Here is a 112354-nt window from a genome sequence, read left to right on the forward strand (position 1 = left end):
TCTGGTGCCTCCGACTGCGGCGGTTCAGGCCTATCTCCTGTTCGGCGAGACGCTCTCCCCGCTGCAGCTTGCGGGCATGGCGCTCGCCGCCGTCGGGGTCGGACTCGCGGCGGGCGGGGCCTCCGGCGCGCCTGCGTCCGCCGAAGGGTGCATTGCGGCGAACGTCCCCGCCGAGGAGGATGCGGCGAAGAGATCGCGACCGCCGGCCTGATCGGCTGAGACGTCGTGCGCGCCATCGGAGCCTCCTGCATGACCGCCGTAGCCAAGCCCCTCGCCGCCGAGGCCGAAAGCCCCGCGGCCCGACTCGCATCCGTCCTGCCGGCGCTCGACACGCTGCTGTCGGAGGCGACTCAGGCTGTCCGGGCGAAGGTTCTGAAGGGCGAGCGGCTCGACACGGCCCTGCTCGAGCGCGAGCAGCGCGCGACCCACGGCCTCGCCTGGCTCGCCACCTACCGCATGGCGCTGCGCGAGCTGCACCACTGGAGCGAGCGTCTCGCCCAGGAGGGCCGCTACGGCGCGATCGAGGAGGCGATCCTGCGGATCGGCGCGGCGGAGTACGTCGCGCAGCTCATCGGCGGCATCCCGATGAATCAGGGCGAGATCCTGCGCGCGACCGACCTCGGCCTCGACGCCGGCCGCCCGGCCGAGCTGCTGGGCGACGCCGGCCGCGAGCTGATCGCCGACGGCGGCACCGCGGAGGCGCGCGCCGCGCTGGTCGACCTGATGCGGGAGGCCGACGGCCGCGCCGGCTTCGGCGACTCCGGGCTCGACGAAACCCACGGCCAGTTCCGCGACGAGATGCGCCGCTTCGCCGACGCCGAGGTCGCGCCTTACGCCCACGCCTGGCATCTCGCAAACGCCTACATCCCGCTCGAAACCATCTCCAAGATGTCCGAGCTCGGGGTGTTCGGCCTGACCATCCCGGAGGAGTACGGCGGGCTCGGCCTCGGCAAGGAGGCCATGTGCGTGGTCTCCGAGGAGCTCAGCCGCGCCTACATCGGCGTCGGCTCGCTCGGCACCCGCTCCGAGATCGCCGCCGAGCTGATCATGGGCGGCGGCACCGAGGAGCAGAAGGCGCACTTCCTGCCGAAGCTCGCCGACGGCTCGATCCTGCCGACCGCGGTGTTCACCGAGCCCAACACCGGCTCGGACCTCGCGAGCCTCAAGACCCGCGCCACCCGCGACGGCGAGGTCTATAAGGTCAACGGCGCCAAGACCTGGATCACGCATCCCGTCCGCGCCGACCTGATGACGCTGCTGGTGCGCACCGACCCCAACGAGCGCGGCCACCGCGGCCTCTCCATGCTGCTGGCCGAAAAGCCGCGCGGCACCGACGGCGACCCGTTCCCCGCGCCCGGCATGTCCGGCGGCGAGATCGAGGTGCTGGGCTATCGCGGCATGAAGGAGTTCGAGATCGGCTTCGACGGGTTCGAGGTTCCGGTCGCGAACCTGCTCGGCGGCGTCGAGGGCGAGGGCTTCAAGCAGCTCATGAAGACCTTCGAGAGCGCCCGCATCCAGACCGCGGCCCGCGCCGTGGGCGTGGCGCAGTCGGCGCTCGACATCGGCCTGCGCTACGCCGAGGAGCGCGCGCAGTTCGGCAAGGCGATCGTCGCCTTCCCCCGCGTCGCCGACAAGCTCGCGATGATGGCGGTCGAGGTCCAGATCGCGCGCCAGATCACCTATTTCGCCGCGCGCGAGAAGGACAAGGACCACCGCTGCGACCTCGAGGCCGGCATGGCGAAGCTGCTCGCCGCCCGCGTCGCCTGGGCCGCGGCCGACAACGCGCTGCAGATCCACGGCGGCAACGGCTTCGCGCTCGAGTACCAGATCTCCCGCGTGCTCTGCGACGCCCGCATCCTCAACATCTTTGAGGGCGCGGCCGAGATCCAGGCCCAGGTCATCGCCCGCCGCCTGCTGGAGCAGGGGGCCTGAGGGCTTCGGGAGCTTAACGCCGCTCGACCGGACCACGCAAAATCCCTCACGGACGATCGCGCTTCGGATGGAGCGCGGGGATCCCTCCTCGTGCCGGAGGCGTGGGGAGGGATCCCCGCCGGCAGGCCGGGGTCGGGTGGGGGCCTTGGGCGTCGAGGGCGTCGGAACGAAGCGGATTCTGCGGACGCCCACCCCACCCGGCCAGGCTTCGCCCGTCCACCCTCCCTGTCCCAGGGGAGGGATCGCCCGCGTTTCAGTTCCAACGGTGAGGAGCGCGGCGCGGGTTTCCCTCCTCGCGCCGAAGGCGTGGGGAGGGTGGCCCTTCGCGCCAGCAAAGGGTCGGGTGGGGCCTTGTGCGTAGGACGCGCCCGCATCGACGCCCCGCCCGCGCAAGCGCAGGAGACGCCGGAGCGCCCTGCCTTCAGCGGGCGTTCAGAGCGCCGCGCCATACCCCGTGAGCGCCACCACCACGCCGCGCCGGTTGACCTGCTGCACCGTCGAGGCTCCGCGGACCGCATGCGCGGCGCAGACGCCGGCGGCTTCGCCCGCCATCATGTAGGCGGGCTCCATCCGGTAGCTGCAGTTCACCACGCGCGTCACCGAGGCGCAGACCGGCACGATCAGGTTGCTGCACTCGTGCTCCTGCGGCAGCAGGGCGCGCAGCGGCACGCTGTAGCGTTGCGCGCCCATCCCCGGCGTGCCCTTGGCGTTGCTGCCCTCGATCACCAGCTTGCCGTTGGCGTCCGCGAGATACTGCGTCGGGTGGCTGTCGTAGTCGTAGCCCCACAGCAGCACGCCGTCGGCGAACCGCGCGCCGCGGCTGGTGTAGCGCTGGTGGAGCTTGAACTGCCCGTTCATCCGTCGGGCCTCGCGCACGTAGAGCTGGCGCGGCCAGTTGTCGTTGTCGACGAACTCGCTGCGGGCGAGCCCCCACGCGTTGACGCTGTCGCGGAAGCTCTGCGACAGCCGCGGGTCGGTGGCGAAGAAATACAGCCGGCCGGCCTGGTACGAGGCGTGGAAGTCGTTGATCCGCCGCCGCACGGCCCGGGTGGCGGCGGGATAGGCCCAGTTGGCGCCGACCGGCTCGTCGTTGTTGCGATCGACCTTCGCGATGCCCGGCAGTTCGCCGCCGGCATGGAACACGTCGCCGGAATAGCCGCGCTGCAGGTCGATCAGGTAGAGGTCGGGATCGTAGGTCCGCGGCCGCTCGAACGGCCGGCGGTCGCTCGGGACGTTGGTCAGGCTCAGCCGGTAGTTGAAGCCCATGACGCCGGCGTCGGCCGCGCCGACCGCGAGGCTGGGGAACGGCCGGACCAGCGGCAGCAGGCGCCCGGCGCTGTCCCGCACGGTGATCTTGGTCTTCGAGAGCTGCGCCACGCCGAAGCCCGCCGTCGACTCGGAATAGGCGCGCTTGGCGTCGCGTCCCACGTCGTAGGACACGCCGGCGGCGGCCATAACGTCGCCCTCGTAGCTCGCGTCGATGAAGACCTTTCCCGCGACGTGGGTGTCGTCCTCCAGCAGCAGGTACTTGATGCGAGCGCCGTCGCGCGCGAGCGGACGCCGCTCGTTGACGTCGCCGGGGAAGACCGTGACCCCCGCTTCGTCGAGCAGGCCGCGGAAGAAGGCCTCGGCCACGTGCGGCTCGAACCGGAAGGCCTTCGGCAGCCCATAATGCGCGCCCATCGCCGCGAAAAAGCGGCCGGCGAGGCCGCCGATCGGCTGCTTCGCGTTGGCGTCGGAGCGGCTGAGGCCGTTCGCGGTCATGCCGCCGATCGGGTTCGGCCCGACGATCAGCGCGACCCGGAGGTTCTCGCGCGCCGCGGCGTAGGCGGCGATGACGCCCGCGGAGGTCGCGCCATAGACCACGACGTCGAAGTGAACCGCGGACAGCGCGGGCCCGCCCGAGAGAACGGCGACGCTCGCTGTGGCGCCGGCGACGAAGGTGCGACGGGTCAGGATCAGCGTCACGGCCATCCCCCAGCATCAGCGAAGACGGTGCGGCTTTTCACGCTTCGCGACGCCCAGTGCGGCTCGCAAATCTCGGGCGTCTCTTTGCGACGGCGCCCCTCGAAAACCAGGCGCGGCGCTTCGTCGGCGGCCCGTCAGCTCCGATCCAGGCGGCCAAGCGACCGCGCCGGGAGAGCGTAGGCGCCAGAGACATGGCCTACAAGATAAATCTGTGAATTAGGTCAGGACAACATCCCTGACCGGCGGAGGGCGCGTCGAACACGCACGACCCGGCGCGGACGATCGCGCCGGCGATTATTTGCTATGAAAAACGGTCACTTAAATGAGTTTTACCAGAGGGCGACAAGGACCGCCGCGCAGCGCCGAAGATTGCATAAATCCAGACAGATCGCCCGAAAATTGTATCTCTCACCCCCCATTCGTCGATTGACGCCGCTCAATTTTGGCATCATTCTGGCCTTCAACAGGCGATGATATGTCGAAGGCGAGCCCTTCGGCGCAACAATCGGTCGCCAGACGAGGTCCCGCCAGGGACGTGTCGGCGGGACGCGACAGCCAATCGGGGGATAGGCCGTTGCGTTCCGCCACACACTGTCTCGCACGGTCGTCCGACCGCCGTTTTCAATCCGCCGATCTTATTTCGTGCCGTAGAGCCGATCGCCGGCGTCGCCGAGACCCGGCACGATGTAGCCGAGCTCGTTCAGCCGCTCGTCGATCGCGGCGGTGAACAGCGGCACCCCGGGGCAGGCCTCGACGAACCGCTTCACGCCCTCGGGCGCGGCCAGCAGGCAGAGCGCCCGGATGTCGCGCGCGCCCTTGCGGCGCATCAGCTCCACCGCCTCGACCATGGAATTGCCCGTCGCGAGCATGGGATCGACCACGATCACGAGCCGGTCCTCGAGCCCGGCCGGCGCCTTGAAGAAGTACTGGACCGGCTCGAGCGTGTCGTGGTCGCGGTAGAGGCCGACATGGGCCACGCGCGCCGAGGGCACGAGGTCGAGCATGCCGTCGACGAGGCCGTTGCCGGCGCGCAGCACGGAGGCGAACACCAGCTTCTTGCCGGCGATCTTCGGCGCGCGCATGGGCGCGACCGGCGTCTCGATGTCGACCAGCTCCGTCGGCAGGTCGCGCGTCACCTCGTAGGCCAGCAGCAGCGAAATCTCGCGCAGCAGCAGGCGGAAGTTCGCCGTCGAGCGCTCCTTGTCCCGCATCAGGGTCAGCTTGTGCTGCACCAGCGGATGGTCGATCACCGTCACCTGCGCCATCGTCGCCCCCACGCTCCCCGCATCTGGATCGTTCACGCGATCCGCTCCTGGATCAGCGGCCGTTCCGCGGCCGCGGCGCCGTCACCGATCTCGTAGGCCCGGCGCACGGCGGCGGCGGCGCGGTCGGCCGTCGCGGCGTCCCGCGCATGAACCCGCGCGAGCGGCCGCCCCGGCCCGACCTCGGCGCCCACGAGCGCAAGCTGGTCGAGCCCGACCGCGGGATCGATCGTCTGGTCCGGGCGCGTGCGCCCGCCGCCCAGGCCGACGACCGCGAGGCCGAGCGCCCGCACCTCGATCCGCACGACGCGCCCCGGACTCTCCGGCGCGACCTCGACCACCACGGGGGCGGCCGCGAGATGCGCGTCGGGCCGCTCCATCAGGTCGACCGGCCCGCCGAGCGCCGCGCCCATCCGGCCGAAGCGTTCGGCGGCCGCGCCCGAGGCGAAGGCGCGCGCCAGCGTCGCGCGCCCGGCTGCGGCGTCGTCGGTCAGGCCCGCGAGCAGCAGCGCCTCGGCGCCGAGCGCAAGCGTCACCTCCATCAGCCGCGCGTCGCTGCGGCGTCCGGTGAGGATCGCGACGGCGTGCGCGGTCTCCAGCGCGTTGCCGGCGACGTGCGCGAGCGGCTGGTCCATGTCGGTGAGCAGCGCGACCGTGGGAAGCCCCGCGCCCCGCGCCACCTCGACGAGGCTCGTCGCCAGCCGCCGGGCGTCGTCGTAGGCCGGCATGAAGGCGCCGGACCCGGTCTTCACGTCCATGGCGAGGCCGCCGAGGCCCGCCGCGAGCTTCTTCGACAGGATCGACGAGGTCAGCAGCGGGATCGCCTCCACCGTGCCGGTCACATCGCGGATGGCGTAGAGCCGGCCGTCGGCGGGCGCGAGGTCCGGCGTCTGGCCGACGATGGCGCAGCCGACGTCACGCACCGTCGCCCGGAGCGCGTCGAGGCCGGGCCGCACAGCGTAGCCGGGGATGGCCTCCAGCTTGTCGACGGTGCCGCCGGTGTGGCCGAGGCCGCGGCCGGCGATCATCGGCACACAGGCGCCGCAGGCCGCGAGCGCCGGCGCGAGCAGCAGGCTCACAGTGTCGCCCACGCCGCCGGTCGAGTGTTTGTCGACCACCGGGCCGGGCAGGTCGTCCCAGTTCAGGGTCCGGCCCGAGGCGGTCATGGCGCGGGTCAGCGCCACGGTCTCGTCGCGGTCGAGCCCCTTGAGGAAGGCCGCCATGGCGAAGGCGCCGACCTGCGCGTCGCTCAAGTCGCCCGACGCGACGCCGGCGACCAGCGCGCCGATCTCGCCGGCCGAGAGCCGCGCGCCGTCGCGTTTGCGGCGCAGAATCTCCTGCGGCGGAAGGTCAGAGGCCATCCAGCCCCTCCACGAACCGCGTCAGCAGGCGCGTCAGCGCCTCGGCGCCTCCGGCCGCAGCCGTCTTGGTCTCGGCGTGGCTCGGCCCCTGCGCCGCGAGCCCGGCCGCGAGGTTGGTGACGACCGAGATCGCGGCGAGCTCGAAGCCGAAGTACCGCGCCAGCACCGCCTCGGGCGCGAGCGACATGCCGACGAGGTCGGCGCCCAGAACCCTGGCCGCGCGGATCTCCGCCGGCGTCTCGAAGCTCGGGCCGGGGAAGAACATGTAGACCCCCTCGGCCAGAGGAACGCCCTCCGCGGCGGCGGCCGCCGCAAGCGCCGCGCGGACCGGCGGCGCATAGGCGTCGACCATGTCGACGAAGCGCTCGTCGCCGGCAAGGCCGACCAGAGGGTTGAGGCCCGTCAGGTTGATGTGGTCCGCGATCGCGACCAGCGCGCCGGGCGGCGTCTCGGGGTCGAGCGAGCCGGCGGCGTTGGTCAGCACGATGCGGCGAACCCCGAGCGCTTTCAGAGTGGCGAAAGCCGGCCGCATCGCCGCGACGTCGCCGGTCTCGTAGGGATGCGCGCGGCCCTCCAGCGCAACGACCATTTTGCCGGCGAAATTTCCGACCACGACGCGCTTGGCATGGCCCGAGACGGCGGTCGCGGGGAAGCCATCGAGGTCGGCGAAGGCGATGCGGTGGGCGTCCTCGAACCGCTCCGTCACCACCCCGAGGCCGGTGCCGAGCACCAGCGCGGTCTCGACGGCGGCGCCGCCGATCAGGCCGCGAACGCGGTCGGCGGCGGAGGTCATGGCTGCGCCTCGAGGTTCGCGGGGCCGAAGGAGGATGGCAGCAGCTCGCCGAGCGTGAAGCGGGCGCGCACGCCCTCGGGGCCCGCGACCAGCACGTGCGCCTCGTCGGCCGCGAACTCGCGGAGGCGCTGGCGGCAGGCGCCGCAGGGGGCGCAGAGCGCCGGGCCGTCGCCGAGCACCAGGATCGCCGCGATCCGCCGCCCGCCGGCCGCGACCATTGCGGCGATCGCGCCGGCTTCGGCGCAGGTCCCGACGGGATAGGCGGCGTTCTCGACATTGCAGCCCGCGTGGATCGCGCCCTCGGGCGTCGCGAGCGCCGCGCCCACGCGGAACTGCGAATAGGGCGCATAGGCCGCGGCCCGGGCCGCGACCGCGGCGTCGAACAGGGCGGCCACGGTCGGCGCGTCGGTCATGCGGTCCTTCGGTCCTGCGGCGGGCCGGGCAGCATAGCCCGCCCCGGCGCGCCGGGGCCAGCCGGCCCCGTCCGTTATCCGCTGGCGCGATCCGGGCTGCGGTGGCACCTTGGTAGGTATCCGCCATGACGGGCTTCGAGGAGGCTTGGCTGCATGGGTGCGATCGCGGCGCGCGCGCTCCGGGCGTTGATCCGGATGGTCCTTCCGCTCGCGGCGCTCGCGGGCGCCGCCACGTTCGCCGCGAAGGCCGCGGAGACCGACGTCGACCTCGAGCTGGTGCTCGCCGTCGACATCTCCTACTCGATGGACACCGAAGAGCAGCAGGTGCAGCGCGAGGGCTACGCCGCGGCCATCGTGTCGAAGCCGGTGCTGGACGCCATCCGGGACGGCATGCTCGGCCGCATCGCGGTGACCTACGTCGAATGGGCCGGTTCCGAGGAGCAGGCGACCATCGTCCCCTGGCGCATCATCGACGGCCCCGAGAGCGCCAGGGCCTTCGCGGAGGCGCTCGCGGCGCAGCCGCTGCGGCGGGCCTACCGCACCTCGATCTCGGGCGCCCTCGCCTACGCCGCCCGCGCCTTCGAGGCGAGCGGCGTGCGCGGCCTGCGCAAGGTGATCGACGTCTCCGGCGACGGGCCGAACAACCAGGGCGAGATGGTCGAGCGCGTGCGCGACGAGGTGCTGGAGCGCGGCGTGGTCATCAACGGCCTGCCGCTGATGCTGAAGCGGCCGAGCCTGGCGATGATGGATCTCGGCGACCTCGACGCCTACTACCGCGACTGCGTCATCGGCGGCCCCGGCGCCTTCGTCCTGCCGGTGCGCTCGGTCGACCAGTTCCCGGACGCGGTGCGCACCAAGCTGGTGATGGAGATCGCAGGGCTCCCGCCCGCGGTGCCGGAGGCCCCTGCGGAGCCCCGGCCGACGCCCGCCGCCGGGCTCGCAGGCCCCTCGTCCTGCACCGTCGGCGAGCAGCTCTGGCGCGACCGTTTCGGGAACTGAGGCGCGCGTCTTGACCTCCGGTTCACCATCCCGCGAAAGCGCGCCCGCCGCTTAACCCCACCCTCACCCCGGCGCCGGAGGCTCGACGCTCGATCGAGAGCCGCCGGTCCGGGAGACGTTGCGCGTGATCAAGATGCTGGTCGTGACCGCCGGTCTGGTGGCCGGCGCCGCGTTCGTCGCGCCGCAGCTGCTGGAGCGCGGCCAGACGCCGCCCGCCGCGCTTTCGGCGCGCCCGGCGGCGCCCACGGCGCCCGCCGCGTCGGACGGCGGCGTGCTCACCCTGCGCGCCGGCCCCGACGGGCACTACCGCACGGAGGCGCTGATCTCCGGCCGTCGCGTGCCCGTGCTGGTCGACACCGGGGCCAGCGTCGTCGCGCTGTCGTACGAGCAGGGCCAGGCGCTCGGGCTGGTGGCCGGCGGCGACCGGTTCGACGTGACCGTCTCCACCGCCAACGGCCAGGTCGGCGCCAAGCGCGTGGTGCTGCGCGACGTCCGGCTGGGGTCGATCATCGTGCGCGACGTGGCGGCGCTGGTGCTGACCCGCGGCGCGATGGACGGTAACCTGCTGGGCATGAGCTTCCTCAGCCGCCTCCGTCGCATGGAGGCCAACGCCGGACGGCTGACGCTGGAGCGTTAGTCCTCGCGCGCGCCGGGAGCCGGCTGCGAGCGGCCTCGGCGAATCCACGCCCCCGGACTTTTTTCGCCGCCGCCGCGCCCGCGGCCCATTCGGTCCTATAACTCCCGCGCAACGAGAGCCTCAAACGACGCGGAGACGACGATGGCCGAGATCAGCGAACGCGCAGGCAAGCCGGCGGAGCGGTCCTCGCTCGTGAACGTGCCCAAGCTGATGACGGATTACTTCACCGGCGAACCGGACCTTGCGGTCCCGGCGCAGCGCATCGCCTTCGGCACCTCCGGCCACCGCGGCTCCTCGCTCGACGCGATCTTCACCGAGACCCACTTGCTGGCCGTCGCCCAGGCCATCTGCCTGTGGCGCGCGAAGGCCGGAATCGACGGCCCGCTCTACGTCGGCAAGGACACCCATGCGCTGTCCGAGGCCGCCTTCGCGAGCGCCGTCGAGGTCTTCGCGGCGAACGGCGTCGAGACCGTGGTGGACGAGGCGCTCGGCTACACCCCGACGCCGGTCGTGAGCCACGCCATCCTCGCCTACAACCGCGGCCGGACGCAGGGGCTCGCCGACGGCGTGGTGATCACCCCCTCGCACAATCCGCCGGAGGACGGCGGCTTCAAGTACAACCCGCCGAACGGGGGGCCGGCCGGCGGCGAGATCACCGGCTGGATCGAAAAGACCGCCAACGAACTCATCGCCGGCGGGCTGAGGGACGTGAAGCGCATTCCGCTGCAGCGCGCGCTCCGCCTGCCGAACGTCACCCGACACGACTTCATCACGCCTTACGTCGCCGACCTGGCCAACGTGGTCGACCTCGACGCCATCCGCGCGGCGGGCGTGCGTATCGGCGTCGATCCGCTCGGCGGCGCGGGGCTGCCCTACTGGGCGCCGATCGCCGAGCGCCACCGGCTCGACCTCACCGTGGTCAACGACCGCGTCGACCCGACCTTCGGCTTCATGACGGCGGACTGGGACGGCAAGATCCGCATGGACTGCTCCAGCCCCTACGCGATGGAGTCGCTGATCGCGCTGAAGGACCGCTTCGACGTCGCCTTCGCCAACGACCCGGACGCCGACCGCCATGGCGTCGTGACGCCCTCGGCCGGGCTGATGAACCCGAACCACTATCTCGCGACCTCGATCGCCTACCTCTACCGTCACCGGCCGGACTGGAAGGGCTCGCCCGCCATCGGCAAGACGCTGGTGTCGAGCTCGATCATCGACCGGGTCGCGGCCTCGCTCGGCCTGAAGCTCGTGGAGGTGCCGGTCGGCTTCAAATGGTTCGTGGACGGGCTCACCGACGGCTCGCTCGGCTTCGTCGGCGAGGAGAGCGCCGGCGCCACCTTCCTGAAGCGCGACGGTACGGTCTGGACCACCGACAAGGACGGGCTGATCCTCGGCCTGCTCGCGGCCGAAATGACGGCGGTCACGGGCAAGGACCCCGGCGCGCTCTACGAGGACCTGACGCGCGAGCTCGGCGCGCCGGTCTACGCCCGCGTCGACGCCGCAGCGACCCCGGAGCAGAAGGCGGTGCTGAAGAAGCTTTCGCCCGAACAGATCCCAGGCGAGGAGCTCGCCGGGGAGCCGATCCTCGCCCGGCTGACGGACGCCCCCGGCAACGGCGAGGCCTTCGGAGGAGTGAAGGTGACCACCGAGAACGGCTGGTTCGCAGCAAGGCCCTCGGGCACCGAGAACGTCTACAAGATCTATGCGGAGAGCTTCATCGGCCCCGAGCATCTCGCCCGCATCCAGACCGAGGCGCGGGAGATCGTGACCAAGGCGCTGGGGGGCTGAGGGCGCGCCCGCCTTAGGACAGGTTCCCGGCGCGCTCGACATCCAAGGCCCCCACCCGACCCCGGCCCGCGGGCCGGGGGCCACCCTCCCCACGCCTCCGGCGCGAGGAGGGATCGCCCGCGTCCGACCGAGAGGCCTCTCAGACCTTCAAGCTTCGCAGGCGCTCTGACGTTTCGCCTTCACGCCGCTCCGCTTGCGCGCACCAGGACCTTGCCCTTGGCCTCGCGGCGGGCGATGCGGCCGATGGCCTCGATCGTCTGGTCAAGCGGCAGGACGGCGTCCACAGGGGCCGAGATCTCGCCGTCGGCCGCCCATTCGAACAGCTGCGCCAGCTCCGCCCGGTGCGCCGCCGGCTCGCGCTCGACATGCGCCCCCCAGAACACGCCGCGGACGTCGGCGCCCTTCAGCATCGGCAGGTTGAGCGGCAGCTTCGGGATCTCGCCGGCCGCGAAGCCGATGACGAGCAGCCGCCCCCGCCAGGCGAGCGCCCGGACGGCGGCCTCGGTCGAGGCGCCGCCGACCGGATCGTAGACCACGTCGACCCCCTTGCCCCCGGTCAGCTCCTTCAGCCGCGTCTTCAGGTCCTCCGCCGCGTAGTCCAGCGTCTCGTCGGCGCCGCGGGCGCGGGCGAAGGCGAGCTTGTCGGCGGACGAGGCGCAGGCGATCACCCGCGCGCCGAGCCGCTTGCCGACCTCGACCGCCGCGATCCCGACGCCGCCGCTCGCGCCCAAGACCGCGAGCGTCTCGCCGCGGCGGAGCTGACCGCGGTCGGCGAGCGCGTGCAGCGTGGTGCCGTAGGTGATGATGAGGCCCGCGGCCCTGGCGAGGTCGAGTTCGTCCGGAACCAGCGTCAGCGCGTCGGCGCGGACCGCGACCTGCTCGCGGCAGGCCCCGTAGCCGAGGTAGCCCGCGACCCGGTCGCCGACCGCAAGACCCTCCACCCGGTCGCCCACCGCCGCCACGACGCCCGACATCTCGCCGCCGGGCGAGAACGGCAGGGCCGGCTTCGTCTGGTAGGCGCCCTTGGTGATCAGCGTGTCGAAGAAGTTGAGCGCGGCGTAGGCGACGTCGACCACGACTTCGTCGGGGCCGGGCGCGGGCGCGGGCAGGTCGACGAGGCTCAAGGCCTCGTAGCCGGCGAGCTCGGTGCAAAGCACGGCCTTCATGCGGTTCGCTCCGTTCTGGGATGAGAAATCGGGATGGCCGCCGCGCTACTTGGCGTCGACGAGGCCGTCGCCCTCGAGCCGGCGGCGCAGGCGGCTGAACGCGAGCCGGATGCGCGACTTGACGGTGCCGAGCGGCAGGCCTTCGGATTCGGCGATCTCGCTGTGGGAGCGGCCCTCGAAGAAGGCCAGGCGCACGAGCGTCAGCTGCTCGGGGGGCAGCGTCTCCATCGCCCGGCGCACGATGCCGTCGCGCTCGCTCGCCGCCATCGCGACGTCGGCCTGAGGGGCGTCGTCGATCGGGACGATCGCCTCGTCGAGTTCGACCGTCGCGCCATGCGCCCGGCGCAGCAGGTCGATCCGCCGGTTGCGCGCGATGCGGTAGAGCCAGGTGCCGACAGAGGATTTCGCGGGGTCGAACAGCGCGGCCTTGCGCCACAGCGCCACCATCGCGTCCTGCGCGACCTCCTCGGCCAGCGCCGGGTCCGCGCCGAGACGCTGGAGATAGGCGGCGAGCCGCGGCGCGTAATGGTCGTAGAGCGCCGCGAACGCCTCGCGGTCGCGATCCACCGCCACGCGAGCGACAAGATTCGCCATCGCCGCTGAGAGGTCGCCCGCCGAAGTCACCCGTCCGCCCGCCCGCTTCCTCGCCGCCGTGTGGCGGCGCGCGCCGCCGAAACCGACGTCAACTCACTAAAGCATGACTTCCCGTAACCGGATAAGCAGCGCGCTTGGTCAAATTTTCTAAACTTTTGACGTAGCTTCATGGCAGTCACCACGAGCCGACGGCCGTGGGCGCGCGTTTGCGCGCTCCGCCGCCCTCTCCCGGGCCGCCCCGCAGCGCATGTCCCCCAGCGCAGCGGACCAGACTGAAAGACATGCCTATGCCTGTTCGCACCCGCCTCTCCCTCGCTCTCGCTCTCGGCGCCTTCGCGCTCGCGCCGGCCGCGCCGGCCGCGGCGCAGGGCGCTCCGGGCGCGCAGCCGATCGAACTCGGGAAGTACAACGCCTGGGGAGCCTATTCGGCCGCAGTGAAGGCCGGGAAAGTCTGCTACGCGCTGGCGCAGCCCGGCTCCCGCAGGCCGGCCGGCCTCAACCGCGACCCGGCCTACTTCTTCGTCTCGAACCGGCCCAAGGACAGCGTGAAGAACGAGGTCAGCATCGTGGTCGGGTTCTCCACCAAGCCCGAGAGCGCGGTGCAGCTCGGCGTCGGCGGTCAGAACTTCTCGCTCTACACCCGCGCGGACGGCGCCTTCATGCAGTCGGCCGAGGAGGAGGCGAAGCTCATCCAGGCGATGAAAGGCGGCTCCGACATGACGGTGAAGGCCACCTCGCTCCGCGGCAACGTGACCACCGACACCTATTCGCTCGCCGGCATCTCCGCCGCGCTCGACCGCATCGACAAGGAATGCCGCTGAGCGCCTGAGCGGAGCTCTTGCCACGCCCCGGCCGGAGATGCTTCCTCCGCGGCCATGGCTGACGTCGCCCCGCTCCCGATCGACGAGGTCCTGCCGCGCCTGACCGCGGCGCTGGCCGAACGGTCCTCGGCCGTGCTCGTGGCCCCGCCCGGCGCCGGCAAGACCACCCGGGTGCCGCTCGCCCTGCTCGCCGCCCCCTGGCGCGGCGACGGGCGGATCATCGTGCTGGAGCCCCGCCGCCTCGCCGCCCGCGCCGCCGCCGAGCGCATGGCGTCGACGCTCGGCGAGCGCGTCGGCGAGACGGTCGGCCTGCGCGTCCGCCTCGGCTCCAAGATCGGGCCCCGCACCCGGATCGAGGTGGTGACCGAGGGCGTGTTCGCCCGGATGATTGTCGACGACCCGGAGCTGAGGGGCGTCGCCGCCGTCCTGTTCGACGAGTTCCACGAACGCTCGCTCGACGCCGACCTCGGCCTCGCCCTCGCGCTCGACGCCCAGTCCGGGCTGCGGGAGGACCTGCGGCTGCTGGTGATGTCGGCGACGCTCGACGGCGCGCGCGTCGCGGCGCTGATGGGTCAACCCGACGTCATCGAAAGCGCGGGCCAGGTTCACCCCGTGTTAACCCGCCATTCACCTCGCGACGCCCGAACCCGCGTCGAGGACGCCGCGGCCGCGGCCGTGCGGCGCGCGCTCGCCGAGGAGCGCGGCGGGGCGCTGGTGTTCCTCCCCGGCCGCGCCGAGATCCGCCGGGTGGCCGAACGCCTGGCCCAAGCGGACCTCGGCGCGGACGTCGACGTGGTCGAACTCCACGGCGGCCTCGACCCGCGGGAGCAGGACCGGGCGGTCGCCCCCGCCGCGCCCGGCCGCCGCAAGGTCGTGCTCGCGACCTCGATCGCCGAGACCTCCCTGACGCTCGAGGGCGTCCGGATCGTGATCGACTGCGGTCTCGCCCGGGTGCCCCGGCACGAAGCGGCTCTTGGGATCACGCGGCTCGAGACCACCCGCGTCTCGCGCGCCGCCGCCGACCAGCGCCGCGGCCGCGCCGGCCGCACCGAGCCCGGCGTCTGCTACCGGCTGTGGGAGGAGGCGGCGACACAGAGCCTGCCCGCCTTCGCCGAGCCCGAAATTTTGGCGAGCGATCTCAGCGGCTTGATGCTGGATCTTGCGGCCTGGGGCGTGAGCGATCCGGCCGCGCTCGCCTTCCTCGATCCGCCCCCGAAGGCCGCCGTCGCCGAAGCGCGTGCGCTGCTGTCCAGCCTCGGCGCGCTCGACGGCGACGGCCGCTTGACCGCCCGCGGCCGGACGCTCCGGGACATCCCGCTGCCGCCCCGGCTTGCGGCGCTGGTGGTCGACGCGGTCGCGGCCGGCGACGGGCCGACCGGCGCCGGCGTCGCCCTCCTCGCAGTCGAGCGCGGCCTCGCCGGCGACGGCGTCGATCTCGGCCGGCGGCTGGAGCGGCTGCCCCGCGAGCGCGGTCCGCGGGCGGAGGGCGCGCGGCGCCTCGCCGACGGCTGGCTGAAGGCCGCGGGCGGCCGGCCGGGCGCCATCGACCCGGCGCGCGCCGGCCTCGTCGTCGCCCGCGCCTTCCCCGATCGCATCGCCAAGGCGCGCGGCGGCGGAAAGCCGGGCGCCTTCCTGCTGGCGAACGGCCGCGGCGCGGCGCTCGATCCGGCGGATTCGTTGTCGCGGGAAGGGTTTATCGCGGTCGTCGACCTCACCGGCATGGCGCAGGAGGGCCGCATCCTGCTTGCGGCGGCCTTGAGCGAGGCCGAGCTGATCGAGGCCGCGGGCGCCCGCGTCGAGGAGCGCGTCGAGGTCGCCTTCGACGCCGAGGCCATGGCGGTGCGCGGCCGCGTCCGCCGCAAGCTCGGCGCGATCACCCTGGCCGAGCGGCCGACCTCGGTCCGCGCCAGCGCCGAGACCGCGCAGGCGCTGGCGCAGGGCGTCGCCGCCGCAGGGATCGACCGCCTGCCGTGGAGCCGAGGCCAGGCCGCGCTGCTGGAGCGCGTGCGCTTCGTGCGCCGCGCGGAGCCCGACGCCGACTGGCCCGACCTCTCCGACGCCGCGCTGGCGACGACCGCCGCGGACTGGCTCGCGCCCTTCCTCGGCCACGCCACCGCGCTGCGCGACATCCGCGAGGACGATCTCGCCGCAGCGTTGGACGCCCTGCTGCCCTACGCGCTGCGCCGCCGGCTCGACGCCGAGGCGCCCACCCATTTCGACGCGCCGTCCGGCTCGCGCCTGCCGATCGACTACGCGGCGGAGGAGGGGCCTGCGCTCGACGTGCGCGTGCAGGAGCTGTTCGGGCTGACGCGCCATCCGGCGATCGCGGGCGGCCGCACGCCGTTGCTGCTTCGCCTGCTGTCGCCGGCGCACCGGCCGATCCAGGTGACGCGCGACCTTCCGGGCTTCTGGACCGGCTCCTGGCGGGACGTCCGGATCGAGATGCGCGGCCGCTACCCGCGCCACGTCTGGCCGGACGATCCGGCGAGCGCCGCGGCGACGACCAGGGCGAAGCCGCGGGGAACGTGAGACGCCTCAACGCAGCGGGCTCGGCGCGGCGATCCCTCCTCAAGCGAAGCTTTGGGAGGGTGGCCTCGGCGAAGCCGAGGTCGGGTGGGGTCTTGGGCGTAGGGCGTTGCGGTCGCGTTGACCCTTATCCGGCGGCCGCCCCACCCGGCCGGGCTTCGCCCGTCCATCCTCCCCTTCCGGGGGAGGGATCTCCCGCGCCCAATCCTACGACCGGCAGGCTCCAGAAGCCCCTCAGGCCAGCTCGCTCTCCAGGAAGGCCAGCACCTTCTCGGCGTCCACGTCGCGCGCGACGAAGCTTTTGCCGACGCCGCGGGCGAGGATGAAGGTGAGCTTGCCGCCCTCGACCTTCTTGTCCTGCCGCATGTGGCCGAGCAGGGTCGCGGCGTCGCTCACGCCGCCGGGAATGGCCTTCGGGCTGGTCGGCAGGCCGACCGTCGCGAGATGCGCGCCGACGCGCGCGGCGTCCTCCTCCGGCGCGAGCCCGAGCGCCGCGGAAAACCGGAACGCCATCGCCATGCCGATCGCGACGCCCTCGCCGTGCACCAGCCGCGCGCCGTCGTAACGGACGTCGGCCTCGAGCGCGTGGCCGAAGGTGTGGCCGAGGTTGAGCAGCGCGCGGTCGCCGTGCTCGTGCTCGTCGCGGGCGACGACCGCCGCCTTGGCGCGGCAGCTGGCGGCGATCGCGTTGGTGCGCTCGGGGCCGCCGGCGAACACCTGACGCCAGTTGCGCTCCAGCCGGGCGAAGAACGCGGGGTCGTCGATCAGCCCATACTTCGCGACCTCGGCGTAGCCGGCGCGGAATTCGCGTTCGGGCAGCGTGTCGAGCGCGTCGGCGTCGGCCAGAACCAGGCTCGGCTGGTGGAAGGCGCCGATCAGGTTCTTGCCGTGCCGCGAGTTCACGCCGGTCTTGCCGCCGACGGAGCTGTCGACCTGCGCCAGCAGGCTGGTCGGCGCCTGCAGGCAGCGCACGCCGCGGCGGAGCACGGAGGCGGCGAACCCGGCGAGGTCGCCCACCACGCCGCCGCCGAGCGCCAGCACCAGATCCTTGCGCTCGATCCGGGCGGCCAGCAGCCCATCGACCACGGTCGCGAGCCTGTCGAGGCTCTTCGAACTCTCGCCGGCCGGCACGACGACCGCCGAAGCGTCCAGCCCCGCAGCCGTGAGCGACTCCATCACGCGCGGCAGATGCGCCGCGGCGACGTTCTCGTCCGTCACCACGCCGACCTTGCGGGCGCCGAGCGCCTTGGCGCGGGCGCCCGACTGCTCCAGCAGGCCCCGGCCGATCAGGATCTCATAGGACCGGTCGCCGAGCGACACCGGGACCACTTCGGCCTCGTCGGACAGGGCGCGGGCGGCGTCGGCCATCAGATCTGCTCCTCGTTCGAGCGCACGAAGCCCAGACGCCCGGACAGCGCCTGCACCACGTCCGCGATCACATGCTCATGCGGCGCGTCGCGCGAGATCACGGTGAGGTCGGCGGAGGCGTAGACGGGGTAGCGCGCCTCGACCAGCGCGCGGAGCGTCCCCTCAGGATCGGCGGAGGCCAGCAGCGGGCGATTCGAGCGCTTGCGCACCCGCTTCATCAGCACGTCGACCTCGGCCTTGAGCCAGATCGAGACGCCGGCCTCGCCGATGCGCGCCCGGGTCTCGGGGTTCAGCCAGGCGCCGCCGCCCGTGGCGATGACCTTCGGCCCCTCCTCCAGCAGACGCGCGACCACCCGCGCCTCGCCGGCGCGGAAGTACGGCTCGCCGTGGGCGGCGAAGATCTCGGGAATGGTCATGCCCGCCGCGGCCTCGATCTCCGTGTCGGCGTCCACGAACGGCAGCTCCAGCGCCTGGGCCAGCCGGCGGCCGACCGAGGATTTGCCGGCGCCCATCATCCCGACCAGCACGATCGAACGGCCGTCGAGGGCGGACCGGAGAGCGGCCGCATCCGTGCAGACGCGCAGGCGCGCGCCGCATCCCGATGCCGTCTCGTCCGCCGCGATGGCCATGCTCACGTCTTCGTTTCCCTGCCTGCGGCCGAAGGCCGAAACGATCGCAACCTATTCCTAAAGGTCGCGCGCGCACAACTGAGGCTGTTGCGGTCGCCGGGGCCGCATGCGACCGTTTCGCGAGGGGCGTCGACGTCTTTGACCGGACGAGGCGGACAGCCATGCCGAGCTTGATGCGCTTTCTGACCGTGGTGGCCGTGATCGCCGGGCTCGGCTTCGGCGCGATCTACGCGCTTGCGACTCTCGTCACGCCCCGCACCCGCGAAATGGTCGTCACCATCCCGGCGGCGAAGCTGCGGCCGCCCGCGCCCGCGACGGCGCAGGACGGCGCCGATCGCTCCGCCGGCGCGCGCGCCGCCGCGACCGACGCCGTCGAGACCCGATGACCGTTCCGGACAGCCGCCACGTCGAGGCGTTCCTGGAAATGGCGAGCGCCGAGCGCGGCGCGGCGCAGAACACGCTCGACGCCTATCGACGCGACCTCGACGACTACATCGGCTTCCTGGCGGCCCTCGGCCGGGGCGTGACGTCCGCGACCGCAGACGACGTCCGCGCCTATCTCGCCGATCTTTCGGACCGCGGCTTCAAGGCCTCCTCGGCCGCGCGCCGGCTGTCCGCCGTGCGCCAGCTCCACAAGTTCCTTTATGGCGACGGCCTCCGCGCCGACGATCCGACCGCGGCGCTCGAAGGCCCGCGGCGGGGCCGACCGCTGCCGAAGATCCTCTCGGTGGACGAGATGGAGCGCCTGATCGTCGCCGCGGGCGACGCCGGCCCCGAGCCGACGCCGCGCGCGCGGCTGGCCGCCGCCCGTCTCGCCTGCCTGCTCGAACTCGCCTACGCCACGGGCCTGCGCGTCTCCGAACTCGTCGGCCTGCCGCGCTCCGCCGCCCGGCCCGCGGCGCAGGCGATCGCGGTCAAGGGCAAGGGCGGCCGCGAACGCCTCGTGCCGCTGACGCCGCTCGCGAAGGAGGCGATGACGTCCTATCTCGCGGCGCTTGGGGACATGGGCCGCGACGCCCGCGGCCCGTGGCTCTTCCCAGCGCCGGGCGAAAGCGGCCACCTCACCCGCCAGGTCTTCGCGCGCGAGCTGAAGGCCGTCGCCGCCAGGGCCGGACTGTCGCCCGCCAAGGTCAGCCCGCACGTGCTGCGCCACGCCTTCGCGAGCCATCTCGTGCAGAACGGCGCGGACCTGCGCGCCGTGCAGCAGATGCTCGGCCACGCCGACATCGCGACGACGCAGATCTACACCCACGTTCTCGACGAGCGCGCCCGAGCGATGGTGCGCGACCTGCATCCGTTGGGGGACGCGGAGACCGTTTGACCGCCGCGCCTTGACTTTCGTAGGCCTCGCAAACCAAGTTGCGCCCGCTCCGCAAGGACCAGCGCCCCCTTTTGCCCCGGCGCATGCGGCGCGGAGCGGAGCCTATGAAAAGCTATCTCGATTTCGAAAAGCCGGTCGCCGAGCTGCAGGCCAAGATCGCTGAACTCCGAACCCTCGGCGAGGGCGGCGACGCGGTCGCGATCGACGAGGAGATCTCCCGCCTCGAGGCCAAGTCGGTCGCGGCGCTGAAGGAGCTCTACGCGAATCTGACGCCGTGGCAGAAGACGCTGGTGGCGCGGCATCCGAACCGGCCGCACTTCGTCGACTTCGTCCAGGGCCTCGTCGAGGACTTCACCCCGCTCGCGGGCGACCGGAAATTCTCCGAGGACGAAGCGATCGTCGGCGGCGTCGGACGCTTCCGCGGCGAGGCCGTCATGGTCATCGGCCAGGAGAAGGGCGCGGACACCACGTCCCGCCTCAAGCACAACTTCGGCATGGCGAAGCCCGAGGGCTACCGCAAGGCGGTGCGCCTGATGGAGACGGCGGATCGCTTCGGCCTGCCGGTGATCGCTCTTGTCGACACCGCAGGGGCCTTCCCCGGCATCGAGGCGGAGGAGCGCGGCCAGGCCGAGGCGATCGCCCGCTCGACGGAAGCCTGCCTCAACCTGACCGTCCCGAACGTCGCGGTCGTCATCGGCGAGGGCGGCTCCGGCGGAGCGATCGCGATCGCGACCGCCAACGCCGTGCTGATGCTGGAGCATTCGATCTACAGCGTGATCTCGCCCGAGGGCGCGGCCTCGATCCTGTGGCGCGACGCCGCGAAGGCGCAGGACGCCGCGACCAACATGAAGATCACATCGGCGGACCTGCTCCGCCTGGGCGTGATCGACGGCGTGGTGGCCGAGCCGCTCGGCGGCGCGCACCGGGCGCCGGACGTGGTGATCAAGGCCGCCGGCGACGCCATCGCCGGCGCGCTCGCGCGCTTCTCCAACATGGCTCCCGAGCAGATCCGGGACGAGCGCCGGCGGAAATTCCTGGCGATCGGCCGTTCCCTCTGAGCGTCTTTTGGACGTCGTCAACGATTCGGTAAGCTTGCGGTAACCTGCAGGTAAGGGTATCGATCGTTAAGTTCGGGAACGCGTAAGCCGTCGTCCGCCGTCCTCGGGGCCTCTCAATGTCCGTCGTTCGCTCAGCGTTCGCCGCCGTCGCAGCACTCGCCGCGCTCACCGTGGCGGGCTGCAAGGACGAGCAGGCGACCACCGCACGCAGCATCCAGTCCATTCCCGCGGCGACTGTGGCTCTGATGTCCGAGAAGGGCATGAAGCGCACGGACCCAATGCTCCTCCGCATCTACAAGGAGGAGTCGAAGGCCGAGGTCTGGAAGAAGCGCAGCGACGGCCGTTACGCCCTGCTGAAGAGCTACGACATCTGCCGCTGGTCGGGGACGCTCGGTCCCAAGATCAAGGAAGGCGACAAGCAGGCGCCCGAGGGCTTCTACTCCGTCGGTCCGGCGCAGATGAACCCGCGCTCGAACTACTACCTGTCGTTCAACATCGGCTTTCCCAACAAGTATGATCAGGCGCTGGGCCGCTCCGGCCGCCACCTGATGGTGCACGGCGACTGCCTCTCGGCGGGCTGCTACGCCATGACCGACGCCCAGATCGCCGAGATCTACGCCCTCGCCCGCGAGTCCTTCGCCGGCGGGCAGAAGGCGTTCCAGGTGCAGGCGCTGCCGTTCCGCATGACGGCTGAGAACATGGCGCGCCGCCGCAACAACCCGAACATCGCGTTCTGGCGGAACCTGAAGGAAGGCTCGGACAACTTCGAGGTGACGAAACTCGAGCCGAAGGTGGACGCCTGCGGGAAGAAATACGTCTTCAACGCCTCGGCGGGTCCGCTCTCGAGCTTCGAGCCGTCCGCGGCCTGCCCGACCTACACGGTGCAGCCGGAGATCGCGAAGGCGGTCGCCGCCAAGAAGCGCGCCGACGACGCGGTGATCGCCGCCCTGACCAAATCGATGGAACCGGCGCCGGAGTACGTCGCGCAGAACGGTCGCATGCGCCGCTCGCTCGACCAGCCCATCATCCAGATCGCCGCCGTGACGCCGTCGTCCTCGACCTCCGCCTCATCGGCCCAGGCCTTCGGGCCCGACGCCGGGACCGCGCGCGCGCTCGGAACGCCGCTCGGCGCCACGGGTCCGGCCACGCAGCAGATCGCGACCGTGGCGCTCCACACGCCCGTGCCGCCGGCCAATCCTGATCGCGCGCCGGCGTCGCAGGCTGTGGCAGCGGCGGAGAAGCCCGGCCTCTTCACCCGCATGTTCCGCGGTGACGAGCCCGCGACGACGGCGACGGCCGAGCCGGCGCCCGCGGCGCAGCCTCTGCCCGGCGCGGCGCCGGTCGTTGTCGCCCGGAAGCCGGCCTCCGGCCGCCGTGAGATCGCCGTCGAGCCCCCGGTGATGGCCTCGGCCGTCTCCCCGGCTCCTGCGGCCCGCGCCGAGGAGCCGCGCGCGTCCGGCATCGGCGGATGGGTGCGCAGCGTCGGCGGTCTGTTCGGCCGCGCCGAGGAACCCGCCCCGCAGCCGGCTCAGGTCGTGCCGACGTCCGCGCCCGAGGCCGCGCCGAAGCCGCGCGAGCGCTCGGCCCGCGCGCCGGACGCCTTCCAGCCGACGTCGAAGCTCGACCCGCGCGTCACGCCGGCCTTCGCCGCCTTCCAATAAGCCCAGCGGCGACGGTCGCGTCTCAACGGACGCCTCGCCCCTGAGGCTTAAGAGGCGTGTCGGGGGGCGCGGAAGCGCGGCCGCCACGTTGGCGATCGACCAGAATCTCCGGTCCGACCGTCGCGCCAAGACGCCACGACTCACGCTTCGAATTCGCCAGCCGTTGCAACGGGCGCCGTCGCCGCGCGGGGCGCGTCCGCGAGGTCGACCCGTTGTGGCTTGAGCAGCGTCAGACGTCCGTCGGCGGCCCCGAAGCGCTGGATCCAGAAATGGGGCCGCCCCATCACCGGCGACGGCGCGGAGATGATGCGGAGGTCGCCGCAGCGGCCGGTCCAGTCGACGTGGCGATGGCCATGCATCACCACCACGCGGCGCGCCGCGGGCTTCAGCTGCCGAAGAAACCAGCTGCCGTTGATCAGCGCCGTGCCGATGCGCTCCGACAGCGAGCGCGTCGGTCGGGGGTACTCCACGAGATGGTGGTGCAGCGCCACCAGCCAGCTGGCCTCGGGATGGGCGCGGATGACGGCGGTCGTCCGGCGTTCCTGCTCCGCGGGGAGCATGCCGAGCGCGTTGGTGAAGGAGAAATGCGTGTCGGCGTTGGAGTTGAGCAGGATCACTCCGAGCCCGTCGGGCGTGTCGGGCAGGCGCACCATGGGAAACGCCTCGTCCCACAGCGTGCTGACGTCGCGCCCGCGCTTGCCGCGGCCCGTGCGCACGAAGGTCGCAAGCGCTTGCGCATGGGGCTCGAGCCACTCCGCCAGGGTCGCGTCGAACGTGGCCTTGGGCCCGGCCACGACCACCCGCTCCGCCTGAAGGTCCGCGAGCAGGCCAAGCGCGCGCAACTCGCGCAGACGCTTGCCCGGCGAGAACGGCAGGTCGAGCCGCGCCGGGTTCGCGCGGTCCACGACGTTGACGTCATGGTTGCCGGGGAGGAACAGCATCCGCGCGCGCAGCGCGGGGTCCAGCGTCTCGAGCGCCTCCAGGAACTCCGCCCATTCCGACGAGCGCCCCGCGTCGGTCATGTCGCCGGTGACCAGCACGAGGTCGAGCGGCTCCGCGGCGTCAGCCCGCGCCAACGCCTCGAACGTGGCCGCCAGCCGCGCGTTGCCCTGAGGCCCTGCGCGGCCGCTCTCGATGCGGAAACCGAAGCGCTCGCCGACGGCGTGCAGGTCGGACAGGTGCGCGACCCGCCAAACCTTTCCGCCGGCCTCGGGGTCGTGGCTCTCCAGCGTCCTCGGCTGCCCCATCGCGGCGTCGGCTGCGCCCCAGGCCAGCGATCCGCCGGCCACATAGGCGCCGAACAGAACGACGCTGTTCGCGAAGGACGCGCCGAGCAGGGTGAGCGGGGACGCCAGATCGCCCCAGGAGCCGATCCAGCGGGAATGCGGCCAGGCCAACCAGGCCGCGGCCCCTGCGAGACACGACATCAGGACCGCCGCCGCGACCGCGGTGACCTGGCCCACCCGCGCGCCGTCCCGCCGGAACCACAGCGACAACCGGCGCCCCACGAAATGGCGCATGGCCTCCCGGCACAGCACGAAGCTCGGCTGCACCGCGAGGGCGTTCAGGGACCAGAAGCTTCGCTCGGCCAATCGGAAGGCCGGCCGGCCGCCCACGCCTGCGACGATCAAGGCCGCGGCGAGCGCCACGAAGGGCGCAACCCCGCTGAAGGCCTCCAGAGCGGTGCGCGAGACCGTCGACATCCAGGCCGTCGCCGCGAGCGGCGCGACCCCCAGCAACAGACAGGGCAGCCCGACCAGCAACAGCCAGGACAGGAGCAGCTTGGGCAGGCTGATCTCGACCAGCACCCACCCGGCCAGCGAGGCGAGCGACCAGACCTTGGTGCTCGACGCGTCGTCCTCGACGTCGCCGCGGCGCGGATCGATGAGGGGCGGCATGGGATCCCGTCGGGAGGAGGCGCGGGTCGCGTCCAGGGACGATATCGGCTTTTCGGATCTACGAGTCTCCACCTGCTCCTAATCCACTGAATTTCAAGCGATATCGATCCGACAGGCGGTCTGCGGTCTCGCAAGGACCGGGCCTCGCGGCGCGATCAGGTTGCGCGCGTCGGGCTCGGACGGGCGCGCTTCGATCAACGCCCGCTGGCGGGCGAAGACGCAAGACCGCGATGTCCCATCTCACGGATCCGTTCACCCCTTCTCGCCATCAGACGTTCCGGACGCGTTCGACGCCGCGCGCGAGGCGCCGTCGCCGGGCCGCTCGCGGAGGACGAAGGCCTTCCGGGACGTCTCGTCTGCCGAGCCGCGACGGCCAAGGCCTTGGTCCGTCAGAACCGCGGGGGTGCAGCCTGAGCGTCACCCGACCTTGACGTAGGCGAAGCCTTTGGTCTGGAGGGCGGCAACGGTCGCGACGCCAGACGGCACGAAAGAGATGAAGTCCGCCGTTCGCGCCCGCGACGGGTCCAGCTTGTTGCGCTTGAAGGTGATCTCGCAGAGATGGACCTTCAGGCCGTTCTTCGAGAGCGAGCTCGCCCGCTCGAACAGCTCCGGCGGCAGCGTCTCGCTCTTCCATTGCGTGTCGTCGAGCGTGTCGAGGAAGAACTTGATGCCGCCGCCATGCGCCACGAGCGCGATCTGAAGAGCGAACGGATCTCCGTTGTAAGCGGAGTAGTGGTTCGAGATGTTGTTGAGGGTCTGATCGAAACGAGCGACGTCGCCGAAATCACAATGGTAGAGGGCGGCGACCTCGCCTTCCTTCTTGATGTCGTCGAGCCCGAGATGGACAGGGGCAGCGATCGCGCGCCCGGTCGCCGCAGCCGCGCCGCCCAGCGCCGCTCCGGCCATTATGGCTCTCCTGCTGATCTCGCTCGCCATCGCGCTCTCCTTTTGGGTTAGGTTTTCACCCGAAGACGTCCGCGGTCATCGCGGCGTACCAGGCGTCAGCTTCGGCGACATTGCGCCGTCGGACCTCGTCGGGCTCGCCTGTGTCCGACACGAAGCCGGCGACCTCTTTGATCATGTCCCCGCGCGCCTCATAGACGCCGTCGACCTTCACGCAGTCTGTGGGCGCGATCAGGCTCCAGCAGGTGCTCTCGTAACGCGCCGGGAAACTCGGGGCGCCCGCGAGATCCGCGAGCGCTGCGAGCGCCGCCACCTTCGCCTGGCTGTTCGCGGCGAAGCCGGACTTCGGCATGTCGCCGGCGATCGCAGCGTCGCCGACCACGAAGACGGAAGGGTCGAACGTGGACCGCATGCTCGAGGGGTCGATCGGGCAATAGCCGGTCGCGTTCGCGAGCCCTGCATCGCGGGTGATCCAACCCGCCCGCTGCGCCGGGATGACGTTGACAAGGTCCGCGCGACGCTCTTCGAAGTCCGTCGTCACGGTCATCGCCGAAGGATCGACGCCCTTGATCCCGCCGTGGATCGTCGGGTCCTGCCATTCGACGACGCCGGGATAGCGTCCGTCCCAGCCCTCCTGGAACAGCGCCATCTTCGAGAACTTGTCCTTCGGGTCGAGAACAATGATGCGCGCCTTCGGCTTGCCGGCGGCGCGAAGCGCGTGCGCCATCATGGAGACGCGCTCGTAGGGCCCCGGCGGGCACCGGTAGGGATTGGGCGGCGCGATCATGACGATCAGACCGCCGTCGGGCACGGCGTCGAGCTTCGACTTCAGAAGCCTCGTCTGAGGCCCCGCCTTCCAGGCGTGCGGCATGACCTCGGCCGCCGCCTCGGAATAGCCCGGCACGGACGCGTAATCGAGGTCGATCCCCGGCGACAGGATCAGCCGATCGTATGGCAGGGGCATTCCGTCCGACAGCTCCACGAGCTTCCGTTCGCGGTCGATATGCTCGGCGGCCGCGCGGGCGATCCTGAGCCCGGGGCGCCGCGTCAGCGCGTCGTAGCCATGGACGAGCGACCCGAACGGCTTCAGACCGCCGAGATAGAGATTGGAGAAGAAGCAGGTCGTGTAGCTCGCCGCCGCTTCGACCAGCGTGACGTCGAGCGACCCCTCGCCCCAGATCGAGGCGTAGCGCGCAGCCGTGGCGCCGCCGACGCCGCCGCCCACGACGACGAGCCGTCGCCGGCGCGCGCCGCGCGCCCCCGACGCGGACGCGAGCGTCGCCGAGAGGCCGGCCAGAACGCCTCTTCGATCGGGCCGCATCGTGGCCATCAGTCTGGCCGCCGGACGGCAGGAAGCGCGGCGTAATAGCGAGCCAACGCGTCGATGTCGGCGTCGGCGAGACGGGAGGCGCGCGTGGTCATCACGTCCCGCTTCGGTCCGGCGGCGCGATAGGCGCGCAGCTTGTCCGCGATCTCGCCCGCGGGACGTCCCGCGATCGACGGGACGCCGGGGCGCGTCACGCCGGGCTCGTGGCAGGCGGCGCATCCCGCCGCCAGTACGCTTGTCTGCTCGACGGAGACGCCCGGCTGCCCAGCGGCGGACGCCCCGCAGAAGACGCCGAACGCCGCCGCGCAGATAGCGGCGCTCCAACCGCGGCGGTCACTCGACCCCCGCGCTTGGCTTCTCGTCCTTGTTGTCCTTCTGATCGTCTGGCGTGACGTCAAGGATAGCCGCATGACCTGTGACCTCGACCTTCGCCTTGCAGTTCGACATGCAAGGGTCGGTTCTCCAGAACGCCTTCTCGGTCGTCTCGCGATCGTCGTCGTAGAAGTTTTTCTCGTTCGGCAGATCCTTGGGGAAATTCTCTCTCGAAAGCACGAAATCGCTGGGAACGAGATCGTTTAAATTCATGAGATAGGCGGTGAGCGCATAGACCTCGTCGGGATTGAGCGACTGGGCTTCGCCGAAAGGCATGGCGCGGTGGATGTAGTCGTAGACCGTGGAGGCGTACGGCCAGAAGGATCCGATCGTTTTCTCCGGTCGATCGGACGTCAGGCTGTCCTTGCCGCCTGCGAGCACCGGCCAACGGCCGGCTCCTTCGCCGAATTCGCCATGGCAGATCGAACACTTGGTCTGGAACAGGGCCTCGCCGTCGCTGACCGATCCCTTGCCCTCCGGGAGCCCCTGGCCGTCGGGACGGACGTCGATGTCCCAGGCCTTGATCTCCTCGGACAGCGCCGGGCGTCCGAGCCCGACTTTTTCGCTCGCGCACGCAGCGCCGGGAAATGCGGCCGCAAGCGCCAGCAGCACGATCGCCTTAGCCGACTTCGACATTTTCCGCGCTCCCGTCCGGACGCACCAGCCAGGTCTGGATGCCGTTGTTGTGGTAGATCGAGTTGGTTCCGCGGAACTTGCGGAGTTCGTTCTTGGTCGGCTGCACGTAGCCGCTGTCGTCCATCGCGCGCGATTGCAACAGGAGCTCCTGCCCGTTCCAGTCGAAGTCCACGTAGAATCGGGCCATCGCGCGCGGGAACGTCGGACCCTCGATCCGCGCCGTCCGCCAATTCCTGCCGCCGTCCATCGAGACGTCGACGCGCTTGATCGCGCCGCGTCCCGACCAGGCCGCCCCTGACAGGACGTTCGGCCCCTTGGACGTCAGCGGCGCCTGGGGGCTCGGATTGGTCACCACGGATTTGGCGTCCATTAGGAACGTGTGCTGGCGCGAACGACCGTCGGCCAGCAGGTCGGTGTATTTCGAGGTCTCCTCGCGCTGCGCCCAGGGCTGGTCGCCGACCTCGACGCGGCGCAGCCATTTGATCCACATGTTGCCTTCCCAGCCGGGCACGACCAGCCGAAGCGGATAGCCCTGCTCAGGCCGCAGCGCCTCGCCGTTCATCGCCCAGGCGACAAGGCAGTCGTCCATCGCCTTTTCGAGCGGGATCGAGCGCGTCATTGCGGACGCGTCGGCGCCTTCCGCGAGCACCCACTTGCCCTTGGCGCTCACGCCGGCCTCGTTCAGGAAAGCCTTCAGCGGCACGCCCGTGTAGACCACGTTGTGGATCATGCCGTGGGTGAATTGGCAGCCGTTGAGCTGCGAGCCGCGCCACTCCATGCCGCTGTTCGCCGCGCATTCGAGGAAGTAAACGCGGTTGACCCGGCCGGGCATGCGCTTGACGTCCTCCATGGTGAAGACGAGCGGCTTGTCCACCATGCCGTTGATCATGAAGCGGTGCTTTGCCGGGTCGATCTCGGCCTCGCCGCCGTGGTGCCGCACGAAGCACAGGCCGTTCGGCGTGATGACGCCGTCGAGCGCGTGAAGCGGCGTGAACGAGACCGAACTCTGTCGGCTTGCGGTCAGCCACTCGACCTCGCGTCGCACCACGTCCTTCTCGAATTTGGACGGGACGCCATAGGGCTTGGCGTTGACGCCGTCGCCGAGATACTGCGTCCACTCTTGGCGCTCGACGATCAGGGGGTCCGGCGTCTGCGCGGACGCGAGCGTCGGCGCCAGCGCCGCCGCTCCCGCGCCGGCGAGACCGAGATTGAGGACGCGCCGGCGGCTGAAGGCTTGAACGTCGCTCATGGCGCTCGCTTCCTGGCTGTGCTGTCCGGTCATGCGCCCGAGACCTTGATGGCGTCGGTCGGCTCGACCTTGATGGTCTTCCTGTCCGCGACGTGGCGCTCGACCAGCTCCCAGATCGGCGGTCCTTCGACGTTCTGGTTGACGCTCGCCCAGCCCGCGACCGTGTAGGACTTGTCGGCCTCGATCGACGCGCCGGATTTCAGCAGCGTGAGATTGGAGATGCGCCTGCCGATCGGCTGGGCGATGTCGATCGCGTAGCCGACGCCGCCAAGGCGCACCATGTCGCCGCCGCCTTGGAAGTATGGGTCCGGATTGAAGATGTTGTCGGCGACATCCTCGAGCACGTCCTTGAACTGCTTACCCGTCATGGTCGAGCGGTAGCAGTTCGGATAGGTGACCGCGGTCGCGTTCGAGATCGCCTCGAACGTGATCGGGTCGCCCGGCAGGAGGCTCGTGCCCCAGCGGAAGGCGGGCGACAGCGCGATCTCGACGTCGCGCTGCTCGATCATCGCCTGGCAGATGACGTCGTCGAGCGTGCCGTTGAAGTTGCCGCGCCGATAGAGGACGCTCTCGGTCCGGCCGATCTCGCGCGCAAGCTCTGCGGCGTAGGGAGCGCGCGCATCGGTCACGAGCTTCGCCATCTCGGCGTCCGGCGCGATCGCGTCGGAGAACACCGGGATAAGGCCGAAGCGATAGCCCGCGACCTTGCCGTCCTTCACGTCGAGGTCGAGCCGCGACAGGAACTTGCCGTGCGAACCGGACGCGATCAGGAGCGTCTTGTCGACCTCGATCGCGGTCGGAATGGCGTCGTGGGTGTGGGCGGTGAGGATCACGTCGATCCCCCTCACGCGGCCCGCCATCTTGCGGTCGACGTCGAAGCCGTTGTGCGAGAGCAGGACGACCACATCCGCGCCCCCCGAGCGCGCGCTCTCGACCTGTTTGCGCAGGTCGTCCTCACGCAGCCCGAACTCCCAGTCGGGGATCATCCAGCGCGGATTCGCGATCGGGGTGCGTGGATAGGCCTGGCCGATCACCGCGATCTTCGCGCCGCCGCGCTCGAAGACCTTGGCGGCGGGAAACACCTCCTCCTGCCATTCGAGGCTACGGATGTTCTGGGCGAGAAAGGCGAAGGGTCCGGCGTCGGCGATCTCCTTCACGCGCTCGGCGCCGTAGGTGAACTCCCAATGGCCGACCATGGCGTCGAGCTTGAGCGCCTTGAGGGCCGACAGCACGTCCTCGCCCTTGGTCTGCAGCGAGGTCCAGCTTCCCTGGAGTTCGTCCCCGCCGGCGAGGAGCAGAACGTTGTCGTCGCCGCGCTCGGCGCGGATCGCCTTGACGAGAGTGGCGATGCGGTCGAACCCGCCCATGCGGCCATAGGCCTTGGCGAGCGCGACGAAATCCTCGCTCGTCAGGGCGTAGGCCTGCGGGCTGTTCGGCTTGACCTTGAACTTGTCGAGAAAGGCCGCGCCGGTGAGGTGGGGCGGCAGACCCTTGGTTTCGCCGACCCCCAGATTGACCGAGGGCTCGCGGAAATAGATCGGGTTGAGCTGAGCGTGCGTGTCGGTGAGGTGAAGCAGCGTCACCTTGCCGACGGCGTCGAAGCGCAGGAGATCGTCCTGCGTCAGCTTTCCGCTCGACGCGGCCTGGGCGAGGCTTCGACCGGAAGCGGCGGTCAGGGAGGCCGCAGCCGTGGCGGCGACGACGAATTCTCGGCGGGATATCACGAGAGAGGACCTCTCCATCTCTGAACGCGGCCGGCCGCTCGCGCTCGGCGAATCCCGGGCGCGTCGTCAGGCGTCGCGATGCGCTTCGGTGGTTAGGCGACTTCGAGCTTCGCCTTGGCGGTCGTTTCCTGGCCGTTGTCGTCCTTCCACGTGAAGGTGAACTCGCCGGACTCTTTCGCCTTGAAGAAGAAGGCCTGGTAGGGATTGGCCGAGATCGACGGGAACCAGTCCGCCTCGAACACCACCGCGCCGTTGAACGCCGCCGTGAACGTGTTGATGATGTCGCGCGGCACGATCTTGCCGGACGCATCCTTGCGGACGCCGCTCTCCATCTCGTGGGAGACCAGCGTCTTCACTTCGATAATCTCGTCCTTCTTCGCCTTCGGTGGAACGCGGACACGGGCGGAAGTCTTGGTCGCCATCTGATCGCTCTCTCTTTCAGGATTTGGAGATCCGGCGGACGGGGGTCAGCCGCCGCATCCGCCGATCGTGACCTTCACCTCGGATCGCGCCGTATAGAGCTGGCCGGTCGAGGTTTCCGCGACAGCGATGACGTTCTGGGTCTGGGCGAGGCGCATCCGCAGCGACGCCGCCGCGCGGCCGCAGGCCGGCGTGAAGCGATAGGTCAGCACGCGGGGGAACGGATTTCCCTCGGCGAAGACGCTGACGGATTTCACGTAATCCGCCTCCGTCATCGGGCTTTCGACCTCGATGTTGATCGGCACGACCAGACCGTTCTCGGCGATCTCCGGCATGTCGAGCTTCAGCTTGCCGGTCGTCATCTCCCTGGCGCCGTAGAGCTTGTCGATTTCGGCCTTGACCTCCTCCGGCTTGGCGAAGGCGAGCCTCGGCGTCAGGGCGACGACGGCCGCGGCGATCGCCGCGACCCGCAACGCCTCCCGACGCGAATGAGCCTGCTCGAACAGCGTCATGCGATTCCTCCTGAAGCCGAACGCATCCGTAAGGCTCTGAATTTGAATTCTTTTTCTCAGTCGGCTGCATATGCGCAATCGACTGGCTTGAACATATTGTGATATAGAGTTTTTTGAATGTAAAGTCGCGTATCGGCCGATCGGCGATCCCAATGAAGGATCTGATCGGTTCGGGTGGACTCCCTGGCCGGCCGACTACGGCCGGTCTTCAAAAAAGAAAATGAGTGGGGAAGAAACATGAGATCGAAGCCCATCGGCGGCGCCCTCGCGGGCCTCGCTGCGATCGCGCTGACCTTGGGCCTGACGGCTCTCGGGTCGGCTCAGGACGGCGCAAGCTCCGGCGCCTCCAACAGCGCCGCGGAGATCGAGCGCTACCGGAAGATGATCGACGACCCGATGGCCAATCCGGGGTTCCTCAACGTGGACCGTGGCGAGGCGCTGTGGTCGGAAGCGCGTGGCGACAAGGCCGTCTCGCTCGAGACCTGCGATCTCGGCGAGGGGCCCGGCGTCCTCGAGGGCGCCTATGCGAAACTCCCTCGCTATTTCAAGGATTCCGATCAGGTCATGGACCTCGAGCAGCGGCTGCTCTGGTGCATGGAGAAGGTCCAGGCGTTTGACACGAAGGCGATCCGGGCGAAGCCATTCTCGGGTCCCGGCCGGGGGTCCGACATGGAGGATCTCGTCGCCTTCATCGCCAACAAGTCGAGCGGGATGAAGATCGAGGCGCCTCTCGCCCATCCGAAGGAGAAGGAACTCTACAGGATCGGCGAGGCGCTGTTCTTCCGGCGCTCGTCGGTCATGGATTTTTCCTGCGCGACCTGCCACGGAGCGCCCAACAAGCGAATCCGCACGACCGACCTGCCGCAGTTCGACACCCCCAATCCATCCGCTCAAGCCTCGATGGCGAGCTGGCCGACCTATCGCGTCTCGCAGAGCGCGACGCGGACGATGCAGCACAGGCTCTGGGACTGCTATCGCCAGATGCGCATGCCGGCGCCGGGCTACGCCTCGGAAGCCGTCACGGCCCTCGCCCTTTACCTCAACAAGAACGCTGAGGGGGGCGAGCTCAAAGTGCCCTCGATCAAGCGCTGATCCCGGGGGCCAAGCCATGACGACGAAGTTTCTTGTGTTCTCCGCCCTGCTGGCCGCCACGCCGGCGCTCGCGGCCGACGACGGCTCCGCCGTCGACGCTGCGCGCGTGGAAAAAACCGTGGCGTCCAGTTTCGCCAATGCGCCGGAAGGCTGGGACGACCGCCTCAAGCAGGACGACGCCCAGCGAATCTGCACCGAGACCCGCAACGAGCCGCCGGAAGAGCTGGCGGACAAGATTGTGGCGGCCGAAAAGGCCAAGGTGAAACTGCCGGAGGACGGCAAGGTGATCGGCGACTGGAAAGCCGGCGAGAAGGTCGCGCAGAACGGACGCGGTTTCCAGTTCAGCGACCCGCCGGGGACCGAGGCTGGCGGCAATTGCTACGCCTGTCACCAGCTCGACCCGAAGGAGACAAGCTACGGCACGCTGGGCCCGAGCCTGAAGGGCTATGGAAAGGGGTTCAAGTTCTCCGACGACGCCGCCAAGGCGACCTACGCCAAGATCTACAACGCTCAGTCCGTGCTGCCCTGCTCGAACATGCCGCGCTTCGGCGCGAACCATGTCCTGACCGAAACGCAGATGAAGGACGTGACCGCCTATCTGTTCGACCCGGCCTCGCCGGTGAACAAGTGACCTGACTCCCGAAGGCGCGGCGGGTCAGCCGCCCTGCCGCGCCTTCAGCCAAGTCTCGAACGAACCGTCGACATAGCCTCGTTCCGAAACGAAGCGGAACATCGCAAGGAAGTCCGGCTCGGCGAGCAGGCCCGGCATGCGCGCGACTTCGGCAAGCTCGCCATCGCGCGGCGCTATGAACTGGAAGGTCGGCGTCGTCCGCACCGCATGCTTGGCCGCGAGCGCCTTTTCTCGCAGCCTCTCGCCGTCGATGTCCGTCACCTCGCGCGATCCGAACGTGTCGAGGTGGACGATCTCGAACCGTTCCCGCACGAACGCCTCGATCTCCGGTTTCGCGAAATAGACCGTGTGGAGGCGCCTGCAGGCCGGGCAGCCGCGCATGCCCCACTGCACGGCGAAGATCTTGCCCTTCTCGGGAGCCGCCCGCGCATCGTCCGCCAGATCGAGGAAGCTCTCGAGATACCAGTCCTGAGCATAATTGCCGTCGTCGCCGAGCACGGGGGCTGCGTGAACTCGTGTCGCAAAAGGCGTCGAGGTTGCGAGTCCCAGGAACAGACGTCGATTCAGTCCGCCCGATCGCGTCATCGCGTGACTCCTCATCCGATCTCGGCCAAGGCCGGAAAGGTCTCGAGCAACCAGCCCGCCGCGGCTGGAACCCAGCCGCCGATGAAGGCGAGCCCCGTGACGATGAGCAACGCGCCCGAGATTTTCTCGATCAGGCCGAGCCGGGATCGCAGCGCCCGCGACCAGCGCAGGAACGCGCCCATGAAGGCCGCAGCCAGCAGGAAGGGCAGTCCGATCCCCGCCGAATAGGCGGCGAGCAGGGCCGCCCCGCGCCAGGCCGTCTGCTCCGCGCTCGCGACCATCAGAATGGCGGCCAGGATCGGCCCCACGCAGGGCGTCCAGCCGAAGCCGAAGGCGAGCCCGACGGCATAGGCGCCGAGCGGGCCGGTCGGCCTGCGTTCGACGCCGGCTCCGGCCTGTCGGTAGAGCAGCGGGATGCGCACGATCTCCATGAAATGCAGGCCGAACACCACGAGCAGGGCGCCAGCGGCGATCGTGAGCGGTTGGGCGTAGTTCGCGACCAATTGCCCAACCGTCGACGCGGTCGCTCCGAGCGCGACGAACACGGTCGAGAAGCCGGCGACGAAAGCGCTAGCGAGCGCAAGAACTTTGGCGCGCTGACGCTCGATCTGATCTGGCGAGGCGGCGCCGCTGATGAAGCCGAGATAAGCCGGCGTCAGCGGCAGCACGCAGGGCGAGGCGAAGGACAGAACGCCCGCAGCCGCCGCGCCCGCCAGGCTCACGTCAAGCGCCATCCCGATGCTCCCAAGCGGCCGACCCTCTCGGAACGGCGGAGTGGAATTCATATTCGCATACGATTATATATAGAGCATGCCGTTTCGTCGTACCCTCGCCTTCGTTGTTTTCGTTATCGGCGCGCAGGTCGCGAGCCTCGCCGCCCGCGCTGCGGAGCTGGTGATGTTCGATCAGCCGGGCTGCGTCTGGTGTCAGCGCTTCGAGACGGAGATCGCTCCCGGCTACGAGAATGCGGAGGAAGGCAAACTCGCGCCGCTGCGCCGAATTGATATTCGCGCGCAAGACAAGGCGGGCTTCGCACTTGCGAACGGCGTGCGGATCACGCCAACCTTTGTTCTCGTAACTGACGGTCGGGAAATCGGTCGCCTGACCGGCTATCCCGGTAAAGACTTCTTCTGGACCGCTCTTGCCGACTTGACCGGCCGTCTTCCGAAGTCGTCGAACCCGAACTGATTTCAGGATTCCGCCGTATGCCAGCAATCGTATCGGCCAAGATCGAGAACGAGCTTCGCGACGGACCGGAGGTCTCGCCCGAGCTTGACGCGCTCATGCGCAACGCCCGCGACGCCAGCGACTTCCTTAAGGCCCTGTCGCACGAAAGCCGGCTGCTGCTGCTCTGCCTTCTGGCCGAGCGCGAGCGGTCCGTGACGGAACTCGAGAACATCCTGTCGCTTCGCCAGGCCAGCGTATCGCAGCAGCTCGCGAGGCTCAGACTGGAGGATCTCGTCACGACGCGGCGGGACGGCAAAGCGATCTATTACAGCTTGGCGAACGATGACGTTCGCCGTGTTATCTCCGTGATTTACGACATTTTTTGCGAGAAGGACCAAAAGGCCTGATTTTGCTGTGACGCGCCGGGCTGGCGACAAGACGCGTGAAAAGCGTCGCGCCAGCCGATGGACGGGAGGACCGGGCGCATGGAGTTCATCGGGCCGTCATGGCTCGCATTCGCCGGTCTTGCGATCGGCGGTCTCGTCGGCTTCGCCGTCCGGCGAGCGCGGCTTTGCACGTTCGGCGCGCTCGAGGACGCTTTCGTCGGCGCAGATACACGACGCTTGCGCGTGTTCGGCCTGGCAGCGGCGATTGCGATCGTCGGGACGCAAGCCCTCGTCCTCGCCGGCCTGCTCGATCCTGCGCAGACGACTTATGTGTCCGTCGCCGTGCCATGGCTTGGCGTCGCCGTCGGCGGCGTCCTGTTCGGCTTCGGGATGGCGTTGGTCGGAACCTGCGCTTTCGGCTCGCTTATCAGGCTCGGCGGCGGAGATCTCCGCAGCCTTGTGGTCATACTGGTCTTTGGCCTGGCGGCTTACGCGACCTTGCGCGGGGCGCTGGCGCCTTTCCGGATCGGCGTTATCGAGAGCTTCGCGTTCGCCCCTCCGCCCCCCGGTCGCGCCGACATTCCCGGGCTTCTCGAGGGAGCGTTGGGCGTCGATCTCAGGATATGGATCGCGATCGCGCTTTCCACCGGACTGTTGCTGCTCGCCGTGACGGACAGACGCCTGAGGCGAACGCCGCGACTTGTCTTGGGCGGCGTCGCGCTCGGCCTGGGCGTCGTCACCGGATGGGCGGCGACACAGTTCCTCGCCGACGAATTCGTCCAACCGATCGCGCCACAGAGCCTGACCTTCGTCTCCCCCGTCGCGCGCGCTCTTTCCGGCGTGCTCTTCGAACGGGATACGCTGTTGGAGTTCGGCGTGGGCTCGGTTCTCGGCGTAGCCTGCGGAGCGGCGCTCGCCACGGTGATCGCACGGGAGTTCCGCTGGGAGGCCTTCGACGACCCGCGCGAGATGAAGCGCCACCTCGGCGGCGCGACGTTAATGGGCGTCGGCGGCGTCATGTGCGGCGGCTGCACGATCGGCCAAGGCCTCACCGCCGGTTCGATGCTGGCCTTATCATGGCCTCTGGCGCTGATTGCGATCGCGCTCGGCGCGCGGCTGGGCATAGCCGTGCTGATGGAAGGCTCCATCGTTGAGCTGCTGCGGTCGATGCGCCCGCCGGCGCCTGAAGCCGCCTGGCCGCACAAGACGCCCTCCGCGGATCGCGATCCGGGCCACACGGACGCAACGGCCCAGACATCACGGCCCCAGGCGCCGTCGCCCACTCCAGTAAGCTAAGCCGGCCGCGCGCCGATCGGGCCGAAAGAAGTCCGCGGCTGAACGGCGCCACCTGCGCGCAAGCGCCCTCAGACGTCGAGGTTTGCGACGGTGAGCGCGTTGTCCTGGATGAACTCGCGGCGCGGCTCGACGACGTCGCCCATCAGCTTGGTGAAGATGTCGTCGGCCTCGTCGACCTCTTTGACCTTCACCTGCAGCAGCGAGCGGACGTTGATGTCGAGCGTGGTCTCCCAAAGCTGGCTCGGGTTCATCTCGCCGAGCCCCTTGTAGCGCTGCAGCGTCAGGCCCTTGCGGCCGACCGCGAGCACGCCGTCGACGAGTTCGGACGGCCCGTGCACCGCGCTGACCGCGTCCTTGCGCAGCAATTGCGGCGTCTCCCCGAAGATCTCCCGCAGCCCCACGGCGTGCTCGTCGAGCTTGCGGGCGTCGGCGCTGGCGATCAGCGCGGCGTCGATGATCGCGGCCTCCCGCACGCCGCGCACGGTGCGCGCGAAGGTGAAGCCGTCGTCGCTGACGGTCCCGACCCAGCCGCGCTCGGTCTCCTCGGCCAGCACGTCGAGACGGCGGGCGACGTCGTCGGCCACGCGCTGCGCGGCCTCCGAGTCGTTCAGCACGTCCGGCGTCAGCGCGCCGGCGATGGCGGCCTGCTCGACGACGGGCCGGCGATAACGCGAGTGCAGGCCGCCGAGCAGGGCGCGGATCTGGCGGGCCTCGCTGATCACGGCGCGCAGATCGGCGCCCGCGCGGACCTCGCCGCTCGCGAGCCTCAGCGACACGCCCTCAAGGCCGGAGTCGATCAAGTAGTCCTCGAGCGCGCGCTCGTCCTTCAGGTACTGCTCGGACTTGCCGCGCGTCACCTTGTAGAGCGGCGGCTGGGCGATGAAGATGTGGCCGCGGTTCAGAAGGTCCGGCATCTGACGGTAGAAGAACGTCAGCAGCAGGGTGCGGATGTGGCTGCCGTCGACGTCGGCGTCCGTCATGATGATGATCTTGTGGTAGCGCAGCTTGTCGGCGTTGAACTCCTCGCGGCCGATGCCGGTGCCGAGCGCGGTGATCAGCGTGCCGATTTCCTGGCTCGACAGCATCTTGTCAAAGCGGGCGCGTTCCACGTTCAGGATCTTGCCCCGCAGCGGCAGCACGGCCTGGAAGGCGCGGTCGCGGCCCTGCTTGGCGGAGCCGCCTGCGGAGTCGCCCTCGACCAGGAACAGTTCGGACTTCGCCGGATCGCGCTCCTGGCAGTCGGCGAGCTTGCCCGGCAGCGAGGCGATGTCGAGCGCGCCCTTGCGGCGGGTCAGTTCGCGCGCCTTCTTCGCGGCCTCGCGGGCGGCGGCGGCCTCGACCACCTTCTGCACCACCGTCTTGGCGTCCGCCGGATGCTCCTCGAACCAGGTATGCAGCGCCTCGTTGACAAGGTTCTCGACCGCGGGCCGCACCTCGGAGGAGACCAGCTTGTCCTTGGTCTGGGACGAGAATTTCGGGTCCGGCACCTTGACCGACAGCACGCAGGTCAGTCCCTCGCGCGCGTCGTCGCCAGTGAGCGAGACCTTCTCCTTCTTGGTGACGCCCGAGGTCTCGGCGTAGCCGTTGACCTGCCGCGTCAGCGCCGCGCGGAAACCGGCGAGATGGGTGCCGCCGTCGCGCTGGGGGATGTTGTTCGTGAACACAAGCACGTTCTCGTGGTAGCTGTCGTTCCACCACATCGCGACCTCGACGCCGATGCCGTCCCGCTCCGAACGCAGCACGATCGGGGTCTCGATCAACGGGTGCTTGGCGCGGTCGAGGTACCGCACGAAGGCCTCGACGCCGCCCTCGTAGTAGAGCTCCTCGCGCCGGACGTCGGCGGAGCGCGCATCGGTCAGCACGATCTTCACGCCGGAATTCAGGAAGGCCAGCTCGCGCAGGCGATGCTCGAGCGTTGCGTAGTCGAACTCGGTCACGCCCTTGAAGGTGTCTCCGCTCGGCGTGAAGGTCACTTCCGTGCCGCGGCGACCGTTCGCCGGGCCGACCACGGCGAGCGGCGCGTCGGCCACGCCATGGGTGAACGACATCTCATGCTCTTTGTCGTTCTGCCAGATGCGCAGCTTGAGCTTGACCGACAGCGCGTTCACGACCGAGACGCCGACGCCGTGGAGGCCGCCCGAGACCTTGTAGGAGTTCTGGTCGAACTTACCGCCGGCGTGCAGCTGGGTCATGATGACCTCGGCCGCCGAGATGCCTTCCTCGGTATGGATGCCGGTCGGGATGCCGCGGCCGTTGTCGGTGACGGTGCAGGAGCCGTCCGAATTCAGCGTGACGGTGACCTCGTTCGCCCAGCCGGCGAGCGCCTCGTCGATGCCGTTGTCGATGACCTCGTAGACCATGTGGTGCAGGCCGGAGCCGTCGTCGGTGTCGCCGATGTACATCCCCGGTCGCTTGCGCACGGCGTCGAGCCCCTTGAGGACCCGGATCGAGTCTGCGCCGTAGTCTTCGGCGCCGCCGTTCGAAGGAATGTCGGACATGTCAGATCTCCTCGCGGGGTGCGCTGGCGCCTGCGATGGCCGCGGTGCGCGGCGGTCGGCGTGAGGCTTGGGCGAGCGTCGGAAAAACTCGGCAGGAATCAGGCGTTTTGAACCGCCTATTCCTACCCTTTCGAGGTCGGAAAGGCGAGTTTTGACGCGGGCTCCAGGGGATGCCTGTCAATAACCCCACGCAGAGCGTCAAATATCTGGAAACAATGGCTTTTCTTGGAGCGCCAGACCGTCGCGGCGTCAGCTCGCGGCGACGCCCGCGGCGGCGGCGCCCATGGTCGCGCCCGAGATGCGGTTCAACAGGCGCCGGCCGCGGGGCGAGACAAGCCACGCGCGGGCGCGGGAGGCCAGCGCCGCATAGCCGCCCATCACCACGATCAGCACCAGCACGGTGGCGGCCGCGAGCTCGGCGAAGCCAAGCGCGTCGACGTGGCCGAGATCGACGATCGCCGGCAGCAGCGCGAGGTAGAACACCATCGCCTTCGGATTGCCGATCGTGACCGCGAGTCCCGCGAGGAAGCCGCGCGCGGCGGACATCGGCCGGGCTTCTGCTGCGACCGCGTCGGTCGAGGCCGGCGCGCGCCAGAGCTTCACCGCCAGATAGAGCAGATAGGCCGCGCCGAGGTACTTCACGACCATGAAGGCCGTCCCGAAGCTCGCCGCCAGCACGGCGAGCCCGAAGGCGGCGCAGGCGAGCCAGACCACGTCTCCGAGGATGAGCCCGGCCACCATGGGGGCGGTGCGGCGAAACCCGACGCCGAGCGCGCGGGCCACGATGGCCGCAACTCCGGGGCCGGGCGTGGCCGCCACGACGAACAGGGCGGCCGAGAAGGTGAGGAGGCTGGCGAGGGTCATGGCCGGGAATTGAAGCGGCGGCGCGCGAGCCGTCAAGCGCCAATGCGCTGAGGCTCAAGGCCCTCGCCGCACGTCTCCGTCCGTGACCGAAAACACCGTCGCCCGACCGCCGAGATCCGCGAAGGCCGCGGGGTCTGCGCCGGTGAGCCAGACCTGCGCGCCCAGGGCGTCGAGCGCGCCATAGAGCGCCGCGCGGCGGACGGGGTCAAGATGGGCCGCGACCTCGTCGAGCAGCACCACGGGCGCCCGGCCGTCGAGACGGGCCACGAGGCGGGCGTGGGCCAGCACGAGGCCGACCAGCAGCGCCTTCTGCTCGCCGGTGGAGCATTTCTCCGCCGGCATGTCCTTGGCGGCGTGGCGCACCAGGAGGTCGCTCAGGTGCGGACCCTCGAGCGTACGCCCCGCCGCGCGGTCGCGGGGGCGGCCGCGGCCCAGCCGCTCACGGTAGGCGTCTTCGGCGGCGGTTGCGGAGAGATGGGCCAGTTCGGCCTCCACCGACCCCTCGAGCGCAACCTCGGCGGTCGGGAACGGCGACGCCGCCTCGGCGGTCTCGGCGACCAGCGCCGCCAGCCGGGCGACGGTCTCCACCCGCGCAGCCGCAACCGAAATGGCCAGTTCCGCCAGTTCGCGCTCGACCGCGTCCACCCAGCGGGCGTCCGCGCGCGGGTCCTCCAGCAGGCGGTTGCGGGAGCGCAGAGCGCGCTCGAGCCCGGAGGCGCGGGCGGCGTGCGCCGGGTCCGCGGCGTTGACCAGCCGGTCGAGGAAACGCCTGCGATCGCCGGCCGGCCCGCGGAACAGGCCGTCGAGGTCCGGCGTCAACCAGACGAGGCGCAAATGCTCGGAGAACGCCCCGGCGCCCGAGACCGGCGCGCCGTCGATCCGGCAGCGGCGACCGGTCGCGTCCTGCGCGGGCTCGACGCCCGTGCCGAGCCGTGTCGGGCCGTCGTCGTCGCCGGCGATCTCGGCCGCGACCGCCCAGGACCCGTCGCCGGGCGTGCGCGCGAATTCGCCGTGCGGCGCGCGGCGCAGGCCGCGGCCCGGTGCGAGCAGCGAGATCGCCTCGAGGATGTTGGTCTTGCCGGCGCCGTTCGGCCCCACGAGCGCGACCGAGCCTTCGCCGGAATGCAGGTCGAGCGCGGGGTAGGAGCGGAAGTTGGTGAGGCGCAGGCGGGAGACCCCGGCGCGGCGGTGGGATGTGCCTGTCATGAACCTCGGCCACCGCACGATGGCCACCGAATGAAACGCGTCATCCTCCGGCTTGACCGGAGGATCCATCCCAAGCGCAGAGCGCCACGTCGCAGATGGGTCCCCCGGTCAAGCCGGAGGACGACGGCGCGTTTTCTGACAGGCCGGAGCGGCGACGTAAGCCCTCACACCCGCATCGGCATCAGCACATAGAGCGCCGGGGAGTCGTCACGGTCCTGCACCAACGTCGGCGAGCCGGGATCGGCGAGGCGGATCAGCGCGGTGTCGCCTTCGAGCTGGTCGGCGATGTCGAGCAGATAGCGGGAATTAAAGCCGATATCGAGCGGCTCGGCCTCGTAGTCCACCTCGATCTCCTCCGTCGCGTTGCCCGAGTCCGGGTTTGTGACGGTGAGCACCAGCTTGCGATCGGTGAGCGAGAGCTTCACGGCGCGGCCGCGCTCGGACGAGATGGTGGAGACGCGGTCGACGGCGCTTTTGAACTCGAGACGATCGACCGTGAGGCGCTTGTCGTTTCCGGCGGGGATGACGCGGCCATAGTCCGGGAAGGTGCCGTCGATCAGCTTGGAAGTGAGCACCACCTGGCCGAAGGACACGCGGATCTTGGTGGGCGACAGCTCGACCTTCACCTCGCCTTCCGGATCCTCGACGAGGCGCTGGATCTCGGAGACGGTCTTGCGCGGCACGATCACGCCCGGCATCCCGACGGCGCCCGCCGGCGCCGGCATCTCGACCCGCGCGAGGCGATGACCGTCGGTCGCGACCGCGCGCAGCAGCGACACGCCCGCGCTGTCGACCGCGTGCAGGTAGATGCCGTTGAGGTAGTAGCGGGTCTCTTCGTTCGAGATCGCGAACTGGGTCTTGTCGATCAGCCGCTTCAGGTCGGCCGCGCCGATCGTGAAGCCGGTCGGAAGCTCGCCCGCGGCGAGGTCCGGGAAATCGCTGTCCGGCAGGGTCTGCAGCGTGAAGCGGGAACGGCCGGCGCGGATGACCAGCGTGCCGCGTTCGCCGCCCATCTCCAGCGAGACCTGGCTGCCGTCCGGCAGCTTTCGGACGATGTCGTAGAAGGTGTGCGCCGGCACCGTGGTCGCGCCGGGCTGCGCCACCTCGGCCGCCACCGTCTCCACCACCTCGAGGTCGAGGTCGGTCGCCTGCAGCCGGAGGCCGTCGGTTCCCGCGCGGAGCAGGACGTTCGCGAGGATCGGGATGGTGTTCCGCCGCTCGACGACGCGGTGGACATGGGCAAGGGCCTTCAGGAGGGCCGCTCGCTCGAGGGTCGCGCGCATGTGGGTCGTCCCGCTCCGGTGTCGTCGGTGGAGATCGCGCGACGGTCGCAGCGGGGGCGGCGTCGGCGATCGGGAGGCGGCGCGGCGTGGGGCCGCGCAGGGACTGGCGACATTGCCCATGGCCGCGCCTGAAGGCAAGAGCCTGCGCCTGCGACACGGGCTCGGGGGTTGCGCGAACAGGCGGCCGCTCTACGTCGGGGGAACGCCCGATGACCGAGGACGGCCGACGCTCGCGTGGATGCGCGCCGCCCGCCGAAGACCTGAGGGGCCCGATGCCCAACGTACCGATCGACTTCACCTTTCTGACCAACCTCGTGGTCGTCTACGGCTTCAACGTCGTGGGCGCGCTGGCCCTGGCGGTCGCCGGCTTCTGGATCGCCGGCGTGATCCACAACGGCGTCCACCGCGGGCTGCTCGCCTCCAAGCGGATGGACGTGACGGTCGCCTCCTTCCTCGCGAGTCTCGCGCAATACGCCACGCTCGCCGTGGTGCTGGTCGCGATCCTCCAGCTCGTCGGCATCCAGGCGACGAGCCTCATCGCGGTGCTGGGCGCCGCGTCCCTCGCCATCGGCCTCGCGCTGCAGGGCACGCTGTCGAACATGGCGGCGGGCGTGATGCTGCTGCTGTTCCGCCCGTTCAAGGTCGGCGACGCCATCGAGGTCGCCGGCAAGGCAGGGACGGTGCGCGACCTCAACCTGTTCTTCACGGAGCTCGCCAGCGGCGACAACGTGCAGGTGCTGATCCCGAACGCGCAGGTCTGGGGCACCGCGCTGACCAACAAGTCGAAGTACCCGACCCGCCGCGTGGAGACGACGCTGACCGCGCCGGCCGACCAGGATTTCGAATCCGCCCGCGCCGAGATCGCCGCCTTCCTGCGCGACAACCCGCATGCGCTGGCCTCGCCGGAGCCAATCGTGACGCCGACCAGCTACAGCGACGGCGGCGTCGAGTACGCGGTGAAGGTCTGGACGCCGGCGAAGGATCTGCAGGCGCTGCAGGCGGATCTGGTGCAATACACCCGCGATCGGGCGCGCGCGCAGACGGCCCTTGGCCAGGCCGCCGAGTAAGGCGATCGTCGGTTAGAACTCGTAGGTCTTCTCGACCCGAGGCAGCCCTACGAGCGCCCGGGCGAAATCGTCAGGGTCGAACGGCTCGAGGTCGTCGAGGCCCTCGCCGACGCCGATGAAGTGCACCGGCAGCCGGTATTTCTCCGCGACCGCGACCAGGATGCCGCCGCGGGCGGTGCCGTCGAGCTTGGTCATGACGAGGCCTGTGACGCCGGCCGTCTTCGCGAAAGCCTCCACCTGGCCAAGCGCGTTCTGGCCGGTCGTTGCGTCCAGCACCAGCAGGCAGGCGTGCGGCGCGTCGGCGTCGAACTTCTTCAGCACGCGCACGATTTTCTCGAGCTCCGCCATCAGCCCGGCCTTGTTCTGCAGCCGGCCGGCGGTGTCGACGATCAGCAGGTCCGCGTCGTCCGCCCGCGCCTTGGCGTAGGCCTCGTAGGCGAGCGCGGCGGCGTCGGCGCCGGTTTCCTTGGAGACAAAGGCGGCGCCGGTACGCTGCGCCCAGACCGCGAGCTGCTCGACCGCGGCGGCGCGGAAGGTGTCGCCCGCCGCCAGCACGACCTTGAGACCGGCGGTGCGGTAGGTTTCGGCCAGCTTGCCGATGGTGGTGGTCTTGCCCGAGCCGTTGACGCCGACGACGAGGATCACCGCCGGGCGCGCGCTTTCGGGCGGATCGAGCGGCACGGCGACCGGCGCCAGCACGCGCGCCACCTCCTGCGCCACGATCGCGCGCACGCTCTCGCCGTCGAGCTGCTTGGCGTGCCGCGCCCGGCCCACGGCGGCGGTGACGCGCTCGGCGGTCGCGACGCCGAGGTCGGACTGAATCAGCAGGTCCTCGAGCTCGTCAAGCGTCGCCGCGTCGAGCTTCTCCTTGGTGAAGATCTCGGTGATGCCGCGGGTCAGCTGCGTCGAGGTCTTGGAGAGACCGTCGCGCAGGCGCGTGAACCAGCCTTTGGCCTCGGGAGCGTCGGTCATGAGCTTTGTCCTGTTCCCGATCTCAACGCGCCGTCCATGCCCCGCTCCGCCGCAAGCAGCGCGCGGCCGTCGTGGCCGGCGACGTCCACGTCCACAAACGCGCCCTTGGGCGTGTCGGCGGCGAGGCGAACCAGCGCGAAGTCCGCAGCGCGGGCGAGGCCCCTGCCCTCCGACAGAACGACGAGCCGCCGCCCCACATGGCCCGCGAGGTGGCGGGCGAGCAAGGCCTCTCCCGTAGCGCGCAAAGCCGCCGCGCGGGTCTTGATGATTTCGCCGGCCACCTGCGGCATGCGGGCGGCCGGAACGCCGGGGCGCACGGAGTAGGGGAACACGTGCGCGTAGGCGATCCCGCAGTCCTCGAGCGCCGAGCGGGTGTTCTCGAACATCGCGTCAGTCTCGGTCGGGAACCCCGCGATCACGTCGCAGCCGAAGGCGACGTCAGGCCGCGCCCGCCGCATCCCGTCGCAGAACCGCACGGCGTCGGCGCGGGAATGCCGACGCTTCATGCGCTTCAGGATCATGTCGTCGCCGGACTGGAGCGAGAGGTGGAGATGCGGCGCGAGCCGCTCCTCCTCCGCGAAGGCGCGCACCAGCGCGTCGTCGATCTCGACCGCGTCGAGCGAGGACAGCCGCAGCCGCGGCAGTTCGGGCACGGCGGCGAGCACCGCGCGGACGAGATCGCCCAGCCGCTCGCCGGCGCCGAGATCGAGCCCCCAGGAGGTGAGGTCGACGCCGGTCAGCACCGCCTCCTGCGCCCCGCGGTCCAGCACCCGGCGCACCTCGGCGATCACCTGCGCCTTCGGCGTGGAGCGCGACGCGCCGCGGCCGAAGGGGATGACGCAGAAGGTGCAGCGATGGTCGCACCCGGTCTGGACCTGCACGAAGGCGCGCGGCGCGAGGATGGCGGCCTCCGCCGGCGGCGGAAGGATCGCTGCGTCCGCGACCGGCGCGGCGCGCTCATGTCCTGCCCCCCAGGTCTCAGGCCGGAGCTTGTCGGCCGCGCCGACCACGCGGGCGACCTCGGGCATGCTCGAAAACGCATGCGGCTCGATCTCGGCGCCGCAGCCGGTCACGACGATCTCCGCCCCGGGGTTGGCGCGGGCGGCGCGGCGCACCGCCTGGCGCGCCTGTCGGGTGGCTTCGGCTGTGACGGCGCAGGCGTTGACCACGACGAGATCGTCCCGCCCGCGCGCATGGGCGCGGATGGTCTCGCTGTCCACGGCGTTCAGCCGGCAGCCGAACGTGATGACGTCGAGGCTCATGGCCCGCGATATGCCGCAGCCGGAGGCAAAAGGCCACCGCCGGGACACGGTCGCGTGCGACGGACGCGGTCAATCCGCACGAGCGCCCCATATGACGCAGGGAACACGCGCGCGGAACCACGCGCGCCAGAGCGCGGCGAACGCGCTTCGTCCCGAGGAGACGCTCCCATGTCCGTCCGCCCCATCGTCCTCGCCCTGGCGCTCGCCGTCCTGGCCAGCCCTGCCGCCGCCGCCGAGCCGCGGAAGCTTTGGGAGATCGGCGACCTGCGCCAGCCGGAGTCCGTGCTCCCCGCCAGCGACGGTTTTCTCTATGTCAGCCTCGTCGCCGGTTCGATGACGGAGAAGGACGGCGTCGGCTTCATCGCGAAGACGACGGTCGACGGGCGGATGATCGAGCCCGAATGGATCAGCGGCCTTAACGCCCCGAAGGGCATGGCGCTGGTCGGGGGCAAGCTCTACGTGGCCGACATCGACGAGCTGGTCGAGATCGACGTCGCTTCCGCCAAGGTGGCGAACCGCTACCCGGTGGAGGGCGCCGGCTTCCTGAACGACGTGGTCGCGACGCCGGACGGCCGCGTCCTGGTCTCGGACACCGCGAAGAACGTCATCTTCGCGCTCAAGGACGGCGCCATGACGCGGTTCGCGGAAGGCCCGGAGCTGAACGGCCCCAACGGCCTTGCGATCGAAGGCGACCGGCTGATCATCGCCGGCTTCGGCCCCTTCGTCGACGGCAAGCCCACCAGCGAGGGCCACCTCGTGGAGCTGCCGCTGTCCGACGGCAAGGCCCGCCCGCTTGGAAGCGGAGCGCCGATCGGCGCCCTGGACGGCCTGGTCGTGCTGGGCGGCGGCGGGTACCTCGCCACCGACTACCTCAAGGGCCCGCTCTACCTGATCGACGCGACCGGGAAGCACGAGCAGCTTCTCTCGCTCAGCCCCGGCTCGGCCGACCTCTCCTACGACGCGGCGTCCAAGACCGCCGTCCTGCCGCTGAACCACGAGGGCAAGCTCGTGGCCTACCGCCTCGACTAAAGAACGAGAGCGACCCGCGGGACGCAGCGTCCCGCCTCCTGCGCCTCGACATGTGAGCGCGCGAGCGCTTTAAGCGGCGGACCGCACGTGCACAGATGGCCCGCCCCATGACCGTCATCGGACCCGACGCGCCCTCGCCCGCGAGCGGCGCGCCCGTCTCTCCGATCGCCTTCCGCCACCGCAATTACACGCTGTTCTGGATCGCGCGGCTCTGCGCCACCTTCGCCATCCAGATCGTGTCGGTCGCGGTCGGCTGGCAGGTCTACGACCTCACGCGCGACCCCTTCGACCTCGGACTCGTCGGCCTCGTCCAGTTCCTGCCGGCTTTCGCGCTCGTGCTGGTGACGGGGCCCGCCGCCGATCGGTTCTCGCGGCGTCTGATCATGGGGCTCTGCGTCGCGGTGGAGGCCGCCGGGGCGCTCGCGCTCGTCGCGCTCACCTTCGCCCACGAGATCTCGGTCGTCTCGATCTTCGCCGTGCTGTTCGTGTTCGGCGTCGCCCGGGCCTTCTTCGGCGCGGCCAGCACCTCGATCGTGCCGAACCTCGTGCCGAAGGAAGCGCTCGCCAACGCGATCACGTGGACCTCGTCCGCCTGGCAGTTCGCGAGCATCGTCGGCCCGGTCGCGGGCGGCCTGCTCTACGGGCTCGGCGGCGCGGTCGCCTACGCGGTGGCGGCGGCTCTCCTGGTCCTGGCGCTCGTCCTCGTCGCCGCCATCCGCGTGGTCCAGCCGCGCCGCGCCTTCCAGGCGAACTGGCGCACGCTGGTCGCGGGCTTCGACTATGTGTTCCGCGAGAAGGTGGTGCTGGGGGCCATCACGCTCGACCTATTCGCCGTGCTGCTCGGCGGCGCCATGGCGCTGATGCCGGCGGTCGCCCGCGACGTGCTGGACGTCGGCCCCTGGGGCCTCGGCCTGCTGCGGGCCGCGCCCGGCGTCGGCGCGATCGCCGTCGCCGCCCTGCTCTCGATCGTCCCGATCCGCGACCACGCCGGACGCATCATGTTCGCCTGCGTCGGCCTGTTCGGCCTCGCGACCATGGTCTTCGGCCTGTCGACGACGGTCTGGCTTTCGGTCGCGGCGCTTGCGGTGATGGGCGGCGCCGACATGGTGAGCGTGACGATCCGCGAGACGCTGCTGCAGCTCTGGACGCCCGACGAGGTGCGCGGCCGGGTCAACGCGGTGAACATGATGTTCGTCGGCGCGTCGAACGAACTCGGGGAGTTCCGGGCGGGCGTCACCGCCACGTTCATCGGCGTGATGCCGGCGATCGTGGTCGGCGGCGCCGGCGCCATGGCGGTGGCGGCGATCTGGGCCTGGCGATTCCCGCAACTCCGCACCGCCCGCGGGCTGGAGCGGCGCGAGGAGTGACGCCCACGCGTTAGCACGCGACGGCCGGATGCGCCGTAAACCTGCCCGGCAAGCGCGTCACTCCGCTGCGCGGAGCGTCTCCCGCGGCAGGGCGTGCGCGCCCGTCTCCGGTTCGTCCTTCGGGCCCACGAAACGGCCGAAGATCCAGCCGAACAGGCGGCTGAGATCGTCCATGATCGTGAAGACGGCCGGCACGAAGACCAGGCTGAGCAGGGTCGAGGCCAGCAGGCCGCCGATCACGGCGATCGCCATGGGCGCGCGGAAGGAGCCGCCTTCGCCGAGCGCGAGCGCCGAGGGGACCATGCCCGCCGCCATGGCGACGGTCGTCATCACGATCGGCCGGGCGCGCTTGCGGCCGGCGTCGATCAGCGCCGTCGTGCGGTCGACGCCGCGGGCGACCTCTTCGATCGCGAAGTCCACCAGCAGGATCGCGTTCTTCGTCACGATCCCCATCAGCATGAGGAACCCGATGACGACCGGCAGGCTGACCGAGTTGTTGGTCAGCAGCAGCGCGACGAAGGCCCCGCCGATCGACAGCGGCAGCGACATCAGGATGGTGACGGGCTGGGCGACGTCGGCGAACAGCAGCACGAGCACCGCGAACACCAGCAAGACGCCGGCGCCCATGGCGACCGCGAAGCCCGAAAACACCTCGTTCATGATCTCGACGTCGCCGAACTCCTTCAGCGTCACGCCTTCGGGCAGGGTCTTCGCCGCCGGCAGCGCCTTGACCGCCTCGAGCGCGGTCCCGAGCGCGACCCCTGGCGCAAGGTCGCCCTCGATCGCGACGCGGCGGTCGCGGTCGTAGCGGTCGATGCTCGTCGGACCCTTGCCGAACCGCACGTCGGCGACGGTGGACAGCGGCACGCTGCCGCCGGCGTCGCGGCGCACGCGCAGGTTCTCGAAGGTCGCGACGTCGGCGCGCGCCGCCTCGTCCAGCTGGACGCGGATCGGGACCTGCCGGTCTCCCGCCGAGAACTTGGCGAGGTTCTGTTCGACGTCCCCGATGGTCGCGACGCGCACGGTCTCCGCGATCTGCGCCACCGAGACGCCTAGCTGGGCCGCCTCGTCGAGCTTGGGGACGATGCGGATCTCGGGCCGGTCGATCGCGGCCGTGGAGACGACGTTGAGCAGGCCCGGCACGGAGGCCCGGGTTTCCTTCTCAAGCGCGACCGCCGCCTTCTCCACCGCAGCGCCATCGGAGCCGGAGACGATCAGCGTGAACTCGCGCTGACCTCCGTCGTTGCCGAAGTTGGTGCGGATGTCGGGGATCGCCGCGAGCTGATCGCGCACCTCTCCCTCGAACTGCTTCTGGCTCAAGGTCCGCTCCGAGCGCGGCTTGAGATTGACGATCAGCACGCCTTTGCGGACCTCGCCGGAGGCCGCCATCGGGCCTGCCTGCGCGCCCGAGCCGACGGAGGCGTAGACCGAGGCCACCTCAGGCCGCGCCAGCAGAAGCGTCGTGATGCGCTGGCCGACCTCCTCGGACTGGTCGAGCGTCGAGCCCGGCGGGAGCTCGATCTTCAGGATCGAGCGCGAGGTGTCGTTCTCGGGCAGGAAGCCCGAAGGCAGCAGCCCCGCCAGCATGACCGAGCCCACGAACAGCGCGACGCCCGCGCCGACCGTCACGAAACGCCACCGCACCGACCAGGCGAGAACGCGCGTGTAGCCGCGCATGATGACGCCGTCGCGCTCCTCATGGGCGCCGTGGTCGCGCAGGAAGTAGGCGGTCAGCAGCGGCGTGATGAGCCGCGCGACGAGAAGCGAGAAGGCGACGGCGACCGCGACCGTGATGCCGAACTGCTTGAAGTACTGTCCCGCGATGCCGCCCATGAAGCTCACGGGCATGAACACCGCGATGATCGTGGCGGTGGTCGCGACCACCGCCAGCCCGATCTCGTCCGCCGCCTCGATCGAGGCTCGGTAGGCGGACTTTCCCATGCGCATGTGGCGCACAATGTTCTCGATCTCGACGATGGCGTCGTCGACCAGGATGCCGGTCACGAGCGTAATCGCGAGCAGGCTGACGCCGTTGAGCGAGAAGCCGAGGGCGTCCATCACCCAGAAGGTCGGCAGGATCGACAGCGGGATCGCGAGCGCCGAGATCAGCGTCGCCCGCACGTCGCGCAGGAACAGAAAGACCACGATCACCGCGAGCACAGCGCCCTCGATCAGCGTGTGCATCGCGCTCTCGTAGTCGGCCTTGGTGTAGCGGACGGTGGTGTCGATCGGCGTGATCGTCACGTCGGGATAGCTCGCGGCGAGCTCGTCGAGCTTCGCTTTCGCCGCCTCCGCGACCACGACGTCCGAAAACCCCTTGGCGCGGTAGACGCCGAAGGCGACGATCGGCTTGCCATCGAGACGGGCGGCGGCGCGGGGTTCGGCCGAACCGTCGCGCACCGTGCCGAGATCGGACAGGCGCACCTCGCGCCCGCCCGGCAAGGAGATGCGCGCCTCGGCGAGACGCTCCACGGTGAGCGCGCCGGCGAGCGTGCGCACGGTCTGCTCCTGCGCGCCGACCTCGCCTCGGCCGCCGGCCAGGTCGACGTTCGTCGCGCGGAGCTGCGCGTTGACGTCCGCCGCCGTGACGCCCAGCGCCTGCATGCGGGCCGGGTCCAGCGCGACGCGGATCTCGCGGTCGACGCCGCCCTCGCGCTTCACCTGCGCGACGCCGCGCACGCCCTGCAGCGCCCGGACGATGCGGTCGTCCACGAACCAGCTCAGCTCCTCCGGCGTCATCGCCGGCGCGGAGGCGGCGTAGGTCGAGATCGCCATGCCCTCGATGTCGATGCGCTGGATCAGCGGCTCTTCGATCGATTGCGGCAGGTCGGTGCGGATGCCGGTGATCGCGTCGCGCACGTCGTTGACCGCGCGGTCGACCTGGGTCTCGAGCTGGAACTCGATGCTGGTGACGGACACGCCGTCGCCGATCGAGGAGGTGATGTGCTTGACGCCCGCGAGCCCCGCGACCGCGGTCTCCACGCGCTTCGTCACCTGCAGCTCGAGCTCGCTCGGCGCCGCCCCGGTCTGGTTGATGGTGACCGAGACCAGCGGCAGGTCGATGTTCGGCATCCGCGTCACCGGCAGCGACGCGAACGAGAACAGACCGATCGCCGTCAGCACCACGAACAGCACCAGCGGCGGGATCGGCTTGCGGATCGACCAGGCGGAGACGTTCAGGGCCATCGTTATCGGTCCTTCGCCGAAGCCGACACAGCAGGCGCCGTCACCGGCGCCACCCGGTCGCCGTCGCGCAGGAATCCGCCGGCGCGGGCGACCACCGCCTCGCCGGCCGCGACGCCTTCGAGAATTTCCACGCCCTCGGCGTCCTGCAACCCGAGCGTCACCCGCCGCTCGGCCACGACGCCGTCAATCACCACCTGCACGGTGACGCCCTCGGCGCCGTAGAGCACGGCGGACTGAGGCACGGTCACGCCCTCGCGCCGCGCGGTCTCGATCGCCCCGCGGGCGAACAGTCCCGGACGCAACGCGCCGTCGGCCGGCAGCGCGATCCGGACCACGCCGAGCCGCGTCGTGGCATCCACCGTCGGTTCGACCAGCCGGACCCGGCCGTCGAACGGCTTTGGAACACCCGCCGCCGTCACGCGCACGGGCTGATCCGCCGCGATGGAGTGCAGCCGGGTCTCGGTCGCCTCCGCCTTCAGCTCGATCTCGCCGTCGCGCACCAGCTGGAACAGCGCCTCCCCCGACATGCCGACGATCTGGCCCACGCGCGCCGTGCGGCTTGCGACGACGCCGGCGGAGGGCGCCCGGACCTCGGTGCGCGCGAGACGCAGCGCGATCTCGCGGCCCTGCGCTTCGGCCAGCGCCTTCTCAGCCTGCGCCACCTTGAGGTTCTGCCCCTGCGCCCGCACCCGCGCCGCGGCGACCTGGGCCGCCGTCTGGCGGGCCTGAAGAGTTTCGCCGGTGACGTTGCCGGAGCCCTTGAGCTGTTCGGCGCGCTTCAGCGACGCCACCGCTTCAACCTGCGAGGCCTCGGCTTCGGCGATCGCGGCCTCGACCTGCGCGATGGCGGCCTCGGCCTTGGCGACCGAGGAGGCGTTCTGCAGCGCCTGCGTCTCGAGCATGTCGCGGTCGAGCCGGGCGAGCACCTGCCCCTGCGCCACCCGGTCGCCGACGTCGACAAGGTATTCGTCGAGCCGAAGCCCGTCGATCTGCGCGCCGACCAGCACCTCGTCGCGGGCGACCAGCGTGCCGGTGACCTGCTCGACCTGGGCGATCTCACGCCGCGTCGCCGTCGCGACCGTGACCGAAATGGGCTTCGCGACCGGAGCGGCGGCGTCCGCCGCCTGCGACGGCGTCTGGCGTTCGGCGGCGTAGCGGGCGAGGTCGTCCTTGAACAGGAACGCGCCGGCGCCGAGCGCCGCAAGCGCGCCGAGAACCCACGGCCAGCGCCGGCGACGACGGACGGGCGGCGTCGTTCTGGAGGGAGCCGCCGCGTCCGGACGGGCGCGCAAGGGGGCGTTCATGGGCGGGCCTCGGTCTGCGCGGCGCGCAGGGGCTGGGGGGCGAGGAAGGCGCGGATCGCGCGCTCGTACATGGGCATCAAGCCGTCGAGCTTGGCGCCGGGCTCGATCAGGAGCCGCATCAGCACGCCGTCGGTCATCGCCATCAGCAGCCGCACCGCGTCGAGCGCGTCGAGCGCCGGGTCGATCTGGCCGAGGCTCATGCCCCGCTCCAACACGCGGACGAGGATGTCGCGCGCCTCGTCCTCGAGGCGCTCCGAGATCGCGCGCACGGAGGGATTTCGCACGACCTCGGCGTTCAGCTCGGGGAAGATCACAAGGCTCTCCGGCATCAAGTTGCCGGTCATGAAGGCGCGGGCCGTGGCGATCAGCGCGCCGACCACGTCGTCGACCTCGAGCAGCGGGAGGAGCTGCGGCGCAATGTCGGCGCGGTCGCGCTCGACGATCGCCTCGATGATCGCCTCCTTGGACGGAAAGTAGCGGTAGAGCCCGCCCGGGCTCATGCCGGCCTCGGCGCAGATCGCCTGCATGCCGGTGGCGTGAAAGCCGCCGCGGGCGAAACAGGCGATCGCGGCGTCGAGGATCCGCCGCCGCTGGTCTTCCTGACGCTTCGCCCGGAGCCCGAGCGGCGGAGTCATCTCGTTCATAGGGCGGCTCAGATTTCGAGAGCGAACGTTCGTTCTCGTCTTCTAGCTCAAGCCGGCCCCTCCGTAAAGCGACGGCCGCTCCCCGTGGCAGTGGAGCTGCCGTGCGGATGCTGAGCGCTTTGCGCGCCGCCTCAGGCCGTCAGCGCGCCCGGCTGGCCGTCGGCCACCACGAAGCTTGCGACCGTGTCGACCGAGCCGCGCGGCGTCTCAACCCGGCTCGCGAACCGCAGGTCGGCCTTCAACCGCTCATGCGTCAGCGACATGCGGAAGTAGCCGCGCTTGTCGCCCTCGTAGTAGCGGATGTGCGGGTTGGCCGGGATCATCGGCCCGTAGTAGGGGCCATAGGGCGTGCGGTCGCCGCCGCTGGTGATCGCGGGCGTGACGAACTCGGTGGCGAGCGGCGTCCGGCCCGGACGCTTGAAGTCGCGGTGCAGGTCGTTGACGAAGGTCGAGTGCCAGTCGCCTGTGAACACCACGGGGTTCCGCACCCCGCCGTCCGCAATCGCCTTGAACAGACGGTCGCGCGCGGCCGGATAGCCGTCCCAGGCGTCGTTCCAGTAGCGCGTGCCGGCGCCGACGTCGTGGTCGAGTTCGGCCATCAGCGGCCCCTGGGTCAGGAAGGTCCAGCGGCGCTTGCCGTTCGCCAGACGCTGGTTGACCCAGCGCTCCTGGTTGACGCCCAGCATCGTGGCGCCGGGCTCCAGCGCGGCGGCGCACCTCTGGCTCTCGCCGTCGCCGCAGGGGTTGTCGCTGCGGTGCTGGCGGGTGTCGAGCATCACGAACTCGGCGAGATCGCCGAAGCTCAGCGAGCGGTAGATCAGCAGGTTGTTGGTCGCGCTGGTCGGCGGCCGGCGCAGCGGCATGTGCTCGTAATAGGCCTGGTAGGCGGCGGAGCGCCGCTTCAGGAACACGTCGAGCGGCATGTTCATGTATTCGGGGAAGCGGCCGGAGTAGTCGTTCTGCACCTCGTGGTCGTCCCAGATGACGACCATCGGGTGGCGCGCGTGCAGGCGCTGCAGATGGGGGTCGGTCTTGTAGAGCGCGTGCTGGTCGCGGTAGCGCTCGAGCGTCACCGTTTCGCCGGCGAACCGATCCGACAGCGTGACGCCGCGCACGTTCTTGCGCGGGTCATACTCATAGAGATAGTCGCCAAGGTGGAACACGACGTCGAGGTCCTGGTCGGCGACGTCGTTGAGGACCGTGTAGTAGCCGTCGTGCCACGCCTGACAGGTGAGGAGAGCGAAATCGAGGCTCGCCAGCGGCAGCGAAGCGTCTGGCGCAGTGCGGAAGCGCCCGACGCGGCTCTGCTCGGCGCGGTAGTCGAACTGGTAGAAATAGACCCGGTTCGGCAGCAGGCCCTGAACCTCGACGTGCACCGAATGGGCGAGCGAGGCGTGCGCCAGCGCGATGCCGGACTGGACGACGTTGCGCAGGCTCGAGTCCGTCGCCACCCGCCAACGCACCGGCAGGTACGGCTGGGTCAGGCCGCCGCCGTTCAGCGGGTCGGGCGCGAGCCGCGTCCAGAGCACGGCTCCGTCGGGCTTCGGATCCCCGGAGGCGACGCCGAGCGTGAACGGATCGGCGCCGAGGGACGGCTCGGCGAAGACGTCGTCGCCGGGCACGAGCGCGAGCGCCGTAGCCCCCAGCGCCGTCGCCCATGTGGCGTTCAGAAACCGGCGGCGGTCGACGCCGTGAAGAAGCCTTTTCTCGAGCGACATCCCTGAGCCCTCCGCTTCGGATCGCTCCAAAACTAGGGATCGCGCATGACGCGGATGTGAGGCGCAGATGACGCCGCGATGCGCGCCGCCGTCTTGAGCGTTCGACGCCGCTTGGGAGGATGCCGCCTCAGCGTGCCTGGTCGACGTCGCGCACGGCGCCGCGGGCGGCGCTGGTGGTGAAGGCGGCGTAGGCCCTCAGCGCCGCCGAGACCTTGCGCTTGCGCGCCTTCGGCTTCCAGGCGTCGGCGCCGCGAGCGATCTCGGCCGCGCGACGGGCCGCGATCACCGAAGGCTCGACCGCAAGCCGGATCGAGCGGCCGGGGATGTCGATCTCGACCAGGTCGCCGTCCTCGACGAGCGCGATCAGGCCGCCTTCCGCCGCTTCCGGAGAGACGTGGCCGATCGAGAGGCCGGACGAGCCTCCGGAGAAGCGGCCGTCGGTGACCAGCGCGCAGGCTTTGCCGAGACCCTTCGATTTCAGGTAGCTCGTGGGGTAGAGCATTTCCTGCATGCCGGGGCCGCCGCGCGGGCCTTCGTAGCGGATGACGACCACCTCGCCCGCGACGACCTTGCCGGTGAGGATCCCGCTGACGGCGTCGTCCTGGCTCTCGAACACCTTGGCCGGGCCTGAGAATTTCAGGATCGACTCGTCGACGCCCGCGGTCTTCACAATGCAGCCGTCGAGCGCGAGGTCGCCGGAGAGCACAGCGAGGCCGCCGTCCTTCGAGAAGGCGTGGTCGGCGCTGCGGATGACGCCGTTCTCGCGGTCGAGGTCGAGGTCGTCGTAGCGGCTGTTCTGGCTGAACGCGGTCTGGGTCGGCACGCCGCCGGGGGCCGCGCGGAAGAAGGTCTTGACCGCCTCGCTCTGGCTGACCGCGACGTCCCAGCGCGCGAGCGCGTCGCCGAGGGTCGCGCTGTGGACCGTCGGCTCGTCGAGGTGCAGCAGGCCCGCGCGGCCAAGCTCGCCCAGAATGCTCATGACGCCGCCGGCGCGGTGGACGTCCTCCATGTGCACGTCGGCCTTCGCCGGCGCGACCTTGCAGAGCACCGGCACGCGGCGCGACAGCCGGTCGATGTCCTCCATGGTGAAGCCGACCTCGCCCTCGTGGGAGGCCGCCAGCAGATGCAGCACGGTGTTGGTCGAGCCGCCCATGGCGATGTCGAGGCTCATGGCGTTCTCGAACGCGTTGAAGCTCGCGACCGAGCGCGGCAGGACGCTGGCGTCGTCGCTCTCGTAGTAGCGCTTGGCGATGTCGACGATCAGGTGGCCGGCCTCCACGAACAGGCGCTCGCGGTCGGCATGGGTGGCGAGCGTCGAGCCGTTGCCGGGGAGCGAGAGGCCGAGCGCTTCGGTCAGGCAGTTCATGGAGTTCGCGGTGAACATGCCCGAGCACGAGCCGCAGGTCGGGCAGGCGGAGCGCTCGATCTTGGCGACGTCCTCCTCCGCGACGCGGTCGTCGGCGGCCGCGACCATGGCGTCCACGAGGTCGAGCGCGACCTCCTTGCCTTTGAGCACGACCTTGCCCGCTTCCATCGGCCCGCCGGAGACGAAGACGGTCGGGATGTTGAGGCGCAGCGACGCCAGCAGCATGCCGGGGGTGATCTTGTCGCAATTCGAGATGCAGACCATGGCGTCCGCGCAGTGCGCGTTGACCATGTACTCGACGCTGTCGGCGATCAGTTCGCGCGAGGGCAGGCTGTAGAGCATGCCGTCGTGGCCCATCGCGATGCCGTCGTCGACGGCGATGGTGTTGAACTCTTTCGCGACGCCGCCCGCCTTCTCGATCTCGCGCGCCACCAGCTGGCCGAGGTCCTTGAGGTGGACGTGGCCCGGGACGAACTGCGTGAACGAGTTCACCACCGCAATGATCGGCTTGCCGAAGTCGCTGTCCTTCATCCCCGTCGCGCGCCAGAGCCCGCGGGCGCCGGCCATGTTGCGGCCATGGGTGGTGGTGCGGGAGCGGTAGGCGGGCATCGCGGCTGTCCTCGGCGGTCCGGTTCTTATGGATCGTTCTCTTGGGGCAGGGATTTACGACCTCCGCGCCCCGCCGTCGAGCGCGCGGGCCCTGGGCCCTGCGTCCCGCGCGGCGCATGACGGGCGGCGGCCGGCGGGGCATGGTTGGCCGAACACGCGTCCGGAGAGCGTCGCCCATGGCGGACCTGCGCAGCCTCGAGATCTTCTACTGGGTGGCGACGCTCGCGAGCTTTCGCCGCGCGGCCGAGCAGGTGAACACCACGCAGCCGGCCGTTTCCCAGCGCATCGCGGCGCTCGAGCAGGAGTACGGGCCGCTGCTGGAGCGGCGTGCCCGCGACGTCGCGCTTACCGACGCCGGCCGGCGGGTGCTGGCCTACGCCGAGCGCTTCCTGGCGCTGCGCGCCGAAATGACAGCGGACCTCGCAAGTCCTGAGACCATGACCGGCTCGCTGCGGCTCGGCGTGTCCGAGACCATCGTGCACCTCTGGCTGATTCCGTTCGTGGAGCGGCTGCGCGCGGTCTACCCCGGCGTCACGGTCGACATTTCGGTCGACATCTCCACCAATATGCAGAGCGCGCTACTCGCGAACGAGATCGACCTCGCGCTCCTCGTCGGCCCGATCACCCTGCCGGACTTCGTGAACCGCCCGCTGTTCAGCACGCCGGTCGCCTGGATCGCCTCGCCGCAACTTCTGGACTGCGACCGCCCGCTCGCGCTGGACGACCTGCTGCGCCACCCTCTGATCACCTATCCCAAGAACACCAGCCCCTACGTGGAGCTGCGCGACTTGATCCTGCGCGCGAACGGGCCGCCGCCGCAGATCCACACCAGCGCCTCGCTCGCCACCATCGTGAAGATGACGGTGGAGCGGCTGGGAATCTGCGTGATCCCGCCGGCGATCGTGCGCAAGGAGATCGCCGCCGGCGAGCTGGTGGTGGCGCGGACCGAGGTCCGGCTGTCGCCGATCGGTTTCACGGCGACCTACGCCAATCGCCCGGGCCAACATCTGGCGGAGCAGGCCGCGCGGATCGCGCAGGAGGTCGCCGGCGCCTTCGCAGCAGGGCCTCCCGCGCCATAACGAGGGCTTATCGCCGTCGATCCGCAATCACGATTGGCGAAAATCGCGGCAGAGGCTCACGCTGCCGCAATCCTGGGCAAGCGACGAACGTACTGGCCTGACGGCCGCTCGTCCGACCCTCGCCCCGCCGCCGCTGGGGAGGCGCGCCATGACCGAGACGCCGCTGTCGGACCTCGAAACGCCGCGCTTTCTCGACGCGGGAGAAGCTGCGCTCGTGGTCGAGTTCGGCGCGACGGTCGACCCGGCGGTCAACGACCGCGTGCTGGAGCTCGACGCCGCGCTGCGGGCGCGGACGCCCGAGGGGGTCGTCGAAACCGTCCCGACCTATCGCTCGCTGATGATCCACTACGATCCGCTGGCGCTCGACCGCAGCGCGCTGGTGGAGGCGGTGAAGGGCCTGAGCCGGGACGACGCCTCCGAGCGTGCGCCCGGCCGCGCCTGGATCGTGCCCTGCTGCTACGATCCCGCCTTCGGCGAGGACCTGATCGAGGTCGCCGACAAAGTCGGGGTCACGCCGGAAGAGGTGATGGCGCTGCATTCCGGGGCCGACTACCGCGTCTACATGTACGGCTTCGCGCCCGGCTTCGCCTATCTCGGCGGGCTCCCGCAGACGCTCGGCCTGCCGCGCCGACCGACGCCGCGGCCGCCCCATCCCGAAGGCGCGTTGATGATCGGCGGGGGGCTGGCCGCCGTCGCCTCCTTCCCCATGCCGACCGGGTGGTACGTGCTGGCGCGCACGCCCGAGCGGCTGTTCTCGGCCCGGCGCAACCCGACCTTCCTGTTCGAGGCCGGCGACACGCTGCGCTTCGAGGCCGTCGACCCCGAGACCTTCGCGGAGCTCGACGCCCGGGCCGGGGCCGGCGAGGTCGTCGCCCGGCGCGCGGAGCCACAGGCATGACCACGGCGCGGCTGAAGATCCTGTCCGGCGCCGGCGCGACCCTGCAGGACGCGGGGCGCCACGGCTACATGCGCTATGGCGTGACGCCGGCGGGCCCGATGGACCCGCTGGCGTTCGCGACCGCGAACCGGGCGCTTGGAAACGACCTTGGAGCGACCGCGGTCGAGGTCTCGGTCGGCGGACTTTCCGTCGCGGCCGAGACGCCGCTCGACGTGGCGATCGCGGGCGGCGGCTTCCGCATCGAGCACGACGGTCGGACGCTGCCGTCGAACGTCGCGCTGACGCTGAAGGCCGACAGCGTGCTGACGCTGAAAGCCGGCTCGGACGGCGCCTGGGGTTACCTCGCCGTCGGCGGCAGGATCGACGTGGCCCCGACGCTCGGCTCCGCCGCAACCCACACCCGCTCCGGCTTCGGCGGGCTCGACGGGCGCGCCTTGCGGGCCGGCGACGCGCTCGCCGTCGAGGACGCCCGCGCGAGCGTCGGCGAGCCCGCCGCGATGATCGTCCCCTGGCTCGGGCGCCGCCCGGATCGCATCCGCGTCGTGCTCGGACCACAGGCGGACGCCTTCGCCTCGGACGAGATCGAGGCCTTTCTCGACGAGGGCTGGACCGTGACGGCGCGCGGCGACCGCATGGCCTGTTTTCTCAAAGGACGGCCGCTGCGCCACGCGGCCGGCCACGACATCGTTTCGGACGGAATCGCGATGGGCGCGATCCAGGTCCCAGGCGACGGGCTGCCGATCGTGCTGATGGCGGACCGCCAGCCGACCGGCGGCTACCCCAAGATCGCGACCGTCATCGGCGCCGACCTCGGCCGCCTCGCCCAGGTCCAGGCCGGCGGCGGCGTGCGCTTCGCAGCGGTCTCCATCGACGAGGCCGTCGCCGCCCGCCGCGCCGAGCGCGACGCGCTTGCGCCGGCCATCCGCCTCGAGCCGGTCGTCCGCACCGCCTTCAGCTCCGAATTCCTGCTCGGCCTGAACCTCATCGACGGCGTCACAGCGTGACGCAACGGAGAGCCCCATGAACCAGCCCATCGCCCACGCGAGCCTCGCCCCCGCAACGCCGTTCCGCACCGCGGCCGACGCCCGCCGCGCCATCCGGAGCGGCGCCTGGACCGGCCACACCGTCGGCCTCGCCCCCGCCAACGTGCAGGGCAACCTGATGATCCTCCCCGCGGACCTTGCGGGCGACTTTCTGCGCTTCTGCCAGGCGAACCCGAAACCCTGCCCGCTGCTCGGAGTGTCCGAACCCGGGTCGCGCCGGCTTCCCGCCCTTGGGCTCGATCTCGACCTCGCGACCGACGCGCCGGGGTATCGCGTGTTCGAACACGGCGAACTGACGGCCGAGGTTCCCGACCTCGAGGCGATCTGGCGCGACGACTTCGTCACCTTCGTCATCGGCTGCTCGTTCTCGTTCGAGGAGGCGCTGCTCGCGGCCGGCGTGCCGCTGCGGCACGTCGCTGAGGGCCGCAACGTCGCGATGTACACGACCGCGATCCCGACGACGGCGGCCGGCCCGTTCCACGGGCCGCTGGTCGTCTCGATGCGGCCGATGAAGGCCGCCGACGCCATCCGCGCGATCCAGATCACCGGCCGCCTTCCGGCGGTGCATGGCGCGCCGGTGCACATCGGCGATCCCTCGCTGATCGGGATCGCCGACATCGCCGCCCCCGACTTCGGCGATCCCGTCGCGATCCTGCCCGACGAGATGCCGGTGTTCTGGGCCTGCGGCGTCACCCCTCAGGCCGTCGCGATGGCGGCCAAACCCGCGCTCTGCGTCACTCACGCCCCCGGCCTCATGCTGATCACGGACCTTCTGAACCGGGACCTCGCCTTCGTCTGACCTCACGCCGCGGTCCGGGCGATCCCGGCGCGACCCTTAAGGGAGAGCTTCGATGTGGCTGAAAGACACGAACGCCAGTGAGAGGCGCGTCCTGACGGCGGCCTTCGCCGGCTACGGCGTCGATGCGTTCGACTACATGATCTACACCTTCATGATCTCGACGCTCGCGATCGTGTGGGGTCTTTCGAAGACCGAAGCCGGCAACATCGCGACCGCCGCGCTGATCACCTCCGCCATCGGCGGTTGGGCCGCGGGCGTGCTGGCGGACCGGTTCGGCCGGGTCCGCGTCCTCCAGCTGACCGTCGCCTGGTTCTCGGTGTTCACGGTGCTGAGCGGGTTCACCAACTCCTACGAGCAGCTGCTGTTCACCCGCGCCATGCAGGGCTTCGGCTTCGGCGGCGAATGGTCGGTCGGATCGGTGCTGATCGCCGAGTCGATCCAGGCGCGCTACCGCGGCAAGGCGGTCGGGCTGGTGCAGAGCAGCTGGGCCGTCGGCTGGGCCTGCGCCGCGATCGCCTACTGGGCGGTGTTCGCCTTCGTGGAGCCCGAGCTCGCCTGGCGCATCCTGTTCTGGCTGGGGGCGCTGCCGGCCGTCATCATCTTCTACATCCGCCGCAAGGTTCAGGACCCGCAGGTCTACACCGACACCAAGGCCCGCATGCTGGAGCGCGGCGAGAAGGGCAATTTTCTCGAGATCTTCTCGCGACCGCTGATCGTCCGCACCCTGCTCGCCAGCCTGCTCGCGACCGGCATGCAGGGCGGCTACTACGCCGTCACCACGTGGCTGCCGACCTATCTCAAGACCGAGCGCAACCTCTCGGTGCTCAACACCAGCAGCTACCTGCTCGTGCTGATCCTCGGCTCCTTCCTCGGCTATCTCACCAGCGCCTGGCTGTCGGACCGGATCGGCCGGCGAAAGGGCTTCATCCTGTTCGGCGTCTGCGCCGGCGTGCTGGTGTCGAGCTACATGCTGATCCCGATCAACGACACGGCGATGCTGTTCCTCGGCTTCCCGCTGGGCTTCTTCCTGTCCGGCGTGTTCTCAGGCATGGGCGCCTTCCTGAGCGAGCTGTTCCCGAGCCGGGTGCGGGGCTCGGCCCAGGGCTTCTGCTACAACTTCGGCCGCGCCGTCGGCGCAATCTGCCCCGCGCTCGTCGGCCACCTCAGCGGTTCGCTCACGCTCGGCGTGGCGATCGGGGTGATGGCGGTGGGGGCCTACACGCTGGTGGTGATAGCGGCCCTGCTGCTGCCGGAGACCGCCGGGCGGGAGCTCGAAGCCGATGAGAGCGCGAGCGACTTGAAGACCGCCGCGGCCCCGGCCGCCGCAGGGAGCTGACGCGAGGACAGAGCCGATGCCGACCATTGATCTCAACGCCGATCTCGGCGAGGGCTTCGGAGCTTACGCCTGCGGCGACGACGGCGCGATGCTCGACGTCGTCACCTCGGCCAACGTCGCCTGCGGCCTCCACGCCGGCGACCCCGAGATCATGGCGAACACCTTCGCCATGGCCAAAGCCAAGGGCGTCGCCGTCGGCGCCCACCCCGGATTCCCCGACCTCTGGGGGTTCGGGCGCCGGCGGATGCCGTTCACGGCCGCCGAGATCGAGCGTCTCGTCGCCTACCAGATCGGCGCGGCGCAGGCGCTGGCGGCCTACGCCGGCCACCGGATCGCTTACGTGAAGGCGCACGGCGCGCTCGCGAACCTCGCCGCCGCCGAACGCGAGGTGGCGGACGCCGTGGCGAAGGCGGTGAAGGCCGTCGACCCGACGCTTGCGCTGCTCGCGATCGCGCTGACCGCGCAGGTGCCGGCGGGAGAGGCGGCGGGGCTCGCCGTGCACCAGGAGATCTTCGCCGACCGGGGGTACGACGAGGCCGGCCAGCTGATCGCGCGCGGCCAGCCCGGCGCCCTGCTTCAGGACGCCGACGAGGCCGCGGACCGCGCGATCGCCATGGTCGAGGAGGGCGCGATCGTCACCACGTCGGGCGCGCGGCTCGCGACGCCGATCCGCTCGATCTGCGTCCATGGCGATTCCGATCACGCCGTGGCGATGGCGAGGGCCGTCCGCGAACGCCTGCGCGCGGCTGGCGTCGACCTTGCGGCGTTCACGGCGACGTGACGCGCGGCCGAGACCGCGCCGCGCAGGCTCAGCCCGCGGGCTTCGCCGTCTTCATCGCGAGACCCGACCGGCCGGCCTTCAGCCCCTGCACCATCGCGAGGTTGGCGCGCACCTTGTCGTCCGCCCGCGGGCTCGCCGCCGCCTGCAGAAGGATCTGCTCGGCCTTCGGCAGGTCGCGGTTCAACGCGTAGGACAGTCCAAGATTCGAAAGGATGGAGGGCTCGCCGGGCGCGATCTTCAGGGCCGCCTCGTAGTAGCCCCGCGCCTCCCCGCTGCGGCCAAGCTGGTCGAGGATCGCCGCCTGCGCGTTCAGGATGCGCCAGTCCGGGTTCTCCGGCGCGTGGGCGCGGCCGAGCACGTTGAACGCGTCCTCCAGCCGGCCGGCGTCCGCCAGCGAACGGCCGTAGGCGCCGAGGATCTGCTTCTGCGTGGGGTTCTTGATGCTCGCGCTTTCCAGCACGGCCAGCGCCTGCGCCTTCTGGCCGAGCGCGCGGAGCGTCACGCCGTAGGCGTAGGCGGTCGCGGCGTCGTTGGGGTTCTTCGCGTAGGACGCGCCGTAGGACGCGGCCATCTTGCGCAGCTGCGCCTCCTTCGCCTCCGGCGTCGCGATCTCGCGCGAGGCGCTGGTCTTGAAGATGGAGCCGGTGACGTCGCCGTCCGTCTTGCAGCCGGCGAGCCCCGCGGCCATCAGCGCGACCGCCGCGAGCCGGCCAAACGCGAGCGTGGCGCAGGAAAGCATGATCGAGCCCCGAACAGCCGCGCCATCCCGGAGGCGCCCCCATCCGAGGTCATAATCCGTTAACCCTAATGCGCGGTTAACGGATCAATCCAGGTTATGATTTGAGGACGACCCTCCGGAAGGCCCGCATGCGTTCGCTCCTGCGCCTCGCGCTCCTTCTCGCCCTGATCGCCGTCTCTCCCGCCGCGGCGCAAGACGCGAGACAGGCGCCCGACGGCGCGCCGCCCGAGATCGCGACCGGCTTCGCGCCCAAGCCGCTCGTCCGCGCGCAGCGCTTCATGGCCGCGACCGCGAACGGCCACGCGACCGCCGCGGCGGTCGCCATGCTGCGGGCCGGCGGCTCGGCGGCGGACGCCGCGATCGCCGCGCAGCTGACCCTCGGCCTCGTCGAACCGCAGTCCTCGGGCCTTGGCGGCGGCGCTTTCGCCGTCGTGTGGAGCGCCGCGGAGAAACGCCTCGCCACATTCGACGGCCGCGAGACCGCCCCGGCGGCGGCCACGCCGACCCTGTTCCAGGACGAGCGCGGCGAGCCGCTGTCGCGGCTGGAGGCCGTCATAGGCGGCCGCTCGGTCGGGACGCCGGGAACGCCGCGCCTGCTGGAGCGGCTGCACCAGCGCGCAGGCCGCCTCCCGTGGGCGGAGCTGTTCGGCCCGGCGCTCCGCCTCGCCGAGAAAGGCTTCGCCGTCTCGCCTCGTCTGGCCGCGCAGATCGCCGACGACGCGGAACGTCTCGCCCGGATCCGGGCGACGGCGGCCTATTTCCTCCCCGGCGGCCGACCGCTCCGGGCGGGCGAGACCCTGCGCAACCCCGCCTACGCCGAGACCCTCAAGGCGCTCCGCGACGGCGGCGCCGACGCCTTCTACGAAGGACCGATCGCCGCCGACGTCGTGCAGGCCGTGCGCTTCGCGCCCACAAATCCCGGGCTGCTCGCCGCCGGCGACCTCACGCGCTACCAGGTCGTCGAGCGCGACGCGGTCTGCGCGCCCTATCGCATCTACGAGGTCTGCGGCATGGGTCCGCCCTCGTCCGGCGGGATCGCGATCGCGCAGATTCTGGGGATGATCGAACCCACCGACATCGCAGGGCTCGGGCCTGCGAGCGCCGAGGCCTGGCGGTTGATCGGCGACGCCTCCCGCCTCGCCTTCGCCGACCGCGAGCGTTACGTCGCGGACCCCGCCTTCACGCCACAGCCGACCCGAGGTCTGCTCGCCCGCGACTATCTCGCCGAGCGCGCCCGGCTGCTGTCCGGCCCCCGCGCGCTGGACCAGGCCCCGGCGGGGCGGCCGAAGTTCTCGCACGCCTTCGTCGACGGCGCGGCGTTGGACCTGCCGGCGACCAGCCATCTGTCGATCGTCGACGCCGAAGGGAACGTGGTCTCCATGACCACCACCATAGAGGCCGGATTCGGCTCCCGGCTGATGGCGCGGGGCTTTCTGCTGAACAACGAGCTGACCGACTTCTCCTTCCGCAGCCACCGCGACGGCGTCCCCATCGCGAACCGCGTCGAGCCCGGCAAGCGCCCGCGCTCCACCATGGCGCCGACGATCGTGCTGAAGGGCGGACGGCCCCTTCTCGCGCTCGGCTCGCCCGGCGGATCGCAGATCGCGGGCTATGTCGCGAAAGCGCTGGTGGCGCGGCTGGACTGGGGGATGGACATCGCCCAGGCGATCGCCCTGCCCAACCTCGTCAACCGCTTCGGACCCTTCGAGCTGGAGGCGGGGACCTCCGCGGAGGCGCTGGCGCCCGCGCTGCAGGCGCTCGGCTTCCGCACGGTCGCGACCGACCTGACCTCGGGGACGCAGGCGATCGAGATCACGCCCGAGGGCCTGCTCGGCGCCGCGGACCCCCGCCGCGAGGGCGTGGCCGGCGGGGACTGAGCGCTTAGGAAGCTTCGCGCGACGACGTTTCGGAACGTCCGGCCTCGAAATGGACGGCGAGCCAGACCGTCGGCCGGTCGGGGTCCGTAAACGTGACGCGGTGGGCGACGCCGGCCGGGATCAGCAGGTGATCTCCGGGCGAAAGCGCGGTCTCGCCCGCCGCCGTCTCGATCCGGGCGCCGCCCGCGAGCACCAGCACCCATTCGTCGTGGCCCTGCACGTAGGGCCGGTCCGCCGGCGTGGTCTGGCCCTGCGACACGATCCGCTCGAACCGGCAGCCCGGCCGCGTCAGGATGTCCACGAACTGCTCCTCGGCGGAGGCGTCGGGAAGCGGGTTCAGGAGATTGCCGGGCGCCATCGAGCTGTCCGGAAGCCGCGCGGCGGAGGACTGCGTTCCGAGAGGGTCAGAGGGAACGGCGGTCGCCGGCCTCATGGCGTCAGCAGGCGCTCCAAGTAGTCGAGCTCGTCGCGGGAGCGTTCGTTTTCGCCCAGCCGGCGGCGAAGCTCCTCGAGCACGCGACGGGCGCGCTGGGCTTCGATCTCGCCGGGCACCTTCGTCGTCGTCCCGTCGCTTTCACGGCGGCGGACCGGGCGTCCGAGCGGATCGTCGTCGCGGCCGTTCTCGCCCTCGCGCATGCCCTGCGCGCCCTCGCCAGGCTGCTGGCCCGGCTCGCCGCCCTGCTGGCCTTCCTGCATCTGGTTCGCGAGGTTCTGCGCGCCCTTGCGCAGGTTCTCGAGCGCCTTGCCCTGGTCGTCGAGCGCCTGGCCGGTCTCGCCCTGGCCGAGCGAGCCGCGGGCGTCGCCCATGCTCCGGCCGGCCTCGCCCAGCGCGTTCTCGCCCTCGCCCTGCTGACCCTGACCCTGTTGGCCCTGTTGGCCTTGACCGGGCTGCTGGCCCTGGCCCTGCTGCCCGGGCTGGCGCCCTTGCTGGCCCGGCTGCTGCCCCTGCTGCTGACCAGGCAGCTGACCAGGCCGCTGACCCTGCCGCTGCTGCTGACCGGCCTGGCCGTCCTGCATCTCCTTCATCAGCTGGTCGAGCTTGTCGCGCAGCGCTTGCTGCTGCTCGGCGAGCGCGCCCATCTGGTCCTGCTCGCCCTTCTGGCCTTGCTGGTCCGGCTGACGGCGGCCCTGCTGGCCACGCTGGTTGCGGTCGGCGCGCTCGTTCTGGCGGAACTGCTGGAAGGTCTTGTCGCGCAGCTTGCTCTGCTCGCGGATCATGTCCTGCAGCTTGTCGAGCTGCTGCTGCTGCGCCTGGCTGTTCGGATCCTGCTGCTGGCGCTGGGCGGTCTGCAGGTTGTCGAGCATCTGGCGGAGCTCGTTCAGCGCCTGTCGGGCCGCGTCGCGCGCGCCGGACTTCGCCATCTGCTCCATCCGGTCGATCATCTTCTGGAGGTCCTGCGGCGTCACCGCCTGCGCGCCGTTCGGGCTCTTCTGCGCCTGGCTGTTCGGCTGCTGCTGGGCCTTCTGCGCCAGCTCCTTCATGAACTGGTCGAGCGCCTTGCGCAGGTCCTCGGTGAGCTTGGCGATCTCCTGCTCGGAGGCGCCGTTCTCAAGCGCCTTGCGCAACGCCTCCTCGGCGGCGCGCAGGTTCTTCTCGGCTTCAGGCAGATCGCCATCCTCGATCCGCAGCGCCATCTGCCAGAGGTAGTCCGCGACTTCGCGCAGCTGATCGTCCGCATGGGCGAGCTCGAGCCGGCGGTAGGCGGTGCGCAGGCCGAGATAGATCGAAGCCTGCGGCGTGAACTCCTCCGGAAGCAGCATCAGCGCCTGCAGCGCCTGCGCCACCTTGGGCTTTGCGTTGGCGTCGAGCGCGAGGTCCCGGCGCTGCTCGACAAGCGCGCGGGCGAGCGGATTGGTGAAGGGCCGCGCCGGCAGACGCAGCGGCGTCGCGGCGCTCGCGCCCTCCTGTCCGGCCTCGTCGCGGGCGTGCAGCGTCATGACGACGTCGGCGCCGGCCCAGGGGTGCTCCATCAGGTCGAGCGGCGTCTGGGCCTGGCCCTCCCGCGCCCGGGCGCGGGGCAGGCCAAGCGCGACCTTCGGCGCGTCGTAGAGCGGGCGCTTCGCCACAGGCTCCTCGGTCGAGGCCTTTTGCCCGAACAGCGGCTTGGGCGCGGGCGTCGGCCTGAGGGCGAAGCGCGCCTCAGCGCCGGCCACGCCGTAGTCGTCCTTGACGTCATAGGCAACCGTCAGCGTGCCCCGGGCGCTGCGCTGGGGCGGGCTCGCGAGCGCGATCGTCGGCGGCTGGTCGGGGATCGCAGCGAAGCGCCAGACGCGCGGCTCGGCGCCCACGGTCTCCACCGTCGCCTCGGCTTCGCCCGTGAGCTTGAAGCGCCGCTCGACGACGCCGTCCGGCGTCCGGCCCGGCAGTTCGACCGGTTCGGCCCCTCCGGTCGCCCGGATGTCCGCCGACCCGCCGGCGGCGCGCACGACGAGAATGGACCCGGTCGGCGCGCGAACCGCCTCGGCGACCTGCGGCGCGTCGGGGGCCGCGGCGGCGCGCGGATCGACGACGGCGGCGGCGGGACGGCCGGCCGTCAGGTAGATCGGCGGGCGTCCGGTGTAGGCCGGCGGGGCGACCCAGGCGTCGATGCGGGCGGGCGTCGCCTCCGCCGTCGGCGCGGTCCAGTCGAAAGCGGTCAACACCCGGGCCGCGCGATCGCCGCCGGCGACCGAGAAGGCCACGACCAGCACGAGGCCGACGAGAAACCGCAGCGCGTAGGGGTCGCGCGCGGCAAGCCGCGGCGCGGGAGCGGGCGCTTTCAAGCGCCGGGCCTCGGCCTCGACGCGGGCGCGATGGGCCTGCCAGAGCGCGCGGGTGAGCGGATCGTCGCCGGTGGTCGGCGCCAGCCGGTCGTCGAGGCTGGTGGCGGGCCGGTGCGCGACGCCGCTCGCGCGGTCGATGCGGGCGAGCAGGTCGCCTCGGCCCGGCGCGGCGATGCGGATCAGCGGCGCGAGAGCGGCGAGGCCGGCGAGCGCGAACAGCGCCACGCCCGCCATGCGGCCGAGCGGCGGCAGCGCGTCCCAGAGGCCGAACCACGACAGGCTGAGGAACAGCGCGACGACCGTGATGGCTGCGGCCAAGGCCGGCCAGGCGCCTTCCCACACGAGCGCAAGCCGGGCGCGCCGCACCAGCCGGTCGATCAGGGCCCCGCGCGCGCCGCGCGGATCAGGCTGGGTCTCGTTCAAACGCCGGTCTCCCGTGCGCGCCCGTCCCCAAGGCGTTCCGCACTCGAAGTCCGGAGACTAGCACGGCCTACGCACGACGCTACCCTGCGGACCGCAGCGCGCGTCACGCCGCCGTGAGGCGGTCAGCCTTCGAGCCACTCCGGCACGCGATCCAGCGCGATCAGCTCCTCGACCGAGGGCCGCGGGCGGACGACCGCGTAGGCCGCGCCGTTCACCAGCACCTCCGGCACGAGCGGCCGCGAATTGTAGGTGGAGGCCTGCACCGCGCCGTAGGCGCCGGCGGACATGATCGCGAGCAGGTCCCCCGCTTCAGGCCGCGCCATGTCGCGGCCGAGCGCCATGTAGTCGCCGGTCTCGCACACCGGCCCCACGACGTCGGCCTTCACGCGGGGCGCGTCCGGATCGGGCCGCACGACCGGCCAGATCTCGTGATGGGCGTCGTAGAGCGTGGGACGGATCAGGTCGTTCATGCCGGCGTCGACGATCACGAAGGGCTTCGCCGCGCCGTCCTTCACGTAGATCACGCGGGTCAGCAGCACGCCGGCGTTGCCGACGATCAGCCGGCCGGGCTCGAAGATCAGCTTGGCGTCGAGGCCGTCGGTCAGACGCTTCACCACGCCGGCGTAGGCGTCGGGGTGCGGCGGCGGCTCGTTGTCGTCGCGGTAGGGGATGCCGAGCCCGCCGCCGAGGTCGACGTGGTCGATGCTGTGGCCGTCGGCGCGCAGCTCGCCGACGAAGGCCACCAGCCGCGAGATCGCGCTGTCGAAGGGGTCGAGCGCGGTGATCTGGCTGCCGATGTGCATGTCGACGCCGGCGACCGCGATCCCCGGAAGCCGGGCCGCCTCCGCGTAGACCCGCCGGGCGTCGGCGATCGGGACGCCGAACTTGGTCTCCGAGGAGCCGGTCGAGATCTTGGCGTGGCTCTTGGCGTCCACGTCGGGGTTCACCCGCAGCGCGATATGGGCGGTCGCGCTCTTCTGCACGGCGACCTGCGACAGCAGCCGCAGCTCCGGTTCGCTCTCGACGTTGAAGGCGAGAATCCTGGCGTCGAGCGCCGCCGAAAGCTCCTCGGCGGTCTTTCCGACGCCCGAGAAGGTGATGCGGTCGCCGGGCACGCCCGCCGCGAGCGCGCGGGCGAGCTCCCCGCCCGAGACCACGTCCATGCCGACGCCGAGGCGGGCGAGCGTCGCCAGCACCGCCTGGTTCGAGTTCGCCTTGAGCGCGTAGCAGACGAGATGGTCGACGCCCTCGAACGCAGCCGAGAACACCCGGACGTGCCGCGTCAGCGTGGCCGTCGAGTAGACGTAGGTCGGCGTTCCGACCTCCGCGGCGATGCGGGCGAGCGGCACGTCCTCCGCATGGAGGGCGCCCTCGGCGTAAGCGAAATGATGCATTGCGTCCGTCCGGGGGCCGTTCAGGCCGCGCTTGTCAGTTCAGCAGGCCGTCGAGCACGAAGGGCCGCGACGGCTTGACGATCTTCTTCTCGGTCGTGCCGTCCGGTTTGGTGACCGTGGTCTTCGGCGCGTCCGGCGGCGGCTCGAGCGGGCCCTTGCGCCCGCAGCCGCCGAGCGCGACGGCGGCGACGAGCAGGGCCAGGGCGGCGGCGGAGCGGAGCGGGCTCGTCACGGGGCGGCTTCCTCGAAAGCGGCGATCGGGCGGAAAACCCTTAGAGACGGTTTGCCGCCCGCGCGCAACTGGCGGCGCGGCGAGCGCAGTCGACCGGCGCGGCCGGCCGTCCGCCGCTCACCCCTCCTCGGCCGGCGTCTCCAGCTTGGCGATCTCCTTGCGGAGGATGCGCCGCCAGCGGCCGGCCTGCTCGCGCACGTTGTCGGGGGCCGCGCCGCCGTAGCTGGTGCGGCTCTTCACCGAGTTCCGGACGCCAAGAACCTCGAACACTTCCTCGGTGATGCGCGGCTCCACCGCCTGCATCTCTTCGATCGGAAGCTTCTCGAGCGGCGTGTCCGTCTCGGAGGCCTTGGCGACGATGCGGCCGGTGACGTGATGGGCCTCGCGGAACGGCATGCCGACGACCCGGACGAGCCAGTCCGCCAGATCGGTCGCGGTGGAGTAGCCCGAGCCCGCCGCGCGGCGCATGGCGGCCGGGTCCGGCGTCATGTCGGCCACCATGCCCGCGGTCGCGGCGACGCAGAGGTCCAGGGTGTCGAGCGCGTCGAACAGCCCCTCCTTGTCCTCCTGCATGTCCTTGGAATAAGCGAGCGGCAGGCCCTTCATCACGGTCAGCATCGCGACCAGCGCGCCGGTCACCCGGCCCGACTTGCCCCGGACCAGCTCGGCCGCGTCGGGGTTGCGCTTCTGCGGCATGATCGACGAGCCGGTCGAGAACCGGTCCGAGAGCTTGATGAAGCCGAACTGCGGCGTCGACCACAGCACGAGCTCCTCCGCGAAGCGCGAGAGATGCCCGGCGCAGATCGCCGCGATCGACAGCGTCTCGAGCACGAAGTCGCGGTCGGACACGGAATCGATCGAGTTCGCGGTCGGCCGGTCGAACCCGAGACCGCGCGCGGTCATGGTGCGGTCGATCGGGAACGAGGTGCCGGCGAGCGCCGCGGCGCCGAGCGGGCACTCGTTCATGCGCTTGCGGGCGTCGGTCACGCGGCTGCGGTCGCGGCCGATCATCTCGACATAGGCCAGCAGGTGGTGGCCGAAGGTGACCGGCTGCGCGCTCTGGAGATGGGTGAAGCCCGGCATCACGGTCGCCGAGTGCTCGATCGCCTTGTCGACCAGCGCGGTCTGCAGCTGCGCGAGGCTGAGGTCGAGCGCGTCCAGCGCGTCGCGCACGAACAGCCGGAAATCGGTCGCCACCTGGTCGTTGCGGGAGCGCGCGGTGTGCAGCCGCCCGGCCGCCGGGCCGACGATCTCCGCCAGCCGGCTCTCGATGTTCATGTGAATGTCTTCGAGGGCTCGCGAGAAGGTGAAGTTCCCCGCCTCGATCTCGGCCTGCACCTCGGTCAGACCCTTGAAGATCGCGGCCGCGTCCTCGCGCGCCACGATGCCGGTGGCGGCGAGCATCGCCACATGGACCTTGGAGGCGCGGATGTCCTGGGCGTAGAAGCGGCGGTCGAAATCGATCGAGGCGTTGATGGCCTCGAGAACCGCGTCCGGCGCGTCGGCGAACCGTCCGCCCCACATCGAGTTGCTCATCGCGATCAGATCCCTTGCCGCCGCTCTTCGACATCATGCGGAGACGGCGCACCGAAACGAAGGCGAGACGCCATGTCCGACCCCGCGGGCCGCCCGCGCTTTTCCGCTGTCCGCCTCGTGGCGCTCGCGCTCGTCGCCGGCGCCGCTCTAGGCGCGCTCGCCCTATACGGGATCGCCGCGCAGGACAAGGCCGAAGCCGCCTGCGCCGCCTCGCCCGCGGCGCTGAAGGCCATGAAGGCGGCGGCCGTCGGCGAAATGGCGGCGGTCGTCACCCCCGACGCGCCCCGCCCGCTGCCGCCGCTCGTCTTCCAGGACGCGGCGGGCGCGAACGGTGGGCTCGACCAGTACCGGGGCAAGGTCGTGGTGCTGAACCTCTGGGCCACCTGGTGCGCGCCCTGCCGCAAGGAGATGCCGGCGCTCGACGCCTTGGCGCGAGAGCGCGGCGGCGCGGATTTCGCGGTCGTGCCCGTCTCGCTCGATCTCGGAAGCGCCGACAAGCCCAAGGCCTTCCTCAACGAGATTGGCGTCACGAGCCTTCCGTTCCACGCCGACCCGTCGAACAAGCTGTTCCGCGACCTCCGCGCGGTCGGCCGCGGGGCCGGGCTGCCAACGACGCTGATCCTCGACAAGGCGGGCTGCGAGATCGGCTACCTGCCGGGCCCCGCCGAATGGGCGAGCCCCGACGCGCTCAAGCTGATCGACGCCGCGCTGGGGCGGTGAGGGCCGCCAACGGGTGACGCGCCGTCGGAAAGCAGCGCGAATGCGCTCGGCTCAGAGCCGCTGCTGATCCGGCTCCGGGGCGGGATCGCGCGCGAGGCCTTCCGCGAAGCGCTGCATCCGCTTCATCGCGCGCTCAAAGAACCCGGCGATCTTGTCGATCTCCTCGTCGGTCGGCAGCCGCAGGGTCTGGTCGTCACGGGCCAGCGGGCCGTCCTTTGCGGAGGGCTGCGGCGGCAGACCGTCCTCGAGCCGCTTCACCTTGGCCTCGAGTTCGGCCACGCGCGCCTCGAGCCGGGCCTCATGGCCGCCGGATCCGAGCGCCTTCTCCTCTTTGGTCGGCCGGCAGGCGTAGCCGTCGCCGGCGGTCGCGCAGAAGGCGGTCGCGCCGGTCTCGCGGTCGAGCCTGAGGAAGCCCCCGTCCGCGGGGGTCAAGGCGTAGCGGTCGACGCGGGGCGTGTCGGCTCCGGCGGGGCCGGCGCCGAGCCCGGCGACGACGCACAGCGCCGAGACGAGGGTCGCGGCGGCGATGGCGGACAGAGTGCGCATGGGTCAGGCCTCCTCGTCGCGTCTCGACCTCAGTTGAGCGCGCGGAGCGTGGCGGAACCGAGGCCGGTTCAGAAGTCCGGCGCGTAAGCGGCGCGGCCGCTCGCGAGCGCCGCGTCGAGCATGTCGAGCCGGTCCTGGCCCCAGAACACCTCGCCGTCGAGCACATAGGCGGGCGACCCGAACACGCCCGCGTCGGTCGCCTTGGCGCGGTTGACGGCGTAGGCCGCGGCGGTCTCAGGACGGGCGGCCTCGGCCATCACGGCGTCGGCGTCGAAGCCCTGCTCGGAGAGCACGTCCGCGATCGTCTCGCGGGAGGCGAGGTCGCGCTCCTCCTCCCAGACGCCGCGCATGGCGGCCCCGAGATAGGCCGCGGGATCTTCGTCCCGGGCGATCAGCGCGAGCGCGGCGGCGTCGGCCAGCGTCGCGTCGAACGGCCAGTGCTTCGGGCGCAGGTGGATCGGACGGCCGCGCGCCTCCGCCCAGCGCTGCAACTCCACGAAGCGGTAGCGCTGGCGCTGGATGGCGCGCTGGGCGAGCGGGAGGCCGCCGGTCTCGGAGAACAGCCCCGGCAGATGCACCGGCCGCCAGATCGGCGTGAGCCCATGCTTCGCCGCGATCTCCAGGAACGGCGCGTGGCCGAGATGCGCCCAGGGCGACAGCACGGACAGATAGACGTCGAGTGAGCGGGGCATGGTGAACTCCAGGGTACAGGATGGTTACGCGGACGCGATGCGCCGCGCGTCAGCCGTCGAGCCGGCGACGGCGCGGACCGCCCGGCACGGCGCGGCGGTAGAGCGTGCTGCGGCTGACCCCGAGCCGGCGCGCGGCCTCGGCCACATTGCCGTCGGCGGCCTCGATCGCCGCGCGCATGGCCGCGCGGGCGAGGCCCTCGAGCCCCTCCGGCGGGACGGCCGCCACAGGGGCAGGCGTCACGTCGCGGATCGCGGCCGGCAGCAGCTCGGGACCGATCCGCTCGCCCGGCTCCGACAGCGCCGCCATCGCCCGCATGGCGCCCACCGCCTCGCGATGGTTGCCCGGCCACGCGTAGGCGGCGAGGCGGGCGAGCGTCGCCGGCGCGAGCGTCCGCCCGCCCTGCGCAATGTTTCCCCACAGCGCGGCGAGGGCGCCGGCCCGGTCCGACAGGGCGCGGAAGGCCGGCAGCGCGAAGCCGTACTGGGCGATGCGGTAGTAGAGGTCGGGCCGGAAGTCGCCGGCCTCGGTCATGGCCTTGAGGTCGCGGTGCGTGGCGGAGACGAGCCGCACGTCGATCGCGTGCGGCTTCGCGCCGCCCAGCGGCGTCACCGTGCGCTCCTGCACCGCGCGGAGCAGCCGGGCCTGCAGAGCGAGCGGCATGTCGCCGATCTCGTCCAGGAACAGCACGCCGCCGTCCGCCTCGCGCATCAGGCCCTTGGAGCCCGCGCGCCGGGCGCCGGTGAAGGCGCCCTCCTCGTAGCCGAACAGCTCGGCCTCGATCAGGCCCTCCGGCAGCGCCGCGCAATTCACCGCCACGAACGGCTTGTCGGCGCGCCGGCTGAGCCGGTGGACCTCGCGGGCGAACACCTCCTTGCCCGCGCCGGTTTCGCCCTGGATCAGCACCGGAACGTCGCCGTCGACGAGACGGGCCGCGCGGGCGAGGTCGCGCTCGGTCTGCGCGTCAAACACGGGGCCCGCCGCCCGGCGGGGCTGAGGCGCGGAGACGGGATGAGGCGCAGGAGCGGGCGGAGCCTTCGGCCCGCCGCCGGGCGTTACCGTCGGCGGGCGGCGCAGCCGGGCGTGGAGGTCGCGGCCGTCGCGGCTGCGGAGCAGGCTGCGCTCGCCCTCGCCCTTCGGTCCCCCGTCGAACAGGTCGCCGAAGGAGCGAGCGCCGAGCGCGTTCCAGTCCAGCCCCATCAGCGTCAGGCCGTGGCGGTTGGCGGCGACGAGGCGCGAGCCCTCGAACACCAGAACGCCCTCCTGCGCGACGCCGAGCCGCTCCGGGTCGGAATGCAGGCGGATGACCTCGGCCTTCGGGAAGGCCTCGGCGAACATGCGGTGCTCAATCTGGTCGACGCAGGAGCGCACCAGCGTCAGCGCGCGGTCGTGCGGCAGCGCCGCCTGGCCGGTGAGGTCGAGCGCGCCGACCAGCGCGCCGTAGGGGTCGAGGATCGGCGCCGCGGCGCAGCTGAGGATGCGGTGCGGCTCGAAATAATGCTCCGGCCCGCGCACCTGGACGGCGCGACGCTCCACCAGCGCCGCCCCGATCGCGTTGGTGCCGGCGGACGCCTCGCTCCAGGGCACGCCGGGGCGCAGCGCCACGTTCGCGGCCTTTCCGGCGAAGCCCGGGTCGCCCAGCGCGTCCAGCACGAAGCCCGCGCCGTCGGTGAGGATGACGATGCCGCCGCTCTCCGCCGCTTCGCGGGTCAGGCTTTCGAGTTCGGGACGCGACAGCCGGATCAGCCGCTCGTTGCGCTCCTTCAGCTCGCGCAGCTCGCTGGCGAGGCCGGGCTCCAGCCGGGGGCGCTCGTGGCTGTCGAAACCGCGGGCCGCGCAGCGCTGCCACGAGCGCAGGATCGCGCCTGGAACGAGGCCGGTCGGCGCGGCGCCGAGGTCGAAGAAGTCATGGCGCGCCTGGATCACGTCGGCGCGCGACGGGTCTTGCCGCATGGCGTCCGTCCCTGTGCTGACGTCGCACGCTGCGACAGCTGTCGCACCGGCGGCGCTTCTTTTGGCGACACTGTTTCACGGCGGTCGGCCGTCCGTCCACCTCGTCGAAGGTCGGCGCCGACGACCTGACGGCCATTCGCCCTGAGACCACAGCGCCCTCCGCGGCGCGCGCGGCCGTCAGAGCACCCGCACAACGGCGCTTGGCACGGCTGATGCCATAGGGGCGGCAGGCACAACGATGTCTCGGGAGGACATAACGATGAACAAGCCGGAACGCATGGAAGCCTTCACCAAGGCTCCGTTCAAGGAACGCTACGACAACTTCATCGGCGGCCGCTTCGTGGCCCCGGTCGGCGGCCGCTATTTCGAGAACACCAGCCCGATCAACGGCCAGAAGATCTGCGAGATCGCCCGCTCGCAGAAGGAAGACGTGGAGCTGGCGCTCGACGCCGCCCACAAGGCCAAGGACGCCTGGGGCCGCACCTCGGTCGCCGAGCGCGCGGCGATGCTGCTCAAGATCGCCGACGTGATGGAGGACAACCTCGAGCTGATCGCGACCGCCGAGACCTGGGACAACGGCAAGCCGATCCGCGAGACCATGGCGGCGGACATTCCGCTCGCGATCGACCACTGGCGCTATTTCGCCGGCTGCGTCCGCGCGCAGGAAGGCGCGCTGTCCGAGATCGACCACGACACGGTCGCCTACCACTTCCACGAGCCGCTCGGCGTCGTCGGCCAGATCATCCCCTGGAACTTCCCGATCCTGATGGCGGTGTGGAAGCTCGCGCCCGCGCTCGCCGCCGGCAACTGCGTCGTGCTGAAGCCGGCCGAGCAGACCCCGGCCTCGATCATGGTGCTGATGGAGCTGATCGGCGACATCCTGCCCGAGGGCGTGCTGAACGTCGTCAACGGCTTCGGCCTCGAGGCCGGCAAACCGCTGGCCTCCTCGAACCGGATCGCGAAGATCGCCTTCACCGGCGAGACCACGACCGGCCGCCTGATCATGCAGTACGCCAGCCAGAACCTGATCCCGGTGACGCTGGAGCTCGGCGGCAAATCGCCGAACGTGTTCTTCGCCGACGTGGTGGCGGAAGACGACGACTTCTTCGACAAGGCGATCGAAGGCTTCGTGATGTTCGCGCTCAATCAGGGCGAGGTCTGCACCTGCCCGAGCCGCGCGCTCATCCAGGAGTCGATCTACGACCGCTTTATCGAGAAGGCGATCAAGCGCGTCGAGGCGATCAAGCTCGGATCGCCGCTCGATCCCTCCACCATGGTCGGCGCCCAGGCCTCCTCGGAACAGCTCGAGAAGATCCTGAGCTACATCGACATCGGCAAGCAGGAGGGCGCGGAAGTGCTCGCCGGCGGCGGCCGCAACGAGCTCGAGGGCGAGTTCGCCGGCGGCTACTACGTCAAGCCGACGGTGTTCAAGGGCCATAACAAGATGCGGATCTTCCAGGAGGAGATCTTCGGCCCCGTGCTCTCGGTCGCGACCTTCAAGGACGACGAGGACGCGATGTCCCAGGCCAACGACACGCTCTACGGCCTCGGCGCCGGCGTGTGGACCCGCGACGGCACCCGCGCCTACCGTTTCGGCCGCGGCATCCAGGCCGGCCGCGTCTGGACCAACTGCTACCACGCCTACCCCGCCCACGCGGCCTTCGGCGGCTACAAGCAGTCCGGCATCGGTCGCGAGACCCACAAGATGATGCTCGACCACTACCAGCAGACCAAGAACATGCTGGTCAGCTACTCCGCGAAGAAGCTCGGGTTCTTCTGAGAGCGGCGAGCGATCAAAACTGCGAAGGGCGGCCTCCAGGCCGCCCTTTTGCGTTCAAGGCGGCCGTTCAGTCGGAGGCCGTTCGCCCTTCCGCGCGGACGAAGTCCACGAAAGCCCTGAGCGGGGCCGGCATGTGGCGGCGGCTCTGGTAGTAGAGCATGGGACCGGAGAACTCCTGCCACCAGTCATCGAGCACCGGGACCAGCGCGCCGGTCGCGAGATCGGCCGCCAGCGCCTCCCCGAAGTGGCCGATGATCCCGAGCCCGGCGACCGCCGCCGCGATCTGCATCTCGAAGGTCGAGGCGGTGAGCGGCCCTTCGGGCGGCACCCGGATGATCTCCCCGTCGCGCTCGAACTCCCAGATGGCGAGCGCCTTGCTGCCGAGGAAGCGGTGGCCGATCCGCGCGTGCCGCAGCAGATCATTGGGATGCGCCGGGGCCCCGCGCTCCGCGATGTAGGACGGCGCGGCCGCCAGCACGAAGCGTTGCCGGCGCGGTCCGATCGGCGTCGCGATCATGTCGAGCGCCAGACGCTCCTCGTAGCGGATGCCGGCGTCGCAGCCCTCCGCCAGCACGTCGATGAAGCTGTCCTGCGCCGTCACGTCCATCCGCACGCCGGGATGACGCTTCAGGAACGCCGTGGCGATCGGCGGCAGCACATGCCGCGCCACGAAGGTCGGCACGTTGAGGCGCAGCGTGCCCGTCGGCCGACCGGAATCGCCCGACACGGCGTCGAGCGCGGCCGCGAGTTCGGCGAGCGCCGGACGCGCCCGATCGACCAGTCGCGCGCCGGCCTCGGTCAGCGCGACGCTGCGCGTGGTGCGGTTGAGCAGACGGGCGCCGAGCGCCTCCTCGAGCCGCCTGACGGCCTCGCTCAGGGCGGAGGCCGAGTCGGTGCGCCGCTGGGCTGCGGCGCGGAAGCCGCCCGCCTCCGTCACGGCGAGCAGGCGAGCGACGTCGTTGAGGTCGATCTGGCTCATTGTCTGCTTTCCCGCACGGTCCGTACGATGAGGGCGGGATTATCGCACAGCCTGAACTGGGCCACATCGCCCTTGAGCGACCAACCCAGGAGGTTTCGATGACGACTCGCACGCTTGGACGCACTGGACCGGAGACCTCGGCCCTCGGCCTCGGCTGCATGGGCATGTCGGGCGCCTATGGGCCGTCCGACCGGGCCGAGGCGATCGCCACGATCCACGCCGCGCTCGACGCCGGCGTGACGCTGCTTGACACCAGCGACTTCTACGGCATGGGCCACAACGAGCTGCTGATCGCGGAAGCGCTGAAGGGCCGGCCGCGCGACAGCTACCAATTGAGCGTCAAGTTCGGCGCCTTGCGTGGTCCCGACGGGGGCTGGCTCGGCTTCGACGGCCGACCGGAGGCGGTGAAGACCTTCCTCGCCTACTCCCTGCAGCGGCTCGGCGTGGACCACATCGACGTCTACCGCCCCGCCCGGCTCGACCCCAGGGTTCCGATCGAGGACACGGTGGGCGCGATCGCCGACATGGTGAAGACGGGCTACGTCAGCCACATCGGGCTCTCCGAGATCGGGGCCGAGACCCTGCGGCGGGCTGCGGCGACCCATCCGATCGTCGACCTCCAGATCGAATACTCGCTGATCTCGCGCGGACCGGAGGACAAGGTGCTGCCCGCGGCCCGCGAGCTCGGCGTCGCGATCACGGCCTACGGCGTGCTGTCACGCGGGCTTATCGGCGGGCGTTACGACCCCTCGAACATCGCGGCCGGCGATTTCCGCGCGATGAGCCCGCGCTTCCAGCACGGCAACGTCGAGACCAACCTGAAACTCGTGGAGGCGCTCCGCGCGATCGCCGAAGCGAAGGGCGCGAGCGTCGCGCAGATCGCGATCGCCTGGGTCCTGGCGCAGGGCGCGGACATCGTGCCGGTGATCGGCGCGCGCAGCCCGAACCGGCTCGCCGAGGCGCTCGGCGCGATCGACCTCGCGCTGACGCCCGACGACCTGGCGGCGATCGAGCGCGCCGTCCCGAAGGGCGCGGCGGCCGGCGAGCGCTACGCCGCCGCGCAGATGGCCCATCTCGACAGCGAGCGCTAGAAACTCATCGTTTTAGACGGAACTGCCGTCCCGAAGGCTCGCCGTCCCCGAGCCGCGCTCTCTCCCCTCCCCCTTGCGGGGAGTGGGACAAGGGCCGGCGCGCGATCAGGCTCCAAGTCCCGCGCCGACCGCCGAACGGACCATTCGGCCGGGCCTTCGCCGCAGCGGGGACCCGGCCTATGTTCGTGGGCGGAGGAGTCCGACCCATGACCCAGAACGTTCCGACCCGCGTCGTCGCCACCGAGCGCGCGCTCGATCTCATCCGGACGCTTCAGGCCGAGCACGGCGACGTGCTGTTCCACCAGTCCGGCGGCTGCTGCGACGGCTCCTCGCCCATGTGCTACGGCGTCGGCGACTACATCCTGTCCGACGACGACGTGAAGCTCGGCGAGGTCGGCGGCGCCGGGTTCCACATGAGCCCGTCGCAGTTCGAGTACTGGCGGCACACGGCGCTGACGCTGGACGTCGTGCCCGGACGCGGCGGCATGTTCAGCCTCGAGAACGGCCGCGAGGTCCGCTTCCACATCCGCTCGCGCATCTTCTCCGACGCCGAGGTGAAGGCGCTGGAGGAGGCCGAGGCGAAAGCCGCGGCCTGAGCGAACGCCGCAAGCGGCGCGGGACGCCCGCTGTTCGCGGCGCGCCCGCTCCCTAGCTGTCTCCCCAAACCCGCCTTGCGAGGAGACAGCCCATGAAGATCGATCTCACGTCCAAGACCGCCGTCGTCACCGGCTCCACCGCCGGCATCGGCCACGCCATCGCCAGGGGCCTCGCCGAGGCCGGCGCGACCGTGGTCGTGAACGGCCGCAAGCCGGAGGCGGTCGACGCGGCCGTCGAGGCCATCCGCGCCGCCGTTCCCGGCGCCGACCTGCGCGGCGTGGCCGCCGATCTCGGGACGGCGGAGGGCGCGAAGGCTCTGGTCGCGGCGGTCCCGGCGCCCGACATCCTCGTCAACAACGTCGGGATCTTCGGGCCGCAGGACTTCTTCGAGATCCCGGACGAGGAGTGGACCCGCTTCTTCGAGGTCAACGTCATGTCGGGCGTCAGGCTCTCCCGCGCCTACGCCGAGGGTATGGCGGAGCGCGGCTGGGGGCGCATCGTGTTCCTGTCCTCGGAGTCCGGCCTCAACATCCCGGCCGACATGATCCACTACGGCTTCACCAAGACCGCCGCGCTGTCGATCTCCCGCGGCCTCGCCAAGCGCCTCGCGGGCACGGGCGTCACGGTCAACGCGGTGCTGCCCGGCCCGACGCTGTCGGAGGGCGTCGCCGAGATGCTGAAGGACGAGGTCGCGAAGACCGGCCACACGCTGGAGGAGGCGGGGGCCGCCTTCGTGAAGGCCAACCGGCCGACCTCGATCATCCAGCGCGCGGCGACGGTCGAGGAGGTCGCGAACATGGTGGTCTACGCCTGTTCCAAGCAGGCCTCGGCGACCACCGGCGCCGCGCTGCGCGTGGACGGCGGCGTGGTCGACACCATCGCCTGAGGGTTGCGAGCCCGCTGCGGCGGATCGCTGGCGCGGCGGCGCGCGGCTGCTAAAAGGGCGGATCGGAACGGCGCTGCGTCGTTCATGCTCGCTCAGGAGACCGCGCACGTGACAGGCCCGCACCGCGCACCCATCGACGACGCCGCGCTCGACGCGCTGTTCCGCGGCGCGCGGACGCACAATTCGTTCAAGCCCGAGCCGGTCTCGGAGACGACCCTGCGCGCGCTGTTCGAGCTCGTGAAGATGGGCCCGACCAGCGCGAACGGCCTGCCCGGCCGCTTCGTGTTCGTGACCTCGCCCGAGGCCAAGGCGAAGCTTGTACCGGCGCTGTCGTCGACCAACCGCGACAAGACCGCCGCGGCCCCGGTCACGGTGATCGTCGCCTACGACCTGCGCTGGATCGACCAACTGCCGCGCTTCTTCCCGCACACCAACGCCAAGGCCTGGTTCGAGGGCAACGACGCCGCGATCGAAGGCGGCGCCCAGCTCAATGGAAGCCTGATGGGCGGCTACCTCATCCTGGCGGCGCGCGCGCTCGGGCTCGACACCGGCCCGATGGGCGGGTTCGACCGCAAGGCCGTCGACGAGGCCTTCTTCGCCGGCACCACCTGGCGCTCGAACTTCCTCGTCAACCTCGGCTACGGCGACGGGCAGAACATGTTCGACCGCCTGCCGCGGCCGGAGTTCGACGAGTTCTGCAAGATCGTCTGATCGGCCTCCTCCCATGCGCGTGCTCGCCATCGACACGGCCCTCGGCGCCGCCTCCGTCGCGATCGTCGAGACCGACGACGACGCGGCGCCGGCGCACGTCGTCTCGGTCGCGATGGCGCGCGGCCACGCCGAGGCGCTGATGCCCCAGACCCGCGACGCTCTTGCTGCGGCCGGCGGGCTTTCGACGGTGGAGCGCATCGCCGTCACCGTCGGCCCGGGCAGCTTCACGGGCCTGCGCGTGGGGCTCGCCGCAGCGCGCGCCCTCGCGCTGGCGAGCGGCGTCCCAATCGTCGGCGTCACGACGCTGGCGGCGCTCGCCGCGCCCCAGCTCGCAGCCGACGACGGCCTGCCCGTGGCGGCCGCCGTCGACGCGCGCCACGGCCGCGTGTTCTTCCAGGCGTTCGATCCCGACGCTGCGCCGCTCGGGCCGGCGGGCCTTCTGTCGGCGGCGGACGCCGCGCTGGCGCTTGGCGACGGCCCGGCGCTGGTGGTCGGGTCCGGCGCGGATCTCGTGATCGACGCCTCGGTGAGCGGCCTGCTGCGAAAGGCGGAGGGTCCGCACGACGCGCCGGACCCGATCTGGCTCGCGCGGCTCGGCGCCGCGTGCGATCCTCAGTCCTCTCCGCCCCGGCCGCTTTATCTGAAGGCCGCCGACGCCCACCCGCAGGAGGGCGGCCGCATTCCGCGCCGCTGACGTCGCGATGTACTGGCTGTGGTTCTGGAACGCCTGGGCCTCGGGTCTGAGACGCTGGGCGATCGAACCGGCGGACGCCGGGCACGCGGACGATCTCGCCGCGATTCACGCCGCCTGCTTCGCGCGCGGCTGGAGCATCGACGAGATGGAGCAGCTGCTGCGCGACCGGTCGGTCCGGGCCTGCGCGCTCTACCCCGAGGGCCGCTCGCGGCCGGTGGGCTTCGCCGCCTCGCGCATCGCGCTCGATGAGGCGGAGGTCCTGTCGATCGCCGTGCTCGAGCGCAGCCGCGGCGGCGGGGGCGGCCATGCGCTGCTCGCCCGCCATCTGGGCCGACTCGCGGGCGAAGGCGTGCGGCGCGTGGTGCTCGAGGTGGACGAGGACAACGCAGCCGCGCTCGCGCTCTACGCCCGCTTCGGCTTCGCCGAGGTGGGGCGGCGGAAGGCCTATTACCGCCGCGCCGACGGGACGCGGGGCGCCGCAAGAATCCTCGCGCTCGACATGACGTGACGTCGGCGTCGTTTACGGCGGACCGCGCGACTTTTATAAGCCTCTCGACGAGTCGCACCGCCTCATGAGGAGCGCCGGGATTTGAGCGTCCTCAAGCCAGACGCCATCGAGAGCCTCTGCGCCGCCAAAGGCATGCGCATGACCGAGCAGCGCCGGACGATCGCGCGCGTCGTGGCGGAGGCCGACGACCACCCGGACGTCGAGGAGCTCTACCGCCGCGCTTCGGACGTCGACCCCCGCATTTCGATCTCGACGGTGTACCGCACCGTGAAGCTGTTCGAGGACGCGGGCATCATCGCCAAGGTCGATTTCCGCGACGGCCGCTCGCGCTACGAGCCGATCCCGGACGAGCACCACGACCATCTCATTGACCTGCGCTCCGGCAAGGTGATCGAATTCCGCGACGAGGAGATCGAGCGCCTGCAGGCGGAGATCGCCAAGCGGCTCGGCTACAAGCTCGTCGACCACAGGCTAGAGCTCTACGCCGTTCCGCTCGACGACCGGGAGGATTGAGCTTGGGGCTGGACGCGAAGGCCCTCCGAGCCGCCGCGACGGTGGCGGCGCTCGCGCCCGTGATCGCGATCGGCATTCCGCTGCAGACGCTCATCCTGAAGTTCCGGCTCGGCGACCCGGCGCGCATTCCCGTGCTGTTCCACCGCTACGCCCTGCGCGCGATCGGCGTCACCACCCATGTCGTGGGCGCGCCGGCGAAGGCGCGGCCCCTGCTGATGACGTCGAACCACAGCTCCTGGCTCGACATCCTCGTGCTGGGCGCCATCACGCCGGTCTCTTTCGTGGCCAAATCCGAGATCGCGTCCTGGCCGGTCTTCGGCTCGCTGGCGCGGCTGCAGCGCTCGATCTTCGTCGACCGCGCCCGCCGCACCGCGACCTCCGCCGTCAGCCGGGAGATGGCGGAGCGCATGCAGGCCGGCGACGCCGTCGTGCTGTTCGCCGAAGGCACCTCCAGCGACGGCAACCGGGTGCTTCCGTTCCGCTCCGCGCTGCTCGGCGCGGCCCAGCAGGCGATCGGCGGCGAGGGGGCGGGCGCGGTCTATGTGCAGCCGGTGTCGATCGCCTACGTCAAGCGGAACGGCCTGCCCCTCGGCCTCAGGACGCGGTCCGAGATCGCGTGGTACGGCGACATCGACTTCGTGCCGCACCTCTGGGCGGTGCTGAGGAACGGCGCCATCGACGTCACGGTCGCCTTCGGGACGCCCGTCCGGGTCGACGCCTCGGCCAACCGCAAGACGCTCACGCGCGAGCTCGAACAGCAGGTCCGCCGCATGACGGCGTCCGCGCTGCGCGGCGGGGTCCGCCCGGCCGCGATCCCGTCCGACGCGGCCGGGGGCCTTCCGGCGCCCGCGCCGGCGCTCGAGGGCTGACGCGATGATCGAGGCGGCTATGCTCTCCGCGCGGCAGATGTTCACGCCGCCGTTCCGCGCCGTGCTGCTGAAGTCGCTGGGCCTCACCGCCCTGGCGCTGGTCGTCGGCTGGATCGGGCTGCAGGCGCTGGCCGATCACCTGATCACGCTCGAAAACCAGACGCTGACGGTAGTCGCCCGCGTCGTCGCCGGGCTCGGCACGGCCTTCGGCATGCTGTTCCTGGTGGTCCCGGTCACCGCGCTGGTCGCCGGCCTGTTCCTGGACGACGTCGCCGAGGTGGTGGAGCGCGAGCACTACCCCAACGATCCGCCCGGCGTCGCGACGCCGCTGGCGCGCGGGCTGTGGCTGTCCATCCGATTCGGCCTGCTGGTGCTCGGCCTGAACCTCGCCATGCTCGTCCTGCTGCTGCTGCCGGGGGTGAACGTGGCGGCCTGGCTGGTCGTCAACGCCTATCTGCTCAGCCGCGAATACTTCTCGCTCGCCGCCATGCGGTTCCGCAGCGAGGGGGAGGCGACCGCGTTGCGCAGGCGCCACAGGCTTAGAGTCTTCTCAGGCGGCCTGGTGGTGGCGGCGCTGGCGCTGGTGCCCTTCGCGAACCTGCTGACCCCGCTGTTTGCAACGTCCTTTTTCGTCCACCTGCACAAGCGGGTCGCCGCGCGGGACGCGAAACGCTTGGGAACCGAGGAGTCGCGGCCGCGTTTGGGGCCCTAACGGTCCCTAAACCCGCCGCATTCAAAGTCCACCCCGGTGGACATGGGACGGCGCGTGACGGCGCTGCGGCGTGGATTCGTGACGAGGCGGGACAGGGATGGCGTTCGGACGGCGCTCGGAGAAGGACGAACGGCGGGAACCGCGGTTCGACGGGCGCGCCGGCGGCGGAGCCTTCGACCTCAGGCTGACGCCCGACGACCGGCCGACCGGCGACGGACGGGGCGATCCGTTCAAGGAGCCGCGCCTGGACGAGCCGCGCGGCGACGGCCGGCGGGAGCCCCGGTTCGACGCGGGCGCGTCGGAGCCGGAACGCCCGGAGCGCGAAAAACTTTCTTATTGGGCCTGGGTCATGGGGCGTAAGGCGCCGAAGCGCCGCCGCGAGGGCGGCGGAGGACGGGGCGGCCGCCCGCGGCGGAGCCTGCTCGGCCGTCTGGTCTCGCTCGTCGTGGTGCTCGGCCTGTTCGGGGCCGTCGGCGTCGGGGGCGTGATCGCCTATTACGCCTCGGGCCTGCCCTCGATCGACAAGCTCGAGATCCCGAAGCGGCCGCCGAACGTCGTCATCGCCGGCGCCGACGGCAAGCCGCTCGCGAACCGCGGGGAGACCGGCGGCGCCCAGGTGCCGCTGTCCGAGATTCCGCCCTTCGTGCCGCAGGCCTTCATCGCGATCGAGGACCGACGGTTCTACGACCACTGGGGCGTCGACTTCATCGGCCTCGCGCGCGCCATGAAGACCAACCTCGAGCACGGCACCATGGTGCAGGGCGGCTCGACGCTGACGCAGCAGCTCGCCAAGAACCTGTTCCTGACGCCGGAGCGCTCGCTGGAGCGCAAGGTCCAGGAGGCGGTGCTGGCCTTCTGGCTCGAACGCAAGTTCGGCAAGAAGAAGATCCTCGAGATGTATCTCAACCGCGTCTACTTCGGCGCGGGCGCCTATGGCGTCGAGGCGGCGGCGCAGCGCTACTTCGGCAAGTCGATCCGCGCCGTGAACATCTCCGAGGCCTCGATCCTGGCGGGCCTGGTGAAGGCGCCGTCGCGGCTCGCCCCCACCCGCGACCCGGACGCCGCCCGCGCCCGCGCCGACCTCGTGCTCGCCTCCATGGCGGACGAGGGCTACATCTCCCGCGATCTCGCCAACCGCGCGTTCCGCGTCTCGCCGCCCTCGCCCGCGCCCAAGCCCGAGGGCGCGATCGGCTATGTCGCGGACTGGGTGATGGACCAGCTCGACGGCCTCGTCGGCGTCTACGACGAGGACCTGACGGTCCAGACCACCATCGACCCCAAGCTCGAGGCCGAGGCCGAGAAGGACCTGTCGGAGGCGATCGCCAAGAAGGGGCCGGCGCTGAAGGTGAGCCAGGGCGCGCTGGTCGCGCTCGCGCCCGACGGCGCGGTCAAGGCGCTGGTCGGGGGCAAGTCCTACGCGGACAGCCAGTTCAACCGCGCGGTCGCCGCCAAGCGCCAGCCCGGTTCGTCGTTCAAGCCCTTCGTCTACCTCACCGGGCTCGAGCTCGGCCTGACGCCGGACGCCGTCAGGGTGGACGAACCGATCCGGTTGAAGGGCTGGAACCCGGAGAACTACTCGCGCCGCTACAACGGCCCGATGACGCTGACGACCGCGCTCTCGCGCTCGATCAACACGGTCGCCGTGCGGCTCGGCGTCGAGGTCGGCCCCGAGAACGTGGTGCTCACCGCCCAGCGGCTCGGCATCAGCTCCGAACTCGCCGCGAACCCATCGGTCGCGCTCGGCACCTCCGAGGTCACGCCGATCGAGCTCGCCGGCGCCTACGCGCCCTTCGCCAACGGCGGCATGCTGGCGAGGCCCTACGTCGTCACCCGCGTCACCTCCTCCAACGGCGAGGTGCTGTACAATCGTCGGGCGGAGCCTCCGAAGGAGGTCGTCGACATCGACCGCGTCGGCATGATGAACGCCATGCTGACCGAGACGATCCGCTCCGGCACCGCCCGCAGCGCCTCGTTCCGCGACTGGCCTGCGGCGGGCAAGACCGGCACCAGCCAGGATTTCCGCGACGCCTGGTTCGTGGGCTACACCTCGCACCTCGTCACCGCCGTCTGGCTCGGCAACGACGACAACTCCGTCACCAAGAAGGCCTCGGGCGGCGGACTGCCGGTCGAGATCTGGAGCCGCTTCATGGCGCGCGCCCATGACGGCGTCGCGGTCGCGGCGCTGCCGGGCGACTGGAACGCCCATGTGGCCGGCTACCAGGAGCCGGGCGACGTCTACCAGACCGGCCCCGGCGGCGGCGACGGCGGCGACATGCCCGACGGCCAGTGGGTCGACGAGAGCCCGCGTCAGCGCCCTCGCGGCGGCGACGGCGGCCCGCTGCGCGAGCCTCTCGGCTTCCTGAAACGGCTGTTCGGCGGCGGATGACGCGGACTGCGGGGCGCGGCCCCCGCGCGCGCTACGCCAGCGTGACGGCGGTGCCGGTGGCCGACACCATCAGCATCGAGCCCTTGTCGCCCACGGTCTCGTAATCGAGGTCGACGCCGATGACGGCGTTGCCGCCGCGGGCGTGAGCCTCCGCCGTCATCTCCTCCAGCGCGATGTCGCGGGCGCGCTTGAGCTCCTTCTCATAGGCGCCCGAGCGGCCGCCGACGATGTCGCGCACCGCCGCGAACAGATCCCGAAAGATGTTCGCCCCAAGAATGGCCTCGCCGGTGACGAGGCCGTGGTAGGCCACGATGCGACGGCCTTCGACGGTCGGGGTGGTGGTGACGAGCATGGACGCGGTCTCCTCGGGCGGATGGCGCGGGAGACATGGGGGTTTTCAGCCCCCGCGGAAAGACGCCGGCCGCCGAAAGGGGCCCGCCCGCGCGTCCGTTCGGTTCAGGCCCGCTCTCGGCCTCAGGTCCGTTTGGCGACGTCGGCGACGGCGGGCGTGGGCGCGAGCTTGCGGCCGAGCGTCTCCGCGAGGAAGGCGCCGACGCAGGCGTGGCCGATGTCGTTCATGTGCAGCCGGTCGGCCGAGAGCATGTCGGTCGCGCCCGACTTCGCAAGCGCGCGCATGGCGGCGTAGCGGTGGACGACCGGCGCGCCGGTCTTGGCGGCGAGCGCCTCGAGCGCGCCGAGGTAGGGGCCATAGGCCGCCTCGTCCTGGGGCACGTACTGCGGATCGAGCAGCGCGACGTCGACGCCGGCCCTGGCGATGCGGGCGAGTCCGCGTTCGGTGACCTGCTGGAAGGTCGCGAGGTCGATCCGGCGGGCCGCATCGTTGGTTCCGATCTGCCAGACGACGAGGTCGGGCTTCGCCGCCGCGATCTCCCTGTCGAGCCGCGCCTCGGCGCCGAGCGCCGTCTCGCCGCCGACGCCGCGGGCGACCACCTCCACCTCGACGCCGGGCAGGCGCTCTTCCAGCTCGGTTTCGAGGCGCTTGGTGTAGGCCTTCTCCGGCGTGGTCGCGCCGACGCCCGCGGTCGAGGACGATCCCACGACCAGCACCGTCAGCTCGTCGTCCTGCCGGACGTTCGCGGTGGCGCGGTCCAGCTTGCCGGCCAGGCCGAGGTAGGCGTCGGCGACGCGGCAGGGGCCGCGCAGGGCTTCGGCGTGAGCCGAACCAGCGACGAGAGCAAGGACGCCGGCAAGCGCGGCGGAGCGGACGACGGGACGGAGCGACGTCATGCGGTCAAGGCCTCATGGGGGCGGAGACGATGCGGTCGAGTGGGAGAGAGGTAATTTACTCCTGCACCCGCCTTTAGCATGCGTCTTTCGTCGGAGTCAGCTCCGCACGAACCCCTATGCCTGAACTCGACGTGAACGCCGTCGTCTTGGCGCGGCTCAGTGGCGGAAGTGTCGCACCCCGGTGAACACCATGGCGAGTCCCGCCTCGTCCGCCCGGGCGATCACCTCGGCGTCGCGCATCGAGCCGCCCGGCTGGATGACGGCGGTCGCGCCCGCCTCGATCGCGGCGTCGAGCCCGTCCGCGAAGGGGAAGAACGCGTCGGAGGCCACCACCGCGCCGCGGGTCAGCGGCTCGCGCGCGCCCGCCGCCTCGGCCGAGTCCACGGCCTTGCGGGCGGCGATGCGGGCGCTGTCGACGCGGCTCATCTGGCCGGCCCCGACGCCGACCGTCGCCCCGCCCCGGGCGTAGACGATGGCGTTCGACTTCACGTGCTTCGCCACCCGGAAGGCGAAGCGCAGGTCGGCGAGCTCGGCCTCGGTCGGCGCCCGCCTGGTCACGACCTTGAGCTCGAGGTCGTCGACCACGGCGTTGTCGCGGTCCTGCGCCAGGAAGCCGCCGGCGATGGTCTTCACGCTGAGGCCCTTCGTCCGCGGGTCCGGCAGGGTTCCGGCGACCAGCAGGCGCAGGTTCTTCTTGGCCGCGACGATGGCCTTGGCCTCGTCGGTGGCGTCGGGGGCGATGATGACTTCTGTGAAGATCTTGACGATCTCCGCCGCGGCCTCGGCGTCGAGCGTGCGGTTCAGCGCCACGATGCCGCCGAAGGCCGAAACCGGGTCGCAGGCGAGCGCGGCGAGGTAGGCGTCCTTCAGGCTCGCGCCCTCCGCCACGCCGCAGGGGTTGGCGTGCTTGACGATGACGCAGGCGGCGGTCCGCGCCGGGTCGAACTCGCCGGCGAGCTCATAGGCCGCGTCGGTGTCGTTGAGGTTGTTGTAGCTGAGCTCCTTGCCCTGGAGCTGGACCGCCGTCGCGACGCCGGGGCGGCTCTCCGCCGTGCGGTAGAAGGCCGCCTGCTGGTGCGGGTTCTCGCCGTAGCGCAGCCCCTGCGCCAGCGTTCCGCCGAGCGCCCGGAAGGCCGGCGTGGTTTCGCCCGCCTGGCCGGAAAGCCAGGTCCCGATCGCCGCGTCATAGGCCGCGGTGCGCGAAAACGCCTTGGCCGCGAGGCGCTTGCGCAGGGACAGCGAGGTCGCCCTGCCGTTGGCCGCCATGTCGTCGAGCACCGCGCCGTAGTCCGCGACGTCGACCACAACCGCCACATGGGCGTGGTTCTTCGAAGCCCCGCGGATCATCGCCGGCCCGCCGACGTCGATGTTCTCGACCATGTCGTCGTAGTCCGCCTGGCGCGCGAGCGCCTCCTCGAACGGATAGAGGTTCACCACCAGCAGGTCGATCGGGAGAATGGCGTGCTCCGCCATCGAGGCCTCGTGGCCCGCGTCGCCGCGGATAGCGAGGAGGCCGCCGTGGACCTTGGGGTGCAAGGTCTTCACCCGGCCGTCCATCATTTCGGGAAAACCGGTGAGGTCCGACACGTCCTGAACGGGAAGCCCCGCCTCGGCGATCGCCTTCGCGGTCCCGCCCGTGGACACCAGCGCGACGCCGCGCTCGACGAGGGCGCGGGCGAAGTCGAGCAGGCCGGTCTTGTCGGAGACCGACAGCAGCGCGCGGGCGACGGGACGTTCGGACATGGGGCTTGGCCTTGGACGGTGCGGACGTCCGGGCGGGTAGCACTTTTCAGGCCGCGCGAGAACCGCGGCGCCCCCAGCGTCCGGAAGATGGGGACGACGTGCGCCGCCGACGCATGGCTCCGCAACGTGGGGTTGACGGCGGGCGGCCGGTTGGGGCGTCATCAGGCTGCGGCTGGCGGAACGTCCGTCCGGCCTTGCGCGGGGGCGTGGGGTGACGCGGTTTCTGGTGGGGTTCGTTCTGGCGCTGCTCGGCGCCGGGTCCGGTCCGGCGTGGGCGCAGGCCCTGCGCGAGCCGATCTCGGGCTTTTCAATCGTGAAGCCGGATGGGTGGCTAATCGGGACCGAACGCAGGTCTCTGACCCTGGCCGAAGCGCAGGCGCTGATGAACCGACGGCAGGTCGGAACCGCGGTGATCTTCACCAAGCGCGATCCGGCCTACCCGGTTTTTGCGCCGCGGGTGGTGGTGCGCACGATTCCCGGTCGAGGCTCGCCGGCCTTGCTCGACGACTGGCGCGACAACGGCGTGGCGATGTTTATGGACATGCGGAACGCGACCGTCGTGCGTAAGGCTTCATCGGCCGCGCTCGGGGGGCGGCCGGCCGTGACCTACCGGATTCATCGCCTCGTGGCCCGCGGCGGCGAAACCCTGCGGATCGTCGAGGACTACTGGACCGTTCCGGCCGGCAAGGGCTCGCTGGTGGTCACGACCATGAGGCTCGCCAACGACGTCAACGACCCGCGCCCCGCCTTCAAAGCCGTCCTCGGCACAGCGAGTTGGGGGCCGCGTCCATGACCAACCTCGGCAGGCTGACATTCTTCTTCGCCATTCTGGCGCTTGTCGTCGCCGCGCGGCCGGCGTCGGCGGAGGTCCTGCGCGACGAGGCGACCGGCGTGACCTTTTCGGTTCCGAAGGGGTGGTTCGTCGCCCAGGCCGCGGACATGCTCGATCCGCGCGACGTTGAGTTCGGCACGGCGCAGTTCCAGAGCGCTGTTCGAAACTACCGCGGGCCGAAGCCTCAAGCGGTGCTGAAGTACAAGGAGCCGTATCCGGACCTGAACCCGAGCGTGCAGTTCCAGACGTTTCCCAAGCCGGCTCCCGACATCAGCGAGACCGACTTTCTCAGTGCTGCGATCGTTGCGCTGCGGATGAACCTCAATCAGGCGGCGATCATCAAGCCCGTCTCGGTGGTCAAGCTCTCGGGCCGCAAGGCGGCGCACTGCGTTTTCGATTACGTCCTGACCTACGCTGGCCAGACGATCCCCGTCCGGGCGGAAATCTGGATCGCCGAGGCTTCCGGCCGGATGGTCCTTCTGAAGACGGCCGCGAAGCGGGACGATGCGAAGGCGCTGAAGGAGCTTCGGTCCGTCGCAAGCCGCATCGCGTTCACGAGCGCGCGCTAGACCGAGAACGATCGGTTGTCGCGCCGGGGAACGCGCCGGCCTAAAGCTCTTTCCCGTAGAGCCGCCAGGTCTTGGTGTGCGTGGCGGGGAGGCTGGCGACGAGATTGATGACCGAACGGTTCTCCTCGAGCATCCAGCTCACCTCCATGCGCTCGACCTTGGCCGCCTGCGCCTTCTCCACGGCGTCGGCGAGCAGCGAGGCGGCGGCCATCGCGCCGACGCGGGTGCCGCGCCAGGCCCGGCGGACGCCGATGACGGGCACGCGCACGCGCTTGGTGCCGGCCACCTTCAGCCGCCACAGCATGCGCGCCCAGCCGAAGGGGAACAGCTTGCCGCCGAGCCCGTGGATCGCCTCGTTCACGTCCGGCGCCATGGCGAGCACGCCGATCGGCTCGTCCTTCCAGGTCACGATCGTCGTCCAGTCGCGCGGCAGCAGCGGCTGCGCCAGCTCGGCGAGGAAGCTCGCTTCGGCGTCCGAGACCGGCACGGCGCCCCAGTTGCCGGACCAACCGTCGTTGTAAATGGCGTTGAGGGTCGCCACCGCCTCGCGGCCGACGGCGCTGCGGATGACGAGGTCCTTGGAGCCGGCCCAGCGCGCGCGGGCGCGCTTGACCCGGCCCGGCAGCGGACTGCCTGCGACTGGACCTTCGTAGCCGATGAGATCCTTGATCCCGACGAACCCAAGCCGCTCCAGCTGCCGCGCGTAGTAGCGCGGGGCGTAGTTGGTGTGGGTGGTCGAGGGCGTGTCGTGGCCCTCCACCAGCAGGCCGCACTCATGGTTGATCGAGGCGCTGAACGGTCCGGTCATCCGCGTCAGGCCGCGTTCGCGCAGGAAGGCGGCGGCGGTCGCGAACAGCGCGTCCCAGACCGCGTCGTCGTCGATCGCCTCGAGGAAGCCGAAGTGGCCGGCGCCGTCCTTGTGGATCGCCAGATGGGCGTGGTCCTTGACCGCGTAGATCCGTCCGACGGGTTGTCCGTCGCGAAAGGCGGTCCAGGCGCGGCCGTCGTTGTCGCGGGCGAACGGCGTGTTGCCCGGCGTGATGGTGAGGTTGAGCTCGTGCAGCAGCGGCGGCGAGAACGCCGGGTCGCCGCCCTGCGCCGCCAGTCCCGCCCGCCAGAACGGCGTGACGTCGCGACGCGACTCGACCGGGCGGACCGCGATCGGGGAGCGATGGGTCGGGGATGGGGTCAAGGGCGTCAGGCCGGCCGCGTCGCCTTGGCGAGCGCCGCCGCCATCTTGATGCCGAAGCCGGCCTCGGCGAGCTTGGCGTGCTCGTCGGCGGTCACGGCGACGGCCTCGTCGATGTGGGCGGGCTCATGCTCGCTGGTGAAGAAGAAGCGCAGCCGGGCCGAACGCTCGGGCACGGCGGGGTGGATGATCGGCAGCGCGTTCACGCCGCGCTCCAGCAGCCGGTTCGCGAGATGCACGGCGCGCAGGCTGTCGCCCACCATGACCGGCGAGATCGCGAAGCCGGCGCTGGCGCCGACGTCGAGGCCCGCGGCCTTGGCCTTCTCCACGAAGCGCTGGCCGATCGCGCGCAGCTTCGTCACCCGCTCCGGCTCGCGCTCCAGCACGTCGAGCGAGGCAATGGCGGCGCCCGCGACCGGCGGCGGCATACCGACGGAGTAGACGAAGCCGGGCGCGGAGAACTTCAGATAGTCGCAGAGCGCGGCGGAGCCGGCGATGTAGCCGCCGCAGCCCGAGAGCGTCTTGGACAGCGTGCCCATCCAGATGTCGATCTCGTTGGGGTCGACGCCGGCCTCTTCCGCGATGCCGCGGCCGGTCTTGCCCAGCACGCCGAGCGAATGGGCCTCGTCCACCATCAGCCAGAAGCCGAACCGCTCCCGCAGCGCGACGAGGCGCTTCAGGTCCGGAAAATCGCCGTCCATGCTGTAGAGGCCCTCGACGACGACGAGCACCCGCGCGTGGCCATGGGCGTGCGCGATCAGCATTTCCTCGAGCGCGTCGAGATCGTTGTGAGGAAACAGCCGCCGGGTCGCGCCGGACAGGGTCGCGCCCACCACGATCGAGTTGTGGGCAAGGCTGTCGTAGAGCACCAGGTCGCCCTGGCGCATGAGGTGGCCGATCGCCGAGACGTTGGTGGCGTGGCCGCTGACGAAGCACACCGCGGCCTCGACGCCGATGAAGCGCGCGATGCGGCCTTCGAGCTCCTGGTGGATCGGGCGTTCGCCCGCCACCAGCCGGCTCGCCGACACCGACGTGCCGTAGCGGTCGATCGCGGCCTTGGCGGCGGCGCTGACCTCGGGGTGGCCGTTCAGGCCGAGGTAGTTGTAGGAGGCGAAGTTCAGGATGGTGCGGCCGTCGATGTGGGTGGTCGCGCCCGCGCGGTCGTCGTGCACGCGGAAGAACGGCGTGCCGACGCCGATCAGCTCCGCGACCGCCTGCTGGGTGCGGATGTCCTTCAGCTCCGGCAGGTCCTGGAACCGGAGCTGGGCCTTCCGCGCCCGTTTCGCCCGCGGCGCCGGAGCCTCCGCGGAGCCGTCCTTCTTCGGGGCGGACTGCCTCAGCGCGCTGAGCAGTCCGTCCTTCGCCGAGCGCGACAGCGCGCCCACGCCACGCCGCTCGCTCATCCGGTCACCCGGCCGATCGCCGACCGGCGCTCCTCCACCGCCGCGCCGAAGGCCGCGAGGTCCTCGATCGCGACGTCGTCGGAGATGTGGCGGTTCACGAGGTCCGCGTTCACCGCCGCGCTTTCGGCGCCGCCGTCCGGCTCGTGGATGCGCGAGACGATCGACTGGGCGATCGTCGTCAGGGTCGTGGAGTCGCCGATCGCGACGAGCGGCAGTTCGATGTCGAAGCGTCGCTCGACGCTCATGCGCAGCTCAAGGCCCATCAGCGAGTCCATTCCCAGCTCGGCCAGCGGGCGCTGGGCCGAGATTTCCTTCGCCGGCAGCTTCAGGATGCGGGCCACCTCGCCGGCGAGGATCTCCGACACCACGTCGCGCGCCTCGCGGGCGTCCTTGCCGCGCACAAGCGCCGCGAGGTCGATCTGCTCCACCGTGTCCTGCGGCCCGAGCTCGGCGCCAGCCAGCACTTCGGCGAAGGTCGGCGCCGCAAGGAAGGCGAGGTCGCGCCGCGCCGCCGCCCAGTCGATCGGGGCGATGGCGACGACCGCCGTCTCCGGCCGCGGGTCGTTGCGCGCCAGCACGGTCCCGAGCCCTTCCAGCGCCTCCGCGCCGGAGAGCGTGGCGTGGCCGAGCCGCCGCTGGATCTTCTCCTTCACCTCGCCGGTGCGGGCGAGATAGCCGACGTCGCCGAGCGCGCCCCAGGCGATTGCGAGCCCCGGCTTGCCCGCCGCGCGGCGCCGGCGCACGAGCGCCTCCAGCCAGGCGTTGGCCGCGACGTAGTTGGCCTGGCCCGGGTTGCCGATGACGGTGGTTGCGGAGGAGTAGACCACGAACTGGCCGAGCGGATCGCTCGCCGTCAGCCGGTCGAGCGCCGCGGCGCCGTCGATCTTTGGCCGCAGCACGGCTTCGAAGCGCGTGGCGTCGAGGTTCGCGAGCAGCGAATCCTCCAGCACCATGGCGACGTGCCAGGCGCCGCCGATGGGCCCGAGCGTCGCGCGGGTGTCGTCGAGCGCCTTCGCGAGGGCCGTCTCGTCGGCCGCGTCGCAGGCGAACACCTTCACCTCCGCGCCCGCCGCCTTCAGCCGTGCGACGCCGGCCTTGGCGTGCTCGCCCTTCGCGCCGGACCGGCCGATGAGCGCGAGCTTGGTCGCGCCCTTGGCCACCAGCCACTCCGCGGTGGCGAGACCGAAGCCGCCGAGGCCGCCGACCAGCACATGCGCGCCTTCGGCCGCCTGGAACGACGCGGTCTCCGGGACGCTCAGCGCCTCGGGCGCCTGCGGCCGCACCACGATCTTTCCGATGTGCCCGGACTGCTGCATCAGCCGGAACGCGTCGCGCACCTCCGTCGCCCCGAAGGCGCGGTAGGGCAGCGGCGAGAACACGCCCTTCGCGAACAGCTTCAGCACGTCGCGGAACAGCTTCTGGCCGAGATCCTTGCGGTGGACCAGCAGCTGGTCGGCGTCGATGCCGAAGTAGGCGATATTGCGCCGGAACGGACGCAGGCCGACGCGGCTGTTGGCGTAGTAGTCGCGCTTGCCGAGTTCGAGGAAGCGGCCGAAAGGCTTCAGCGTCTGGAGGCTGCGCTCCATCGCCTCGCCGAACAGCGAGTTCAGCACCACGTCGACGCCCTCGCCGCCGGTGAGGCGCCGGGCCTCGTCGACGAAGTCGAGGTTGCGGCTGGACAGCACGTGGCGGGCGCCGAGCGCGCGCAGCAGGTCGCGCTTCTCGTCGGAGCCGGCGGTCGCGATGACCTTGGCCCCGCGCCAGAGCGCGATCTGGAGCGCGGCGAGACCGACGCCGCCGGCGCCGCCGTGGATCAGCACCCACTCGCCGCGCTTGATGCGGGCAAGTTCGACCAGCGCGTAATAGGCGGTGAGGAAGCAGACCGGGATGGTCGCGCCTTCCTCGAAGGCCAGCCCCTCGGGCAGCGGGGCGACCGCGATCTCGGGCACGGTGACGTGGCTCGCGAAGGCGCCGGAGGCGAAGGTGACCACGCGGTCGCCGGCCGCGAAGGCGGTGACGCCCGCGCCGACCGAGGTGACGACGCCCGAGCACTCGATGCCGAGGCCGGGGCCGGCGAAGCCGTCCTCCAGCGCCTCTTCGGGCAGCAGGCCGAGCGCCCACATCACGTCGCGGAAGTTCAGGCCGACCGCGGCGACGTCGATCGCGACTTCGCCGGCCTGGGGCGCCATGACGGGCGCGGGGCGCCACGCGACGTCGTCCAGGCCGCCTTCGCGGCCGGTGTCGAGCTGCGCGCGGACGGGCGTCGCGCTCGCAGCCCTGACGGGCGCGGGCGGCAGGCCGTGGCGCAGCCGCGGCGCGCGCACGCCGCCCGCCGAGATCTCGATCTCGACGTCGGCGCGGGGAACGGCGATTTCAGCGGCGACGGCGCGGGAGGACGCGTCCGCCCCGAGCGCCGGATCAACGTCGATCAGCCGGATGTCCTGGCCCCGGAACTCGTTGCGCACGACGCGCAGGAAGCCGGCGAGCGCCGCCTGGTCGGTGCGGCCGCCGCTGTCCAGCGTCCAGCCGAGCGCCCCGGGCGCGACGATCCACAGCCGCGCTTCGGCTGCGGCCGCGGCGCGGACGAGGCCGAGCAGGCGGCCGGAGCGCGCGGTCGCGGTCGCGGAATCGTCCGGACCCGCCGCGTCGAACACGGCGACGAGGTCGGGCTTCGGCGCCGACTTGGCCACCTTGCCGAGGCCGAGGTCGAGGACGTCGCCCCAGTCGGCGGCGGGCTCGTCCGCGATCCGCGCGACCTTGCGGCCCGCGCCCGCGAGCGCCTCCGACAGGCCCGCGGCCAAGGCGCCGTCGGCGGTCTCGGCGAACAGGACGACCGGGCCCGCGGCGACGGTCTCTTCCGCCTCCGCGGCGCGGGGCGCGCGGGTGGCGACGGCGAGCGTGGTGGGCGCGCGGGCGCCGGCGACGGGCGCGAAGGCGTGGTCGGTCAGCCGGGCGTCCGCGAAGTCCGCAGCCCAGTCCTCCGGCGCGCGGGCCGCGCCGACCGGGAAGGCGTCGGCGGCCGACCGGTCGAACCACGAGGGGTCGAGGCCGAGCGTGACGTCGAGGAAGGGCGCGGGTTCGACAGCCGCGAGCAGCAGGCGTCCGCCGTCGGCGAGCGCCGCAGCGACGCGGCGGACCGCGTCGTGGTCATGCAGCGCGGCTCCCCAGCCGACGGCGCCGACGACGAGGTCGAAGCGCCCCGGAGCGTCCGCGTCAGAGCCGGGATCGAAGGCGGCCACCGTGACGCCGGGCGCCCCGGCGAAAGCGAAGCGCAGACGCTCCGCGGCGGTGGCGTCGGGGTCGGTCACGGCGAGGGTCACGCGCGGGTCGCCGCCGAGCGGCAGCAGGCGACGGGTGAGCGCGCCGGCGCCGGCGCCGAGCTCGAGGATGCGGAGCGGCCGGTCGGCCGGCCAGCCCGCGAGCGTGTCGGCCGCAAGCGCAGCCACAGCCTCGACGCCCGCCGCGACGAGCGGCGCGCCTCCGGCGAGATGGGCGAGGGTGGAGGCGCCGAAGGGCGCGCCGGCGCCCGGGCCCTGCTTCAGCGTCTTCGGCAGCAAGGAGAGCGCGCGGGTGGCGAGCGTCACCTCGGCGCTGCGGTCGGGATGGTCGGCCAGCACCGTGCGGGCGATGTCGACCGCCGAGGGCAGGCCGGTGGCGGCGGCGAGCGTCCAGGTCTCGCCGTCGAGCGTGGCGTGGCCGCGCTCCTCGAGGATCGCGAGCAGACGGTTGGCGAGGCGGACCGAGCCCGCGGCCAGACGCTTGCGGGCGACCAGCGCGGCGACGGCGCCGCTGCGGGCGCGGCCGAAGATCGCGACCAGAGCCTCATGGGAAAGTGCGACAGCGAAAGCTTCCAGCAGCAGGTCGTCGTCCGCCCGGTCGTCCGCGTCGCCAGCGAGGCCGAGCGCCTTGGCGCGGGCGACGATGGCCGCGGCCTCGGGCGCCGGCGGCGTTTCGCCGTTGAGCGGCGCGCCGATCAGCGCCGGGGCCGGATGGTACGACAGCCGCTCGAGCGGCGTGCGCCGCGCGAGCGTGACCGCCCGGAAGCGGGCGTCGGTCAGGGTCGCGACGATCTCGCCGTCGACGCCGAACACGGTGAAGGTCGCGTCGATCGAACGCGGGCTGAAGCGACGGATGCGGATCTCCGCGCCGCCGATCGCGGCGCCGGGCTTCATCAGCCGCAGCGCGCCGAAGCGCATCGGCAGGTAGGTCACGTCCGGCCGGTCGCCATGCTCGCCGAACAGCGTCAGCAGGCCATGGAAGCAGGCGTCGAAGTCGGCCGGGTGCAGGCCGTAGCGGTCGTCCCGCGCGCCGGCGCGGTCGGCCTCAGGCTTCAGCGTGACGCGGATCGCGTGCGGCGCGGGCCGGTCGACCCGCTCGACGGCGCGGAAGGCCGGGCCGAAGCCGAGACCGTGGATCTCGGAGCGGGCGTAGATCTCGGCCGAGGTGAAGCTCGGGCCGTCGCCGGAGACGGGCTCCGGCGTCGGGATCACCTTGGTCGGCGTCGGCGCGACGCGCCCGCTGGCGTGCAGGATCCAGTCGTCGGAGCGCAGGCGCGGGCGGCTGAGGATCTCGACGGTGCGGCTCTCCGGCGAAATGCGGGTGCGCACCTCCGTCAACGACTCGGAATCGAGCGTCAGCGCATGCGGGATCTCGAAGTCCGAGAGCTCGACCGTCGGCGTCTTCAGCCAGGCGCGGCCGGCGGCGAGCGCCATCTCGGCAAGCGCCGCGGCCGGCACCACCACGCGGCCGCCGACCTTATGGTCGGCGAGCAGCGGCGCGACGAGCGGGTCGAGGTGGGTGGTCCACTGGTCGCTGTCGACCTTGAGCCGCGTGCCGATCAGCGGATGCTGGTCGTAGCCGTGGTAGATGCCCTGCCCTTCGCCGGTGACGGAAACCGCGAAGCGCGCGTTCTGCCAGGGGTAGGTCGGCAGCTTCGCGGCGGGGCCGCCGAGCCGTCCGAAGGCGAGGTCGCGGTCGACGCGGCCGCCCTTGGCGATCACGCGCGACAGCGTGCGGCGCACCGGGTCGTGGTCGCCGGGGCCATGGTCGTCGCACGACAGCGCGCCGCCCTGGACCTCTTCGGCCGCGAGCACGTCGGAAATGTAGGTCTGCAGCACCGGCCGGGGGCCGATCTCGACGAAAATCCGGGCGCCGAGCTCGGCGGCGGCCGTGACGGCGGCGGAAAACAGCACTGGCTGGCGGACGTTGTCCCACCAGTAGTCGGCGCCGAGGGCCGAACCCTCGACCAGCGCGCCGGTCACGCTCGACACGAAGGCGCGCCGCGTCGCGCGCGGCTTCAAGCCCTTGAGGTCGGCGAGCAGCGGGGCGCGCACGCCCTCGATCAGGCCGGTGTGGAAGGGATAGTCGATGTCGAGCACGCGCACTGCGATGCGCTTGCCCTTGGCGAAACGCTGCAGGTCGCGGATCTCGGCCTCGGGGCCGGAGACGGTGATCGAGCGGAAGCTGTTGACGGCGGCGATCTCGACGCCCTCGAAGCCGCCCTCGTCGAGCAGCGCCTGCACCTCGTCGGCCGGCGACAGCACGGCCGCCATCGCGCCGGCCTTCCAGGCGATCTCCTGGTGCAGGCTGCGCGAATGCACGACCTCCGCCGCCTGCTCCAGCGTCAGCGCGCCGGACGCGTAGGCCGCGGCGACCTCGCCCACGGAATGACCGAGCACGACGTCCGGCGTCACGCCGACGGCGCCCAGCGCCGCAGTGGTGGCGACCTGGACCGCGAACAGCAGCGGCTGGGCGAACTCGGCCCGGCGCAGCTTGTCCGCGAGATCCTCGGCGAACAGCGCCTCGCGCAGCGACCAGCCGGCGACCTTGCCGAACGCCGCGTCGACCTCGTCGAGGCTGGTGCGGAACGCGCGGTCCTGGGCGTGGAGCTTGCGCCCCATGCCGGCCCACTGCGAGCCGTTGCCCGAGAAGGCGAAGGCGACAGGCGCCTCGCGGCCGACCGCCTGGTCCGCCGCGGCGCCTGCGACCTCGCCGGTTTCGGCGAAGGCGGCGAGCGTCGCGGCCCAGCTCTGGGCGTCGTCGCTTTCGAGCACAAGGCGGCGGGGCAGCAGGTCGCGCGTCGCAGCCACGCTGGTGGCGATGCGCCGGGCTTCCGCCGCGTCCGCGCCGTCGAGCGACTTGGCGTAGGCGCCGGCGAGCGCCGACAGCGCCTCGCGCGACCGCGCGGAGAGGGCCAGAACCGGCGCAGTCGCCGAGGTCTGGGCCGGCCGCGGCCCGGCGTGGCCGAGACGGTCCTCGGGCGTCGGGTCGTAGACCACCACGTGCGCGTTGGTGCCGCCGAAGCCGAAGGAGTTCACCCCGGAGTACCGCGCCAGGGCGCCGCGCGGCAGCGGCGTCAGCTCGGTCGCGACCGTGAGGTTGAGCTCGTCGAACGGGATGTCGGGGTTCAGCTCCTCGAGGTGGAGCGAGGCCGGGAGCAGGTCATTCTCGAGCGCGAGATCGACCTTGAGCAGGCCGACGAGACCCGAGGCCGGCTCGAGATGGCCGACATTGGTCTTGACCGAGCCGATCGGCAGCGGACCGACGGTGCGGCCCTTGAAGGCGCGGCCCACGGCGCTCGCCTCGGCCGGGTCGCCGACGCGGGTGCCGGTGCCGTGCGCCTCGATGAAGGCGAGGCGATCGGGGTGGACGCCGGCGTCAGAGTAGAGCCGCTCCAGCAGCGCCACCTGCGCGTCGGACGACGGCAGCGACATGCCGACGGTGCGGCCGTCGGAGTTCACGCCGGAGGCCGCGATCATCAGGCGCATCGGGCGATGGGCGGCGCGGGCGACGTCGGCGCGCTCGATCACCACGGCGACGCCGCCTTCGGCCCGCACGTAGCCGTCCGCGCCGGCGTCGAAGGCGCGGCAGCGGCCGCGCGGCGACAGCATGGTCGCCTGGGCGAAGGAGATGAACGGGAACGGGCTGCCGAGAATGCTGACGCCGAGCACGACCGCGCGCTCGATCCGGCCGGAGCGCAGCGCGACGATCGCTTCGTTCAGCGCGACCAGCGACGACGAGCAGGCCGTGTCGATGGTGAAGCTCGGCCCGTGCAGGTCATAGACGTAGGAGATGCGGTTCGAGACGATCGACAGCGTGTTGCCGGTCGCGAAATAGGGGTCGGCCGAGGCGGTGTCGAAGATGACGCGGTTGCCGTAGTCCAGCGCGGAGGCGCCGACGAACACGCCGGTCTCGCTGCCAGCGATGCTCGAGGGCGGAATCCCGGCGTCCTCGAGCGCCTCCCAGACCAGCTGCAGGCCGAGGCGCTGCTGCGGATCCATCTGCTCGGCCTCGCGCGGCGAGATGCCGAAGGCGGCCGGATCGAAGCCGAACACGTCGTCCAGCACGCCGGCCGCGAAGGTGTAGCTCTTGCCCGGCTCGCCCTTGCGGGGGTGCAGGTAGCGCGCGTGGCTCCAGCGATCCTCGCCGATCTCCGTGACGGCGCAACGCCCCTCGGCCAGCAGGTTCCAGAACGAGGGGACGTCGTTGGCGCCCGGAAGACGACACGACCGTCCGACGACGGCCAGCGACAAGGGAGCTTTCATGACAGGGCCTGCGCGCGAGCGTCACGAAAACGCCGTCCGGGGACGCTCGGCCGTGACCAAACCGTCACATAGCCGCGCGGGCGGCGCGTCGTGGAAAGGGACGAAAGCACGGGAACGTCGCGGGCGATGTGAAGCAAATCAGGTCCGATATAAGCGGTGAACGTGGCCGTAAGGGTCATGACGCGGTGCAACATAACCCGTCGCGAGACGATCGCCCAACCCCTGTTCCAGCGCCGCGTGGCCGTGTTGGCCGCCTCGGTGGTCCTGAATGCGTGTTGCGCAGGCGTTCCCCGCCCCATGCGTCCTCTCGCGGTGTCGCGCCGTCGTTCACGGTGTCGTGCCGAAGCGGACCCTACACGACTTTCGACGCGTTCGCCTATGGCCTCGTCATGGATCGCGACGGCATGGCGGTCAGGCGTCCTGTCTATGCCCATGGGCGTATCGTGGCCTTTGCCGCCATGCGGATCCGAAGACGGCGGGACCGCCGAGGCCTTTTTGTAGGGGCGACGTCAGAGGCCCTTGCGCGAGAGCCGCCGGGCGTTGGCGCGCACCATGCGCGACGCAGGCCGCATCGCCGCTTCGCTCGCGGCGACCATCAGGCCGGCCGCGGCGATCGGATCCTGCGCGCCGGCCATCGCCGTCATGACCTTCGTCGCCGCCAGACCGCCTTCGAAGGCGGCGGACAGCTTCTCGGCGACCATGCGCTGCGCCTCCGCCAGACCGGCCGCGGATGGCGATCCCGCCTCCTGAACCATCTGCGTCACCCTGTGGGCCATCACGACGCCGGCGAAGGGGCCCATGGCGGCGAAGCCGCCGGCGAGCGCCGCCTGCCTGCGCCACAACTCGAAAAGCTTGGGGGTCATGGACTGCACCGGGTCACGCGAGCGTCGGGAGCGGCCAGGGGTTTGGCCGGCTCGTCGCCGCGGGTAAGAACATTAGTGTGCGATCCGAACAGGTCCATGCGTCTTTCGGTTCCATGCCCTGGCGGGGGTCTGGCCCCGCGACCGCGCAGGCCACCGCGCATTGACCCTCCGGCGAGCCCGGGCGATACGCGGAAACCCTGAGAAACAACGGCGCGGAGGCGCGAGACGTGAGCGCTTCCGGACCGACGGGTCTCCGGCCGTTCGACCGGCCCTATCTGCTGCTGTCGCTGGCCTCGCTGTTCTGGGCGGGGAACATCGTCCTCGGGCGGTTCATAGCGGATCACATCCCGCCGGTGGCGCTGACCTGGACGCGATGGGTCGGGGCCTTCGTCCTGCTCGCGGTGATCGCGCGCCGCGATCTCGTCCGCGATCTGCCGGCGCTGCGGAGCCGCTGGCGCCAGCTGGTCGGGCTGTCGGCTCTCGGCGTGGCGGGCTACACCGTGCTGGCCTACTGGGCGCTGCATTACACGCAGGCGCTGAACGCGCTCCTCGCCCAGTCCGTCACGCCGCTGGTGATCGCGATCTGGAGCTTCGCGCTGTACCGCGACGCGCTGACGCCGCGGCAAGCCGTCGGAGTCGTGGTCTCGCTCGCGGGCGTCGCGACGATCGTGACGCGCGGCGACCTCGGGGCGCTGGCCCGCATCGACGTCAACCTCGGCGACCTGATCTTCATGGTCGCGATCGCGCTCTACGCGCTCTATTCGACGCTTCTGCGCGAGAAGCCCAAGGTCGCCCAGACCTCGCTCCTCACGGCCCTGATGGCTCTCGCCGCCATCCTGCTGACGCCGGCGTTGCTGTGGGAGATCGCGCAGGGGCGGACGATGTCGTTCGACGCGGTCTCCGCCGCCTCGCTCGCCTACGTCATCGTCTTCCCCTCGACGCTCGGCTACCTCTTCTACAACCGCGGCGTGGAGCTGATCGGCGCGAACCGGGCCGGGCCGTTCTTCCACCTCATCCCGCTGTTCGGGGCGGCGCTCGCCATCCTGCTGCTGGGCGAACGCCCGCAGGCCTTTCACGCGGTCGGCTTCGCGCTGGTGCTCGCCGGGGTGTGGACGGCGGCGCGGAGCGCGGCCGCCGCGCCGTCAAGCTGAGGGCGCCAGCCCTTCAGGGCGCCGCCCCCCCGCATGAAAAAGCCCCGGCGATCGCGCGCGACCGCCGGGCTTTTTTGCTGGTTCGGGTCGCGCCCGACCCGCGGTCGAACGTCAGGCGATGCCGTCGATCACGCCGTCGTCGAGCAGGCGCATGTTGACCGAGGCCGGGACCTTCGGCAGGCCCGGCATGGTCATCAGCTCGCCGCAGATCACCACGATGAAGCCGGCGCCGGCGGACAGCCGCACCTCGCGGATCGGCAGCGTGTGGCCGGTCGGCGCGCCGATGGCGGTCGGATCGGACGAGAACGAGCTCTGGGTCTTCGCCATGCAGACCGGGAAGGAGCCGTAGCCGGCGGCCTCCCACTCCTTGAGCTGCTTCTTGATGGCCGCGCTCGCGGTCACTTTGTCCGCCCGGTAGAGCTTCTTGGCGATGGTCTCGACCTTCTCCAGCAGCGGAACCTCGTCGCCGTAGAGGAACTCGAAGTTCGCCTTCTCGCGCTCGACCAGGTCGACCAGCGTGCGGGCGAGCTCCTCGGCTCCGGCGCCGCCCTCCGCCCAGTGCTTGCAGAGCACGGCGTCGACGCCGAAGTCCGCCTTCACGCGCCGCTTCAGCGTCTCGACCTCGGCGTCGGTGTCGGAGACGAAGTGGTTGATCGCGACCACGACCGGCAGGCCGAAGCTCTTCATGTTCTCGATGTGGCGGCCGAGGTTGGCGAGGCCGGCCTCGAGCGCCGCGACGTTCTCGGAGGTGAGCTCCGACTTCGCCACGCCGCCGTGCATCTTGAGCGCGCGGATGGTGGCGACGATCACCACCGCGTCCGGCGAGATGCCGGACTTGCGGCACTTGATGTCGAGGAACTTCTCGGCGCCCAGGTCCGCGCCGAAGCCCGCTTCCGTCACCGTCCAGTCGGCGAGCGCGAGGCCCGTCGTGGTGGCGATGACCGAGTTGCAGCCGTGCGCGATGTTGGCGAAGGGGCCGCCGTGGATGAAGGCCGGCGTGCCCTCGATCGACTGCACCAGGTTCGGCCGCAGCGCGTCGCGCAGCAGCACGCAGATCGCGCCCTCGGCGGCGACGTCCTTGGCGGTGATCGGCTTCTTGTCCGGGGTGTAGGCCACGACGATGCGGCCGATCCGCTCCTCGAGGTCCTTCAGGTCGTTCGCCAGGCAGAAGATCGCCATGATCTCGGAGGCGACCGTGATGTCGAAGCCGGCCTCGCGGGTGTAGCCGTTGGCCGGGGCGCCGACGCCCGAGATGATGCTGCGCAGCGTGCGGTCGTTCATGTCGATCACGCGGCGGAAGACGATACGGCGCGGATCGATGTTGAGCGGGTTGCCCCAGTAGAGCGAGTTGTCGACCAGCGCGGCGAGCAGGTTGTTCGCCGAGGTGATCGCGTGGAAGTCGCCGGTGAAGTGCAGGTTGATCTGCTCCATCGGCAGCACCTGGGCCCAGCCGCCGCCGGCGGCGCCGCCCTTCACGCCGAACACCGGCCCGAGCGAGGGCTCGCGCAGGCACACCACGGCCTTCTGGCCGATGCGGTTCAGCGCGTCGCCGAGGCCGACGGTGGTCGTGGTCTTGCCCTCGCCCGCGGGCGTCGGGTTGATCGCGGTGACCAGCACGAGCTTGGCGTCCGGCTTCTTCGGCAGGCCGGCGATGAAGCGGTCGTCGATCTTGGCGATCGTCTTGCCGTGCAGATGCAGGGCGTCTTCCGGAATGCCGACCTTGGCCGCGATCTCGACGATCGGCTTGAGTTCGACGGAACGGGCGATCTCGATGTCGGTCGGCATAGCGGCTCCGGCTGACGTGGCAGGAAGGAGACCGGCCGCCAAGCCGAGCCCCTTGATGATGGGGCGCTTTTGTCACCTTTCGGGGCGTGGTTCGCAACCGTGTCCGAGAACCGCAGACGAAGGTCTTATGCGGGTTGAAGACGCGTCAGACGCCGCCGACGAGTCGCGCCAGCCCGTCGGCCGCGGCGACGAAAGCGCTTTCCAGCATGGCGAGCGTGATCGCGAGCAGGGGCAGCGCAAGCGCCGCAAGCTCGGCGCCTCGCGTGCGGCGGACTTGGCGGACGGGGAAACCCGGACCTGAGCCGTGGTCGAGCCTGGACGGCATGGCTTCGAGCGTCCTTGCGCGCATGCGGCCGCCGAAGGGCGGGCTGTCAGACAGCGGTCCGTCCTTGACCTCGGCTTAACCTGTCACTCGGCCTTGACGCCCGCGGACATGCCCGAACGCTTCGCGATCTGGGACGCCGTCGCCGAGAAGCTTTCGTCGCTGTCGCCGACCGCAAGCACCGGCTCGCAACGGGGCGTGCAGGCGAGGCTTTCCCGCTTGCCGCCGCGCTGGACGACGATCGTGCCGTCCTGCGCGCGCCCGACGTGCACCAGCGTTTCGCTGAGCACGTCGCCCGCGCCGTCGAGCAGCATGATGTTGGTGGTGCCGAAGCTCTTGCCGGTGATGACCAGCACGCCGTTCCGCTGGCTGGTGGCGTCGGCGATCAAGGGATTGCCGACGATGACGGTCGCGGTGCCTTCCGGCGACCGGATCACGCTGGCGCGGTCCACCGTCACCTCGATCGCGTCGTTCGCGGCGCCCGCCGGGGCGGCGACGAGCATAAGGCCGCAGGCGGCGGCGATGCGGCGGGCGGCCATCCGGGCGCTCATGACGTCGTTTCCCCAACGTTCGATGGCGTCAGGAAAGCGGAATTGGGTGAACGAAGTCCTAACCTGCTCGCGAGCGACCCCCGGCTTGCGCAGCCTGTCCGCCGCCTCAACCTCTGATCTCACGCGCGTGGCGCGACGTTGCTGTCTCTGAGCCGCGCGGGGAGCGCGCCCAACCATCGACGGCAAGGTTATTTCTTGATTTTCATCTGACGTTAATTACGATCTTTTGCGCAACGATGCTTTAACCGTGAGTGCGTTCAATTTGATTTACCTCGAAGTTGCTTTGGCGGTTAACTCAATTTCAACTCACAGGTGGTTTAGTCAGGACGTTCCGGCGCACCGACGACGACGTGAGGACGCGGGACAGGGACAGTCGCAACCTCCGTAGACCAGGAGTCTTCGCCATGAACATCTTCAAGCGTTTCGCCAAGGACGAGTCCGGCGCCACCGCCATCGAGTACGGCCTGATCGCCGTCGGCATCGCCGTAGCGATCATTCTGGTCACCCAGGAAATTGGCACTAATCTTGTGACCAAGTTCGGAGAGATCAGGGATGGTCTGGCGGGCTCGGGCAGCTAAAGCCCTCTAGCTCCGCCCGGTCGTGCGCCGGCGAGCGCCGGCCCGGACCAACCGCCGATCCCGGCTTCAGGCCGGGGCGGCGGTTTCGTCGTTTTTTAGAGCGTGATCGGCTTCAATGGATCACGCACCATTCCCCGGATAAACTGGGGCATGACACGCGCGTTGATTAAGGCAAGGTCCGAGTTTCCGGCCTACGCCGCATGCGAAGTTCCGCCGACGCCCGCGGCGGTCCCAGATGAGGCCTCCGATGTTCGAGACGATGGTGATCGTGGTCCTGCCGGCGCTGATCGCCGTCGCGGCGGTCTCCGACCTCATGACGCTGACCATTCCGAACCGGCTGGTGCTCGCGCTGGTCGCGGCCTTCGCCGTCGCGGCGCCGCTCGGCCACCTCGGCCTGCAGGAAGTCGGTCTGCATCTCGTCGCGGGCGCGCTGACGCTCGCGATCGGGATGGCGCTCTTTATCCCCGGCTGGATCGGCGGCGGCGACGCCAAGCTCGCCGCCGCCGTGGCGCTGTGGCTGGGCTTCGATCCCCTGCTGTCCTGGTTCGTGTCGTTCGCCCTGTTTGGCGGCGCGCTGACCGCGGCCGTGATGTTGTATCGCCGCGCGCCGATGCCGCTGCCGTTCGAGCGCGTCGGCTTTCTCAGCCGCCTGCACTCGCCGCGCGAAGGCGTGCCCTACGGGATCGCGCTGGCCGCGGGCGCGCTCGTGCTTCTGCCAAGCACGGCATGGTTCGCCTCGATCGGCTGACAAGGTCATCCGGATGATGAGCGGCTGTTAACCTGATCCATGGGCTTAAAGACGCTCTGTTAACCACGAATTGACGATTGGCTGGTTGAATCCTCGGGAACGACGCTCGCCCCGCGATTAGCGGCGCCGAGCCGCTCATGGGGATCGCCTGATGAAAGCCGCTCGCCTCGTGGTGCTTGGCATCGCGCTCGTCGCCGGGCTCGGGGCCGCGATGCTCGCCGGGGGCGGCGGGGACGCGCCGCCGGCGCCGGTCGCGGACGCCACGCCGCTGAACACGGTCGACGTCCTGGTCGCCGCGGCCGACATCCCGCTCGGCTCGGTCGTGAAGACGGAGGACGTGCGCTGGCAGGCCTGGCCGCAGGAGGCGGCCAACGCGCAGTTCCTGCAGAAACCGACGACCCCGCAGGCGATCGAAACCACGACGGGCTCGATCGCGCGCTCGCCCTTCGTCGCCGGCGAGCCGATCCGCGCCGACAAGCTGATCAAGGGCAACGGCTCCGGCTACATGGCCGCGATCCTGCCGGCGGGCATGCGCGCGATCTCCATCGAGATCTCGCCCGAGACCGGCGCCGGCGGCTTCATCCTTCCGAACGACCGCGTCGACGTGATCCTCACCCGTCGCCAGCAGGGCGCGAACGGCCGGGACGAGACCTACTCCGAGACGATCGGCGCCAATGTCCGCGTCCTGGCGATCGACCAGGCGGTCGAGGACAAGGACGGCCAGCGCGTGGTCGTCGGCAAGACCGCGACGCTCGAGCTCAGCCCGGTCCAGACCGAACAGCTCGCGCTCAGCCGTCAGCTCGGCACGCTTTCGCTCGCCCTGCGCTCCCTCGCCGACTCCGGCCCGAGCCCGAGCGACGGCGCCGCCTCCGATCTCAACAAGCGCGGCGGCGGCCTGACCATCGTCCGCTTCGGCGTGGCGAGCCAGGGGGGCGCCCGGTGATCGACCGTCGCGCACCGCAGAGTCCTCCGCCTTCGAGCCTTCCGCCACGCTTAGGCGACGCCACCCCTTCCAGCGCCAGGATCCGACGCGCCATGACCGCCAGCCTGAGCGTCCTCCTCTCGACCACGGTTCGGCTTCGCCGAGGTCTTCGCGCTACGCTCATCGCGACCGCGGCCGTCTCCCTCGCCACGGGTCCCGCAGCCCTCGCCGCCGATCCCGGCTACTACGCCGAGGCCCAGCCGGGCGGTCAGGGCGACCGCGTCGATCTCGGCATCGGCAAGTCCTTCGTAGTCACCCTGCCGCGCGACGCCAAGGAGGTGTTCGTGGCCGACCCGTCGGTCGCGAACGCTGTCGTCCGTTCGGCCCGCAAGGCCTATCTGATCGGGGCCGGCCCCGGGCAGACCGACGTGATGTTCCTCGACGCGGAAGGCCGCGAGATCGCGGCGTACGAGGTCTCGGTGTCGCGTGACGTCGGGTCCATCCGCTCCTCGATCGGCCGCTCGCTCGGCGGCGCCGGGAACATCCGGGTCGAAGGCGTCGGCGACGGCGTCGTGGTGACGGGTTCGGTGAAGTCCGCGCAGGAGGCGCAGACCGCCGTCGACATCGCCGCCGGCTACATGTCCGACCCGAAGAAGGTCGTGAACGCGCTCAAGATCGAGGGCCAGGATCAGGTTCTGCTCAAGGTCAAGATCGTCGAGATGCAGCGCGACGTCGTTAAGCAGCTGGGCGTCAATTACGACCTTAACGGCCTCAGCATCGGCAGCGCCGTGCTGAGCGGCGCGACCAACTTCGGCTTCCCCGCGACCAATGACGCTCCGAACAACAGCGGGACCATCACGAACGGCAAAGGGACGGCCGCTGCGACCATCAGCGCGCTGGAACGAAATGGCGTCTCGAAGACGCTCGCCGAGCCGACCCTGACCGCGATTTCCGGTGAGAGCGCTAAGTTCCTTGTGGGCGGCGAGTTTCCGATCGTCACCGGTTATGACCGGGAAGACAACCGCGCCAGCATCGAATTCAAGCAGTTCGGCGTCGGCCTCAACTTCACGCCGATCGTGCTTTCGGGTGGTCGTATCAGCCTCAGGATCGCGACCGAGGTCAGCGAGATCGACTCTTCAGCTTCCGTGCAACTTGGCGGCGGGTTCGTTGTTCCTGGCCTGAAGGTGCGGCGCGCCGACTCGACCGTCGAAATGCCGTCCGGGGGCTCGCTTGTCCTCGCCGGCCTCATTCGGCAGCAGAACAGCAGGGCGGCCGAGGGGCTTCCGGGTCTGATGAAGCTCCCGGTTCTCGGCGCATTGTTCCGCTCGAACGACTTCAAGCGCAACGAGACGGAACTCGCGATCATCGTCACGCCCTACCTGGCGAAATCGACCGCGCCCACGAAGCTGGCCTCGCCCGACGACGGGTTCGCCGAACCGACCGACGAGTCCAACCTCCTCCTCGGCCGGCTGAACCGCCTCTACGGGATTCCCGGCAGGATCGACCCCTCCACTGTGAGCCACCGCCGCAGCGGCTTCATCATCGATTGAGCGTGAGTCGCGCAACGGAGCGCAGCAGATGACCTTTTCCCACGCTTCCTTCGTCCGCGCCGTGAGGCTCGCCTGCCTCGGCGCCGCCGCCGCAGCGCTCGCCGGCTGCCATGCCGACCGGATCGTCGGCGACGACTACCCGCAGACCTACCAGCAGCGGCATCCCATCGTGCTCGCGGAGGGCGAGGCCAAGCTCGACCTGCCGGTGGGCGCCACGCGGGAGGGCCTGACGCAGCGCCAGAAGGAAGACATTCGCGCCTTCGCCGCGGACTGGCGCAGGAACGGACGCGGCCCGATCGCCATCCTCTCGCCGCGCGGCGGAGCGAGCGACGCGGCCGCGGCCTACGCCCTGCCCGCCGTGCGCACCACGCTCGCAGCGGCGGGCGTGCCGGCGACGGCCGTGCTCAGCCAGCGCTACACCGCCGAGGCGCCGGATCACTTCGCGCCGCTCCGGCTCGGCTACGTCAAGCTGAAGGCGGAGGTTCCGCATCCCTGCGGTCTCTGGCCCGACGACCTCGGCCACGGCGGCGGCGATTTCCGCGGCGCGACGCAGAATCGCGACTACTGGAACTTCGGCTGCGCCACGCAGCAGAACCTCGCCGCGCAGGTCGCCGATCCGGAAGACCTCGCGCGGCCGCGGGCCGAGACCCCGGTCTATGCGGCGCGCCGCCAGACCGTGATCCAGAAGCATCGCGCCGGCGAGGACACGACGACGACGTACAAGCAGGAAGATACGGACATCAGCGGCATCGGGAGCGCGAAGTGATGACCAAGCTCGCCTCGCACCCGGGCTCTCATCTCGACGAACCCGCCGCCCCGCCCGTCGACATCATCGCGCCGCTTCCGCGCGTCTCGATCCAGGCGTTCTGCGAGACGCCCGAGATCGCGCGTCTCGTCGAGCACGCCGCGACCGACCGGCGGATGGAGAAGGCGCACGTCAAGGTGCAGATGGGCGGCGGCCTCGCCGCGGCCGAAGCCTACAAGAACGCGCCCACGCCCAACGTCGTCGTCATCGAGGGCGACGCCCATCGCGAACGTCTGCTCGACATCCTCCACCGCCTGTCCGACGTGTGCGATCCCGGCACCAAGGTGGTCGTCATCGGGCAGGTGAACGATGTGCTGCTCTACCGCGAGCTCATGCGGCAGGGCGTCAGCGACTATCTCGTGCCGCCCTTCGACGTGGTCGACCTGGTGCGCTCGCTGTCGGAAATCTTCCGCGCGCCGGGCGCCGACCCCGTGGGCCGCACCGTCGCCTTCGTCGGCGCCAAGGGCGGCGTGGGCTCCTCGACCATCGCGCACAACGTGTCCTGGGCGATCGCGCGCCAGATCAAGCTCGACAGCGTCGTGGTCGATCTCGACCTCGCCTTCGGCACCGCGGGGCTGAACTTCAACCAGGACCCGCCGCAGGGCGTCGCCGAGGTGGTGTTCGCCCCCGACCGGCTCGACGCGGCGCTGGTCGACCGCCTGCTGTCGAAGTGCACGGAGCAGCTCTCGCTGCTTGCGGCGCCGGCGACGCTCGACCGGGTCTACGACTTCCATGAGGACGTGTTCGACCCGCTGCTGGACATTCTCAGGGCGAACGTGCCCTGCGCGGTGCTCGACGTGCCGCACATCTGGACCGCCTGGTCGAAGCGCGCTCTGATCGCCGCCGACGAGGTCGCGATCGTGGCGACGCCGGATCTCGCGAACCTTCGCAACGCGAAGAACCTGATCGATCTGCTGAAGGCCGCGCGTCCGAACGACGGTCCGCCGCGGCTGATCCTCAATCAGGTCGGGGTTCCGAAACGCGCGGAGATCAAGCCGCAGGATTTCGCGAAGGCGCTCGACCTCGAGCCGGCGGCGATCGTGCCGTTCGATCCGCAGCTGTTCGGGACGGCGGCCAACAACGGCCAGATGCTGGCCGAGACCGCAGCCGGCCACAAGACCAACGAGATGTTCGTCGAACTCGCGA

The 112354-nt window shown here is 71.0% G+C and carries 97 protein-coding genes and 1 pseudogene (2 of these 98 cut by a window edge); 47 read left to right on the forward strand and 51 right to left on the reverse strand.

What is annotated here, in order from left to right:
- Both JOD31_RS09405 and JOD31_RS09410 read left to right on the forward strand, forming a co-directional pair.
- Window positions 1–211, forward strand: the end of a protein-coding gene (locus tag JOD31_RS09405; protein ID WP_204950064.1) for a DMT family transporter. The gene continues 749 nt to the left of window position 1, outside the view; the window shows 211 of its 960 coding nt (coding positions 750–960); the start codon falls outside the window, past its left edge; it ends in the stop codon at window positions 209–211.
- 38 nt (window positions 212–249) lie between these two features.
- Window positions 250–1932 (forward strand): acyl-CoA dehydrogenase family protein, encoded by a 1683-nt coding sequence (locus tag JOD31_RS09410; protein ID WP_204950065.1) that lies wholly within the window; start codon window positions 250–252, stop codon window positions 1930–1932.
- Window positions 1933–2364: 432 nt separating this feature from the next.
- Here JOD31_RS09410 and JOD31_RS09415 read toward each other — a convergent pair whose 3' ends face one another.
- From JOD31_RS09415 to JOD31_RS09435, 5 genes are all read right to left on the reverse strand, one after another.
- A complete protein-coding gene (locus JOD31_RS09415) occupies window positions 2365–3900 on the reverse strand; it encodes an FAD-dependent oxidoreductase (RefSeq protein ID WP_204950066.1) in 1536 nt (511 codons plus the stop codon).
- 635 nt (window positions 3901–4535) lie between these two features.
- The gene (gene upp, locus JOD31_RS09420; RefSeq protein WP_204950432.1) at window positions 4536–5165 is read right to left on the reverse strand and encodes a uracil phosphoribosyltransferase; all 630 of its coding nucleotides are present in this window, start codon (window positions 5163–5165) and stop codon (window positions 4536–4538) included.
- 32 nt (window positions 5166–5197) lie between these two features.
- The gene (deoA, locus tag JOD31_RS09425) at window positions 5198–6523 is read right to left on the reverse strand and encodes a thymidine phosphorylase (protein WP_204950067.1); all 1326 of its coding nucleotides are present in this window, start codon (window positions 6521–6523) and stop codon (window positions 5198–5200) included.
- Entirely contained in the window at window positions 6513–7316 is an 804-nt protein-coding gene (locus JOD31_RS09430; protein WP_204950068.1) for a purine-nucleoside phosphorylase, read from the reverse strand. Before JOD31_RS09430 ends, deoA begins: the two co-directional genes overlap by 11 nt.
- Complete coding sequence (locus JOD31_RS09435; protein WP_204950069.1) at window positions 7313–7729, reverse strand: cytidine deaminase; 417 nt, start codon at window positions 7727–7729, stop codon at window positions 7313–7315. The genes JOD31_RS09430 and JOD31_RS09435 overlap by 4 nt, the downstream gene beginning before the upstream one ends.
- 153 nt (window positions 7730–7882) lie before the next feature.
- Between JOD31_RS09435 and JOD31_RS09440 the strand changes: the two genes are divergently transcribed.
- The 3 genes from JOD31_RS09440 to pgm all read left to right on the forward strand — a co-directional run bounded on the left by JOD31_RS09440 (window position 7883) and on the right by pgm (window position 11153).
- Complete coding sequence (locus JOD31_RS09440) at window positions 7883–8728, forward strand: DUF1194 domain-containing protein (RefSeq protein WP_204950070.1); 846 nt, start codon at window positions 7883–7885, stop codon at window positions 8726–8728.
- A 133-nt stretch (window positions 8729–8861) separates the two neighbouring features.
- Window positions 8862–9365: a retropepsin-like aspartic protease family protein gene (locus tag JOD31_RS09445; protein WP_204950433.1), complete on the forward strand. Its 504-nt coding sequence runs from the start codon at window positions 8862–8864 to the stop codon at window positions 9363–9365.
- A 141-nt stretch (window positions 9366–9506) separates the two neighbouring features.
- The gene (gene pgm / locus JOD31_RS09450; RefSeq protein ID WP_204950071.1) at window positions 9507–11153 is read left to right on the forward strand and encodes a phosphoglucomutase (alpha-D-glucose-1,6-bisphosphate-dependent); all 1647 of its coding nucleotides are present in this window, start codon (window positions 9507–9509) and stop codon (window positions 11151–11153) included.
- 179 nt (window positions 11154–11332) lie between these two features.
- Here the strand turns inward: pgm and JOD31_RS09455 are convergent, their stop codons facing one another.
- Both JOD31_RS09455 and JOD31_RS09460 read right to left on the reverse strand, forming a co-directional pair.
- Window positions 11333–12319 (reverse strand): NADPH:quinone oxidoreductase family protein, encoded by a 987-nt coding sequence (locus tag JOD31_RS09455; protein ID WP_204950072.1) that lies wholly within the window; start codon window positions 12317–12319, stop codon window positions 11333–11335.
- Window positions 12320–12364: 45 nt separating this feature from the next.
- Window positions 12365–12913, reverse strand: a complete 549-nt coding sequence (locus tag JOD31_RS09460) for a sigma-70 family RNA polymerase sigma factor (protein ID WP_204950073.1) — start codon at window positions 12911–12913, stop codon at window positions 12365–12367.
- A 287-nt stretch (window positions 12914–13200) separates the two neighbouring features.
- Here JOD31_RS09460 and JOD31_RS09465 point away from each other — a divergent pair, with 287 nt between their 5' ends.
- Both JOD31_RS09465 and hrpB read left to right on the forward strand, forming a co-directional pair.
- A complete protein-coding gene (locus tag JOD31_RS09465; RefSeq protein WP_204950074.1) occupies window positions 13201–13734 on the forward strand; it encodes an invasion associated locus B family protein in 534 nt (177 codons plus the stop codon).
- 54 nt (window positions 13735–13788) lie between these two features.
- Entirely contained in the window at window positions 13789–16263 is a 2475-nt protein-coding gene (gene hrpB / locus JOD31_RS09470) for an ATP-dependent helicase HrpB (protein ID WP_204950075.1), read from the forward strand.
- A 231-nt stretch (window positions 16264–16494) separates the two neighbouring features.
- On the opposite strand, the gene aroB is transcribed toward hrpB, so the two are convergent.
- Window positions 16495–17628 (reverse strand): 3-dehydroquinate synthase, encoded by a 1134-nt coding sequence (gene aroB, locus JOD31_RS09475; protein WP_204950076.1) that lies wholly within the window; start codon window positions 17626–17628, stop codon window positions 16495–16497.
- Window positions 17628–18257, reverse strand: coding sequence for a shikimate kinase (locus JOD31_RS09480; protein WP_204950434.1), 630 nt, complete (start codon window positions 18255–18257; stop codon window positions 17628–17630). Before JOD31_RS09480 ends, aroB begins: the two co-directional genes overlap by 1 nt.
- Window positions 18258–18418: 161 nt before the next feature.
- On the opposite strand from JOD31_RS09480, the gene JOD31_RS09485 reads away from it, so the two are divergent.
- From JOD31_RS09485 to JOD31_RS09500, 4 genes are all read left to right on the forward strand, one after another.
- Window positions 18419–18643 (forward strand): ubiquinol-cytochrome-c reductase complex assembly factor 3, encoded by a 225-nt coding sequence (locus tag JOD31_RS09485; RefSeq protein ID WP_246482408.1) that lies wholly within the window; start codon window positions 18419–18421, stop codon window positions 18641–18643.
- Window positions 18640–19578 carry a site-specific tyrosine recombinase XerD gene (locus JOD31_RS09490; RefSeq protein ID WP_204950077.1) on the forward strand — a complete coding sequence of 313 codons (939 nt, stop codon included), beginning with the start codon at window positions 18640–18642 and terminating at the stop codon, window positions 19576–19578. The genes JOD31_RS09485 and JOD31_RS09490 overlap by 4 nt, the downstream gene beginning before the upstream one ends.
- 104 nt (window positions 19579–19682) lie before the next feature.
- Window positions 19683–20636, forward strand: a complete 954-nt coding sequence (locus JOD31_RS09495; RefSeq protein WP_204950078.1) for an acetyl-CoA carboxylase carboxyltransferase subunit alpha — start codon at window positions 19683–19685, stop codon at window positions 20634–20636.
- 116 nt (window positions 20637–20752) lie between these two features.
- On the forward strand, window positions 20753–22297 hold the full coding sequence (locus JOD31_RS09500) for a L,D-transpeptidase family protein (RefSeq protein WP_204950079.1): 1545 nt from the start codon (window positions 20753–20755) through the stop codon (window positions 22295–22297).
- Window positions 22298–22437: 140 nt separating this feature from the next.
- Here the strand turns inward: JOD31_RS09500 and JOD31_RS09505 are convergent, their stop codons facing one another.
- The 9 genes from JOD31_RS09505 to soxY all read right to left on the reverse strand — a co-directional run bounded on the left by JOD31_RS09505 (window position 22438) and on the right by soxY (window position 31338).
- Entirely contained in the window at window positions 22438–24195 is a 1758-nt protein-coding gene (locus tag JOD31_RS09505) for a metallophosphoesterase family protein (protein ID WP_204950080.1), read from the reverse strand.
- A gap of 417 nt (window positions 24196–24612) precedes the next feature.
- Complete coding sequence (locus tag JOD31_RS09510; RefSeq protein ID WP_246482409.1) at window positions 24613–25101, reverse strand: DsrE family protein; 489 nt, start codon at window positions 25099–25101, stop codon at window positions 24613–24615.
- A 55-nt stretch (window positions 25102–25156) separates the two neighbouring features.
- On the reverse strand, window positions 25157–26419 hold the full coding sequence (locus JOD31_RS09515) for an NAD(P)/FAD-dependent oxidoreductase (RefSeq protein ID WP_204950436.1): 1263 nt from the start codon (window positions 26417–26419) through the stop codon (window positions 25157–25159).
- Window positions 26420–26427: 8 nt separating this feature from the next.
- Window positions 26428–26619 carry a c-type cytochrome gene (locus JOD31_RS09520; RefSeq protein ID WP_204950082.1) on the reverse strand — a complete coding sequence of 64 codons (192 nt, stop codon included), beginning with the start codon at window positions 26617–26619 and terminating at the stop codon, window positions 26428–26430.
- A gap of 139 nt (window positions 26620–26758) precedes the next feature.
- Window positions 26759–27433: a c-type cytochrome gene (locus JOD31_RS09525; RefSeq protein ID WP_204950083.1), complete on the reverse strand. Its 675-nt coding sequence runs from the start codon at window positions 27431–27433 to the stop codon at window positions 26759–26761.
- A complete protein-coding gene (gene soxC / locus JOD31_RS09530) occupies window positions 27417–28682 on the reverse strand; it encodes a sulfite dehydrogenase (protein ID WP_204950084.1) in 1266 nt (421 codons plus the stop codon). The genes JOD31_RS09525 and soxC overlap by 17 nt, the downstream gene beginning before the upstream one ends.
- 29 nt (window positions 28683–28711) lie before the next feature.
- A complete protein-coding gene (soxB, locus tag JOD31_RS09535; protein ID WP_204950085.1) occupies window positions 28712–30406 on the reverse strand; it encodes a thiosulfohydrolase SoxB in 1695 nt (564 codons plus the stop codon).
- 92 nt (window positions 30407–30498) lie between these two features.
- Window positions 30499–30828 carry a thiosulfate oxidation carrier complex protein SoxZ gene (gene soxZ, locus JOD31_RS09540; protein WP_204950086.1) on the reverse strand — a complete coding sequence of 110 codons (330 nt, stop codon included), beginning with the start codon at window positions 30826–30828 and terminating at the stop codon, window positions 30499–30501.
- Window positions 30829–30873: 45 nt separating this feature from the next.
- Entirely contained in the window at window positions 30874–31338 is a 465-nt protein-coding gene (soxY, locus tag JOD31_RS09545) for a thiosulfate oxidation carrier protein SoxY (RefSeq protein WP_204950087.1), read from the reverse strand.
- Window positions 31339–31575: 237 nt separating this feature from the next.
- Here soxY and soxA point away from each other — a divergent pair, with 237 nt between their 5' ends.
- Both soxA and soxX read left to right on the forward strand, forming a co-directional pair.
- Entirely contained in the window at window positions 31576–32430 is an 855-nt protein-coding gene (soxA, locus tag JOD31_RS09550) for a sulfur oxidation c-type cytochrome SoxA (protein WP_204950088.1), read from the forward strand.
- Window positions 32431–32446: 16 nt separating this feature from the next.
- The gene (gene soxX / locus JOD31_RS09555) at window positions 32447–33061 is read left to right on the forward strand and encodes a sulfur oxidation c-type cytochrome SoxX (RefSeq protein WP_204950089.1); all 615 of its coding nucleotides are present in this window, start codon (window positions 32447–32449) and stop codon (window positions 33059–33061) included.
- Window positions 33062–33085: 24 nt separating this feature from the next.
- Here soxX and JOD31_RS09560 read toward each other — a convergent pair whose 3' ends face one another.
- Together JOD31_RS09560 and JOD31_RS09565 are read right to left on the reverse strand one after the other, a co-directional pair.
- Window positions 33086–33559 (reverse strand): SoxW family protein, encoded by a 474-nt coding sequence (locus tag JOD31_RS09560; protein ID WP_271206123.1) that lies wholly within the window; start codon window positions 33557–33559, stop codon window positions 33086–33088.
- A 98-nt stretch (window positions 33560–33657) separates the two neighbouring features.
- Window positions 33658–34380, reverse strand: a complete 723-nt coding sequence (locus JOD31_RS09565; RefSeq protein ID WP_204950091.1) for a cytochrome c biogenesis CcdA family protein — start codon at window positions 34378–34380, stop codon at window positions 33658–33660.
- Window positions 34381–34456: 76 nt separating this feature from the next.
- Between JOD31_RS09565 and JOD31_RS09570 the strand changes: the two genes are divergently transcribed.
- The 3 genes from JOD31_RS09570 (at window position 34457) to JOD31_RS09580 (ending at window position 36495) form a co-directional block, all read left to right on the forward strand.
- The gene (locus JOD31_RS09570) at window positions 34457–34834 is read left to right on the forward strand and encodes a thioredoxin fold domain-containing protein (protein WP_204950092.1); all 378 of its coding nucleotides are present in this window, start codon (window positions 34457–34459) and stop codon (window positions 34832–34834) included.
- A 17-nt stretch (window positions 34835–34851) separates the two neighbouring features.
- On the forward strand, window positions 34852–35220 hold the full coding sequence (locus JOD31_RS09575) for an ArsR/SmtB family transcription factor (RefSeq protein ID WP_204950093.1): 369 nt from the start codon (window positions 34852–34854) through the stop codon (window positions 35218–35220).
- 78 nt (window positions 35221–35298) lie between these two features.
- On the forward strand, window positions 35299–36495 hold the full coding sequence (locus JOD31_RS09580) for a YeeE/YedE family protein (RefSeq protein WP_204950094.1): 1197 nt from the start codon (window positions 35299–35301) through the stop codon (window positions 36493–36495).
- Window positions 36496–36563: 68 nt separating this feature from the next.
- Here the strand turns inward: JOD31_RS09580 and gyrB are convergent, their stop codons facing one another.
- The 4 genes from gyrB to dnaN all read right to left on the reverse strand — a co-directional run bounded on the left by gyrB (window position 36564) and on the right by dnaN (window position 42346).
- Window positions 36564–38993 (reverse strand): DNA topoisomerase (ATP-hydrolyzing) subunit B, encoded by a 2430-nt coding sequence (gyrB, locus tag JOD31_RS09585; RefSeq protein WP_204950095.1) that lies wholly within the window; start codon window positions 38991–38993, stop codon window positions 36564–36566.
- A 249-nt stretch (window positions 38994–39242) separates the two neighbouring features.
- Window positions 39243–39857, reverse strand: coding sequence for a LysE family translocator (locus JOD31_RS09590; protein WP_204950096.1), 615 nt, complete (start codon window positions 39855–39857; stop codon window positions 39243–39245).
- 54 nt (window positions 39858–39911) lie between these two features.
- Window positions 39912–41063: a DNA replication/repair protein RecF gene (gene recF, locus JOD31_RS09595; protein WP_204950097.1), complete on the reverse strand. Its 1152-nt coding sequence runs from the start codon at window positions 41061–41063 to the stop codon at window positions 39912–39914.
- Window positions 41064–41227: 164 nt separating this feature from the next.
- Window positions 41228–42346 (reverse strand): DNA polymerase III subunit beta, encoded by a 1119-nt coding sequence (dnaN, locus tag JOD31_RS09600; RefSeq protein WP_204950098.1) that lies wholly within the window; start codon window positions 42344–42346, stop codon window positions 41228–41230.
- A 272-nt stretch (window positions 42347–42618) separates the two neighbouring features.
- Between dnaN and JOD31_RS09605 the strand changes: the two genes are divergently transcribed.
- Window positions 42619–43413 (forward strand): mechanosensitive ion channel family protein, encoded by a 795-nt coding sequence (locus JOD31_RS09605; RefSeq protein ID WP_204950099.1) that lies wholly within the window; start codon window positions 42619–42621, stop codon window positions 43411–43413.
- Between the two features lie 12 nt (window positions 43414–43425).
- Here the strand turns inward: JOD31_RS09605 and ftsY are convergent.
- Together ftsY and mtaB are read right to left on the reverse strand one after the other, a co-directional pair.
- Window positions 43426–44376: pseudogene (gene ftsY, locus JOD31_RS09610) on the reverse strand (signal recognition particle-docking protein FtsY); the annotation flags it as partial.
- 5 nt (window positions 44377–44381) lie between these two features.
- A complete protein-coding gene (mtaB, locus tag JOD31_RS09615; protein ID WP_204950101.1) occupies window positions 44382–45647 on the reverse strand; it encodes a tRNA (N(6)-L-threonylcarbamoyladenosine(37)-C(2))-methylthiotransferase MtaB in 1266 nt (421 codons plus the stop codon).
- Window positions 45648–45815: 168 nt separating this feature from the next.
- Here mtaB and JOD31_RS09620 point away from each other — a divergent pair, with 168 nt between their 5' ends.
- Together JOD31_RS09620 and JOD31_RS09625 are read left to right on the forward strand one after the other, a co-directional pair.
- Window positions 45816–46676 carry an SMP-30/gluconolactonase/LRE family protein gene (locus tag JOD31_RS09620; protein ID WP_204950102.1) on the forward strand — a complete coding sequence of 287 codons (861 nt, stop codon included), beginning with the start codon at window positions 45816–45818 and terminating at the stop codon, window positions 46674–46676.
- A 107-nt stretch (window positions 46677–46783) separates the two neighbouring features.
- Window positions 46784–48043, forward strand: coding sequence for an MFS transporter (locus JOD31_RS09625; protein ID WP_204950103.1), 1260 nt, complete (start codon window positions 46784–46786; stop codon window positions 48041–48043).
- A gap of 57 nt (window positions 48044–48100) precedes the next feature.
- Here JOD31_RS09625 and JOD31_RS09630 read toward each other — a convergent pair whose 3' ends face one another.
- From JOD31_RS09630 to ilvD, 5 genes are all read right to left on the reverse strand, one after another.
- Window positions 48101–51229, reverse strand: coding sequence for an efflux RND transporter permease subunit (locus JOD31_RS09630; RefSeq protein WP_204950104.1), 3129 nt, complete (start codon window positions 51227–51229; stop codon window positions 48101–48103).
- A gap of 2 nt (window positions 51230–51231) precedes the next feature.
- On the reverse strand, window positions 51232–52533 hold the full coding sequence (locus JOD31_RS09635) for an efflux RND transporter periplasmic adaptor subunit (protein WP_204950105.1): 1302 nt from the start codon (window positions 52531–52533) through the stop codon (window positions 51232–51234).
- Window positions 52530–53177: a TetR/AcrR family transcriptional regulator gene (locus tag JOD31_RS09640; RefSeq protein WP_204950106.1), complete on the reverse strand. Its 648-nt coding sequence runs from the start codon at window positions 53175–53177 to the stop codon at window positions 52530–52532. Before JOD31_RS09640 ends, JOD31_RS09635 begins: the two co-directional genes overlap by 4 nt.
- A 131-nt stretch (window positions 53178–53308) precedes the next feature.
- The gene (locus JOD31_RS09645) at window positions 53309–54895 is read right to left on the reverse strand and encodes an alkaline phosphatase D family protein (RefSeq protein ID WP_204950107.1); all 1587 of its coding nucleotides are present in this window, start codon (window positions 54893–54895) and stop codon (window positions 53309–53311) included.
- Window positions 54896–55022: 127 nt separating this feature from the next.
- The gene (gene ilvD / locus JOD31_RS09650; protein WP_204950108.1) at window positions 55023–56870 is read right to left on the reverse strand and encodes a dihydroxy-acid dehydratase; all 1848 of its coding nucleotides are present in this window, start codon (window positions 56868–56870) and stop codon (window positions 55023–55025) included.
- Between the two features lie 176 nt (window positions 56871–57046).
- Here ilvD and JOD31_RS09655 point away from each other — a divergent pair, with 176 nt between their 5' ends.
- The 6 genes from JOD31_RS09655 to JOD31_RS09680 all read left to right on the forward strand — a co-directional run bounded on the left by JOD31_RS09655 (window position 57047) and on the right by JOD31_RS09680 (window position 62806).
- The gene (locus JOD31_RS09655) at window positions 57047–57949 is read left to right on the forward strand and encodes a LysR family transcriptional regulator (protein ID WP_204950109.1); all 903 of its coding nucleotides are present in this window, start codon (window positions 57047–57049) and stop codon (window positions 57947–57949) included.
- A 148-nt stretch (window positions 57950–58097) separates the two neighbouring features.
- A complete protein-coding gene (locus JOD31_RS09660) occupies window positions 58098–58847 on the forward strand; it encodes a 5-oxoprolinase subunit B family protein (protein ID WP_204950110.1) in 750 nt (249 codons plus the stop codon).
- The gene (locus JOD31_RS09665) at window positions 58844–59851 is read left to right on the forward strand and encodes a 5-oxoprolinase subunit C family protein (RefSeq protein WP_204950111.1); all 1008 of its coding nucleotides are present in this window, start codon (window positions 58844–58846) and stop codon (window positions 59849–59851) included. Before JOD31_RS09660 ends, JOD31_RS09665 begins: the two co-directional genes overlap by 4 nt.
- Window positions 59852–59867: 16 nt before the next feature.
- Window positions 59868–60689 carry a putative hydro-lyase gene (locus tag JOD31_RS09670; RefSeq protein ID WP_204950112.1) on the forward strand — a complete coding sequence of 274 codons (822 nt, stop codon included), beginning with the start codon at window positions 59868–59870 and terminating at the stop codon, window positions 60687–60689.
- A 52-nt stretch (window positions 60690–60741) separates the two neighbouring features.
- A complete protein-coding gene (locus tag JOD31_RS09675) occupies window positions 60742–62025 on the forward strand; it encodes an MFS transporter (RefSeq protein WP_204950113.1) in 1284 nt (427 codons plus the stop codon).
- A gap of 16 nt (window positions 62026–62041) precedes the next feature.
- Window positions 62042–62806, forward strand: coding sequence for a 5-oxoprolinase subunit PxpA (locus tag JOD31_RS09680; protein ID WP_204950114.1), 765 nt, complete (start codon window positions 62042–62044; stop codon window positions 62804–62806).
- A 28-nt stretch (window positions 62807–62834) separates the two neighbouring features.
- On the opposite strand, the gene JOD31_RS09685 is transcribed toward JOD31_RS09680, so the two are convergent.
- Window positions 62835–63545, reverse strand: coding sequence for a tetratricopeptide repeat protein (locus JOD31_RS09685; RefSeq protein ID WP_204950115.1), 711 nt, complete (start codon window positions 63543–63545; stop codon window positions 62835–62837).
- 128 nt (window positions 63546–63673) lie between these two features.
- On the opposite strand from JOD31_RS09685, the gene ggt reads away from it, so the two are divergent.
- Complete coding sequence (gene ggt, locus JOD31_RS09690; protein WP_204950116.1) at window positions 63674–65422, forward strand: gamma-glutamyltransferase; 1749 nt, start codon at window positions 63674–63676, stop codon at window positions 65420–65422.
- A gap of 4 nt (window positions 65423–65426) precedes the next feature.
- Here ggt and JOD31_RS09695 read toward each other — a convergent pair whose 3' ends face one another.
- From JOD31_RS09695 to argH, 5 genes are all read right to left on the reverse strand, one after another.
- Window positions 65427–65780 (reverse strand): cupin domain-containing protein, encoded by a 354-nt coding sequence (locus JOD31_RS09695; protein WP_204950117.1) that lies wholly within the window; start codon window positions 65778–65780, stop codon window positions 65427–65429.
- A gap of 71 nt (window positions 65781–65851) precedes the next feature.
- The gene (locus JOD31_RS09700; RefSeq protein WP_204950118.1) at window positions 65852–68608 is read right to left on the reverse strand and encodes a TIGR02302 family protein; all 2757 of its coding nucleotides are present in this window, start codon (window positions 68606–68608) and stop codon (window positions 65852–65854) included.
- Window positions 68609–68730: 122 nt separating this feature from the next.
- A complete protein-coding gene (lysA, locus tag JOD31_RS09705) occupies window positions 68731–70002 on the reverse strand; it encodes a diaminopimelate decarboxylase (RefSeq protein ID WP_204950119.1) in 1272 nt (423 codons plus the stop codon).
- Between the two features lie 34 nt (window positions 70003–70036).
- Entirely contained in the window at window positions 70037–70234 is a 198-nt protein-coding gene (gene lptM, locus JOD31_RS09710; protein WP_204950120.1) for an LPS translocon maturation chaperone LptM, read from the reverse strand.
- 117 nt (window positions 70235–70351) lie between these two features.
- Entirely contained in the window at window positions 70352–71770 is a 1419-nt protein-coding gene (gene argH / locus JOD31_RS09715; RefSeq protein WP_204950121.1) for an argininosuccinate lyase, read from the reverse strand.
- A 72-nt stretch (window positions 71771–71842) separates the two neighbouring features.
- Here argH and tlpA point away from each other — a divergent pair, with 72 nt between their 5' ends.
- A complete protein-coding gene (gene tlpA, locus JOD31_RS09720) occupies window positions 71843–72490 on the forward strand; it encodes a thiol:disulfide interchange protein TlpA (protein WP_204950122.1) in 648 nt (215 codons plus the stop codon).
- 51 nt (window positions 72491–72541) lie between these two features.
- On the opposite strand, the gene JOD31_RS09725 is transcribed toward tlpA, so the two are convergent.
- The 3 genes from JOD31_RS09725 to JOD31_RS09735 form a co-directional block, all read right to left on the reverse strand.
- Window positions 72542–73036 (reverse strand): hypothetical protein, encoded by a 495-nt coding sequence (locus JOD31_RS09725; RefSeq protein ID WP_204950123.1) that lies wholly within the window; start codon window positions 73034–73036, stop codon window positions 72542–72544.
- Window positions 73037–73104: 68 nt separating this feature from the next.
- Window positions 73105–73728 (reverse strand): 2-hydroxychromene-2-carboxylate isomerase, encoded by a 624-nt coding sequence (locus JOD31_RS09730; RefSeq protein ID WP_204950124.1) that lies wholly within the window; start codon window positions 73726–73728, stop codon window positions 73105–73107.
- 49 nt (window positions 73729–73777) lie between these two features.
- A complete protein-coding gene (locus tag JOD31_RS09735; RefSeq protein ID WP_204950125.1) occupies window positions 73778–75679 on the reverse strand; it encodes a sigma-54-dependent Fis family transcriptional regulator in 1902 nt (633 codons plus the stop codon).
- A gap of 259 nt (window positions 75680–75938) precedes the next feature.
- Here JOD31_RS09735 and adh point away from each other — a divergent pair, with 259 nt between their 5' ends.
- Window positions 75939–77459 carry an aldehyde dehydrogenase gene (gene adh / locus JOD31_RS09740; protein ID WP_204950126.1) on the forward strand — a complete coding sequence of 507 codons (1521 nt, stop codon included), beginning with the start codon at window positions 75939–75941 and terminating at the stop codon, window positions 77457–77459.
- A 67-nt stretch (window positions 77460–77526) separates the two neighbouring features.
- Here the strand turns inward: adh and JOD31_RS09745 are convergent, their stop codons facing one another.
- Entirely contained in the window at window positions 77527–78438 is a 912-nt protein-coding gene (locus JOD31_RS09745) for a LysR family transcriptional regulator (RefSeq protein WP_204950127.1), read from the reverse strand.
- 98 nt (window positions 78439–78536) lie between these two features.
- Here JOD31_RS09745 and JOD31_RS09750 point away from each other — a divergent pair, with 98 nt between their 5' ends.
- From JOD31_RS09750 to JOD31_RS09795, 10 genes are all read left to right on the forward strand, one after another.
- On the forward strand, window positions 78537–79529 hold the full coding sequence (locus tag JOD31_RS09750; protein WP_204950128.1) for an aldo/keto reductase: 993 nt from the start codon (window positions 78537–78539) through the stop codon (window positions 79527–79529).
- Window positions 79530–79735: 206 nt separating this feature from the next.
- Window positions 79736–80125, forward strand: a complete 390-nt coding sequence (locus JOD31_RS09755) for a DUF779 domain-containing protein (RefSeq protein WP_204950129.1) — start codon at window positions 79736–79738, stop codon at window positions 80123–80125.
- A 92-nt stretch (window positions 80126–80217) separates the two neighbouring features.
- Window positions 80218–81012, forward strand: a complete 795-nt coding sequence (locus tag JOD31_RS09760; RefSeq protein WP_204950130.1) for an SDR family NAD(P)-dependent oxidoreductase — start codon at window positions 80218–80220, stop codon at window positions 81010–81012.
- An 84-nt stretch (window positions 81013–81096) separates the two neighbouring features.
- Window positions 81097–81723: a malonic semialdehyde reductase gene (locus tag JOD31_RS09765; protein WP_204950131.1), complete on the forward strand. Its 627-nt coding sequence runs from the start codon at window positions 81097–81099 to the stop codon at window positions 81721–81723.
- Window positions 81724–81736: 13 nt separating this feature from the next.
- Window positions 81737–82417, forward strand: coding sequence for a tRNA (adenosine(37)-N6)-threonylcarbamoyltransferase complex dimerization subunit type 1 TsaB (gene tsaB / locus JOD31_RS09770; protein ID WP_204950132.1), 681 nt, complete (start codon window positions 81737–81739; stop codon window positions 82415–82417).
- Window positions 82418–82424: 7 nt separating this feature from the next.
- A complete protein-coding gene (locus tag JOD31_RS09775; protein ID WP_204950133.1) occupies window positions 82425–82925 on the forward strand; it encodes a GNAT family N-acetyltransferase in 501 nt (166 codons plus the stop codon).
- A 132-nt stretch (window positions 82926–83057) separates the two neighbouring features.
- The gene (locus JOD31_RS09780; protein WP_246482462.1) at window positions 83058–83438 is read left to right on the forward strand and encodes a Fur family transcriptional regulator; all 381 of its coding nucleotides are present in this window, start codon (window positions 83058–83060) and stop codon (window positions 83436–83438) included.
- Between the two features lie 2 nt (window positions 83439–83440).
- Entirely contained in the window at window positions 83441–84307 is an 867-nt protein-coding gene (gene olsA, locus JOD31_RS09785; protein ID WP_204950135.1) for a lyso-ornithine lipid O-acyltransferase, read from the forward strand.
- Between the two features lie 4 nt (window positions 84308–84311).
- A complete protein-coding gene (locus JOD31_RS09790) occupies window positions 84312–85019 on the forward strand; it encodes a sulfate transporter family protein (protein ID WP_204950136.1) in 708 nt (235 codons plus the stop codon).
- Between the two features lie 643 nt (window positions 85020–85662).
- A complete protein-coding gene (locus tag JOD31_RS09795) occupies window positions 85663–87405 on the forward strand; it encodes a transglycosylase domain-containing protein (protein WP_428980907.1) in 1743 nt (580 codons plus the stop codon).
- Window positions 87406–87436: 31 nt separating this feature from the next.
- Here the strand turns inward: JOD31_RS09795 and JOD31_RS09800 are convergent, their stop codons facing one another.
- The 3 genes from JOD31_RS09800 to purH form a co-directional block, all read right to left on the reverse strand.
- On the reverse strand, window positions 87437–87757 hold the full coding sequence (locus JOD31_RS09800) for a heavy metal-binding domain-containing protein (RefSeq protein ID WP_020187374.1): 321 nt from the start codon (window positions 87755–87757) through the stop codon (window positions 87437–87439).
- 122 nt (window positions 87758–87879) lie between these two features.
- Window positions 87880–88653 (reverse strand): SGNH/GDSL hydrolase family protein, encoded by a 774-nt coding sequence (locus JOD31_RS09805; protein ID WP_204950138.1) that lies wholly within the window; start codon window positions 88651–88653, stop codon window positions 87880–87882.
- A 156-nt stretch (window positions 88654–88809) separates the two neighbouring features.
- Window positions 88810–90396 carry a bifunctional phosphoribosylaminoimidazolecarboxamide formyltransferase/IMP cyclohydrolase gene (gene purH, locus JOD31_RS09810; RefSeq protein ID WP_204950139.1) on the reverse strand — a complete coding sequence of 529 codons (1587 nt, stop codon included), beginning with the start codon at window positions 90394–90396 and terminating at the stop codon, window positions 88810–88812.
- Between the two features lie 211 nt (window positions 90397–90607).
- Between purH and JOD31_RS09815 the strand changes: the two genes are divergently transcribed.
- Both JOD31_RS09815 and JOD31_RS09820 read left to right on the forward strand, forming a co-directional pair.
- Window positions 90608–91189 (forward strand): hypothetical protein, encoded by a 582-nt coding sequence (locus JOD31_RS09815; RefSeq protein WP_204950140.1) that lies wholly within the window; start codon window positions 90608–90610, stop codon window positions 91187–91189.
- A complete protein-coding gene (locus JOD31_RS09820) occupies window positions 91186–91797 on the forward strand; it encodes a hypothetical protein (protein ID WP_204950141.1) in 612 nt (203 codons plus the stop codon). The genes JOD31_RS09815 and JOD31_RS09820 overlap by 4 nt, the downstream gene beginning before the upstream one ends.
- A gap of 40 nt (window positions 91798–91837) precedes the next feature.
- Here JOD31_RS09820 and JOD31_RS09825 read toward each other — a convergent pair whose 3' ends face one another.
- From JOD31_RS09825 to JOD31_RS09840, 4 genes are all read right to left on the reverse strand, one after another.
- Window positions 91838–92989 (reverse strand): hypothetical protein, encoded by a 1152-nt coding sequence (locus JOD31_RS09825; protein WP_204950142.1) that lies wholly within the window; start codon window positions 92987–92989, stop codon window positions 91838–91840.
- A 5-nt stretch (window positions 92990–92994) separates the two neighbouring features.
- Window positions 92995–94389, reverse strand: coding sequence for an aminotransferase class I/II-fold pyridoxal phosphate-dependent enzyme (locus tag JOD31_RS09830; RefSeq protein ID WP_204950143.1), 1395 nt, complete (start codon window positions 94387–94389; stop codon window positions 92995–92997).
- Window positions 94386–101933 carry a type I polyketide synthase gene (locus JOD31_RS09835; RefSeq protein ID WP_246482410.1) on the reverse strand — a complete coding sequence of 2516 codons (7548 nt, stop codon included), beginning with the start codon at window positions 101931–101933 and terminating at the stop codon, window positions 94386–94388. Before JOD31_RS09835 ends, JOD31_RS09830 begins: the two co-directional genes overlap by 4 nt.
- Window positions 101934–102442: 509 nt before the next feature.
- Window positions 102443–102796, reverse strand: a complete 354-nt coding sequence (locus JOD31_RS09840; protein ID WP_210341393.1) for a hypothetical protein — start codon at window positions 102794–102796, stop codon at window positions 102443–102445.
- Window positions 102797–103023: 227 nt separating this feature from the next.
- Here JOD31_RS09840 and JOD31_RS09845 point away from each other — a divergent pair, with 227 nt between their 5' ends.
- On the forward strand, window positions 103024–103947 hold the full coding sequence (locus tag JOD31_RS09845; protein ID WP_204950145.1) for a DMT family transporter: 924 nt from the start codon (window positions 103024–103026) through the stop codon (window positions 103945–103947).
- Window positions 103948–104058: 111 nt separating this feature from the next.
- On the opposite strand, the gene JOD31_RS09850 is transcribed toward JOD31_RS09845, so the two are convergent.
- The 3 genes from JOD31_RS09850 to JOD31_RS09860 form a co-directional block, all read right to left on the reverse strand.
- Window positions 104059–105732 (reverse strand): formate--tetrahydrofolate ligase, encoded by a 1674-nt coding sequence (locus JOD31_RS09850; protein WP_204950146.1) that lies wholly within the window; start codon window positions 105730–105732, stop codon window positions 104059–104061.
- A 145-nt stretch (window positions 105733–105877) separates the two neighbouring features.
- A complete protein-coding gene (locus tag JOD31_RS09855) occupies window positions 105878–106057 on the reverse strand; it encodes a hypothetical protein (RefSeq protein WP_204950147.1) in 180 nt (59 codons plus the stop codon).
- A gap of 83 nt (window positions 106058–106140) precedes the next feature.
- A complete protein-coding gene (locus JOD31_RS09860; RefSeq protein WP_204950148.1) occupies window positions 106141–106605 on the reverse strand; it encodes a pilus assembly protein N-terminal domain-containing protein in 465 nt (154 codons plus the stop codon).
- Window positions 106606–107009: 404 nt separating this feature from the next.
- Between JOD31_RS09860 and JOD31_RS09865 the strand changes: the two genes are divergently transcribed.
- The 6 genes from JOD31_RS09865 to JOD31_RS09890 all read left to right on the forward strand — a co-directional run.
- Complete coding sequence (locus JOD31_RS09865) at window positions 107010–107183, forward strand: Flp family type IVb pilin (protein ID WP_204950149.1); 174 nt, start codon at window positions 107010–107012, stop codon at window positions 107181–107183.
- 247 nt (window positions 107184–107430) lie between these two features.
- Window positions 107431–107931 carry an A24 family peptidase gene (locus tag JOD31_RS09870; RefSeq protein ID WP_204950150.1) on the forward strand — a complete coding sequence of 167 codons (501 nt, stop codon included), beginning with the start codon at window positions 107431–107433 and terminating at the stop codon, window positions 107929–107931.
- A 151-nt stretch (window positions 107932–108082) separates the two neighbouring features.
- Window positions 108083–108874, forward strand: coding sequence for a Flp pilus assembly protein CpaB (cpaB, locus tag JOD31_RS09875; protein ID WP_204950151.1), 792 nt, complete (start codon window positions 108083–108085; stop codon window positions 108872–108874).
- 92 nt (window positions 108875–108966) lie between these two features.
- Window positions 108967–110403 (forward strand): type II and III secretion system protein family protein, encoded by a 1437-nt coding sequence (locus JOD31_RS09880; RefSeq protein ID WP_204950152.1) that lies wholly within the window; start codon window positions 108967–108969, stop codon window positions 110401–110403.
- A gap of 28 nt (window positions 110404–110431) precedes the next feature.
- The gene (locus tag JOD31_RS09885; RefSeq protein ID WP_204950153.1) at window positions 110432–111169 is read left to right on the forward strand and encodes a CpaD family pilus assembly protein; all 738 of its coding nucleotides are present in this window, start codon (window positions 110432–110434) and stop codon (window positions 111167–111169) included.
- On the forward strand, window positions 111169–112354 hold the 5' portion of the coding sequence (locus tag JOD31_RS09890; protein ID WP_204950154.1) for a CpaE/TadZ family protein. It continues 92 nt past the right edge of the window; 1186 of the gene's 1278 nt are visible here — the first part of the coding sequence; it begins with the start codon at window positions 111169–111171; the stop codon falls past the right edge of the window. Before JOD31_RS09885 ends, JOD31_RS09890 begins: the two co-directional genes overlap by 1 nt.

Source organism: Methylopila capsulata (assembly GCF_016907975.1).
GTDB lineage: Bacteria > Pseudomonadota > Alphaproteobacteria > Rhizobiales > Methylopilaceae > Methylopila > Methylopila capsulata.

What these genes read in the sequence shown, in the direction of transcription:
- JOD31_RS09640 (WP_204950106.1), bottom strand. Translation starts at nt 53,177, where the DNA reads ATGAACGAGATGACTCCGCCGCTCGGGCTCCGGGCGAAGCGTCAGGAA.
- JOD31_RS09510 (WP_246482409.1), bottom strand. Translation starts at nt 25,101, where the DNA reads ATGGCCGGAGCGGCGCTGGGCGGCGCGGCTGCGGCGACCGGGCGCGCG.
- JOD31_RS09755 (WP_204950129.1), top strand. Translation starts at nt 79,736, where the DNA reads ATGACCCAGAACGTTCCGACCCGCGTCGTCGCCACCGAGCGCGCGCTC.
- JOD31_RS09445 (WP_204950433.1), top strand. Translation starts at nt 8,862, where the DNA reads ATGCTGGTCGTGACCGCCGGTCTGGTGGCCGGCGCCGCGTTCGTCGCG.
- JOD31_RS09570 (WP_204950092.1), top strand. Translation starts at nt 34,457, where the DNA reads ATGCCGTTTCGTCGTACCCTCGCCTTCGTTGTTTTCGTTATCGGCGCG.
- JOD31_RS09725 (WP_204950123.1), bottom strand. Translation starts at nt 73,036, where the DNA reads ATGCGCACTCTGTCCGCCATCGCCGCCGCGACCCTCGTCTCGGCGCTG.
- tsaB (WP_204950132.1), top strand. Translation starts at nt 81,737, where the DNA reads ATGCGCGTGCTCGCCATCGACACGGCCCTCGGCGCCGCCTCCGTCGCG.
- cpaB (WP_204950151.1), top strand. Translation starts at nt 108,083, where the DNA reads ATGAAAGCCGCTCGCCTCGTGGTGCTTGGCATCGCGCTCGTCGCCGGG.
- JOD31_RS09780 (WP_246482462.1), top strand. Translation starts at nt 83,058, where the DNA reads ATGCGCATGACCGAGCAGCGCCGGACGATCGCGCGCGTCGTGGCGGAG.
- JOD31_RS09805 (WP_204950138.1), bottom strand. Translation starts at nt 88,653, where the DNA reads ATGACGTCGCTCCGTCCCGTCGTCCGCTCCGCCGCGCTTGCCGGCGTC.
- JOD31_RS09870 (WP_204950150.1), top strand. Translation starts at nt 107,431, where the DNA reads ATGTTCGAGACGATGGTGATCGTGGTCCTGCCGGCGCTGATCGCCGTC.
- JOD31_RS09680 (WP_204950114.1), top strand. Translation starts at nt 62,042, where the DNA reads ATGCCGACCATTGATCTCAACGCCGATCTCGGCGAGGGCTTCGGAGCT.
- JOD31_RS09670 (WP_204950112.1), top strand. Translation starts at nt 59,868, where the DNA reads ATGAACCAGCCCATCGCCCACGCGAGCCTCGCCCCCGCAACGCCGTTC.
- JOD31_RS09655 (WP_204950109.1), top strand. Translation starts at nt 57,047, where the DNA reads ATGGCGGACCTGCGCAGCCTCGAGATCTTCTACTGGGTGGCGACGCTC.
- JOD31_RS09830 (WP_204950143.1), bottom strand. Translation starts at nt 94,389, where the DNA reads ATGAGCGAGCGGCGTGGCGTGGGCGCGCTGTCGCGCTCGGCGAAGGAC.
- ilvD (WP_204950108.1), bottom strand. Translation starts at nt 56,870, where the DNA reads ATGCCCGCCTACCGCTCCCGCACCACCACCCATGGCCGCAACATGGCC.
- JOD31_RS09590 (WP_204950096.1), bottom strand. Translation starts at nt 39,857, where the DNA reads ATGACCCTCGCCAGCCTCCTCACCTTCTCGGCCGCCCTGTTCGTCGTG.
- deoA (WP_204950067.1), bottom strand. Translation starts at nt 6,523, where the DNA reads ATGGCCTCTGACCTTCCGCCGCAGGAGATTCTGCGCCGCAAACGCGAC.
- JOD31_RS09685 (WP_204950115.1), bottom strand. Translation starts at nt 63,545, where the DNA reads ATGCTTTCCTGCGCCACGCTCGCGTTTGGCCGGCTCGCGGCGGTCGCG.
- JOD31_RS09885 (WP_204950153.1), top strand. Translation starts at nt 110,432, where the DNA reads ATGACCTTTTCCCACGCTTCCTTCGTCCGCGCCGTGAGGCTCGCCTGC.
- JOD31_RS09760 (WP_204950130.1), top strand. Translation starts at nt 80,218, where the DNA reads ATGAAGATCGATCTCACGTCCAAGACCGCCGTCGTCACCGGCTCCACC.
- JOD31_RS09750 (WP_204950128.1), top strand. Translation starts at nt 78,537, where the DNA reads ATGACGACTCGCACGCTTGGACGCACTGGACCGGAGACCTCGGCCCTC.
- soxA (WP_204950088.1), top strand. Translation starts at nt 31,576, where the DNA reads ATGAGATCGAAGCCCATCGGCGGCGCCCTCGCGGGCCTCGCTGCGATC.
- JOD31_RS09525 (WP_204950083.1), bottom strand. Translation starts at nt 27,433, where the DNA reads ATGTCGAAGTCGGCTAAGGCGATCGTGCTGCTGGCGCTTGCGGCCGCA.
- JOD31_RS09660 (WP_204950110.1), top strand. Translation starts at nt 58,098, where the DNA reads ATGACCGAGACGCCGCTGTCGGACCTCGAAACGCCGCGCTTTCTCGAC.
- JOD31_RS09500 (WP_204950079.1), top strand. Translation starts at nt 20,753, where the DNA reads ATGTCCGTCGTTCGCTCAGCGTTCGCCGCCGTCGCAGCACTCGCCGCG.
- JOD31_RS09435 (WP_204950069.1), bottom strand. Translation starts at nt 7,729, where the DNA reads ATGACCGACGCGCCGACCGTGGCCGCCCTGTTCGACGCCGCGGTCGCG.
- hrpB (WP_204950075.1), top strand. Translation starts at nt 13,789, where the DNA reads ATGGCTGACGTCGCCCCGCTCCCGATCGACGAGGTCCTGCCGCGCCTG.
- aroB (WP_204950076.1), bottom strand. Translation starts at nt 17,628, where the DNA reads ATGGCCGACGCCGCCCGCGCCCTGTCCGACGAGGCCGAAGTGGTCCCG.
- JOD31_RS09695 (WP_204950117.1), bottom strand. Translation starts at nt 65,780, where the DNA reads ATGGCGCCCGGCAATCTCCTGAACCCGCTTCCCGACGCCTCCGCCGAG.
- JOD31_RS09440 (WP_204950070.1), top strand. Translation starts at nt 7,883, where the DNA reads ATGGGTGCGATCGCGGCGCGCGCGCTCCGGGCGTTGATCCGGATGGTC.
- JOD31_RS09835 (WP_246482410.1), bottom strand. Translation starts at nt 101,933, where the DNA reads ATGAAAGCTCCCTTGTCGCTGGCCGTCGTCGGACGGTCGTGTCGTCTT.
- JOD31_RS09465 (WP_204950074.1), top strand. Translation starts at nt 13,201, where the DNA reads ATGCCTGTTCGCACCCGCCTCTCCCTCGCTCTCGCTCTCGGCGCCTTC.
- JOD31_RS09515 (WP_204950436.1), bottom strand. Translation starts at nt 26,419, where the DNA reads ATGCGGCCCGATCGAAGAGGCGTTCTGGCCGGCCTCTCGGCGACGCTC.
- JOD31_RS09480 (WP_204950434.1), bottom strand. Translation starts at nt 18,257, where the DNA reads ATGGCCATCGCGGCGGACGAGACGGCATCGGGATGCGGCGCGCGCCTG.
- JOD31_RS09625 (WP_204950103.1), top strand. Translation starts at nt 46,784, where the DNA reads ATGACCGTCATCGGACCCGACGCGCCCTCGCCCGCGAGCGGCGCGCCC.
- soxC (WP_204950084.1), bottom strand. Translation starts at nt 28,682, where the DNA reads ATGAGCGACGTTCAAGCCTTCAGCCGCCGGCGCGTCCTCAATCTCGGT.
- JOD31_RS09580 (WP_204950094.1), top strand. Translation starts at nt 35,299, where the DNA reads ATGGAGTTCATCGGGCCGTCATGGCTCGCATTCGCCGGTCTTGCGATC.
- JOD31_RS09790 (WP_204950136.1), top strand. Translation starts at nt 84,312, where the DNA reads ATGATCGAGGCGGCTATGCTCTCCGCGCGGCAGATGTTCACGCCGCCG.
- JOD31_RS09800 (WP_020187374.1), bottom strand. Translation starts at nt 87,757, where the DNA reads ATGCTCGTCACCACCACCCCGACCGTCGAAGGCCGTCGCATCGTGGCC.
- JOD31_RS09630 (WP_204950104.1), bottom strand. Translation starts at nt 51,229, where the DNA reads ATGGCCCTGAACGTCTCCGCCTGGTCGATCCGCAAGCCGATCCCGCCG.
- JOD31_RS09490 (WP_204950077.1), top strand. Translation starts at nt 18,640, where the DNA reads ATGACCGTTCCGGACAGCCGCCACGTCGAGGCGTTCCTGGAAATGGCG.
- JOD31_RS09605 (WP_204950099.1), top strand. Translation starts at nt 42,619, where the DNA reads ATGCCCAACGTACCGATCGACTTCACCTTTCTGACCAACCTCGTGGTC.
- ggt (WP_204950116.1), top strand. Translation starts at nt 63,674, where the DNA reads ATGCGTTCGCTCCTGCGCCTCGCGCTCCTTCTCGCCCTGATCGCCGTC.
- JOD31_RS09675 (WP_204950113.1), top strand. Translation starts at nt 60,742, where the DNA reads ATGTGGCTGAAAGACACGAACGCCAGTGAGAGGCGCGTCCTGACGGCG.
- JOD31_RS09745 (WP_204950127.1), bottom strand. Translation starts at nt 78,438, where the DNA reads ATGAGCCAGATCGACCTCAACGACGTCGCTCGCCTGCTCGCCGTGACG.
- JOD31_RS09635 (WP_204950105.1), bottom strand. Translation starts at nt 52,533, where the DNA reads ATGAACGCCCCCTTGCGCGCCCGTCCGGACGCGGCGGCTCCCTCCAGA.
- JOD31_RS09485 (WP_246482408.1), top strand. Translation starts at nt 18,419, where the DNA reads ATGCCGAGCTTGATGCGCTTTCTGACCGTGGTGGCCGTGATCGCCGGG.
- JOD31_RS09775 (WP_204950133.1), top strand. Translation starts at nt 82,425, where the DNA reads ATGTACTGGCTGTGGTTCTGGAACGCCTGGGCCTCGGGTCTGAGACGC.
- JOD31_RS09840 (WP_210341393.1), bottom strand. Translation starts at nt 102,796, where the DNA reads ATGACCCCCAAGCTTTTCGAGTTGTGGCGCAGGCAGGCGGCGCTCGCC.
- JOD31_RS09565 (WP_204950091.1), bottom strand. Translation starts at nt 34,380, where the DNA reads ATGGCGCTTGACGTGAGCCTGGCGGGCGCGGCGGCTGCGGGCGTTCTG.
- JOD31_RS09880 (WP_204950152.1), top strand. Translation starts at nt 108,967, where the DNA reads ATGACCGCCAGCCTGAGCGTCCTCCTCTCGACCACGGTTCGGCTTCGC.
- recF (WP_204950097.1), bottom strand. Translation starts at nt 41,063, where the DNA reads ATGACAGGCACATCCCACCGCCGCGCCGGGGTCTCCCGCCTGCGCCTC.
- purH (WP_204950139.1), bottom strand. Translation starts at nt 90,396, where the DNA reads ATGTCCGAACGTCCCGTCGCCCGCGCGCTGCTGTCGGTCTCCGACAAG.
- dnaN (WP_204950098.1), bottom strand. Translation starts at nt 42,346, where the DNA reads ATGCGCGCGACCCTCGAGCGAGCGGCCCTCCTGAAGGCCCTTGCCCAT.
- JOD31_RS09645 (WP_204950107.1), bottom strand. Translation starts at nt 54,895, where the DNA reads ATGTCGCTCGAGAAAAGGCTTCTTCACGGCGTCGACCGCCGCCGGTTT.
- JOD31_RS09665 (WP_204950111.1), top strand. Translation starts at nt 58,844, where the DNA reads ATGACCACGGCGCGGCTGAAGATCCTGTCCGGCGCCGGCGCGACCCTG.
- JOD31_RS09765 (WP_204950131.1), top strand. Translation starts at nt 81,097, where the DNA reads ATGCTCGCTCAGGAGACCGCGCACGTGACAGGCCCGCACCGCGCACCC.
- JOD31_RS09730 (WP_204950124.1), bottom strand. Translation starts at nt 73,728, where the DNA reads ATGCCCCGCTCACTCGACGTCTATCTGTCCGTGCTGTCGCCCTGGGCG.
- adh (WP_204950126.1), top strand. Translation starts at nt 75,939, where the DNA reads ATGAACAAGCCGGAACGCATGGAAGCCTTCACCAAGGCTCCGTTCAAG.
- soxX (WP_204950089.1), top strand. Translation starts at nt 32,447, where the DNA reads ATGACGACGAAGTTTCTTGTGTTCTCCGCCCTGCTGGCCGCCACGCCG.
- soxZ (WP_204950086.1), bottom strand. Translation starts at nt 30,828, where the DNA reads ATGGCGACCAAGACTTCCGCCCGTGTCCGCGTTCCACCGAAGGCGAAG.
- JOD31_RS09495 (WP_204950078.1), top strand. Translation starts at nt 19,683, where the DNA reads ATGAAAAGCTATCTCGATTTCGAAAAGCCGGTCGCCGAGCTGCAGGCC.
- upp (WP_204950432.1), bottom strand. Translation starts at nt 5,165, where the DNA reads ATGGCGCAGGTGACGGTGATCGACCATCCGCTGGTGCAGCACAAGCTG.
- JOD31_RS09410 (WP_204950065.1), top strand. Translation starts at nt 250, where the DNA reads ATGACCGCCGTAGCCAAGCCCCTCGCCGCCGAGGCCGAAAGCCCCGCG.
- JOD31_RS09620 (WP_204950102.1), top strand. Translation starts at nt 45,816, where the DNA reads ATGTCCGTCCGCCCCATCGTCCTCGCCCTGGCGCTCGCCGTCCTGGCC.
- tlpA (WP_204950122.1), top strand. Translation starts at nt 71,843, where the DNA reads ATGTCCGACCCCGCGGGCCGCCCGCGCTTTTCCGCTGTCCGCCTCGTG.
- JOD31_RS09820 (WP_204950141.1), top strand. Translation starts at nt 91,186, where the DNA reads ATGACCAACCTCGGCAGGCTGACATTCTTCTTCGCCATTCTGGCGCTT.
- JOD31_RS09430 (WP_204950068.1), bottom strand. Translation starts at nt 7,316, where the DNA reads ATGACCTCCGCCGCCGACCGCGTTCGCGGCCTGATCGGCGGCGCCGCC.
- mtaB (WP_204950101.1), bottom strand. Translation starts at nt 45,647, where the DNA reads ATGAGCCTCGACGTCATCACGTTCGGCTGCCGGCTGAACGCCGTGGAC.
- JOD31_RS09850 (WP_204950146.1), bottom strand. Translation starts at nt 105,732, where the DNA reads ATGCCGACCGACATCGAGATCGCCCGTTCCGTCGAACTCAAGCCGATC.
- JOD31_RS09505 (WP_204950080.1), bottom strand. Translation starts at nt 24,195, where the DNA reads ATGCCGCCCCTCATCGATCCGCGCCGCGGCGACGTCGAGGACGACGCG.
- pgm (WP_204950071.1), top strand. Translation starts at nt 9,507, where the DNA reads ATGGCCGAGATCAGCGAACGCGCAGGCAAGCCGGCGGAGCGGTCCTCG.
- JOD31_RS09865 (WP_204950149.1), top strand. Translation starts at nt 107,010, where the DNA reads ATGAACATCTTCAAGCGTTTCGCCAAGGACGAGTCCGGCGCCACCGCC.
- JOD31_RS09575 (WP_204950093.1), top strand. Translation starts at nt 34,852, where the DNA reads ATGCCAGCAATCGTATCGGCCAAGATCGAGAACGAGCTTCGCGACGGA.
- JOD31_RS09860 (WP_204950148.1), bottom strand. Translation starts at nt 106,605, where the DNA reads ATGAGCGCCCGGATGGCCGCCCGCCGCATCGCCGCCGCCTGCGGCCTT.
- argH (WP_204950121.1), bottom strand. Translation starts at nt 71,770, where the DNA reads ATGAGCAACTCGATGTGGGGCGGACGGTTCGCCGACGCGCCGGACGCG.
- JOD31_RS09455 (WP_204950072.1), bottom strand. Translation starts at nt 12,319, where the DNA reads ATGAAGGCCGTGCTTTGCACCGAGCTCGCCGGCTACGAGGCCTTGAGC.
- lysA (WP_204950119.1), bottom strand. Translation starts at nt 70,002, where the DNA reads ATGCATCATTTCGCTTACGCCGAGGGCGCCCTCCATGCGGAGGACGTG.
- soxY (WP_204950087.1), bottom strand. Translation starts at nt 31,338, where the DNA reads ATGACGCTGTTCGAGCAGGCTCATTCGCGTCGGGAGGCGTTGCGGGTC.
- gyrB (WP_204950095.1), bottom strand. Translation starts at nt 38,993, where the DNA reads ATGTCCGACATTCCTTCGAACGGCGGCGCCGAAGACTACGGCGCAGAC.
- JOD31_RS09735 (WP_204950125.1), bottom strand. Translation starts at nt 75,679, where the DNA reads ATGCGGCAAGACCCGTCGCGCGCCGACGTGATCCAGGCGCGCCATGAC.
- JOD31_RS09460 (WP_204950073.1), bottom strand. Translation starts at nt 12,913, where the DNA reads ATGGCGAATCTTGTCGCTCGCGTGGCGGTGGATCGCGACCGCGAGGCG.
- JOD31_RS09855 (WP_204950147.1), bottom strand. Translation starts at nt 106,057, where the DNA reads ATGCCGTCCAGGCTCGACCACGGCTCAGGTCCGGGTTTCCCCGTCCGC.